Source organism: Algoriphagus sp. 4150 (assembly GCF_031457395.1).
Lineage (GTDB): Bacteria > Bacteroidota > Bacteroidia > Cytophagales > Cyclobacteriaceae > Algoriphagus.
Genome location: NZ_JAVDWS010000006.1, coordinates 1 through 115,343 on the forward strand (window position 1 = coordinate 1; position 115,343 = coordinate 115,343).

Below are 115,343 nucleotides of genomic sequence, written 5' to 3' on the forward strand. Positions count from 1 at the left end.
CCGTACACTTGTAAACCAATAAAAGGACTAGCAGAAACAGTCAATCAGTACCTGGATTTAAACGATAACCTGTAAACTATTTTTAGGACGAGTCACGGTGAGAATAGCCCCCAAGCCCCCTTCAAATAAGACACTTTCCAGGGAATTGAGAACGTATCCAGATTGGTCAAATTCATAAGAAACCCGGATGTCATCGGGTACAGCTGCCTGCATGTCCGGCAGGGCTTTTTTGACATTCTGAACCACTTCCCAAGTAGAGGCATCCGCACGTTTGGTCACCGGGATGTAAACTGATCTCGCTCCGTTAATCAAAGCATACCCCGTGGTGACATCAGCTCCTATGGATACATTGGCCACATCTCCCAAATAAACAGAAGCCCCGCTTCCGAGCTTCAGAGGGATTTTCTCCAGTTCCTTTACATCTTCTACCACCGTATTTTGAGGAGTAATAAGTGCCTGGTTGCCAACTCTGATATTACCTGCCGGTGAAATTGTATTTCCCGTAGCCAAGGCCTGGACTATCTCATCAGGGGTGTAATTGTAGCGCTGAACTTTTTGCGGGTCCAGTTTTACGATCACGGTCTTGGCACTTCCTCCGAAGGGAGGGGGAGCAGATACCCCGGGAAGGGTGGAAAACATGGGACGGACTTTGAAAAGGGCTAGATCCGATATTTCATCCAGTGTCCTGGTTTCGGATGAAAACACCAATTGCCCCACAGGAACACTACCGGCATCAAACCGGGTGATAAAAGGAGGAACTGTCCCCGGCGGCATAAATGCTCTGGAGCGGTTCACATATCCGACCACCTCTGCTGCAGCCTGACTCATATCTGTCCCTTCATGGAAAATGATCTTGATCAACGCATTCCCCTGTACAGACTTTGATTCCACGGCTTTCACCCCGGTGACATAGAGAAAATGATATTCATAATATCCTGTGATGAAGGATTCCATCTGCTCTGGAGAAAGACCTCCGTAGGGCTGGGCCACGTAAATGGTAGGCAGTCCAAAGGTGGGAAAAATATCCACTTTCATGCTCCTTATGGCCAAAAAGGAAAAGAATCCAATAGCCAGCACTGCCACCGAAATGGTAACCGGTTTACTTAATGCTCCTTCTATTAGTTTCATATTATTTAGTTAACAGTTGAAAGTGAAGAGTTAAAAGTTTGAAGTGAATAGTTGAAAGTGAAAATCCAGGCAGCTAATAACCTATAAAACAATAGCTTAACTATTTTAAGAATTTCCATTTTTAACTTTTAGTCTTTAACTCTTCACTATTATTTTTTAACTATTAGTTCATCACTTTTAACTTAGCTCATTTTATAGTTTTCACTTCCCTTTCATCGTTTTTATAGTAGCCACCAGCATAGCAATCAATTCCTTGCAGGGCTGTGACAATTTCCCAAATGATTCCTCGCTGATATAATCGGTATCCTTCAGCAGGTCTAGCCAGTAATCCGTTTCATTGGCCTCTTTCAAAGAGATACTCATTTTATGAATAAAATCCGGACGACTTTGACCAAATTCAGCTTCCCTGATCAACGCCCCTATTGCGGTACCGCTTCTCAGGAGCTGTTTACTCAGAACAAACTCCTTTTTATCGGATTGCAACACCTGACAAAGACGAACTGTCTGGATCGCAAACGCATAGCTTTTATTTCTTAGAATGGATTCCTTTTTCATTTTTCCACATATTAGTTATTCACTATTCTCTTTTAGTTCTTCACTTTACGTTTTTCACTATTCTCTTCTTACTCTTAATTTTCAACTTATCACTTTTAACTATTTAGGCAGCTTATCACTATTAACTATTAGTTTTTAACTTTTAGTTCTTCATTTTTAACCCCCTAACTCATTAAGAAAAATATCCAAATCCCCCCGGATGACGGCGAGACTGAGCAAGGCTTTCCAAGTAGAGGCATAGGCACTTTTCAGTTTTGCTTCCGCATTTAGGAGATCGTATTGTGCCTGGATCAAATCGGTATAATTGATCAATCCCTCATTGTAGCGCACCTGCAGTGCATTGAATGCAGATTCTGCCGCCTTGTATTCGGTGGGGACTTCCTTTGCGATCAGCAATGAAGTACGCAGATCATTCATGACTATATTTTCCTCTCTTTTCAGCGCGATCTCTGTCCGGGTCAGATACTCTTGAGATGAGCGGGCAATGGCTCTTTGTCTGCTGCTTTTGATTTTGACATTGGTGAGATTCAGAATTGGGAGTACCAATTGAAGACCAACTCCATAATTATATCTACTGAAAGAAAATCCCTCAGCTTGATCGACAGTTCCGTCAAACCCGATCCCGGAAGCCCTGGCATAAGTGGTACCCCAAACCTCCAGATTTGGTGTCCACGACCGGTTGATCTGCTTGAGCCGAGCCTGTTCAGCCAGCAAATTCATTTGAGCCATCTTGAGTCTAGGATTCGTCAAAGAATCAGAAGACATCAGCCAGTCGGCATTTTCGGGGAGATTTTTGAAAAATGCCGAGTCGGTGGTGATTCCGGTAAGACCTTCCGAAACCACCAATTCCTGCAATTGATATTCTTGGGATTCCCGTAAGTTCTGCAATTGATAGAGTTCGGTTTTGGCTTTTGAAAGCTCTCCTCTAAATTTCAAGCTGTCCACAGCCGGCCTCAACCCCGCATCGACCAGAAATCCGATCCGGGAAGTATTAAACTCATTCCGTTCGATGTTTTTTTCATAGGCTTTGATAAGCTCCTGCGTGGTGGCCATTTCCAGGTAAAGCAAGGCTACCTGAAATTTCACTTTCAGTACTTCATCCTCCACAGCGGCCAACTGCTTCTCATAGTGATTTTGGTAATAATCTACCGAAGCGGCACGCTGTCCAAACGTAAAGGGTGACCACTTCATCAGTAAGCTGGCAGCCGAACCCGGTACTGCGCCAAAATTGTCCGAGGACGGTGGCCCGCTTATTGGGATTAATTGGCCGGGGAGGTTCATTCCGGTGATGTTGTTGTAAGTGGCGTAATTCGCCTGATAGGCCGCATCCAGTGAGGGCATTAGCGTATTCTTTTCCAATCGGGCACTCGCTTCACCGGCTTCCGCCTCTGCCTGCTTTGCCGCTATAAGCGGGTAATTTTTCTCTGCCAACTCCATCAAAGATCTTAGCTCGCTTTGCGCATACGTCCACCCCGGAAAAAGCAACATCACACCTGATAGAAGTGAAGTGCTGAAGCACCTAAGAAGCGTTTTTCTGTTTCGTATCATTTAATCATGAGTTTTTAGATGAATCCGGCTCCCAGCGCAATGGAAATGAGCAGGAGCATAATTGCCACCAGCTGTTGCAGGAATTTCAGGGTGATTTTTTTCAAGAGTTTATTCCCCAGGTAAGCGCCGGCTATTGCAGAAAGGGTAGCGCAAATGACCAAGGTGAGATTATCTCCCAGCCCGGACTGCCCAAAGCGGGAAGCATATACAGCTAAGCGTGTAAAGTCAATAAAGCATGCGATGACTACCGAAGTACCTATAAAAGCTTCTTTTGACAAGCCCGCCTTGATCAGGAAAGCGCTACGCAAAGCTCCCTGATGACCGGAAAGTCCTCCGAAAAACCCACTGAGCACACCGCCTAGTGGCAGTTTGCTGCTACCAAACTCCAGTTTTTCGAAAAAGGGGAGGATTTCGATAATGGAGAAAAAGATCAGAATAATGCTGATGATAAATTTCACCGGAGTAACCTCGAACGTATTTCCAGCCAACTGATAGGTAAAAAGAGGTTCCAAATCAGTGATATTAAGCAATATCAGAGCCCCTATAATGGCTGCCAAAACTGCAGGAATGCCAAACCGGATGAGTACTTTCTTGTCGGCATTTTTCCCGACCAGCACAAGTTTGAAGACATTATTGAAAAAATGCACTACCCCCGTAAGAGCTATAGCCAAGTCTATGGGGAAAAACAGCACAAACACCGGTGTGAGTATAGTCCCCAAGCCAAAGCCGGAAAAGAATGTAAGCACTGCGGTGATAAATGCCGCCAGTGATATGATTATAATTTCCACATGCAGGCAACTAGAAAATGAAAATAATTATCCGGTCAAGAACTTGAGCCAAGACAAAAATATCCCCACTTAGCCTATATCACATGGTGAAATTCGATGCGAAAATGGTGTTATTGAAAATATTTCTCCCGGAACTGAAAAGGGGTAATCCCCTCCTGTTTTTTGAAGAATTTCACGAAATAAGATGAATCATTGAAATGAAGTGCATCTGTTATTTCACCGATGTTCAAGTCGGTGTGCAAAATGTATCTCTTTGCTTCCAGTATCATTTGGTCAACAATATGCTCACTGGCACTTTTAGAAGTATGTTTTCTACAAGCTGCATTCAGGTTCTGGGGAGTGGTATGAAGTAGTTCCGCAAACTGATTGACCTTATGGAATTCGGGACATTTTATCGGCAACAACTGCATAAACCGGTCATTCAGATTATTCTTTACTTTCTTGTCATCATTCAGATTTGACAGTTGCAAAATCTTGGAAAAAATGGAGCGCAGATGCCCTGTGATGGTATGGATAGCGTACTCATTGGGCTCGTTGTATTCCCGAAGAATTTCTTCGAAGAGAAAGGAAGGATCATAGTCCCCCTGCAAAGAAACGCGGGAAATGGGATTGAGATTCCTAATCAAATCAAGTATGGGAGCTTCTGTAAGCGGGTCGAAAAAAGCCTCCTTGAAGAGCAAAACAAAGCCTTTGGGAATAGCGGTAAATTGCCAACAATGAAGCTGGTCCGGTTTAAGAAAATACAACTCCGGTACAGTCACCGGAAAGTTTTCAGTCTCAACAAGATGAAACCCCTTCCCTTCCTTGATAAGGATCAATTCATAATAGCCATCATGGGTATGGGGCTTGGTTCTTTTAATAGCCTCTTTGAACCGGGAAACTTTAAATAGCTCCCCAAATTCCAACTTGTTTTTTAGGGCAATTTCTTGTCTTCTCATTGACAGGGATATGCTTCGGTTTTAAGGTAATCTTGTTACTTACGGTAGCATAAACCTGAAGTTAGGAATTTTAAAGTGCTATTGCAGACGAAATTGCTTTAGGTGGCAGAGTTCTCTGATCGCATACTGTAAAATCCGAAGCACGATGACGCATTTCCCAATATCATCCTTTTCCGGCACTCTTTAGTTTTCAGCTGATTAAGTTACTTGTTGGGTGTATTTTCCGCATGCCATCCAGAATCCATATACACTTTGTCTCTGGCAAATCAGGTAGTAACCAACATTTCCGAGCGACTGACACCTCCTTGATGAACACAGCTTTACCACGTTATGTACTGAAAATCAGTCATTGCAGCCACAATCAGCTATTCTATTCAGTTCCGAAAGGGTTTCTTCGTACAGTTTTCCCAGGTCTTCATCCCGCTTGTCATCGTCATCGTCTTTTTTGTATTGTCTTCTGATCCTGTCTTCAAGTTCGACCGCCCGGTTTAAGAGTGTTACTTTGCGTTCGTTGCAACTGATCAGGCAGTTGTTCTTTTTGATCTCGGCACGGGCATATTCATCGTCGCTCATTTTTTTCAGTTCCACGATGTTGAGTTCCAGCTGACGAATGCCTTGCCGGCTTTGTAGCAGCATGTGTGCAAATGCGCTGTACTCCTCGCTCATCTGCTCCATACCCACTCCCAGATGCCGCAGGTCATTGGTCTCACCTACCTTTTTTGCGGTATTGCCCATGGCTCCTGCCAATCCGCTCATCTGCTCCAACTCTTTTTTAGCCAATGCCCTGAGCTGCGGGTCTTCGATTTGGGCAATCTCAACCTCTGCTGCCTGCATTCGCTCCGCCATATAATCGCTCTGCCCTGTCATGCCGCCCATCATCAAATCGCCCATGGTGGTATAGCCTTTTCCGGAAAAGGAGGCGTTAGATTTCTCGTTGGCAGTTATAAAGATGCTGCCATCTTTGGACTCTATTCCGGTAACCATATAATTCTGAAGGGTTTTCCGGTCAGTAAAGTAGCCCAATCCGAAGTGTCCGGTAAGGAGGTATGTTTTGTTGTTGTCCAGCCGGATGTCGAGCGGGTCGGAAAGCCATAAGGATACGGCATTGCCATCGGAATCCTTGCCGCTGTATTCCGCCCGGGTAAAGGGTACGCCCGAACCTTTGTTAACTTTTTTTCCGGTCCTTCTGAAGCCCTCCTGCTCCAATGAGTTTGCCATCAACATGATGTCGAGTCCGTCAAATCCACTGCTCATCTTCATGCTGTATTTTCCTTCCCTGGAATCGATGTACGAGTAAAAATCGCCGGTATGGGTCATAATCTGCACTGTTTTGCCTTCTCCGGTGGGTATCCACTGCTTATGAGCCTGGGCATCCATCATGGAGTACCCTGTTTGGGTGTTGAGGTAAAAGTAGGAATTGAAGCTACCATCAGCGCCGCTTACGAGGAAGCTGATTTTCCGGTCGAATGTGAAGGGGCCGTCCATAGTTATCTCTTCCAAAGTCCGGGAGCCGGCATTGGGCGTTTTGGGCCTCCGGGAGTCCGGGAAGTTCCGATCCCGCAATTCGGAGGGATCGAGATCATCAAAGAGACGAATAGGAGTCGGCTTGGCACCGTCATCAAGTCTTACGCTATTCGTTTTTTGGGTTTGTTGTGCAGATACCGTTCCGCAGCTTCCCCATGTCATCATGCATAGCCCTGCCATCAGGGCGAATAGTTTACTTGCGTTCATAGTCTTTGAAATTAATGTGATATTCAGTATCCGATATGGCTTCGAGCCGGTAGAAAACGGTTCTGCCCGCATCCCGGGTTATCTCCTGGGCTACTATCCGGTTTCCCGGCATGTCTTGTGGGAAGTGGATGGGTAGCCTGGCATCGCCCGACCGGCTGTTGAACAGGTATAGCGGACTGAAATCCAGCTCAGTTTCCGCCAGGAAACAGACCGCTGCCAAGGAACTCACGTCACTTTTATAGGCGTAGGCCGTAGCGGTAATGGTCGGCCACCCATAGCTGTTGGTGCCGAATACCCGGGTGCTGTCCAGCGCAATGAGGTATTCATTCCCATTTGAGGAAAAAAGCGCTTCTTCAACAGGTTGCCTGGATTCCATGTCCAGGGTGTCCCGATAGAGGTGCTTATTGCCGAACTCATCCTGATAGGCGCTGATATATATATCCTGCGAAGGGGCTATAATCCATTCAGCCATCTCGTCTGTGATGCCATACGATTCGGCAGTGAAAAGCCAGCTTTTGCTATCTGGATCATAATACACAGTCATTTCTCCTTCACTCCCAAATTCGCCTTCGGGAATCCATTCATTGCGGAAGCTCCACACCCAAGCTTGGCGAAAAAAATACGTCTCTTTCTGTATGTCGGAGGAAACAGTCGTCATCGGCTTCAGCGCATAAGCACCAATCCCACAGGCCAAAATGGCCGGTAAGATAAATCCGATAGAAAGCTTAGCCGTCATCTTCCAAAGACTTGTGTCTTATCCATACCGTTCATCTGCCATATAGGATAGGATAGCGTTACCTTTCCGCTGAAAGAGGTCCAGTTTTCGGGCTGCTCTATTTCGTGGACTTTCCCGATTTTCCCGTCCACCTCGAGCTCGACGTAGTCTTCGGTGAACTTTCGGATAATGGCAGTACCTTCAAATGCGCTTCTGCTTTGATCCAAATAGCTCATATCCGAATCGGTGTTTGTGCGAAATGCCGTGAATTGGGCAACCACGACGGAGTTGTCACTGTCCCCGAAATGGCCTTGTATTGGATGTTGGGAAAAAAGATCCTCGCCAAGAAAACTGAGTAGAATCTTGCCTGTCTCGGTACTCGCCACAAAGGTGATCCCCTCATCGTTCAGGATACCCATCCCCGCCACGAATGCATCGCCGACAAAATTTTCTAGGTCTCCGCCCCGGAGTGCGATGTTGACCTTGTTTTTGTCGATGTTATCAATTCCTTCTACATCCAAATCCACTCCCAACTGTTCGGACAGGGCACTTTTCATTTTAGAAGTAATAGTTTCCTTCAGCTTCTTTTCCGAACAGGAGATCAAAGTGGTTACAATCAGTGCCAGCAGCGGAATTCGTATAGAAAAATTCATGATAAACCCGGATTAGATTGACTTAAACCATTCCTGAAAATGTTTACCCACCACAGGGAGCGTCTTTTCCTGACCTTGAATGGCCGACATCAAACCCAGGATCCACAGTACAATCAAGACGAGTATGCCTAGGAGACTAATGACCCATCCCAGAAAAGGAATGATATTGATAAAGCCCAGGGCAACGCCCGTCAAAACAATACCAAGACTCTGGCGAATATGGAAAGAGGCAAAGGGTTGCTTCTTCTCATTATTCATCACGAATGCAATGATCAACCCTACCAGTGTGATGTAGGCAATGATTGCGGTAGATTTGTCAGCTACCTCTTCTGCCTTGCCTGAAGCAGAGGTCAGATCATGGGGAGATTGTTGGGAATCCATAAAATGTATGTTTTTGTTTGTTAGTTACACTTGTTCAAAATCTTCTTGGCCAGTGCAATGGCAATGGCCTTGTCTTCATCGGGGCTGCTTTTGGCATCTACTTGTACCTCGAACTGCACCCCATTGTCCAATACGGTGAGCGACTTTTCTGCCAGATTCCATACTGCGGCATCGCCCAAGCCGTCCACATTGCGATATCCCTTACTTATTTCCTTGAATGCTTCCGCCAATGAACCCATGGCATCTTTTGCCGTTTCCTTGTCCACCCCGCTGGCATCCAACTGATCCTTGGCTTCCTTGGCATCGGCTCCGGAGACATTCCCGTCGGCTACATCATCAATGATGCCTTTTACCGCCTGATCCTCTTCTTCAGTAATGGCCCGGTACTCATTTTTGAACTGCGTGAGCGACATCGGTTTGATGCGTTGGAGTTGCACGTTGTCCTTGAATGGCATGGTATAGCCAGCAATGGTTCTTTCCCGTTTATTGTCAAATTGGTAATTGAGACCGTGGAATGCTACGTCACTAATTGTTTTCGAATATTTGACTTCCATCACGTCGGTCGAAAAGCCGGTGGCTTCCAGCACTTCCGCTTCGGTCAGCAGTTCGTCGAAACGGTCGGCATAACCCAACAGACATTTATTTCCTCCTGATGCGTTGGGATCAGCTTTTCGGCGGCTTTCTATTTTCGACAGGGCTCCTTCCATATCTATGCCCCCCGTCTTACCGGATTTTTGTTCGCTTTCGCCGCCGCATGATGCCAATAAAATGATGGAGCAGCAGCCGACTGCCAGCCAGAGATTCTTGATTGTTAAACTATTTCTGGTGTTCATGATTGTAATGGTATGTTAAGTGATTTTTTTGTTGCTTATTTTCACCTTATTGTTCTCTTTCCATTGCGAGGGATTCCTATACGGCAAATTATTCTTGCGTCGGTTTCGGTTTGATCGGCAACAGCTCGTCTCCTTTGGGTTTCGGGTTTACAGGCAGCAGGTCATCATCGACGTCATCGAGACGCGGCACATCAGTCTTCGGTTTTGTAGCTGGCGGATGACTGTTCTTGCTGTCGGTAGGCAGCAACTCGTCCCCCTTGGGTTTCGGGTTTACAGGCAGTAGCTCGTCATCGGCATCGTCGAGTAGCGGCACATCAGTTTTCGGTTTTGCAGGTAGTGGATTACTCTTCTTGCGATCGGTAGGCAACAACTCGTCTTTGTCTCCTTTAGGATTGACCGGCAGCAGATCATCGTCGGTCTCCCAGGGATCATCCTCCTGATCGTCATCCTCTTCCTGCTCCTGATTGGGTTTTATGAAACGAAAGGTCACCGGAATCCGGATATGACAGGGCTCCTTGGTAGGGACGCGGATGGTACCCTTCCCCATACCGCTTATCAGCTTATCGTTTACAATCTCTGCATCATAGGTCATCGTCATCGGTCCGCCCGACTGCCCGAAATTTAGAAGCCCCCTATACTTATTTGCCGAAATCTTTAGCCATTTGACATTGGGATTATCCATGAGAAAACGTGCCTGAAATGGCTTTGGAAAAGTGATAACTCCGCCTTCTCTTGTGCCCGAGAAACGGGAAATATAAGCTGTCACATCTACAAAACAGGCACTGGAGGTGACTTGTCCGACTTCACCTACCCATTCGCCGTCCAGCGGCTGTATGTGCGGGTCAAAAAGATAGATCATTGTATAGCCATCCCCGCCGTAGAGCTTGTCGAGCTGACCACGGGTGTACCTAGTTTCTACGTAGTCTTTAATTCCTCGCTTGGTTTTCGCACTGACCATGATGGCATGCGCGGGTAGGTTGGAGTAATATCCCTCCTCGGTTCCATGGACGATGTCCAAATCCGATCGTGTGACAGCACTCAGCTGAAACGTGCAGCCATGTCCTTCGACACAGGTAGCCATCATGATACTTCTGTCAGGGTACCGATGGGTACTTTCATTGGCCCGTGCCGTGCTTAACGTCAGGAGCAACAAGGCAAAAATCACTATCGATTTCATCTGTTTATATTTTGATTTTTAATGGTCAGATGGAATCTCGCATGGTAAATAATCATCCCACTGTGTGTCGCCTTCGTCATGCTCGATTTTATCGTCTTTTTTATTAGAAATATTAATGCTTGGCGGCTCCAGCTAACAATAGATTAGCTACCTGAATAGCCATGCCTTTGTTCTTCTGCTCATTATCGCCCATGTTGATGGCCACTGTCACGCTTGCACCGCCTGTATGGATATGGAGCGCTTGCGCGGGCATCTCCCAGTAGGCCGGCAAACCGATATGATCCACCTGCTCGTAGGTTACGGATTTCGCCTGTTCGGCCAGATAAGCCACTTCTTCTACTGCAATATCGGCATCCACATCAGGATTGGTGGATAGGGCATCGATGTCCTGCTCCAGGGCCTTGCCCTCTCCGTAACGCTGTCCGAACTCCGCTTCCGTCATCTCTCGCACATAGCCCACACTGACGGAATGGAATACCTCCATCTCATCGCCTATTCCCTCCATGCTGACGGTCTGACCAGATGGCCAGCTAAAAACTGTGGCATGCCTGCTTGCGTCCGGATCATAATTTTTCCGGTGCCGGATAATTTGCTCCCGATCTTTCCCCAGGAGTGTCGCTAATTCAGCCGGTGGTATGAGGAAGCTCAGGTTAGACCGGCGCGCTAAGAGCACTATTTCATCGAATTCCGCCGGAATGTCTAACTTCTTCGACCCACCATCAGGACGACAGGAGACACTCAGTACTATGAGCATCAATACTGCTACTGTTATCCGAAGACGAATCATTGGTTTTGCTGTATAAATTCCACTCTTCTGTTTTCTGCTTTTTCGGATGCGTTTCGGTTGCCGTTCAGCGGTTGGGTCAACCCTTTACCATCGGTAATAAGCCGGTTAGCATCCAATCCAAACTCATTCACCAAAGCCCGCTTAACGGAAGCCGCCCTTTTTTGCGATAGTGTCAGGTTGTGTTCTGCACTGCCGTCGCTGTCGGTGTGCCCTACGATGAGAATGGTACTGCTTACCTGTTTTAAGGATTGTGCGATCTCATTGAGTATCTGGTAAGAATTTGCCTTGATAATGTCTGAATTGACATCAAAGTGTATGTTTTGGGTGATAAATGCTTTGTTCTCCCTGATTTCTTTGGCAGGTTGGGGCGCACCTGTGGCGAGCCGTACATTACTGACGTATAAGCCTGATATCCAGGAATTGTTGCCCAACATAAACGTGTAGCTTTCATTTGCCGGAAACGCATTTGGTAAATCGATAACCTTGTCCTGATTGATATAAAGCTTTACATGAGAACCATTTCTAGAAATGGACATCCTATACACTTGGTTGGTTTTTAAATAATTCTCTATCAGTTCTCTTAAAATCCATTCCCCACCGTCAATTCCGTCGCTATATCCATATTCTCTCCAGCCTTTCAAGTATAGATTCTTGCCTGCAGGATGAATATCAAGACCAAGCCTTGTATTTCTTTCAAAATAAAAATCGTAGTTATTGATGTCAAAACCGTTTTCCTTGACAAACATCGTGTTTATTCCTCCTTCATGTTCTGTGTGATTTTCATCATAGAAAAAATCAAATTCAAGGGTGAATTGATTGGGGAGTGCTCCTAAGGATTTTGGGGCAGTCATCCCTTTGCGCGGCATGTAATACCAATTGCCCGGCGCAACACCGGAAGTTGTAACCATCCCTTTGTGTTTCTCTTCCCCCTCGTCCCAAGTCACTCTATTCCACAGGTTCAGGCCGTTTGAAAAATCATCAAAGAAGAGTATGTTCTCGCCGGGTATAAAATCAAAGTTTTTAAACGCCGAATAATCGGTATTGCCCTGTCCATCGGTTTTTGTGTCGTTAGGCCCTGTACTGTGGGCTCCTGATGCATTTGTCCCGTCCTGGTCACTTTTAGACTTTTTGTCTTTCTTTTTAAAAATGTTTTTGATTCCATCTTCAATTTTATCAAGACCTCTATCTATGCCTTCTTCGGCATTACGCTCTGTGCGTTCTTGTGTTTTTTCTTTGGTACGGTCGCGTGTTTTGTCCCAAACCTGTGCTTCAGAAACAGCTCCAAAAAAGGATAATAATAAGACAGTGATTGCTATTCTCATACTATAGATTTTTTGATTTTCCATGGCTTCATACTTTGTATTGAAGCGGTTAGTGTATGAGAGAAAGAAAAAGTAAACATCAAATAATTATTTTTTTAGCTTTGTTTACTTTTTAACCGATTAATATACTAATGACCCAAGAGCAGCTTATAATAAATCGTATAAAGGAACATGATGACGAGGCGTTACGCCAAGTGTACAATACCCATAAGCAAGGATTTATCGACTTTTCCGTTAGATTCGGACTCGGTCATGATGACGTACTGGACGTATATCAGGATACCGTGGTGGCATTTTGCGAAAATGCCAGAAAAGGGCATCTGGACGAGCTACAAAGCATGATATCCACCTATATTTTTGCTGTAGGCAAGTATAAAATATATGCCCGTCTGAAAAAGAATAGACGGGAGATTCCTTTGCAGGAACTACCCAAAGAATTGTCCGGTCACGGAATAGAAGAAGATGAGCAAGACGAGCGGATACCTCTTTTGCGTCAGGCATTCCTGGCCTTGGGAGACAAGTGTAGAGAGGTGTTAACCTTATTTTATTACGAGCAAAAAAAACTCGACGAAATACAGAAATTAATGGGCTACGAAAACAAGGATGTACTCAAAAGCCAGAAGTCCCGTTGTCTAAGACAGCTAAAAGAATCGCTGTCTAAAAAGTAAGAGAAACACAAATTAATATGGATAGAGAGAGTCTTATAATCGCTTATTTTGAAGGGACGCTTGACGAATCCGAGCAATTGGAATTTGAAAAATTACTGTCCGAAGACCCGGGGTTTGCAGAAGAAGTAGCTTCTAGAAATCGGCTAAAGCAGGCAATACGTCAAGAAGAAAGAGCTAAAATCAAACGAAAGCTCCTAGCGTTTGAGCAAGAGCAAAAGAGGCCAAAACCCACTATTCGCAAAAGATTTTCAATAGCTGCGGCATTTCTTTTGATGGGAATAGTGACTATCTGGTGGTATAACCAAGAGCAAGCGAACAATAAGCTGTATGGCAAATATTATGAAACATTCCCCAATATGGTACAACCGCTGGTCAGGGGAGAAAATGGCCTAGACGAGCGTACACAAGCCTTTCGGGCTTATGATGAAGGAAGCTATCGGGAGGCCGCAGACTTTTTATCCGAATCTACGGATGCAGAAGGGCTCTTTTATGCGGCGCTAAGCGAGATGGAATTAGGCGAATATGACGAAGCCGCGGCTATTTTTGACAGCTTGGATATTTCGGGAAGTGATTTGGAACCCTTTATGCTTTGGTATAAGGCACTTAATCTACTACAATTAGACCGAAAAGAAGAGGCCATACGTACCCTGACAGAACTTGAAAAGGATGCCGATTTCAACTTGAGAGACAAAGTAATCACGTTGAGAAGGAAGCTACAAGACTAAAGCTTGTAAGCCTTTACGATTATCAGACCCAATAGCACTGCACATAGGAAAGCTCCAACAATCCATGACATCTTTGCTTCATGAAAAAGCGGCGAAGTATCGCCATTAACGATAAAGCCGGCCCAAAAGAACGGGTGAGATTTTATTGGATTTTCGTGAATAAACTCTTGTTTCGCTTCGGCTAGTGCTTTGTCCTTAGTGTAGCCATTCTTTAGATTCTTATAAAAATACCCCAGAATTTCTGCCGTTTCGGCATCAGGTACTGGCCATAAACTATACACGCTGGACCGTGTCCCCGCAAAACTGAATGCCATAGAAAGACTCATAATACCATCCCCGTTTTTCCATTCGCCATTCCCGGTATTGCAGGCTCCCAGCACCACCATATTAGCAGGTACATCCATGTGATACAGCTCTTCAAAAAAGAGAGGTTCTCCTTCACTGAATAACAGACAAGACTTGTTGAAATCCTCTTCATCCATATAGGCATGCATTGAAAAATGATATAGCCCAAAGTCATTGAGACGGCTTACCACGTCCTGCTTGCGGACTTTATGCCCGATGATCTCTGAACCCAGCATTCGCCCGATCTGCTGTGCCTCGGTATGAGAATAGGGCAACGGGGACAACAGCCCGCCCTGATAGGTTACCCCTTTTTCATAGTCGGGATTGAAAACAATGGAAGATGTGGTTTTCAAAGGCTTTGCTCCTTTGCGTTGCAACAGCCACATTGCCAACGAATATGAATAGGAAAACTCATGCAGTTCGACCATATACTTATTCGATTGTCTGTCATACAAAGCTTCAAATGGCAGATAATTGAGAAAATTATCCGAAATAACGATGATTTTCCTGTTCAGGTCATTGGGGAGCAAGGTTTGAATAAGGTGCGGGGCATACTGCTTATGTGTGCGTTTACGATCCTTTATTTGTTGTAAATAGCCCAACAACTCCTGCTTAACTTCTCCGGTATTCCCTACAGGTTCCAAGGATATTTCACTTTTGCTGATGCTAGCTCTGTAGACATGTCCGTTGAGCACATAGTATTTGAGTATTTGTTCACTATCGCCGATGTACTGCTGTACCTGAGTCATGAGATCGCCCGTATTGTCGATGCTCAAATGACCTTCCTTTCCTGTATCCTCACCTGATTTCCTCAGGTAATTCTTATACAGATGCTTGGATGCGTTTTCTTCAATGAGATTGAGAATGGACACCAGATCCGAAGATCCCGAGGCATATTTTTCAGTAGCTATGTACAGCAATCCCTCCGTGTTTTTGGTATGGAGACTGTACAACGTCTGGTTGTACTCGCCCTTGAGATAAAATTCCCTAAACATCTCTGAAGAGGTACGAAGTATCTTTTCGGCTTTGGCAAGATCTTCCGGGTTGCGATCGCTCTTGTATTTATCTACAAACAACAGTCCGGCTATAGCGAAAATATTGATGTAATTATGGGAGTTTAGGTCTTTGATTTCGTCTATTTCAAAGTCAAAAACAGTAGCTTTTCTATCCAATCGCCGGGAGAGAATCTGTTCTAGGGTCTCCTCAGCCAATTGAACAGCCTCTTGGTGTTGTCCCAAACCGGAGAGGCAACTTGCTTTGATTATTTGTAGCGCAAACAGACTTGCATTGAACTTCCCAAAGGGAAATGCCTGCATAGACAGCTCTGTATAGTGCATGGATTGCATGTAATCCCCCATTTGCAAATGCGAAGTTCCTATTTTGGAATAAGCCAGCATGATGTTCCAACTATCGTTGGTCTGCTGGGCAAATTCAAGATATTTCCAGCCAAATTCAATTGCTTCGGGATATCGTTGAGCAAAATAATAGTAGCTGTTGATACTAGAATAACAGGAGTTAAGATACTGGATTTCGTCTTTGTTGAGATCCCCGGATACCTCATTCAAAAATTCGTTCAAAATCTCTTGTGCCCGTATCGGCTGTCCTTGGTTAAGCGCTTCTTGGATTTCCATTTTTCGAAGTACCCGACGTGCATATGCGTAGGCTTCTGATGTCAACTCCAATTTCTCTTTGTCAAAAAAATTCCGATGTTTCCGGTAAGTCGTCGTCATACCTTTGTTATCATCATAGTTGATCTGATAATAATAAAGGTCATTGTAGATCTGGATGAAGTCATTTGGAGTAAATAGCTGTGGTGTGTTTTCCATCACAGACAGGGCTTTTTGCGTGCATTCTATCTCCAGTTTTTGATTGTGCAATCCAGATGCCGTATAGGCCTTTTCGTAGTAGGCGTCTCTGTAATGCCGGGGATAATTCTCAAGGCTATTTTCGTGTTTTTCGAACAACCGGTCTGCTATTTCCCTTGCATTTTCGTACTCCTCACTTTGGTTCAGAATCTTTAGGTAAAGAAGATAGAGTTCTATTTCTTCGTCGTCGGTGTAGGATTGGAATTGGTTATGTTCGAATAAAACCCGACAATACTTAGCCGCTTCTTCCATGTTATCAGCAGCTACCAACTCCTCTATCTTTTGGATAGCTTGCCTAGCCTCTGTGCGATCTACATCAGTAAGGGAATAGACAGCATGATCCATTGCTTCGCCTGCATGCGATGGGGCCGACAAGGCACAAAGAAACAGAAACGTCCAAATCCATACAGGCACAGAGAGTGGGTTAATTTAAGTAGATCAATATCGTGAGAATTTGTGACACTAGGGCAAATGGCGGATTACATCAATCATTCGATTGAATTACATACGGCTCGCTATCAAAAAAAACCGAAATTCAATTTAACAAGAACATTCAAAAAACGGTGAGCATATGTGATTTCGTGGGCTACAGTTAAGAGGTTTTTTCTCCCGATTCAACCCAATCCACACTTACAATCCCTATTTTTTCTGTTTTCCCTCTCAGGAGAATCATTCCGAGCATTTCGACTTTCATACACGGATCCATCCCAATTCCGTCCAGTACATACTCAGAAATGATAAGATCTTTTTTGTACCCATTACACACTCCCTGTATCCGGGCAGCTGTATTTAACGTATCACCGTGATAGGCAATGTCTTTTTTTATTTCGCCTATTTCCACGGCGGTTACCTTGCCCATATGTACACCTGCTTTGAACTCCGGCAGCTGGCCATAATTTAGTTTATAATACTCCGCTCTCTTCCGGAACTGTTTACTGCAGGCAAAATAAAACCGGATACAGAAGTGGTTTTTCACACCTTCGTGTATAGGCCAAGTAACCACTATTTCGTCGCCCACATATTGATAAACCTGTGCCCTGAACGGAAACAGTACCTTGTTGATATCCGCAAAGCAATCCCTGATAAAGGCACTATATTTCATGTGTCCCAATTGCTCTGCTCTAGTGGTGGATGACTTTAAATCCATAAACATAAAAATCCTGTCTTCCTCTTTAGGATCACGGTATCTACCCAATAGCAAGGGCGCTAGCACACCCGGGCCATACTTCTTGTTGACCTGATTGACAAAATTGATGATCAGCGTCATGAAGAAATAATAGACCAACAGCAGATAAAACGAAAGCCTCCAGGATTCTTCGCTCAACATGGCAGTACGTGCATCGAGCGACGGCGCAATCAGGAAGCCAAAGAGCACGAAACGCAACAAAAACAAGAGAATAAACAAAAGTGCCAATGAACCGAATGCCTTGATAAGAATTACTTTCCCCAGAGGTAACTTCCTGAAGAATTTTCGGTCAAGATAATAATCAGATACCCCAAAGCTGACTCCACAGATAATCCCCAAGATTACAGCCACCAACATCAGGGAGCCGGGACTTACCGGTACCGGAAGCTTGTATTGTGCCGCTATTATTTGCGACAGTAGATTGACAATAGTGATAAGTAGAAGGTTGGCAATAGTCCAATAAGTTACCTGAGTACCCACGTACGCCACTAGCGGAAATCTGGCGGTAAAGCTCTGCGCCAAAGTTGTGTATTCGAATCGCTGCGACATGTTAATCAGGTTAAGGATAAGTTGAATAGGGATGATGAATTAACTAAAAAAACCATTCTCCTAGCTTTAGGATCCTAAACTGATTTTTCATTGTACCAGCGAAGAAGGTGGATATCCGAAATGTTTTTTGAAAGCGTACGAAAAATGCGATAGGTTTTCAAAGCCCACTTCATAGCAAACCTCGATGGGCTTCTTTTTCTTTTCCACGAAATGGTAGTGGGCCAGTTCCAGCCTTTTTTGGGTGAGCCATCGTTGGGGAGTAGTATTGAATGCTCTGCCAAAATCCCGCTTAAACGTGGTGAGGCTACGTCCGGTGAGGTACCCAAACTTCTCCAAAGGCAAATTGAACATAAAATTCTTCTCCATATAGGTAGTCAGATCAATTTTTCCGGGCTCTTCAAAATTTGCCAACACCTGATCAATTCCTTTATCTATGCTTCTCAAAATACTGATCGCTTCCGTGATCTTCAATGCCGCAATTTCATCGGGAAGCTCTTTCATATCGAAATAAGGAATCAGGGAAGAGAGGCAACTTTCCAATAAGGGGTGGTTGCTGTAGTGAAGAATCCGCGGCTCCGACGCGCCGGTTTTGACATTGAGCTTGGCGTAAAATTCGCGTAGTATTTCGGTAGAAAGATGCATGACCACACTTTTGTGTGGCCTGCCATCTTTTGGATAATTGATTATGGTCGCCAGTTGATTTCTGGGGATCAAGAAAATGTCTCCTTTCTTAAATAGATAGGTGGCATCAGCCTGTACAATCTTGGTTTCCCCTGATATAAACCACACCAGCATATGATGATCGAACATGATGTCCGATTTGAAAAACTTATCCTCGTAGCAGGAAAGTTTTATGTCATCCGTTATGTATTTCGCTTTAAACTCCATGGCATCGTTTAACCCGTATTTAAGGTACACTTTTTCAACAGTTCTGCTATACAAAATTATGCCCATGGCTCGATTACATGCGGAATGCAATGCCTGTGATCTCCTCACTCCATTCCCACAACCTGACGGCGGCAACTTCATCCAATGAATAAGCCTTTACTCCGGCAGACATAGTACCGTCTTGGGCCAGTTCCGCAATGTCTCCGTCTTCACAATATACCCCTCCTATCCCATTGAGCCGTGGTGAAGTAGCACACCACACTGTAGTGGCAGCGCCTTGGGGATGGATTTCAATGAGGCTGCTACTTCCGGTAAGATATTGCCTTCGGCATCGCAGAAACCCATTTGCTGAAACAATTCCAGTGGAGCCTCTCTTCCCAATTCCGTTCCGCCAATGGCCCCTGGATGAAGGCTGTATGCACGTACGTTCGACAGATGTGCCCTATTGTCCAACTCAAGAGAAAACAGGTTGACCGCTGTTTTGGACTGACCGTATCCCTGTAGTGTTTCGTATTCTCTAGCCAGGAAATTAGGATCCTCAAAGTTGAACGGGGCAAACTGATGCCCGTGGGACGAAACGTTCACTACTCTGGCACCATTAGCTTTCTTAAGGGCAGGCCATAATCTGGCGGTAAGCTGAAACAATGCCAAATAATTGGTCGCCAATTGTGATTCAATCCCTCGAATGTCTCTGCGCAGCGGAACCCACATGATCCCGGCATTATTGATCAGTAGATGCAATGGACGACCCGATGCAATGAACTTTTGGGCAAAAGCATCAATGGAATCAGGATTCATCAAGTCCATAGATTCCAGTTCTACATTGGTAATGCCGTCAAGATTCTGTGCTGCCTTTTCCATGTCTCTCGCGGGCACGATGACAGTGGCACCTGCGGCGGCCAGGGTTTTGGTCGTTTCCAATCCTATACCCGTATTTCCACCTGTTACGATGGCTATTTTTCCGGAGAGGTCTATTCCGTTGATCACCTCTGTAGCTGTTGATTTGGCGTCAAATCCTGAACCGATAGGCCGCTGCAATGCACCCTGATAATTGTTTTGTCTCATGATCGTATTTGTTTTTGTTTAGACAAATGTAGGGGTGTCAAAAGTGAGCGGCTTTGTTTAAACGTCCGAATATGCTTTGTTTAAAAGGGCACTTTCTAGGGTTAACGTGTAAACCGTGGTATTAAAAAAGAGATTAAAGTTTAATGTAGTGTGTAGTGAGAATTTAGATTGATCTATGCCCAATTTCCCGTGCCGCTGTTCGTGGCGCCACGAACGGTGGCGGAATAAAAACCATCAGTTAAGGTGCTTTCTCACTACTAAACTTTTCTAAGTAATTTTCAAACTCCTTTCTCTGCGCATGGCTTAATAAAAAGTACAACAACAGTCTCCCTTCTCTGAATTTTGCACTAAACTTCCAAACTGTCTTATTTTCAACAGTAAGCCCATACTTCCCTTCCAACTTGTAGCCAAATGCAGAGTCATGAAGTTTAGGCTTTATGGATTTCAGTAGTTGATTAACTATCAGTACCTTTATGCAAAACAATCCGACAACCGTGCACAGACAGTTAATCCATACCCTGCGGATGGCCAACATCAGCGACGATGTTGCGAATGAACTGGCGCGGAATTTTCAAGTGGTAAGTAAGCGAAATAATATCTTACTGTCCAAAGGCAAGATAGCCAACCACGTATTTTTTATCGATTCCGGTTATGTTATTCTGGAAAGCGAAATAAATGGCAATTCTTTCACCCGTCATATCGCAAAACCCGGGGAATTTATCACGGTCATCGAAAGTTTCACCTCACGGCAGCCAAGTAAAGAAACCCTCAAGATGACCAAAGGAGCCATCATTTATGCGATGGGACATACTGATTTCATCCTGTTTTCGGAGAGGTACCCCGAACTGGAACGTGCTTTCGGAAAGGTTCTTCAGGACACCTTGATTAGCTGTCAGGCAAGGATAAATGACTTGCTGAGTCTGAGCGCGGAAGCCTATTACGAAAAGTTGATCAGTGAAACCCCTTACATACTGCAGGCGGTACCCCAATATGAGCTGTCCAGCTATCTGGGGATTAAACCGCAAAGCCTCAGTAGGATCAGAAAAAAGCTGGCGGACGTTTCTTAACTAATGTGAAGATTTTGGATGGAAAACCTCTTTAGTTTTGCCATCATGAACAAGCTAAAGAAACTAAGAAAAGCACTAGTACTCGTTTTCGCTTCCATATTTCCCCTGACGCTATTGGCGCAGAGCGAAAAACCTTCATCTTCCACCTTTTCGATAGAATCACGCATCAGCAACTTTGCCCAACGTGGTTACGACCTAAAAGTATTCTACTACCCTGCAAGTAGCCGGATGTCCTATGGGATATCCCTTACAGGGCAGGGATTGGGGTACTTGGGAAAGAGATTGGTATTCTCCGGTGAAAACCTGGAGGACATAAACATACGGGTAACTTGGGTGGCAAGCCTGCTGGCCCGATATTATTTCGCTTCGGATTATCGTGGCTTCTTCGCTGAATTCAGCGGTGGTGTGGAGGAATTTAAGGCAACTTACCAAAACATTACCGTACGGGATGTGAACGGATTTCTCTCCCTCAGCGCAGGCTACCTTTGGTTTCCGTTTAAACGGGACAACTTTTACGTCATGCCTAAGGCTTCAATCAATTTCTTGGTATTCAGGCCTGAAATTAGGCATATCGGCCCTGCCGCATACCGTTTACGGGTCGCCCACCCCAACCCATCATTGACCATTGGATGGAAGTTTTAGGAAAAGGTTGTGAGGTAGCCTTATCAAACTAGCTAGTACTTCCACTAAATCCGTGTCACAGTCCGTGTCATCACAGACTGCTTCAACTCGTTCGTGTCGCAACAAGCGGTGGCGGAGACAAAGCAAGGCCGTAGGCATGGAAGATTTGTAGCACTGCCGCGGCCGGACGCGCAAGGGTTTCAACCCAGTGTTAAAAAAAATCAAAGGCCATTGCCTTCCTCCTGCGTCCAAGCCTGTCCCGGATCATTATCCGGAAATCGGAGTCAGTGCAGGAGGTGGAAAGGTGTGTTGGTTATTTTTTATCTATCCTCAATTTCCCTATTGACCAGTATCGATAATGTTGAAGAAATTCTCTTCGATACTTTTGAGGCCAAAAGTATCCAAAAGCCTTCACCCGAGGCTATGCTTCAAATCGGTTAAGAAATCAAGAAATGCAAAAGATTCATGACCGATTTGATTTTTGATACTTCTCGCTGCCTAAAAATCGGCGGATCTCGCTCCAAAGTCGCGAGCTAGCCAATTTTCTTCACGGCTGCTCCTGCGTCTCAAAAACCGCATATTCTCAAGGGCATGTCCTAATATACACTAACAAAAGGTGCTAAACACGTTCACTCTAGTGTAGGTAGTAAAGAAGGAAGGTTAGGTAAGCACGTGACGACCTTTATCCCGTTTACTAACACCATGCTGCCGTAAATTACGAAGCAATGCCGTAGGCATGGGAGATTTCTAACTTGTCCACCGCGACAGAGCACAGGGTTTCAACCCTAGGTCGAATAAGAAAACAAAGACATTGTCTTCCTCCTGCGGCCTGCCTAAAGATTCTTGGAATATGAGAATAAGTGCAGGAGGTGGAAATATAAATTCATTAAAATGAAAAATTCCTGCCGAAGTCCGTGTCATCATGGACTGCTTCAGATTATCAGCCTGTATCTCCGCGTCGGAAGATAATTTGTCTATTTGGATAAAATCTGTTGTTAGAGGATGGCTACTTCACTCTTTTGGGTCTTTCCTCCTCATTTTCCATATCATAGGGAAGCTGCCAAATCTTTCCTTTGCTATTACCAAAATACAGGTAGGATTCGCTGATCTTGTCGGGATTGCCATCGGCCCAAAAGTAGAAGAAAGGGTCTCTAGCGCTTATTACTTTTCGAATATAATTGTGATTGCGTTCGCTACCTTTTGTCAGTTGCTTCGACTTTTCCCAAGTGCTACCCCTATCCTTGCTTCTCCACATCACCACTTCACCACCTGCACCCCACTGTTGTGGACTGTTCTCAGAAGGCCCTACAACCATCCATTCATTGCCTTTAATGAACAAGCTTCCCGTATCATAATTATGATCAGATTCGGTGATCTTATGATGCTGCCATTGAATGCCATTATAATAAACGATAAACCACTCCCGCGGACCACTTTTGGGTCCCGGTTGGTGGCTGGGACCTGCTAGATAAAGCGCTACGGGATTCCCTTGTTCATCAAAGGCCACATCTTTTATATACACATTTTTGCCTTGGCTAAAAAATTCCTTTACTAATGCCTGCGAATTGACATCAATTACCGGTATGGAAATTTCTTTCCCATCAACAGTTGTCCAAGTCCGGCCGAAGTCTGTAGTTTGTAAATAATAGATGTTGGTTCTTAAATCCACATTTCCGTCTGGATGCCAGTTAAAGAAAAACGCCACTTTGTCCCCATGCTGCCCGCTGATCTGGTAGTGTCCACCGTTCTTGTCTCCTTCTCTTCTAATGCCGGCAAGTTTCTGATCCTCTGTCCAGATCACACCATCGGGACTAGTCTCGAAGTACAGTTCCCGTAAACCTGTATATTTAGTGAACAAATGGAGAAAGCCTTTTCCGGGAATATACTTGGGTTGGGAGTACGTCATTTCTTCTTCAGTGATCTGCTCAAACGCCGCTATGCTGTAAGGCTCAGTACTTCTGTATTTAAAACCCATACGACTCTTGCCCCTGCCACTTACAAAAACCCATATATAACCTTCCGAGTCCAAGGCCAAACTAGGATTGTCATGGGGGTCATCTACTCCCTGCTTATCATACACCACCGTGGGTTTAGAGACCTTTTTGCCGGTATGATCATAGCTCCCTATCATACACAGCAAGTAACGGTCCTGTGGACCTGTAGTGCCTCCATATACAAAAAAAGTCTTATTCACTTCAGGAGAATAGATTGACAGGGGAATATGTTTGGCGGTATAAGTACCCAGTCCGCCTGAATACTTGTCTCCATACTCAGAAAACTGCCCTAATGTAAACCAAATGCCTTTATACCCATCTATTTTTTGGTTATTTAGCAGAGGTTTATCCTGTGCGATGGAGAACGTAGAGGATAGCAGGAATAATAGGATGAAGTAATTTTTCATGTCTTTATAATTTGTTTTTCAAAGGCCACATGCCTGCCTGTCGTCGGACAGGGAATCCCTGCGGCAGGCAGGTCGCATAGCTGATAATCATTCCTCTGTGTGATCCCGTAGGTACGGGCCCACATGCTCGATTTCATGTGTTTATATTTTTCAGTGGTCACCCCGATTAGTCGTGGCAGGCTATGGAATCCCTGCTTGCCGGCCTCAGGTAGGCTCGATTTCATATTTTATTATAATAATGTTTTTGCCTGACTCAAAAAGATCGTTCATAGCCCGGATTTTGAACCAGTCAGGAAGGTACATCAATGCGGGTTATGAAATCTTACTGTTTATCAGTTAAGAAGCATGATCAAAAATAAAATGATTAAGAAGATCAAGGGAAGTTTTAGAATATTTTTTCAATTTATCTTGTTTATAGGCATTAAAGGCATCTGCCTATTTGTTAGTGAATTGACGAGCTATCGCAGCAAGGCCTGCCTCCGTAAGTAGGCTCGTGCTAAATGTGACTAGCTGGATAATATAACCCGTTCGTGTCGCCACGAATGGTGGCGGAATATTAATTCCAAACGGCAATCAGGAGACAAGTACAACTCACCTTTCTGCATATATATTACTATGGAAAATCATCCTTGTCAAAGAGAACTAGGGCCTGACCTGACGACTGTCGTGAAGGGTTTTTGAGTAGTTTTTTTTCTTAAAAACTGACCTGAAGGGCAAGGGTTTAAAATCCGGATCAGTGTAAACCGTCAATTCCCCTATTCATTAGGATGATAATGGTGAGGTAATTTCTTCTGTCCTTTTGGCTTGGCCCAAAAGGACCAAAAGCCCAAGACGCCAGCAATCTTCCCCGCGCAAGCCAGCCGCCCCCTCGTGCTGCGTTCTCCCTCCCCGCACTCACACTAAACCTAGGTGTAGGTAAGCACCTCACCGTCGTTCGTCCCCTTACAAATCCTTGCCGCCGTCCGTGTCATCACAGACAGCTACAACCGGAAATCCATAATCCCATCAATTCCCTCCTACTTCAGCCGGAGGTGGATAAAAAGCCGCAGATGTTTTTCCTGCTTTAGCCAAATCATTTATCTCCGAATTTTTATTGACTAAAGTCAACGTCACCTTTTTGCTCAGTAAAAGAGATTTGCAGCATTGAAAAAAACATCTCTAAAAAATGAAGAAAATATTATTAATCTTATTATTCTTTGCCTCTATTAAGGCATCTGCCCAGACGGGCTCAGTACGTGGACGAATTATTGACAACATCACAGAGCAGCCGCTTGTGGGTGCAACTGTTGTCTTTTTGGCGGATAGCATTACAGGTGCCACCACAGATGGCAATGGACAATATAGACTAGATAATCTGCCTATCGGTCGCGTGACTCTAAGTTTTTCATTTATAGGATACGAAACGATTACCCTACCAAACATTGAAGTAAATAGCGGTAAAGATATGCCCGTAGATGTACGCATGATCGAAAGTTTCAGTAGTCTGGATGAAGTGGTTATCTCTTCCGGAGCACAAAAGGAAAAAGCCCTAAACAAACTAGCCACCGTTAGTGCTCGTCAGTTTAGTATCGAAGAAATCACAAAATATGCGGGAGGCCGTAGCGATGTGGCACGGCTCGCCACCAACTTTGCAGGTGTATCTGCACCGGACGACAGTCGTAATGATATTGTTGTCAGGGGGAATTCACCCACAGGTCTGTTGTGGCGAATTGAGGGTATACCGGTCTCCAATCCTAATCATTTTAGTTCACTAGGCACCACGGGGAGTCCTGTATCTGCACTGAATGCAAATGTAATGGCGAATTCCGACTTCATAACCGCAGCGTTTCCCGCTGAGTACGGCAATGCAATAGGAGGCGTTTTTGATATTGGCCTTCGAAAAGGGAACGACACTAATTATGAATATACCATTGCAGCCGGGGCATTCAGTGGCGGCGAGGCAATGATAGAAGGCCCCATGGGTCAGAAAGGATCTTTTCTTCTGAACGCCCGCTATGGGCTAGCCGGACTTTTTGGTGCAGGAGGTACCGGAGGAGCAATACCCAACTACGGTGACCTGTCTTTTAACCTTGACTTTGGTAAGGGGAAAATAGGAAGCTTTTCGCTGTTTGGAATCTCAGCAGCCTCAAAAATAAGTTTCAGAGGTAAAAAGGTAGCTACATCAAACAACGATGATCTTTTTGGAGCAGAAGATGAAGATATGGATATCACATCAAGATTTGGCGTCTTGGGTTTAAAGCACCTGATCGCACTGAATGACTACTCATCAATAAAAACGGTTATTGGCACCTCTTATAGTAAAGAAAAGGTAGAACTGGAGCGTATTTTTGACTACGGAACGCCTTCAGCGAATCCCCTTCCTTATCGCTATGTTGATAACGATGAATCCCGGCTCACCTTATCTTCGGTGTATAATGCGAGATACAGTAACAACCTGTCGGTACGTGGCGGAATCATGCTGGAACAATATGGTCTCCGTGGAGAATTTTTCACGCGAGATCGACAGGATGACAATGACGGAGACGGTTATCCCGATTATGCTAGATTGATGGATACAGACGATAGATACACGATTTTCCAGCCTTTTGTACAAGGGCAATACCATCTTTCGGAAAGCTTTACACTCAATGGGGGCATACATGGGCAGTATTTTTCACTCAATGAGACCTTTGTTATCGAACCCCGTGCATCTTTAACATGGTATTTAACACCCACACATAGCTTTACCATAGGCTATGGTATTCACCATCAAAATGTGGCTGCTCCCCTATTATTTCTTACCCAATACATAGAAGGTAATTCCTTTCAGCCAAACCGTAACTTGGATCCGGTGCGTAGCGATCATTATGTTATAGGATATGATCTGAGCCCTGGAAATGGGTGGCGGGCTAAAATAGAAGCCTATTATCAAGACATTAGCAATGCAGCGGTAGAGAGAAATCCAAGTAGTTATTCTTCACTCACTGAAGGAGCTGACTTTGGTTTCAGTATTGACAAATTTGGTTTGGTAAGTGAAGGTAGAGGTCATACCAGAGGGATTGAACTTACCCTTGAGAAATTTCTTTCAAAAGGATGGTATGGGCTTGCAACGGCTTCTGTATTTCAGGCAAAGTACAAAGGCAGTGACAATATAGAGCGCAATTCACCTTTTAATAACAGCTATGTGCTTAACGTATTGGGAGGAAAAGAATCTAAAGTAGGCAAGAATGGAAATGTATTGTTTGCTGATACACGGCTTAGCACCGCCGGAAGCAGACGCTATACCCCTGTAGACTTAGATGCAAGCCGTATTGCAGGATATCAGATTTTACAGGATGAGTTGGCATTTAGTCAGCAATACGATGCCTATTTCCGTATGGATTTAAAACTCGGAATGAAGTTAAATAGCCGCCGCAAAAAATTGTCACAACAGTTTTATATCGACTTCCAGAACGTTACAAATAACAAAAATGTGTTCGTAAGACAGTACAACCGGCTTACCAATAATGTTGACCAAAAGAATCAACTGGGTTTTTTCCCTGATTTCGGCTATAAGTTACAGTTTTAGTATTTTGCAAAAGCAATCCGAGTAACCCTATGAAAGAAACGTTAAAAGCTTTTCTTAATTATTTTGCTCCGCTACCGGCGGAGCAATTTGATAAGTTTGCGGAAATTTTCACCCCGGTGAATATCAGGAAACTTGACCACCTTTACCGGGAAGGTGACAATGTTAAAAATCTGTATTATATACACGACGGCTTAATGCGGGGGTATTATCCGAAAGAAGGCGTAGAACATACCACCAGCTTTTACTTTGGCCCATGTCTCATGACAGACCTGCCTACTGTGAAAGATAATACTCCCACAAAAATGAATATGCAGGCTCTGAGAGAAACGCAATGTTATGAAGCCGATTATGAGACTGCTGTTCAGGTAGCTTTCGATAATCCGGAACTGCTGAAAGCTTTCTATAGAATGTTTGAGTTTATGCTCAATGATCTGATAAACCGTCAAGTGTCTTTTATTTATCACACACCTAAGGAGCGCTATTTAAATTTATTTAAAGAACGACCCCAGCTTATTGCAGAAATCCCACAGCATTATATAGCTAGCTATCTAGGTGTACAACCGGAAACGCTGAGTAGAATAAGAAAAAGAATTGCTCTATAAATAAAAAAAGAGTTGACTAAACCCCAGCCCCAAAACACCAAGTACTTCCTTTTTATTCGTTGAACGTTCGTAGAAATCCTTGCAAATCATAAATCTCATATAATATCCTCGTCTCGGCATAGTCAGTTTATCGTGGTAACTGGGTGGGATTTGCCTGCCCTACATTCACTCTCGGGATTAAAATTCGTCGCCAATTTCCCTATTAATCTGAACCGATAGCGTTGAGATATTTTTCCCATGATACTTTTGAAGAGCAAAGTATCTCCTCCGGAGGCGGACTGGCAAAACTCGAAGCAATGCCGTAGGCATGGCAGATTTGTAGTACCGGGTTTCAACTCGGTGTAAAAAAGATCAAAGGCCGTTCCCTCCTGCCCCGGATCATTATCCGGAAATCGGAGTCAGTGCAGGAGGTGGAAAGGTGTATTGGTTATTTTTATCAATCCTCAATTTCCCTATTGGCCAGTATCGATAGTGTTGAGGTATTTTTTCTCTCTTACTTTTTGAAGGCAAAAAGTAACAAAAACCTTCGTTGCAGCAAAGCTTCCACGCACAAGCCAGCCGTCTGGCCCGCTGCTGCGACCGCCTCCCCTCATTCACACTAAACCAAGGTGCTAAATATGAACTCTCTAGTTTAGGTAGTAAGACGAAAGATCAGGTAAGCACTACACCCCGTAAAAACGAAGCAATGCCGTAGGTATGGCAGATTAGTAGCCCAGCATTTCAATGCTGGGTTGAATAAAGTTCAGCGACCATTGTCTCCTGCCCCAGAATATCGTCTGGAAATTAGGAATGGTGCAGGAGGCGGAAACAAAAATTCATTAAAATGAAAGATCCATGTGACGCAGTTCGTCCCCTTACAAATCCGTGCCGCTAAGCACTTCTTTGCTTTCTTTATGGCTTTTGTGGTGAATACAGAATCTTCGAGATTTCGAAACCTCAACCGTTAGCAAAACACATCTTCGGTTTACAAATATGGGCGAAAGAGCAAAACACATTGAGCAACAGTACACTTACCGTTGACTGCAGACCTCATGGGACAAGAAAACCCATTTTTAGTTGCAGTGCTTATTTGTCTAGTTCGCTTTTCCATTCGTGTTCAATCTTTGTCATTAATAATGCGTTGTCAAAAAAACACTTATATTTTTAGTTTATTTTTTTAGTCTGATTAGACAAATACCAACGATAGCTTTGCCTTTATAAAGCTGTGGCCTAAAAGGAGACGGGACTATTTTCTCCACCGCTTTTGGATCTGCCGTGAAGTTGATAAGAATTCTTTTGGCTTGTGATGTATCTCATACTTAAACCGGACCACACGTAGGTGCCACAGTGTCAACGTCTGTTCTGCATAAAGATTTCCTTCAAGGCAGTAGACAACCAATTCGTCGCAAAATGAACTGATGTATTGGGACCAAAAATCCCCTTTTGAATCATTAAGCAAAAAATAAAACCCAGGATCCCCAAATTTCTTCCCGGATGAGCTAAGACGAAGTTCTCCACCCTTTCCTACACTGGGTGACATAATCACCGTCGCATTTCCTTTTGGCAAAGGAAAAACTGCCTTGATACAGATTTTCCCGGAGGGCAGCATACAAGTAGAATATACTCCGGAATACAACACTTGCCCGGAAGGTACGAAGGCCCTATACCAAACAGTATATTTCACCTCATTAGACTTAGGGTCTGAAAGGGTGATTATTTCACTACTTATCTGTTGAGGATCTTGGTAGCTTTTTGTGGGAATATTCAACTGTCCGATTCTGTTGCTGAATAGGCAGTTTACCAGCTTTCCGAAAAGCTTGAAAAAAGGATTCCACTTTGCAGAAAACTTCAATGTATAAAGTGCTGTATTCTCGTAGAAATCTATGACCATCTGTGACAGACGAAGGAATTCATCCTCAGGTAAATCCAGCTTATGCATAGAAGATATAAGGCCTTGGGCGGAACTGTTTCTCTCTATAGTTAGTCCTTCCGCTTCAGCCAAGTGATCAACAAAACCATCTCCAATGGTACCTAGACTGCCAAAAGGTCCCATCAACCAAGGAACATGTTTCGGGTCAATTCTTTTCCCCAAAAAGATCGCCCACTGCTGGGTAAACCAATCCTGAAACTTCTGCATTGGATAAGCCAACCTCATAGTGACTCCCTATGAAGATGTGGAATAATATGGGTTCGTCCTTCCCATTTACCATATTCTGCGATTGGTTTAAACCGTAACGTGGTAAATTGAAAGTGAAAGTCTTTTCGATCTCTTTCTGCCATTGCTTCTGCATGACGTTTGGGCTGAGGAACAGTACTGTGGCCCTGTACCATTTCCAGCATTTCTTGCTGCGATTTCCAAACTGAAAATGTGGAAACCGTCCGCGGAAGTCTTATTGCTGCCAACGCCAAAGAAGTTCCCGGATGGTCACGGACTAGTTTTTCAACAGGTCTACCCCAACTAATAAATCTAGGGACTTGAAAAAGTCTCATGCGGGCCAGCGTCACTGCCACCACCGGTGCTTGGGAATCATCCAATTCACTAGTGTCTTCGGGAATTACAAAGCCATTGATTTTTCCCCATTGTCTTAAATACAGTAATCGGGTATGCCACCCCTTGGCAAGAGTTTTACCAAAATTATCCTTTTCCAAAAACTCATCAAGAACCGACTCATTTTCCCACTGAGCAAAAACTGCCATCTGCCTGATCAGTACGCGTGAAGTAGAGAAGACTCTAGATCCCAATGTCATAGCAGCCATGCATTCCATGTGAATAAGCCCGGGAACATCGTCTGCTTTTGGTGGATTGGAGAGCGTCTTGAATGCAGATATCACAGATACTTCTGCAAGGTGGAAAGTAAATATGCTCATGTTTAATTCCTAAAGGCCGGTTTCTAAAAAAGCAAATTAGTTAATACCTTTTGTAATTGCTGAAATTCGGGGTCTTTCCGGTTAAAAGTTCTCTTCCTCTATCAGATTCCGCAAACTCTTTTACAATGCGATTACGCTCTACGAGTAATTTAGTCATATATTTTTTGAGAAATAGGTTGTCAGCCAATACTCCCAAAATGCCCATGGGTGATCGGTAATCAAAAATATCTGTCATAATCGTGACTCCGCTGGAATCTATAAAATGATGCTCATGCCTGAAACTTCTAAATGCTCCAGAAACCATCTCATCAGCAAAGAAAATAGGGTGATTGAAGTCTGAGATTCTGGAAGTAAGTGTCTGATATACCCCAAAATGCCTAGCCCTCCAGGTTACACTTTCATTCATACCTATTAAGCCACTTGTTATTCCTGCAACTGCTGTTTCATTGGTATGCTCCGTAGAGATCTTATGCAGGTCAATACTCCGGGATAGGTCAAAAACTAGCTGTATATCAGCTTTTATTTCAGTTCTTATTTCTATTCTTGGCATTAGTTGCGTGTGGTTTGATAATCCAATAAGTTTATTTCCCCTCTCCCTTATAGCTATATTCATTTAGGCAGCAAATGTTTTCACTCCTTTAGTTCCCGCTTATATGCTAATTTGTATTGACCATCTTCATTAAATATACTTTCAAATTGTCTGTAATTAATGTACCCCTCAAACTCTTCGGAATGATTATCCCCCAATGACACCCTCAGTTTGGTTTTGAAGTTTCCCTTGAAAATAGGTGCTAATGTCAATACACTCTCGTTTGGAGGTAAAAAAATCGAGTTCAGTCCAACGCCACAAAAGTAAACAAAGGGTTCTTGGATTGGCTTCCAGTTTCCGATAGAATCAATTGCTTCCATAAATAGAGGAAGATGCCTGCCATAGCCAATTAAAGTAGTATCGGTATCTAAGTTGGTTAGCCAAACTGGGTAAGCGTTATAAATACTTTTAGAATTGTCTATGCGGATTTGAATTTCTGCATCTTCTGCATATGTATAATCTACTTCCTCCAACCAATCAATATAGTATTTCTCAAAGGGGAGAGCAGCCATTTCGTAGTTGGTATCATCTTGCTGATTTCCACCTTCAGGAATAGGTGGAAGAGGCGAACCAATAAAAGGATTGAGATAAAGTGTATCCCTAATCAAGCCGATGTGGTAAATCCCATAATGCGCAGTAGTCAACCAAGTAGAATATTCAATCTCCTTGCTTAAATTAAAGCCATCAGAATTGGTTGTATCGAGCAACACCGGGAAGGACTCAATGATCTCATTTTTATTGGATAAAGCACCATTTTCAGAGCGGCAGGCACCGATCACCAATGCAACAAGAAGTAGAATAATAGTCATTTTCATTAATGCTTGTATTTAGTGTTGTTTTAACCAAAAATCAACTGCGGATTAGTGAAGGATTGTGGATACACATATAAGTTAGACCTTTCTTCGTATTTGTACTATAAAAGTAATAGACTGAAAAAATTAAAGTGTGCATTTTCGGAGATTATCCTATTGAGATTTCTCCTTCCATTGGGCTTCAAAATGACGCATTGCTATACAACCCTTAATTCCCTCCTGCTTCAGCTGGAGGTTTATAAAAGACTGTTAGATGATTTACGGCTTTAGCCAAATCATTTATCTTGGAATTGTAGAATTATTGCTTTGCAGAAGAATTTGGCTAAAGCCCCGGTGGGATATTAATTCCCTGAGTAGGAATGGGCTAAAACCACATTCCTATTAATGGAGAAGGAACACGAATGATAGAGAAGAATAGTTTTCAATAGAGGGATGCGGATTTCTATTGATGGAAAAGCCGTATTCCTACTTCAGGAAAAGAATATTTCAACATGGGTTAAATTACCGCCTCATCAATTCCCTCCTGCTTCAGCTGGAGGTTTATAAAAGACTATTAGATGATTTACGGCTTTAGCCAAATCATTTATCTTGGAATTTTTCGAATCCATAGCGGACGATGAATTCTTCATATTCGTCATGAAAGGTTTTCGTCTTGTAATGCTCCTCCTGATTTTTGATATATTTTCTAACTGTACCCAGCATTGACTCTGATACGGAGACTGCAAAATATTCATCCTGCCACTCAAATTTTTCAGCAGTCAATTGATTTTTATTAATCCAAAAAGAGGACTCCCCTTTAATCAACTGCAAGACTTTTTGGATAGTTTGATCTACCCCCAATGACACTAAGCAATGACAATGGTCTGAATACCCACTTACGAAGTCTAGGAAAATACCCTTGGACTTTGAGTTTTCCCGAATATGGTCCCACACTTTCAACCTCAATTCTTTAGAATTTAGATAAGGGAGCCTATTTTTCGTGCTCCATACAAAATGGATATAGACTTTGATGAAAGGCATATCGAAAAATATTGTTGAGCTAACTAATTTAAAAATTAATCCATTATAACTGCAAAAAACACATTATAATTTGGCTAAAGCCCGATAGGCATTATGATTCTGAGAGGGAATGGACTAAAGCCACATTCCTATTTATGAAAATGAATTCAAAATGAATTTCTAATAAGAATGAGCTTTTGGAAGGAATAAGGCTAAAGCCAATTCTTGGTTCCATCAATTCCCTCCTGCTTCAGCTGAAATTTGGCTAAAGCCCCTTTGGGATTTTAATACTCGAAGGAGGAATGGGCTAAAGCCACATTCCTGTTGATTTGGAAATGAATTCCAAGCATCTAGCCCGTCCCAAATGCATTCGGGATAGCTTCCCCGGCGTAGCCTAACAAATAAACCAAGGTGTAAAAAAGAGGTTAAGGGTTAAAGGTTCACATGTAGTGTGTGAGAGAATTTAGATTGATGTGCCTCCAGGCCCTGTAAAAACGAAGCAATGTCGCAGGCATGCCAGATTAATAACTTGTCCGCCGTGGCGGAGCCCAGCATTTCAATGCTGGGTTTAAAAAGTTCAACGACCATTACTCCTGCCCCGGATTATCGTCCGGAAATGGGGAGTGGTGCAGGAGGTGGAAAAGGCGCTCGGTATGTATTTTATCCATCCTCAATCTCTCAAATTGATCCTCAGCGATGAAGTTGAGGTGATTTTCTTCGTCCTTTTGGCTTAGACGAAAAGGACCCCGCCACGTCGGGCAGGCAAAAAGACACTTTTTAACACATATGCATAGTACATGCCATTCAAGTTTGAATAAGAAGTAGCCCCGCTAGGAATCGAACCTAGATCTAGCGTTTAGGAAACGCTTGTTCTATCCGTTGAACTACGGGGCCATATTATTACAAAGATTTCAAGCGGGGATTTACTGCCGTTTTAGCAAATCTCCCGCAAGATAATCCAAAACCTTTCTTTTAGGCAAATATTATTCATCCAACTTATGGCTTTCCAAGGATTTACCCTATCTTTGCACTCCAAAATTAGGATGGACGGGTTCCATCCACTCACTAAATACATTCAAAATTTATGTCAGTAAAAATCAGATTAGCACGAAGAGGTAGAAGAAAAATGGCTATCTACGACGTGGTTGTAGCTGATGCAAGAGCTCCACGTGATGGACGCTTCATCGAGAAAATTGGATCTTACAATCCAAACACGAATCCTGCTTCTATCAACATCAACAATGAGCGCGCTCTTAAATGGTTGTTGAACGGAGCTCAGCCAACAGACACTGTGAAAGCTATGCTTTCTTACAGAGGTGTGATGCTGAAAAAACACCTTCAGATCGGTGTATTGAAAGGTGCAATCACGCAAGAACAAGCAGATGCGAAATTCGAAGCATGGCTGAACGAGAAAGACACGAAGATTGCAGGCAAAGCGGAAGGTATCTCTGCTGCTAAAGCTGATCTACGTAAGAAGGCATTGGATGCTGAGACAGCTAAGAACCAGGCTAGACTTGACGCAATCAAAGCAAGAGAAGACGAGCAAAAAGCATTGCTGGCTGCTGCTGAAGCTGCCAACAACCCTGCTCCTGTAGTAGAAGAAGCTCCCGCTGAAGAAGCCCCTGCTGCTGAAGCTCCGGAAACTACTGAAGGAGAAGACGAAGCGAAAGCATAATATAAATCCCCATGAATAAAGACCAAAGCTTTCAGTTGGGCTACGTGTCTAAAGTTCATGGACTTCGTGGTGAAGTAATGATTGTGCTGGATGTCGATTATCCTGAGGATTATGAGACACTGGAGCATTTATTCTTAGAGCAAAAATCCCGGCTGGTGCCGTTTTTCCTGGAGCACTTTGTACTCCAACCCGGAAATAAAGCACTGGCAAAATTCGAGGATTTGAACTCACTCAGCCAGGTAGAAGAGTTGGTGGGACTGGGAGTATACCTTCCCCTGACAGCACTGCCTGAACTGAAAGAAGATCAGTATTTCTTCCATGAGTTGATCGGATTCGAAGTCTTTGACGAGACCAAGGGCCTGATCGGACCTATACAGATCGTCTATGATCTGGAGACACAGAATCTCCTCGGAGTAACACACCAAGAAAAAGAAGTGCTGATACCCATTCAGGACGGAATCATCCAAAAGGTGGACAAGGCAGCTAAAAAAGTTTACTGCCGATTACCCGAAGGTTTACTTGAAATTTATCTGGAAGACTAGCCCATGCACATTGATATTATCACTGTAGTACCGGGATTGCTGGAAGGACCTTTTGCACACTCCATTCTGAAAAGAGCTGAGGACAAAGGACTGGCTAGTATTCGCGTGATCAATCTACGGGATTATTCAACGGGCAGGCAAAAGCAGGTTGATGACTACGCTTTTGGAGGGGGAGCCGGGATGGTAATGTCCATCGAGCCTATCGCCCGATGTATAGAAGCACTTCAGAAGGAACGCACGTATGATGAGATCATCTACATGACACCCGATGGAGCCAGTTTCGACCAACCCATGGCAAATGCACTTTCGCTCAACCAAAACCTGCTGATCCTTTGCGGTCATTACAAGGGTGTGGATGAGCGGGTAAGAGAGCGCTTCATCACCAAGGAAATCAGTATTGGTGACTATGTGCTTTCCGGAGGAGAATTGGCAGCGGCTGTAGTGGTTGATGCTGTGATTCGCCTGATTCCGGGAGTACTGAATGATGAGACCTCTGCATTGACAGACTCTTTCCAGGATGGACTGCTGGCACCACCGGTGTACACCCGCCCCGCCGATTACGACGGGATGAAAGTACCTGAGGTATTGCTTTCGGGACATGAGGCCAAGATAAACGAATGGAGATTTGAAGCATCGGTTCGCCGAACCCAAGAAAGAAGGCCTGATTTGCTCCGCGAAAAAGGAACTGGGATAAGCGATGCAGAATCGTATAAGAAGTAATTAAATAAGCCACGCGTTGGCAAACAGCGAAAGCAAAAAAACATAAAGCTATGAGCGATCTAATGAAAATAGTAGAAGCGGAATACAGCGAAGTAAGAGCTAAATTCCCTTCATTCAAAGCTGGCGATACCATCAACGTACACGTACGTATCAAAGAAGGTAGCAAGGAGCGTATCCAGCAGTTCCAAGGAACTGTGATCCAGCGTAGAAACCCTAACTCTAACGGTGAGACTTTCACTGTAAGAAAAATATCCAATGGAATAGGTGTAGAGAGAATCTTCCCTATCATCTCTCCTGCCATCGAGCAAATCGATCTATTGAGACAAGGTAAAGTGAGAAGAGCCCGTCTATTCTACCTAAGAGGACGTCAGGGTAAAGCTGCACGTATCAAGGAAAAGATCAGAGTGAGAAAGTAAGATTTCACACCCCTGAAATCAAAAAGGAACTCAGCAATGGGTTCCTTTTTTTATGGCTTGACGGCCGGTCGTGATGATACGACCGGCGGCAAGGTAAGATTTCAAGCTTCTGTTTTTTTTAACCACTGAGACAGAGGTTTTCACGGAGGACACAAATCAGTGAAGAAAAAACTGAGCTCTCGGATAATTTTTAAATCATTTAACGTTAAATACTTGGTTGACAATAATTTGAAAAGCAAATTTATTAAAACTTATCAGCTATGAAGAATTCTTTTTCCCTCGATCCGGGGTATGATATCGCAAAAATATTTATAAGAATAGGCATAATCTTCTGCGCCGGAATGGTAGCGATCCTGCTGTATATGGTTTATTTGTCGTATCTGGGCATGATGATAGACTGGGATCTTGCCTTACAGGCATCCTTAGGCGAATTTCAGCCAGAAGCTAATTCCACCTTCTTGCATATGCTCTTTTTCTCCTTTCCTGCCTTGGGCTTTTTAATTTCCATTTTCGTGCTGGGATGGCTGGGCAAAATAATAAACAAGGAAAGTCGGACTCAACACTTGGTGACGTAAAAGTGCCCCGATTTTACCAAAATCAACTTAAGTCAGTATTACCGAAGAGCGGAGTTTGGTAAAACCGTTCGTGATGACACGAACGGTGGCTACCTTTAAATGACAATGAAAGTGCAAATCGGATCCTGCTTCTGGAAAAGCAGGATAACATGGAAGCCAATCGTGGAGACACGACTGGCAGCGGGAATGATAAAGCAGTGTGTGACACAAACAGCGGCAGGTGGAACTCCTACGGCAGGAAGGCTACTGCAGGAAAATCACTATTAACTCTTGTGCCCTCTGCGTAACACTCCGCTACCACCGTGGTTAAAAAAGACTTAAAAAAAAAGAGGGCCGAAGCCCTCTGATATAGTTTAGTCCATTCCCAAGAACTCCACATCGAATATCAAAATAGCATCGGGTGGAATTGCTTCTCCTTGTCCTACATTCTGATAAGCCCATGCGGCAGGAATTATTAATTTAGCCTTGGAACCTGATCTTAATCGACTAAATCCAATATTCCACCCAGGTATTACATTTCCTCCCAGCATAAAGGTAAAAGATCTATATATGCCATCTTCCTTATAGATATCATTATCTTTTGCCACTTGCTCTATAGTTGTCTCAAAAACAACTCCATCACTCATCAAAGAGCCTGTATAATCTATATGAAGTACATCCCCATTGATCGGGCGCGAGCCGGTACCCTCTTCTTGTACGATAATTATCACTCCGCGATCGTGGATGCGGTACAGGCTATCTATCGCGGCAGTTTTAAGGTAATCTGCAATGATAACGCTGTCCTTCGCCAGATTTCCGGGAATATCATATACCGGCCCCCTATCGTACGGATTATTGGGCTCGCAGCTCATAAATATCACTGCAATAGCCAAAAAGAAGAAAATACTAACTCGTTTTAAAATCATATTATTGCTTTGGTCCGGGAGTTACACTTAATAATTCTAGTTCAAACATGATAGGAGTATTCGAAGGAATTCTTCCATCTGAACTGCCGTGTTTTCCATAGGCATAAAAAGACGGGATGAAGACAGTAGCTTTATCTCCCACTTCCATTTGCAGGGCACCAAGTTCAAAACCCGCAATCAACTGTCCAAGGCCTATTCGAAATTTAAGCGGCTCATATTTTCTTTGAGAGCTAAATATACCTTCCTCCTTTGCAATATCTTCAAAGGAAGTGTCAAAAGCCTTATTGCTTAGCAGTCTTCCCACATAATTAACCCTTAAAGTATCGCCAAGACTCACTGTATCCTTGCTTCCGGATAATTCCTGCCAAATGATAGTGATTCCTCTCCCCTCATCATAAACTTTTTTCACATTAACTATAGAGGCAGTGTCAAGATATCCTTTAATTTCCGCTAAGTCATTATTGAAGATCACCTCGTCTGTAGCATCATCATCAATACAGGATGCAAAAGCAAAACTACCTGCTATCAGGCTCAAAATGGCAAATACTCTAATTTTCATTGTGCTGGTTTTAGTATGTTTACTTAGATATGCCTACAATACGTAGCTTATTGCACATCCGCTACATCCACATCAAAAACAAGCACGGAATTGGCAGGAATTTTTGCACCCATGGCATTCTCACCATAGCCGAGTGGAGAAGGAATAATGAATTTCGCTTTAGAACCTTTTTTCAAAAGCAACAACCCTTCATCCCAACCGGGAATTACCTGACCCATACCAACAGTCACCGGAAGTGCCTCGTAAGGACGTCCTTCGATAAATGCGTTGTTCTCCTTTGCCAATGATTCGATGGAGGTGTCAAACAACGTTCCGTCTATCAAATACCCGGCATAGTTCACACGCATAGTAGCACCTGCAGAGACAGGTTCGCCGGTACCTTCTTTTTCAATCACATAGTAAAGACCGCTTTCAGTCTTTTGCGCATCAAGTCCTTTTTCCTTGACAAACTCTTGGATAATCTTGTCTTCTTCCAGCAGCCTTTCTTTGGCTCTCTCTTCTCTTTTCACCTCTTCAGCTGCCATTACTTTCTCGAAATATGCCTGGATAGCTTCTTCATTCATGATTTCAAAGGCACCCAAACGTACTTTCACGACATCCTCTTCCTTCATGAAGGGAGGAAAGTTGTTGCCGAAGATAGTTTTTGCAGTAGATTCAAAGGCAATGCTGTCTCCTTTTCTTAGGCTAAGGAAGATCTCATCCATACCGTTATTTATTGGCATAGAATCATTTGCCTGCATATAGCCGGGGAAAGGCTGATCAGCAGTAGAATAGATCACAGAATCAGACCCTGTGGTGATCTGAAGGTTGTAAAGCAAAAATTCACCGTTTGGCGCTTTTTCATTTCCTTCTTTCACGTAGGTATATTCTATACCGTCTTTTTCTGTGACTTTAGTTTTTTTACATGAAGTCAAGGTACCCGCTCCCACCAAGAGAACAAGGATTGCCAAAAGGCTTTTTGAATTTTTCATAAAAGATAAGTGATTTTTCAAAGTAATAAGGAGGGGGTTCAAGCTAATCAATCTGCTGCAAGAGGGACAATGCGGAATAATTCGTTCTGGTGCTCTTCTACCAAAGATTCGAATCGCTCTACCGTATCTTTAAGACTCAATGTGGACTTGCCTCCAGAGGCATTTTTATGTCCACCTCCATCAAAATATTCTGCCGCAAACTTATTGACAGCTACTTCGCTGGATGATCTGAAAGAAATTTTGACACCGTCTTCGCGTTCCGAAAATAAGGCCGCCAGCTTTATCCCGTCCAAAGATAATGCATAATTGACCAAACCTTCTGTATCACCGGTACGGCTTTGGTATTTTTTAAGATCTTTTTTGCTGATCGCAAAGTACGCCATATGTAGATCTTCGTGAACTATCAGGCGGCGGCTGATCGCAAAACCTATAAATTTCAGTCTGTTGACCGAATTGGAATCATAGATCCAATTGGCAATTTGGGAGATATCCGCTCCGAGATCCACCAATTCCGCCACCACAAGATGGACATTCTTGGTGGTATTGGGATGTCTGAATCCTCCCGTGTCTGTCATGATCCCAGCATACAGACATTCTGCGATGTCTTTGTCCAGAAGTTTTTCATCCCCCAGCTGCACGATCAGTTCATAGACCAGCTCGCAGGTAGCGGCAGCTTCAGTACTCCATATACGAAAATCAGCAAAATCCTCGGGATCCTGATGATGATCAATATTGACGGTGTATGCTTCCGACTTGCGGATCATTTCACCTAATTCGTTTACCCTTTTTAAAACAGAGAAGTCCAAACAAAAAATAATATCCGCTTCATTTAATTTCTTGGTGGCAAGTTCGCTGTGCTTGGGATTGCTGAAATCCAGCACCTCATCATTGCCTTTCATCCAGTCCAGAAATGAAGGATAATCCGACGGGGTTACCACCGTCACCTCATGTCCTTTCTTGAGCAGGTAGTTAGCCAATCCCAATGAAGAACCCAATGCATCGGCATCGGGCTTGACGTGAGTAGTGATGAATATTTTTTTGGGTGAGGCTATCTCTCTCTTAAACGAGGCTAAAGCTTCAATTTTATACATTTAGCTGCTTTTTGGCTCTTGTAGTACGCAAAGGTCAGGAAATTTTTGACAAATCCCAATTATGCCAGCTCTCTGATAATGAATATAGTAGCCTGAAAATACAAAAGTTTTTATGGTGAATGCTGCGAAAAAGTCTATTTTTGCGCCCGAATTAAACCAATGAAAAACATACAACATGGCAACTAACAGAACATTCACCATGATCAAACCTGATGCTTTCGCAGATGGAAACTCAGGAGCAATTTTGAAAATGATCGAAGAGGCAGGCTTCAAAATCGTCGCCATGAAAGCGACCCGATTGACAAAGGAGATCGCCGGTAAATTCTACGAAGTTCACTCAGAAAGACCATTCTACGCTGATCTTTGCGCATATATGTCTTCCGGCCCTATCATCGCAGCTATTCTTGAGAAAGACAATGCAGTGGAAGATTTCAGAAAATTGATCGGTGCTACCAACCCGGCTGATGCAGCCGAGGGAACTATCCGTAAGATCTTTGCCAAGTCTATCGAGGCCAATGCTGTACACGGTTCTGACTCAGACGAAAACGCCGCTATCGAAGGAGCCTTCTACTTCTCCCAGATAGAAAGAGTAAGCTAATTCTACTTGAAAAATAAATTTTGAAAGCATTCCGTTTTGGGATGCTTTTTTTGTTTGAAGGTTTTAAACCACGGAGAGCACAGAGGTTTACACGGAGGACACAGTTTAGTGGTAATTGCATGCTGAGCGCCTGCATCTGTAGGTAAGAAAACCCCTTTCACTGCGTCATTGCGAGGAACGAAGCAATCCCTACATTATCCCGCTTCTCCCGAAGCCGGGTCTTCTATTCTATAGTCCGTTATCCTGCTTCTCCAGAAGCAGGATCTTCTATACTCTTCGATCCCATTGGGGAAGTTTGCCTTAATCAATGTTTTGGCAGCGCAGTCGGGAGACTGCAGTGAGACGGGGCCAAGCCTACCTACCGGTCAGGCAAGTCAGGAAAAATTATGTTTCAAACCACGGGGAACGCGGTAGTTCTGCCAGCTCACCAACCGAGGTTTATGCGGAGGACACAGTTTAATGATAAATTTACTGCGTCATGGCGAGGAACGAAGCAATCTCTTTGTCATCCAGATTCTCCTGAAGCTGGGTCTTCTATTCAATAGTCCGTTATCCTGCTTCTCCTGAAGCTGGACCTACTATATACTTCCATCTCACTTGGAGAACTTCAGCCAAATGAATGTTCGGTATAGCGGTCTGAAGACTGCAGTGAGACGGATCCAAGCCTGCCTACCTGTCCTGAAAACCGGATAAAATTTGGTCTAACTAGACCACTTACGTAGAAGTAAAATTCATCCAATTTCTAAAAGCAAGTATCTAGATACTTAATCAAGTGAGAAATCAATTTAAATCCCCACTGACAAGCTTTTTCCCTTCCCAGCCTGCTTTATTATACTTATTTAGAATAAGTATTTCTTTAAAATTTTATTTGTAATTACGTATTTATACTTATATTTGAGCTCTAAAATACGTAGCCATGAAAAAAGTTATTGTCATAGGAAATGGAATGGTAGGGTACAAGTTTTGCGAAAAACTGGCTGCCCACCCTCTTCGTGATCAATTTGAAGTAACAGTCTTCGGTGAAGAGTCCAGACCGGCATATGACCGCGTCCACCTAAGCGAATACTTCTCACTAGATTCAGCGGATAAGCTACTGTTAGCCCCCCGGAACTGGTATGCCGAGAATAACATCACGCTACGTACAGGAGAAATGATCACTTCTATTGACGTTGAGACCAAGCGTGTCTTTACGCATAAGCACGATTATTTAGAATATGACTACCTGGTTCTGGCTACAGGCTCTTCCTGCTTTGTTCCTACTATCAAAGGAGTAGACAAACCCGGGGTATTTATATACAGAACCATCGAAGATCTTGATGCCATTAAGGCATACGCACAAAAACTCAAGCTCGAGGGAAAATTAAAAGCCTCGGTTTTGGGCGGTGGCCTTCTTGGTTTGGAGGCGGCAAATGCCGCTAAAGAGCTCGGACTACAAACCGACGTAATCGAATTTGCCCCGCGCCTAATGCCACGTCAACTGGACAAAGCCGCCAGTGATATGCTTCAAGGCAAAATAGAAAGCCTTGGCATGAAGATTCACTTGGGCAAAAATTCCAAAGAGATCATAGGAGAAGAAGGAATCGAGAAAATTGAATTTACAGACGAAACTTCCCTCGAAACCGACATGCTGATTATTTCCGCAGGTATCCGCCCAAGAGACGAATTGGCGGTGAAATGCGGACTGAAAACAGGTGAAAGAGGCGGAGTATATGTGAATAATAAAATGGAAACTTCCGATCCGGCCATTTATGCCATCGGAGAAGTAGCTCTTTATAATAATGGTATCTACGGACTGGTGGCTCCGGGATATGAGATGGCGGGAGTCGCTGTAGATCAAATTACAGGGGGCGAAAAGCTTATGAGTCCTTCCATCGATATGTCTACCCAACTGAAATTGGTGGGAACGGAAGTGGCTTCCTTCGGTGATCCTTTTATCGAAAATGAAGAAATCACCGCAATCGTCTATGAGAACAAGCAGCGCGGAGTCTACAAGAGAATCAACATCACCAAAGACGGTTCAAAGCTACTCGGCGGAATCATGGTGGGTGATTCTTCGGATTACAACACACTTTTCCAATTGTACATCAATGCAATGAATCTTCCCGAGAACCCTGAAGATCTCATCTTGGGTTCCAGAGGAGGTGAAAGCAAAAGTGCATTGGGGTCGGTACTGGATTTGCCTGATACTGCGCAGATCTGCTCTTGCGAAGCAGTGAGCAAAGGAACGATCTGTGATTCGATCACCCGCGGTTCCTGCTGTACTTTTTCAGATGTAGTAAAGCAAACAAAAGCTTCCAGCTCCTGCGGTGGATGTAAGCCGATGGTGACGGATTTGGTTACGGCCACGCTGAAATCCATGGGACAGGAAGTGAAAGAAACGATCTGCGAGCACTTCGAATACAGCCGCCAGGAAATGTACGATTTGGTAAAGCTTCACAATATCGTGGATTTTGACGAAGCCCTGGATCGGCATGGCAAAGGTCATGGTTGCGAGATGTGCAAGCCGGTGTTGGCTTCGATTTTCGCCAGCATTTACATGGAAACCGCCAATCGTCAGGCCCCAATACAAGATTCAAATGATAGATTTTTGGCAAATATCCAACGAAACGGTACCTACTCTGTAGTTCCAAGGGTGCCGGGAGGAGAGATTACGCCGGAGAAACTGATGGTACTCGGACAAGTAGCCAAGAAATACGATCTGTACACCAAAATCACGGGCGGGCAGCGAATTGATCTCTTCGGGGCACAGCTTCATGAGCTGCCTATGATCTGGAAAGAGCTCATCGATGCAGGATTCGAAAGCGGACATGCCTATGGCAAATCACTTAGAACAGTGAAAAGCTGCGTGGGATCTACTTGGTGCCGATTTGGCCTGCATGACAGCGTGAGTTTCGCCATCAGAATCGAAGAGCGCTACAAAGGGTTACGTTCTCCCCACAAACTAAAAGGCGGTGTATCCGGCTGTATCCGCGAATGTGCTGAAGCCCGCGGAAAGGATTTTGGAGTCATCGCAGTAGAAGGGGGATGGAATCTCTTTGTATGTGGCAATGGAGGGGCTACGCCGAAGCACGCCATTCTTCTTGCCGAAAAATTAGACGACGAAACCTGCATCAAATACCTCGACAGATTCTTGGTCTACTACATCAGAACAGCCGCTCCACTTCAGCGTACTGCGCCATGGCTGGAAAAGCTGGAAGGCGGAATCGAGTACTTGAAAAAAGTAGTCGTGGAAGACAGTCTGGGAATTGCCGAAGAGCTGGAAGCAGAAATGGAAGAGCTGGTACAGCGATATGCCTGTGAATGGAAGGAAGCCATCGAGGATCCGCAGATGATGAAAAGATTCAAGCCATTTGTCAACTCAGACGAACCCGACGACAACTTGGTATTTGTGCCAATGAGAGAACAAAAGATGCCTAGACCCTGGTAATCCAATACGTATAAGATCATGGAAGAACTATTAAAAAACTATCAATCCGTAGCAGAGCAGCAGGCCATCAACTGGATCAAAGTAGGTCAGACGGATGACTTTCCCGAGAATGCCGGTGCTTGTGTGAAATACAATGCCAAACAAATTGCCGTTTTCCATTTCACCAGAACCAATTCTTGGTATGCTTGCCAAAATCTGTGCCCGCATAAGATGGAAATGGTGCTTTCCAGAGGCATGACAGGTGATATGCAAGGGATCCCAAAAGTAGCTTGCCCCCTTCACAAGAAGACCTTCTCGCTGGAAGACGGCAGTAATTTGAATGGAGAAGAATATAGTATTGCGACCTATCCGGTCAGGATTCAGGAGGGAAATGTATATATTGGATTCGCAGATTAATCCAATTTTACACATGAACAGATTCCAGAAAGCAATCTCATTGATCGATCAGGTCAATGCAGAAGATCCCACCAAAGAAGAAGTATCGGGAAAAGAGATTGCAAAAGAACTGTTGTACTCTATACGTATGACAGACAAACTCAACCAGTTTGCACCCGAATCCCCGGAAGCTATGCAGCTCGCCGTCAGGGCACAGCATATCGGAAGATGGAAGATCCCGAGAGCAGACTACCCTATGGACAGAGTGGGATATCTCCGCTGGAGGGAGGAGCTGAAAAAGATGCATGCCGATATGGCCGGAGAGATTCTCCAAGAGGCGGGGTACGATGAAGAGACGATAGAAAAGACAAAATTCCTGATCAGAAAGAAGCAGCTGAAAACAGATCCTGACACCCAAACCATGGAAGATGTGATTTGTCTGGTTTTTCTGGAATATTATTTTGAAGAATTCGCCGCCAAACACGAGTCTGCCAAAATCATCGACATCCTCCAAAAAACCTGGGCTAAAATGTCAGAAAAAGGACATCGGGCCGCTTTACAGTTACCATTTTCACCCTCAAGCCTTCAATTAGTCAAAGAAGCTATTACCTAATCAAATGACCGGTACACCGCGATCGCTGGATCAAGATACTTTTAATCGTCTCCGAAGACTTTATATCATTGCGTTGGGAGCCATTGCCATCTCCTTGATCGCAAGCCAGATTCTCATCAGAAAATACCTGAATGATCAGGAAAATGACAGCCGTCTCGTCAATGTAGCCGGCCGGCAGCGAATGCTGAGTCAGAAACTGAACAAGGAAGTGCTCTTACTGTCACACAGCCAATCTCCCAAAACTTCACACGTACTGACAGACTCGATACAAAGCACCTTGAACCGCTGGGAAAATGCCCATCAACTTTTACAGCTGGGCGATGAGGCACAGGATTTCATTGTAGACAACAGCCGGGAAATCACGCAAATGTTTGAGCAAATCAATCCGGACTTCGGGGAAGTAGTAGCCGCTACAAAGAATTTCCTTTTTCTCAAATCCGACAATGTGGAGGATTCCACTGCCATCGCGGAGCAGTTGAGGATAATTGAAACCAACGCAAACAGTTTTCTGATCAAAATGGATGAGATCGTAAATCAATACGATCACGAAGCCAAGGACAAAGTCTCCAACCTACAGCGGGTGGAATTGCTCATCACGCTGTTTACACTATTGGTGTTGGTGAGTGAGTTTCTGATCATCTTCTGGCCTTCGGCCAAAGCCATGAAAGCCAGTATCCAGGAATTGTTGGCTGCGGAGAAAAAAGCCATCCAAATGGCCAAAAATGCGGATATCCTCAGTCAGTCCAAAGAAAAATCGGTCAGGGAGCTACAAGCTCTCAGCAAAGCCATGGATCAGATTCTTCTATTTGCCCGAATCACACCGGAAGGATACATCACCCACATAGGCGAACGCTTCAGCAGACTTTATAAGGCCCAGAAATTCAATATCAATGCCAAGATCTCGGATCTGCTCTCTCCCTTGGAAAATGAGCAGCTCACGATAGACCGTATCATTGCCGAAAACAAAAAAGCCGGCTGGGAAGGGGAATTGAAAACCACCTCCCAGACAGGCGAAGATATCTGGCTGGATGTGTCCATGATTCCTTTTAACTCGGCTGAAGACAAGTCTGAATTGATTTTGATCTGCTTGGATATCACCAAGCGGAAGGAGTTTATGCATCAGGTGGAGCTGCTGACCAAAGAGAGTTTTGAGGAAAAAATGCATCAGCAGAAGGTGATTTCTAGACAGATCATCGAGAACCAGGAAAATGAGCAAAACCGCATAGCAAAAGATATTCATGACGGAATCGGACAGATGCTCACGGGACTGAAGTACCTGCTGGAAAGCGTGGATTCTTCTGATCCCGAGAAAGCCGAAGTGAAGATCATCAAACTCAAAGAACTCACTTCGAATATTATTAAAGGCGTAAGAACAGCAACCTTCAATCTCACTCCTCCGGAATTAAAGGACTACGGGATTGTGCCCGCGCTTACAGAACTGACACAGGAACTCTCCAAGCTCACGGGGAAGAACATCGTCCTATTCAACAAGTCAGAATTCTCCCAGCGACTGGATTCTCTGGTAGAGATCAACCTCTACCGCATCACGCAGGAAGCGATCAACAATGCGATTAAATACGCAGATTCCTCCCATATCATCGTCACCGTCTCGCACAGTCAGAATATCCTCAGCATCATCGTGGATGACAACGGAAAGGGATTTGATCAATCGAAGCTAAAATCCAAACCGGATGAGGAAGGCGGAATGGGACTTACCTTTATGAAAGAGCGGGTTAAATACATCAATGGTCGGCTGTTCATCAATTCTTCTCCGAATGAAGGCACCAAAGTCACACTCAACGTACCTTTGGTCTAGATTTTCTAGATTTTTATACGTAAATTCTGTTTCTTTACTACGTATTTACCTAAGCGCATATGAACCCGATCAAAATAGTTTTAGCAGATGATCACGAACTGGTACGGGACGGCATCAAGTCCTTGCTGGAGAGTGAGAAAGAATTTGAGGTAATCGATGAAGCATCGGACGGTATAGAAGCACTGGAAGTAATCGCCCTGAAAAACCCGGATTTACTGATTGTGGATATCCGTATGCCGCGAATGAACGGACTGGAAGTAGTGAAGGAAATGAGTAAACGCTTCCCTCACGTCAAGAAACTTGTACTTTCCATGCACGACTCAGAAGAGTACGTAGTGGAAGCCATTCAGGCGGGAGCTGACGGATACTTGCTCAAAGGATCTTCTAAAAGTGAGTTTTTGAAGGCATTACACACTATTTCTGCCGGAGGCAAGTTTTTTGCCGGCGATGTGTCCGCCTATATCATCAATAATTTCGTCAATGGAAAAACCAAAACATCTTCCAAATCTGATGTGGTTCCCGAGGAATTGGCAAACCTGACCAATAGGGAAAAGCAGATTCTTGAATTGATTCTCGAAGGGAAAGGAAATAATGAAATTGCCGATGCACTGGAAATCAGTAAAAGAACGGCAGAAGTACACCGGTTTAATTTGATGAAAAAGATGAATGTCAAAAATCTCGTGGAACTGACCACAAAATCCAGAGAATTAAACCTTATCTAAGTACAATAGTCAATATTATACGTAGTCAAGAATCCACTTGGAGCCACTCCAAGTGGATTTTTTATTTTTTATCTAAAAAAATTACGTATTACGTATTGTAATTACGTATTAATACTTAATTTTAGCAAGACAAAAATAAGTATTATGAAATCAAGCCTGCCTGAGGCCACAGGCAGGGATTCCATAACCTGCTCCAACTAACCAGAGTGCCCTTTGAAAATCAAATTATAAATACATGAAATCGAGCATGACGAAGAACGTCACACAGAGGGATGATTATCCGCTATGCGAGATTCCATATGGCCATTGAAAAACAATTATAATCATATGAAACCACTACTTACACACAAGGCGACACGGTTGAATCTTTTGGATATCAAATCCGTCCCGATCCGAACCTTTTGGATCACTTCTATCGCATTCTTTATTTGTTTTTTCGCATGGTTCGGTATTGTGCCCTTCATGCCGGATGTAGTCAAGGATCTGGGACTTACTCCCGCGCAAAAATGGAACGCAACAGTTCTTGCCGTAGCGGGAACAATTTTCGCCAGATTACTGATCGGCAAACTATGCGATAAGTATGGTCCAAGACTCTGCTACACCTGGCTTTTGGTCTTGGGATCCATTCCCGTAATACTTAGCGGTCTGGTTCAGACACCGATGCAGTTTTACATTTGCCGTCTATTGACCGGATTTATCGGAGCATCCTTTGTGATCACTCAGGTACACACCTCCCTTATGTTTGCTTCCAATGTGGTGGGGACGGCCAATGCCACCTCAGCAGGTTGGGGAAATCTAGGCGGTGGAGCAAATAGACTTGGCATGCCGATCATAGCAGCGATAGTCATAGGACTGGGAGTCGCGGAGGCTGATGCCTGGAGATATGCTATGGTGATTGCAGGCATAGTCTGTTTTACCATGGGATTGGTGTACTACTTCTTCACAAAGGATACTCCTGAGGGCAACTTCAAAGAATTAGAAGCAAGAGGAGTAAAAGTTCCCACCACCAAGAAGGACAAAGTCGGTTTTATGGAAGCGCTGAAAGACTACCGCGTATGGTTGCTTTTCATTGTTTACGCCGCCTGTTTTGGAATAGAACTGACGGTATACGGAACCATGGATGATTACCTTCAAAACACGTTTCAGCTAGAGCGGATCACAGCAGGCAATATTGTGCTTTCATTTGCGCTGATGAATATTTTCGCCAGAACACTGGGAGGATTTTTCGGAGACAAATTCGGAAAAACAAAAGGACTAAAAGGGAGAGTCTGGTTTTTGGCAGCAATCTTAATTGCCGAGGGTCTGACGCTTAGCCTGTTCTCTCTAGCCACTAGCCTGGCTGTAGGTTTTGTACTTTTGGTTGCCTTCAGCCTTACGGTACAGATGGCAGAGGGAGCTACATACTCTGTTGTACCTTTTGTGAACAGAAAGGCAATCGGCTCAATTTCGGGAATTGTGGGAGCCGGCGGGAATTTTGGAGCCTTTTTGGCTGCACTGTTCCTAAGCTCCAAATCTGCGGTAGCTGAGAAAACCGCCTTGATCGCAAGTGAAGCGCTGGGGGCTGAGGCAGCGGCTGCAGCCCAGTCAGCAGCGGCAGCAAGTGCAGTGTCAACGGGCTATTTGATTATTGGCGGATTGATTGTCGTATCCGGCATGGTCGCGTTGGCGATCAGGTTCAGCACCGAAGATGAAAAAGTGGCAGAGGTAGAATTAAGCAAACTACAGCCTGAATTAGTGAGAATAGATAATTAACTTGTAGCAACAGTTCCCAAAATAGCTCTTCCGTGATTGGTTCCTATCATTCGGACGAGCTATTTTGCTCTTAATCAATTTCCAATTGTAATTTCAACCAGTGATCCCTGATAAAAAAGTCAAAACCACTTGTTCCTACTGCGGCGTCGGCTGTGGCATAGTTGCCGGTGTGGATTCTCAAAACAAAGTACAAGTAGAAGGCGATAAAGACCATCCTGTCAATCAAGGCATGCTTTGCTCGAAAGGCATGAATCTCCACTACGTGGTCAACGATACTTCAGACAGAATCCTATATCCTGAAATGCGCTGGAGCCGCTCCCATCCAAGGGAACGGGTAAGCTGGGACGATGGGCTGGACAGAGCTGCGGGTGTCTTCAGATCCCTGATCCAGAAATATGGCCCTAAAAGCGTGGGATTTTATATTTCTGGCCAATGCCTGACAGAGGAGTATTACATCGCAAACAAGCTTACCAAGGGCTTTCTCGGCACCAATAATATCGATACCAACAGCCGCCTGTGCATGAGCTCAGCTGTGGTGGCCTATAAAAAAACCTTTGGAGAAGATTCGGTTCCCATTTCCTATGAAGACATAGAGCTTGCGGATGCCTTTTTGATCGCCGGAGCAAATCCTGCCTGGTGTCACCCCATTCTATTTAGGAGACTGGAAAAGCACAAAGAGAAAAACCCGAATGTGAAGATTATCGTGGTGGATCCCCGAAAAACCGATTCCGCGGCTTTCGCTGATATTCACCTGCAAATCATTCCGGGGACAGACATAATTCTGTACAATGCCATAGGCAAAAGGATCATCGATATCGGGCTGGCCGACAAAGAATTTATAGAAAAACACACGGAAAACTACCTGAAATACCGCAAGCAAGTCATGGCAACCTCTCTGAAAGAGGCGGCTAAACTCTGTGGTATTGCTATCGAGGACATCAAAAGAGTAGCCGAGATCATCGGTGAATCCAGAGGATTTATCAGCATGTGGGCGATGGGACTAAACCAAAGCGCAATCGGTACGGACAAGAACTTTTCGCTTCTAAACCTGTCCTTGGTAACCGGCAGAATCGGTAGGCCCGGAAACGGCCCCTTCTCCCTCACCGGCCAGCCAAATGCGATGGGAGGAAGGGAAGTCGGCGGAATGGCTAGCTTACTGGCAGTTCACAAGGAGCTAAACAATCCAGTTCACAGGCAAGAGGTGGCAAATTTCTGGGGAGTAAATGAGATTTCACCGGAACCCGGCTACTCTGCCACTGAGATGTTTGACGCACTCGAAAGCGGAGAGATGAAGGCTGTTTGGATCATCTGCACCAACCCTATGGTAAGCTTGCCGAATTCCAAGAAAATTGAGAGGGCCCTTCAAAACGCCAAATTTGTAATCGTACAGGATATCTCGCACAAAGCTGACACAGTGGAATATGCCGACTTGGTACTTCCCGCTGCAGGATGGCTGGAAAAGGAAGGAACGATGACCAATTCCGAACGTCGGATTTCCTACTTGAACAAAGGCATCAATCCTCCCGGCGAGGCAAGACCCGACGTGGAGATTCTCTGTGATTTTGCCCGAAGAATGGGCTTCCGTGGCTTCAATTACAATAATTCTGAGGAAATCTACGAAGAGTATTGTGCCATGACGAAGGGTACAAACATTGATATTTCTTTCCTTAATTACGATAGGCTGAAAAGCGAAGGTTCCTTTCAGTGGCCGGTTCTCGAGTACAGACACGGGGGAACTCCCAGGCTTTTTGCCGACAAAAAATTCTTCACACCGAGTCAAAAAGCGGTATTCAATATTCCTGCGCAAATCACCAATACCTCTGAAAAAACCAGCAAGGAATACCCTTTGATTCTTACCACCGGACGGGTGAGAGATCAATGGCACACGATGACCAAGACCGGTAAAGTATCCCGACTACGTACGCATTACCCGAGTCCTGTGCTGGAGATCAACCCCATCGATGCCTATCTGGACAAGGTGAAAGATGGCGATGTGGTGGAAGTAAAAAGCAAAAACGGCGTAGTCAGGGTCAAGGCTAAACTTTCTACAAGCATCCGTGAAGGGGTAGTATTTCTTCCCATGCATTGGGGCAAGCAACTCCAAAGCGATCTCAATCGGGCAAACAATCTGACAAAGACTGAAGTCGATCCCCAATCCAAAGAACCTGACTTCAAATTCACTACAGTTTCAGTTTCCAAATACAAAAAAAAGTCAGAAAAAATCGTGGTCGTAGGAGCCGGAGCTGCAGCTTTCCGCTTTATCCAAAACTACCGGGAACACAACGGACATGATCATATTCATGTCTTCTCCAAAGAGCCACACCCTTTTTACAACAGGGTCCTTCTACCTGAATATGTCACTGAAGAATTGACTTGGGAGCAGCTTCAGAAGATCAAAGAACATGAGCTCAAAAAACTGAAAATCACGCTTCATACAGGACTATCCATAGAGAAAATTGATCCTGAGAAGCAGGTAGTGGTAGATGATGACGGACTGGAATACGAATTCGACAAGTTGATCTTAGCGACCGGAAGCAGGGCCTTCATTCCGAAAGATGCCCAGTTGGACTTGCCGGGGCGCTTTACCATGCGGAGTAAAATAGATGCAGACCGATTTAAGGATTACCTGGATTCTACTAAACTACCACCGGAAAATCAGCATGTGGTGATCATCGGCGGTGGATTGCTTGGTCTGGAGCTTGCGGCTGCATTGCAGCATAACCGGGTGAAAGTAACCATAGTACAGCGTGCTTCCCGGCTTATGGAGCGGCAGCTGGATGAAGTATCAAGTAAGTTGCTTTCTCTCGACGTGCAAGAGCGTGGAATTCACGTCTATTTCGACAATGAAGTAAGTACAGTATTCGATGATGAAGAACATAAATCACTGTCTATTACGCTGAAAAGCGGAAAAATAATTTATGCCAACGCGGTAGTGTATGCCATCGGGACTCAACCAAACATCAAGATCGCCCGGGACAATGGCATTCTATGCGGCCGGGGTATCAAGGTAAACCAGCATTTACAGACGAATTACCCGAATATTTTTGCCATAGGGGAGATTGCGGAATTTCAAAATCAGCTTTTCGGGATCACCTCAGCTGCTGAGGAGCAGGCCATGGTCTTGGCAAATTATATCGCAGGTGATGTGAGCAGTATTTACAACGGCTCCGTACTGATGAATATATTGAAATTTAAAGACCTGGAGCTCTGCAGTATAGGAGATATCCTGATCCCTGAAAATGACGATTCCTATGAGGAAATCATTTTTACAGATATGAGCCGCCGTTACTATAAGAAATGTATCGTGAAGGATGATCTGCTTATTGGAGCAGTACTGATGGGGGACAAAAATGAATTCGCTGAATTCAAGTCCCTGATCGAAAACAAAATTGAGCTTTCCGAAAAAAGAAAATCTCTGCTGATGGGCTCTTCGGACACCCGTCCGGTGATCGGAAAATTAGTCTGCAGCTGCAGTCGTGTAGGTGAAGGAAATATCACCGAAGCCATTGCAGGCGGATGTTCGGATTTTACTGCGCTTTGCCAGCAAACGGGTGCAGGCTTAGGGTGCGGAAGTTGCAAAACGGAGGTTAGAGAGATTCTTCACCAATCAAAAGTACCGGCATAAAATCGAGCCTGCCTGCGGTAGGCAGACATGACCCCGTACCTACGGGAACACAGAGGGGATGATTATATCCAGTCATACACCGCATCAGCAGATTTGCTTGTTGTTATGGCGCGTTGGGGTGACGCAGCACGAGGGTGCGGCTGGTATGAGGGCGGAAGATTGCTGGCGTCTTGGCCTTTTGGTTCTTTTGGGCCAAGCCAAAAGAACAAAGAAATCAAGCCTACCTGTGGCAGGCAGGCCTGATCCCGCGCCTACGGGATCATACAGAAGGTTATTTAATAACCCATTTAAACTCGCTTGACTATTTCTCTAAAAGAAAAACTTAATTTGTAAACACATGAAACAGACCTATTCAAGAGTAGTGGTGAAAGGCGGAGTATTATCTCCGGCCGAACTTAAGCAGATCTTAGAATTGGCCGAAAGCGCGGGTCTGGATACTATTTCTTTGGGTTCACGTCAAGACATCCTTTTTATCAAAGAGGATGATATGCTGGAAATAGACGCTCAAGACAAATTTCAGTTGGTATCTCCTGAGGAAATAGGAGCAGAAAATATCGTCTCATCGTATGTGTGTTCCGATATTTTCCCAAGCACGCCCTGGCTTACAGGAGATCGGTATCTGTATATATTGGAGCAATTCAGAGTTCAGCCAAATCTGAAAATAAATATTACTGATCCCAAGCAGCGGTTAGTCCCACTATTCACAGGCCACCTTAACTTCATTGCTTCAGCCCACGAAGACTATTGGTATCTATACGTACGCCTTCCACAGTGGGAGGATACGATGATGTACCCGGCACTGATTTACAGTTGGGATATGGCAAAGGTAGCTTCGGCCATCGAGGACATATTACAGGAAGAACCGGAGACGGTGGAGTTCCTTTTTGAACTGGTCAATGACGCAGTGGACTCCAATAACCGGACGGTGGACAATCCGCTGGAAGTACCTTTTTACCCTTTCCCGTATTATGAGGGGATCAATCGGGTAGGCGACGACCGCTATTGGCTGGGCTTGTACTGGAGAAATAACAAATACTACATAGACTTCCTGAAAGTGCTTTGTGATCTGTGCGCAGACAGCCGGATAGGTAAAATCTCCATCACACCCTGGAAATCCATTATCATCAAAGGGATTCCGGAAAATACAAAAATTGAATGGGAACGACTTCTGGGCCGCTATGGAATCAACGTGCGGCACTCCATGCTGGAGCTGAACTGGCATCTTCCTGTGAACAACAAATCTGCCCTTAAGCTCAAAGAGTATCTGGTGGACAACTTTGACAAAAGAGACATCAGCACCTATGGGCTGACTTTTGGAATCACGGATTACACTAAAAAAGCGTATTATTTCACTTCCATTATTATAGAAAAAAACCAGCCTCCGGTAGGTCTGGAGGGGATAAAAATCCGTAATACGTACAACCTGCTTTATGCCAAAAATTTCGATCCTAACACACAACAATACATCGTCTATGTACAGGAAGTGGACAAGGTCGAATTGCCGGGCCTTTTGATTGAGCTCAGCAAGATGTATTTCGAGCAGTTGGGAAAAAAACAGGAAGAATCCAAAAAGCTATCCAAGCCAAAAGAGACGGTAAAAACAGAAGCTTATCAATGCTCGGATTGCCTGACTGTCTATGATCCCAGGTATGGAGATTTCAGCCGGGCGATTGCACCACTTACCCCTTTTGAGGAGTTGCCGGAGGACTATCGCTGCTCGCTGTGCGAAGCTCCGAAGTCGAAGTTCTCAAAAAAGATTTTTGAGAAACAGATAGAATGATTAGTTGGCAGTGGACAGTCTCAGTTGGCAGAAAGTTTCAATCTGAAAACTAGACACACTGTTCAACGAGAAGAGCGGACTGTGAACAGCGGACAGGAAATTGAGATCCGGTGCACAGTGATCAGTCTCAGTAGGCAGAATGTATATCAACTGAAAATTCACACATAAAAATACTTAGATAAAAATACGTATTAATTCAATCAATAATTAAGTATTTATACTTATATTCGTTCGGGTTTAACTTTACCACGCTCGAACTATGAAAAGAATTTTTACACTCGTTTTGCTTTCGTTATGTCTTGGCAGTCAGCTGAAAGCACAGGAATTCACACTTGATGCAGATATTCGTCCACGATTAGAATATCGTCACGGATTTGGAAATCTCTTTCCGGATAATGCCAAGGCTGCGGCATTTGTCACCCAACGCTCCAGACTTAATTTGGGTTTTAAGGACGAAAAATTAAGTCTTTACTTCAGCGTTCAGGATGTAAGCACTTGGGGAGACACACAGCAGCTTAGCATCTCAGATGACAACAATTCCTTTTCCCTTTTTCAGGCATGGATTCGTTACGCATTCACTGAAGATTGGGCATTAAAGCTGGGAAGGCAGACGATCTCCTACGATGATCAGCGGATATTGGGAGAAGTGGATTGGGCGATGCAGGGAAGATTTCATGATGCGGCGATGATTCAATATTCCAAGAACAAATTCAAATTGGACTTGGCATTTGCCTTCAATCAGGAAGCGCAAAACGCATTCGGTACAGATTACACCATCACAGGTGCATTTTCATATAAAACCATGCAAATGGCACATTTGACGAAAGCTTGGGACCAAGCTTCGGTCAGCTTTCTCTTTATGAACAATGGTTTCCAGAAATATACCGATGAGCCTACACCACAAACAGACGGTTTATTTTACCGACAAACTTCCGGTACTTACTTCACATTCCCGCTCTCAGTCCTCACTATCACAGGGTCTGCCTATCTGCAAACGGGAAAGGCTAATGCCTTCACCGACCTCAGTGCCTACCAGTATATGGCGGAAGCAAAATACAGCCTCGGAAAGGCAACATTAATTGCCGGTTTTGAGTCATTGAGCGGAACTGATCAAGGTGGAGAAGGGAAGAACAAATCCTTCTTTCCTCTCTACGGAACAAACCATAAGTTCAATGGATACATGGACTATTTCTACGTAGGAAATCACGCAAACAATGTCGGACTGAATGATGTCTATGGGAAGATTGCCCTAGCGCTTGGAGAAAAATCCGCACTCGGATTAAATACCCATGTGTTCTTCGCAAATGGCAAAATGGCAAGTGAGCTAAGCCAAAATCTGGGAACAGAATTGGACCTCGTATTCTCCAAGAACATCGCCAAATACATCAAAATGAATGTGGGCTATTCTCAACTGTTTGCCACAGAAAGTATGAGCTCGGTGAAAGGAGGAATCCCTTCAGACAATATCAACTGCTGGGGATGGACACAGCTGATCATCAATCCCAGATTGCTGACACATACAGTAAAGCAGAATTAATTTGATCCCCTGAATCTCTCCTTCGCTCCATCCAAAAATCCGACAAATGCCTGAATATCGGTATCGTAACCTTTGGGTGGAGCGAGGAGATTTCCATTATGGTCCAAGATCACATAATATGGTTGGGCATTGTTTTTAAAGCGGGTGATCTGAAAATCCGCGTTTTGCTTCCCCATTGTCTTTTTCACTTTCCCATCGTATTCGGAAGTATACCAATCGCTCTCCGGCAGCTCCAATCGCTCATCGATATAAAGCGCCACCATCACAAAGTCCTCCTTCAGTCTTTTCAACACCTGCGCATCTACCCAGACATTCTCTTCCATTTTTCGACAATTCACACAGCCATGCCCTGTGAAGTCGATAAGCAAAGGTTTATTGGCTTTTTTGGCAGCCCGCATGGCTTGTTCGTAGTCAAAATACCCTTGGATCCCATGAGGAATTTCCAATGGGATATCTGCGTATTTCACCGGTTCGCCAAGAATATTTTCGCCCGCGTCGGTCATACTTAACCCGCCGGTTAATTTGTACTGCTGGGTAGACATAGGTGGAAGGAACCCACTTAGGTATTTTAGCGGAGCGCCAAAAAGCCCGGGGATCATGTAGAGCACAAACATGAATGTGAGCAATGCCAAAAGCAAGCGTGGCACACCTATGGTGTCTGAGGGAGAATCGTGCGGAAGACGGATTTTCCCCAAAAGATAAAGTCCCAATCCACCAAAAATCACGATCCAGATGATCAGGAAAATATCACGGTCAAGGATTCCCCAGTGGTAAACCAGATCAGCGATAGACAAGAATTTGAATGCCAGTGCAAGCTCGAGGAAGCCTAAAACCACTTTCACAGAATTCAACCAACCTCCGGATTTCGGTAGGCGATTCATCCATTCCGGGAAAATGGCAAACAGTGTAAACGGAATAGCAAATGCCAGAGAGAAGGCAAACATCCCCAGGATAGGTTTCACCAATTCTCCTCCGGCAGAAGAGATCAAAATAGAACCTACTATAGGCCCGGTACAGGAAAAAGACACCAAAACCAGTGTAAAAGCCATAAAGAAAATCCCTGTCAAACCACCTTTTTCTGCCTTTTCGTCCACTTTATTGACTAGCCCTGAGGGCAGGGTAATCTCGAACATCCCCAGAAAAGCCAAAGCGAAGAATATGAAAACCCCAAAGAAAAACAAATTGGGCAGCCAGTGTGTTGCCAGCCAATTGGCGAACTCCGGCCCTTGGATAGCCGCTACCGCCGTGCCCGCGACCGTATAGATAGCAATAATTGAAAAACCATAGATGGCAGCATTTCTGATCCCAGCTGCTTTGCTTTTCGCTCTGCCGGTAAAGAAACTCACCGTCATCGGGATCATAGGAAAAACACATGGAGTAAGCAAGGCCGCCAAACCGGCCAAAAAAGCCAATACCATAAATCCCCAAAGCGATTCTTTTTCCTGCTCCGGAATAATTTCAATGGAAGAAGTTGCCGCGGATGCATCTACTTCCATTGACGGATTATCGTCATTGCGATCCGCCACAGACGGAGAAGCAATCTCATCATCACTTACAGATTGCTTCGTCGTCGTTCCTCCTTCTCGCAATGACGGGTCGGCTCCTATTTCCGCTTCATTTGATGATTCAAATTCAGTGAAAGGTTCTGTTGTCTCACTTGCAGTAAATGTAAGTTCAAAGTCCTCCTCATAAGGTGGAGTGCATTTTCCGGTTACATCATTACACATCTGATATTCTAAGGCACCTTGAATAATGCCTGATTCCGCTTTTAGGAGGATTGCTTGTTCAAATTTTCCTTTTCCTATGAAATACTTGACATCACCTTTCCAGATATCTTCGTACTTTTTCTTAGAATCAATTGCTGTGAAGTCACCTATTAACTCATAAGTCTTTGATTTATCCAGCTTCAAAGTCGTCAAAATTGGACCGAGCTTCGGATCAAAATCATTGGCATAGATATACCAGCCAATTGGAATTTGTGCCTCAAACACCAAAGTAGCTTTTTCTCCTTGCACCAAACTTTTTGGTTTGATGGAAATCAGCCATTTGGGAGGAGCAATAATCCCCTGTTGCTCTGCTTTCTGCTGTCCAGCTTCCGGGGAAGCTGGACTGTTTGTTGCTTGCTTTGCTGTAAAAGCCAACAGAATATCCTCTTCATAGTTGACGCATTGACCCGTAAGGTCAGAGCACATCTGATATTCTATAGTCCCTGAAAATTCCCCTTTGTCAGCTTGAGGGATAAATGCCTGCTCAAATCTGCCTTTTCTAATAAAATATTTGACCTCTCCTTCCCATACTTCCTCGTACTTAGTCTTCGAGTCAATCGCTTTTAGGCCTCCTTTTAACTGAAAACTCTTAGAATCATCGAGTTTAAGTATAGTTAACAGTGGCCCTAAATCAGGATCAAAATCATTTGCATAAATATACCAACCCGCAGGAATTTCGGCCTCGAAGACAAGTTTGGAATCCTCTCCCACCGATAGATTTTCCCTGTCTATGGAAATTGTCCATTTAGGAGGAGCTATGATTTGTGCCTGCGCGTAGAAACTAAAGAAAAGCAGTGCCAGAAGTACGGGGTATCCTGATTTTCCGAGGGTTGTTGTCATGTAATAATGATTGATTGGCGACTTAATCAGTTTACCAATTGTTTACTTGTCGGTGAGCTTTCTAAACTGACGGAAGAAAGCCGCAATGGTTTCTATTCCAATAAAGTAATTTTTCACACCATAATGCTCATTGGGCGAATGCAATGCATCCGTATCCAGTCCAAACCCAAATAAAATCGGATCAGAACCCAATTCTTTCTGGAACAAGGCAACGATAGGAATAGATCCACCTTCACGCGTAGGAATTGGTCTTTTGCCAAAAGTTTCCTCCATCGCAGCTTCAGCAGCTCTGTAACCAACGGAAGAATCCGAAACTACAGCAGGCGCACCGCCGTGATGCGCTTTGACCTTCACCTTCACGGATTTCGGAGCTATGGATTTGAAGTAATTTTCAAAAAGCTCAGAGATCTCATGCCAATCCTGATCGGGAACAAGTCTCATAGAGATTTTAGCATGCGCCTTGGACGGAAGCACCGTTTTGGCACCTTCGCCGATATAGCCTCCCCATATTCCATTTACATCAAGAGTCGGGCGAATCCCTACACGCTCGATGGTGGTGTAGTCTTTTTCTCCATGTACCTCTTCGATATCCAGTTTATCCCGGTATTCATTTAGATCAAACGGAGCCTCATTAAGCCTTTCACGTTGCGCAGCCGTAAGCTCCTGCACCTTGTCGTAAAAGCCCGGAATGGTAATGTGATCATTTTCATCTTTCATGGACGCAATCATGTCACAAAGGACATTGATCGGATTGGCTACAGCTCCGCCGTAAGTACCGGAATGAAGATCACGATTGGACCCGGTAACTTCCACTTCCATGTATGCCATCCCGCGAAGTCCAACTGTGATGGAAGGATCCTGCATGGAAATCATATGCGTATCTGAGATCAGAATGACATCAGCCTTGAGTTTCTCTTTGTTTTCGATGACAAATTTGTCAAGATTGTCCGAACCGACTTCCTCTTCCCCTTCGATCATGAATTTGACATTGCAAGGCAAATCTCCTGAAGCCATCATTGCCTCAAAAGCCTTCACATACATGTAAAACTGCCCCTTGTCATCTGCAGATCCACGGGCGAAAATCGCTCCCTCGGGATGGATTTTGGTCTTTTTGATGACGGGCTCAAAAGGAGGTGAATCCCATAGTTCATAAGGATCGGCAGGCTGCACATCGTAATGTCCATATACCAAAACCGTCTGCAAAGCAGGGTCAACAATCTTCTCTCCATAAACAATCGGATAACCTTTGGTTTGGCAGATTTCCACTACATCGGCACCTGCTTTTTCCAGGCTTTCTTTTACGAAATTGGCTGCTGCAAAAACATCATCTTTAAATTTCGGGTCAGCACTTACTGATGGAATTCGGAGTAAATCCAACAACTCATTGAGAAAGCGATCTTTATTATCACGTATAAAATCGTTTACAGCCATATATTTGGGGATTATTTGGTAAAGGGTTCAAAATTATCCTTTTCAGCAGGAAAAGCCTATTTTGAAGAAGGTTAATTAGAGCATGAAGGATCTGCTGAAAACGCTAAAAGATAGCTAGAACAATGTGCCTGAGATCATTGGATAATTTATACAGGAATTGGCAAAGGATCTAAGAATTTCCATTGTGTTAGGTATAGTCCGGAAACATCACGTACCATAGAATTAAAGAGAGTGTCTCCTAAGTAGGTTTTCTTGTCAGGCTGAGTAAGAAAAATTTAAGATTTACAAATGAATAATGACGGAAAGTGATGTAGAAATAAAGTTGGGTCACCCTGAGTACCTGACCGACGAGAGTCGGGAAGTACGAAGGGTCCTCGTTCCTTCAGACTCCCGTCTTCCGGGTGCTCGGACTGACACAACATTTGCATGCTTTTTTGAATTCCGTCATTGGTAGCGAAGTCGAAGCCTTTTATGTGCTAATTAAGCCCATTTCGACTTTCATGCCTTTGGCAGACTGGCGCTCAACCTGCCTGACGGCAGTCAGGTGTGACAATCATGAGTTATGAGACAGTCTTTAATTGTTTTAGTGATCAAGAAACTGCTTTTACGTTCACTTCAATATTGCCTCGGGTAGCCTTGGAATAAGGGCAAACTTGATGCGCTGCATCCACGAGTTTTTGAGCTTCTTCCAATGAAGAGGCATGAGGGATTTTTACAAAAATATCCACAGCCAGACCGAAATTACCGGGACCGTAATTCCCCAAATGTACCTTAGTGGTAATCTCAGAGCCCCGTAGACTGGTTTTGCCAGCTACAGCGCCCAGCGCTCCGCCGAAACAAGCTGCGTACCCAGCTGCAAAAAGTTGCTCAGGATTAGTCTTTCCTCCTTCTCCCCCTATTTCATGCGGCATCGCAACATCAAAATCCAGAAGGCCATCATCGGTTTTCACATGGCCTTTTCTGCCTCCGGTATTTATTGCTGTTGCGGTATAGTCAATCTTTAGTTTTTCCATTCCTATTGAGATTTTTTAAGTGTTTCAATACCTGCTAACAAATTTGTCAGGGATTGGTTTAACTCCGGCAAATGTAATTCTGATTTTGCAACGAACTTTTCATCTAAGGCACCTAGAGCTTCTTGAACCTTTGCCTGAAGAGATTTGCCGGGATAGGTTAACTCTATGTGAACAGTTCTTTCGTCAGCTTCTCCTCTCTGTCTTTTCACATAGTGCATAGCTTCAAGTTTTTTCAACAAGGGAGTCAGCGTACCGGAATCAAGGTAAAGTCTCTTCCCTATTTCATTTACCTTCAGCCCATCTTCTTCCCACAGTACCGAAAGCACAAGGAACTGTGGATAAGTCAGGCTTAGCTCATTCAAAGAATTCTGGATAAGTTGGATCAACAATCTGGAACTTGAATAAAGGGACAGGGAAAGCTGGTGAATTTGCGACATGGGAATATTATTAAGATTTTATACAATTTAACTGTATAATCTTAACATAACAATTAATAATACCTGCCAATCAGCGCATTATCAACTATTTCTTTTTTCAATTCATTGGCATCAATGGTACCGGGAACCCGATAGGCGATCTCTCCTCCCGGTTCTATCAGCAAAGTAATAGGCAAACTGCCATCCCAATCTTTCCCCACTACTTCGATTACCTTATACTTGTCTTCTGTATCCATAATATAGTTTGGAAGTGCAGAGGACTTCCCCTTTAAGAATTTCAGTGCTTTGTCTGATTGCCCGGGACTATCCATACTGATGGAGACAAACTGAAAATCCCGCTCTCCGTACATGCGCTGAATCGTGACGAACTCCGGATATTCTATAATGCAGGGACCACACCAAGTAGCCCAGAAATTGACCAGGAGCAATTCATCTGTATCGTTTTTCAGAAGATCAGCCAAACCATCAGGCGATAGCTTTTCGATTGTCACCTCTTTCTCTTCCCATGCTTTATTGGTTTTGATGGTGTACTCGTTTTTCCAAGCCCACTTCATCGAGCATCCGAAAGCCGGGGTTTGTGCCTCTGATTCGGGAAGACTTCTCCCTTCCAATGTCATATCAATTGCTTTTCGCAGATCTTCTCCATTGGCAGTGCCGGGTTTTTCGGAAGCATCTATTCTTCCCGAGTAGCTGAGCTTTCTCTCTTTATCAAAAACAAATACATGCGGTGTGGCCGTAGGTCCATAGGCCAATGAGAACTCATGTGTGTCTCCGTCATAGAGGTACGGGAAATTGTAGGACTTATCCCCAGCCCGGATTTTCATCTCCTCAAATGTGTCACTGAGATCGGTATAGCCCAATTCTTCCGGAAGAATTCCGATGGGACTATTGGAGGAAATCGCCACAAAAGCTACTTTTTTTCCGCTGTAATCATTTACCACATCGATAAATCTATCCTCATACGCTTGGGCCGTAGGACAGTGATTGCAGGTAAAGTTGATGACAAGTACATCTGCATCGGAATAATCCTCCAGCTTGTGATAGCTATCGTCTATTCCCGGCAGATTGAAAGGAGGAGCTGCATCCCCTATAGCCAATTTCCCCACAGGCTTCTCCTCCACCAAGACAGGATTAGCTACAAATACTGTAGCGGGAGCTTTCTCTGCCCCTATTTCTATGTTTTCTTTGGGTGCACTTGTGCACTGCATCAATAAAAAAGCCGCTCCCACGAGAGCCTCAAATAAAAAGATAAATTTCAATTTAGAATTCATAGGTTATCGAGTTAGGGTTTAACCCGAAATATGCATTAGCAATTCTATTACAGCCATTAATTGCTTCAAAATCAGTCACTGCGTTGCAGTTTTCGACTTCACCATAGCGGTGCTATGCCTCAGTCTCCAAACAGCCTGATTTTCTTGCAAGTAATGTCCTCATAACGAAACCTAATGCATAATCCGGGTTTGATGGGTTTATGGGATTTACAATAAACCAAGTAGGACTTCGAACTGTAAAGACATGCGTTGCCCATGGTTGTGCCTTGTGGGAAAATATATGTTCTATTTCCAATCCCGACATAAAATACTGATTTTTCGATACTTACAAAAATATCCAAAGACCTATTTGACAATTGGTATTTGGTAATGAAAAGTTTGACAAGAAACTCTTTGCAGGATTTTTTACTTTAGATGCTGAGAAGCCTTATCCTATGACTATCCAACAACTCGAATACCTTCTTGCCGTCGACAAGCACCGTCATTTTGGCCATGCCGCAGAAAGCTGTTTTGTAACTCAACCCACCTTGAGCGCCCAGCTCAGCAAGCTGGAACGGGATCTGGATGTCATCCTTTTTGATCGGAGTAAAATGCCGGTGATCCCCACAGAAATGGGGGTACAGATAATCGAGCAGGCTAAAAAGGTGGTTTCCGAGAGCAAGGGTATTTTTGAATTGGTAGCTCATCTGAAAGGAGACATCTCGGGCGTGATCAAGCTGGGAATCATCCCAACACTTGCACCTTATTTACTGCACCTCTTCATTCGGAAGTTTCTGGAGAAGTATCCCCATGTGAAGCTGGAAGTACAGGAAATGGTAACCGAAGAAGTGGTGAAAAAGCTGAAAAATGATGAGCTGGATCTGGGAATAGTAGTAACTCCTCTACACGAGGCGGGGATTGTGGAAAAACCGATGTTTTATGAGAAGTTTTTCGCCTACCTATCCAAAGACCATCCTTTGCTGAAAGAGAATGTTTTCCATCCTGAGAAAGTGATTAAGGAAGATTTTTGGGTGTTGCAGCAAGGTCACTGCTTCCGTGATCAGGTCATCAATCTCTGTGACCCTAGTCTGAGCGGTCCCAAGAATTTCCATTACGAAAGCGGATCCCTTGAGGGATTGAAGAATATGGTGAATCGATACAAAGGCGTGACTCTATTGCCAGAACTTGCGACGATGGAACTTTCAGACGAAGAGAAAACAAGACTGCGCCCATTTGATGGAATTTCACCAATGCGGGAAGTGAGCATTATATTAAACCGAAGTTTCCTCAAACAAAAGCTAGTAGAGTTGCTGTACAAAGAAATTACCGATTCTATTCCTCAGGAGATGACCTCTAAGGCTCACGGCAAAGTAGTACGGTTCAAGTAAGTTTATCTCTTGGTGAGAATATAATGATCCGCCAAGTCGCCGGTGATTATATTTCCTTCCATATCGAGCTGCCAAATCCGATTTTCGCCCACTTTATATTGTGTGGGACCTTGAGCTACTTTTTCCAGCGTGATAATAGAGCCAGTTTCATCCCAAGTAAAGGATCCGGTGTTTTCTTCCTCAAGCGCATCATTTCTACCTAAGTAGTTGGTTACAATCTTATAGGTGAGATCTGAGTTAAGTATAAGGGTGGTTTCTATTCCCTCACAACTGGCGCAAGGCACAGTGCCCTTGTAGGTTCCATTCCAATCCAACGAGGTAGCAGAATTGTCTGAAGTATACGGCTGGCCTTCCTCTGCCGTGATTTCTTCCTGATTGTCAGCTTTTTCTTCCGAAGAAGAACAGGAAGTAACAAATGCCAGTGAAGCAATAAGACTGAGTAGGAGTATGGTTTTGTTCATGATGCTACAGTTCTGTTCGACTCAAAAATACCAAGAATCAGGCTGATTACAGCACTTTTGCATATTTTTAGCCCGTTAAAGTGGGTAGCTGGTAGCATGACACAAGTAACAAGAAGGGAACGTACTTAGACTCATATTACTGCGCTATTGCTGTTATCGTGATAGTGGAAATCAAGTCTCTTTTGAGATACTTTGCACGGATATAATCTTCCTGTGAAGCTTCAATGTTTCCCAATTGACGATTTGCAGTAGCGCGCAATTCAAAAAGCAAATACGAATATTGGTCCCCAGCAATGAGTTCATTTAGTTTTTCAAGTGCTTTTTCATCATCCCCTTTCTCCAGTAGTTTTTCAACTTGCTTTCTTTCCCACACAATATCATGTGTTTTTTTACCTATTTGAAAACTGAAGTGGAAAAGGTATTTTTTATCAAAAGGTCTGCCATCAAGATATTTAGTTTTCCACTTGTCTTGTAATGCGCGCATAGCATTGATAACAACATCTGTTAACCGATCATCAGGCGACTCAATCAGAAACAAGCTGTCAATTTTGCCCAGCTCATCAATTTTTGCTGAGATCAAAACAATTCCTTGAATTCCTGTCTGTCGTATCGTTGCCGAATAAGTCAGATTCTGACTCAGGATCTGATTTATTTCTCTCTCAAATTTATTCTCTTGTGCTACCCCCATGAAAGAAATAAAAAATATGAAAGCTGCTGACAATAAAAGTCTCTTATTCATTGATATTCTCTTTAAATATTCCAAAATGCCAGAGATTTCCCGCCGGATCGTGAAGGAAAAACTCATTTCCCCAGTCGTTGCGTTGGATAGTACTGAGTTTGGTACCGGGAAATTTATCCGGTAGTCCCAAAACTTTGATTGCTTCCCAATAGGACTCCAGATCATTATCTATTTCGAGGAAAACCATCGAATTTTCACACCAGGATTTCAAGTAATAATCCTGCAGGTAGAATGCTATATTTTCCCTCACAGTCACCACAGCCATTTTTTCGCCCACCGATTGCACTTTAAAGCCCAGCACCTCGTAGAAGCGGATACTTTCAGCATAATCCTTTGCTCCGATAAAAGTTCTGATAGACTTAGCGGGATGTTTCATACGCCGAATTGGGTGAGATGGTGATCAAGATGCTTATAGAAGAGGCTGTTCCACTCCTGAGCTGTAAGCGGACCAAAGGAAAGAGATTCTTTTCCTTCAAAATACGGAATGCCTAAGTCGCGTGTTTTTTCCAAATAGCCTATCAATCGAGCCTTTTCCGTTTCGAAATCTTTGCGCTCCTCAATGATAAAAGCAGGAGCTGTGCGCGCGTTTCTTGGATAAGGCTTATCGTTTACCACTCCATTTTTCACGAAAGTCTTCAATATAAATCTCATAAGCCAATTAGGCTTGGGGTGCTTATCTGTATAGACCATCTCATAAGCTACAGAGCAATGCGCCATCATTTGATCTACCCGCATAATCCCCCATCGGGGTGTGGTCTCGGGTGTAAGCTCATTTATACGATCTATCAGCTCTTGTGTAATCTGAGGATGAAAAATATTCTTCATAATTAATAGCTCATTGAATTAAACCCAAATTAGTCAATGTCCTGTAAATCACACAAATTTTATATATTCATTTGGTTTATAATATAAACCAATTTATAATTGTGTAAACTTAATCAAAATGGAAAAAAACTTGACTAGTACCGAATCGCTGGCGATTATCACTGAGATGATTTCAAAGGCCAAACGGGAGACTTCCGGTGACGGCAGTTTCCAGCTCTTGCTGTGGGGATGGGCAGTATCCCTGTGCAACTTGGGACAATATATTTTGCAAAAATTAGAAATAGAGCAACCCTACTTAATTTGGTGGGCATTGGCACCTGTTATTTTTTTCAGTGTCCGATGGGGCTATCTAAAAGCTAAAAAAAGCCAAGTCAAATCGCATTTGGGAATGATGGTCGGCCATATCTGGATCGCAGTTTGCATTGCTATTTTCATAGTACTCAGTGCCATGCCCGTACTTGGATTCAACCACAATCCAGTGATTCTCCTGCTAATAGCTATAGGAATGTACACCACCTCACGCATCATCCGTGCGCCCATTTATGCCTACGGTGCGGTAATTTTAGGTATTGGGGCTATTATTGCATTCCAATTACCCATAATCGAACAAAACCTAGTGGCTGCCATAGCAATTATATTAGGCTATTTGGTTCCGGGATATTATCTGAAAAACAGCTACCGTGAGCGAGTTTAAACCCTTAGATCCTCTTTTACATTCCCAATTAAGACTGGCAGTGATGTCACTTCTGATCAGTGTGGAAGAGGCAGATTTTACCTTCTTAAAAGAGAAAACCGAATCCACTGCCGGAAATCTCAGTGTTCAGCTGGACAAACTCGAAAAAGCGGGATACTTGGAAATTGTGAAATCATTTCGCGGAAAACGCCCCTTGACTACTGCAAAAATTACCGCACATGGAATCAGGGCATTTGAAGAATATGTCCAAGCACTCAAAAATTACATTTCCTAAAAAAATTTGAAATTATAGTTTACAACATAAACCAATTTACATCATGAAAAAATTACTAGTATTCTGCTTGATTTGTCTGCCGCTATTCACCGAGGCGCAGAATTATGAAACGAATGTAGAGGCTCAAAAAGAAATTCGGAGAATCGGGTTTCTAGTAGGAGAATGGGAAGGCACCGGGTGGATAATGAATCAAAGCAGGGAAAAATTGACCTTTGAACAAACAGAAAAAGTCAGTTTGAAACTCAATGACACCGCGTTATTAATTGAGGGGCAAGGCACTTCGGATGGAAATATTGTCCATAACGCACTCGCGATAGTCACTATGGCAGAAGGCAGTGGACAATATAAGTTCAGCTCTTTTCTACAGAGCAATCAGCAGGGAACATATAAAGCTGAACTACTGGACAACGTGTTTTACTGGTATCCTGTAGAGAACGTCCGGTATGTAATCACGATTAATGACCAAGGGCAATGGCATGAAATCGGAGAAGCAAATTCCGGAGGTACCTGGTATAAGTTTTTTGAGATGACGCTGAATAAGAAATAGAATTCGGATTAAATTTCCGCCATTCACTTTTTTGCAAGTAATTTTGGATCTTACCTCACAACAGATATTCGGCTGGAATTAAATATAGGACTTAAAACAAAAAGGCCTGCCGCCACCGGCGGGCTACTTTCATACTTTTACAACAAGGAATTATTAGCTAAGAATGAAAAAAATACTAATGATTGCAGTGATGTCTTTGTTTCTATCGCAGGGATATGCTCAAAAAAACGCAAAGAAGGTATTGTTCGTGATTCTGGATGGGATTCCAGCAGATGTTCTCGATACCGTGGCGACTCCCAATATTGACAAGATCATCGCTGAGGGAGGATTTGCTCTAGCCACTATGGGTGGGGAAGTTGGAGGATATTCTGAGACTCCGACTATCTCAGCCGTAGGATACAATTCCTTGCTTACCGGAGTCTGGGCGAATAAACACAATGTTTGGGGAAATGACATAGAAGCACCAAACTATAATTATTGGACGATTTTCCGGATGCTGAAGGAAGCAGACCCTACCAAGAAAACAGCGATATTTTCTACCTGGCTGGACAATAGAACCAAATTGGCGGGAGCAAATTTACCGGAAACCGGAAACCTTGCCTTTGACTACTATTTTGATGGGATGGAGTTGGACAGCTTGAATTTCCCGCATGGGAATGATAAACTTTATATCCACAAAATCGACGAAGCAGTGTCCAAAGAAGCCGCACGCTATATCTCAGCCGAAGCCCCAGACCTATCTTGGATGTATCTGGAATATACTGACGATATGGGGCATGGCTATGGCAACAGTCCCCAAATGATCGATGGAGTACAAAAAGCAGATATTCAGATAGGAAGAGTTTGGGAAGCCATTCAGCACAGACAAAAGAACCATCAGGAAGATTGGCTGATCATCGTCACTACAGATCACGGTCGGGAAGATGATGGCTTTGGACATGGTGGCCAATCGGATCGTGAACGAAGAATCTGGATTGTAACAAACTCTAAAGAGACAAATACATACTTCCTACAAGAACCTAAAATGGTGGATATACTGCCTTCCATGGCTTATCACTTAGGTTTGACTATACCGAAAAAGATTGCGCTGGAGCTTGATGGAACACCTTTTATCGGTCCCGTGGAGGCAAGTAATCTTAACGCTAAATTGGAAAATGGTGAGATCCGAATGAATTGGAAATCATTATCACCAGGGCAAACAGGAAGGGTTTGGCTTTCCACTACAAACCATTTTAAGACCGGCGGTCTGGACAATTATTGGCTTGTTGGCGAAGTTGATTTGGCAGATGGAAACAAGACGTTTTCTCTTAATGGAACACAGTCAGAGATCTTTAAAGTAGTGCTTGAAACCCCGTCAGGATATCTCAATTATTGGGTGGTAAACAAGGAGAAATAGTATATTAAGACATTAAAAAAGGGTTAAACAAACTTTCATAAGTCTGTTTAACCCTTTTTGATAAGTTATAGAACAACAGAAATCTAATCCAGTATCACTTTTTCCCGCTTCGGATATTTTACTTCATACTGGAGTTTGAGTTCTTGATGGGCACCGGGCTGTAGCGTTATAGTCCATGTTACTTTTCCTGTTTGTGGATCCAGTTTCCCTCCGGAAAGCGCCAATGTCCCTACAGTGATCTCGGAATTCACCGAAACAGGGATCTGGTCCTCTACATTGACCGTGACTGCCTGAGACTTGTTGTTTTTCACCGTGATCTTATATTCGCGGCTTTCAGTGATATTGGATCCTATTGCCTTCTTTTTGGAGAATTCATCATTTTTCTCCCGCTTGATCACTATGCTTCTGTCTCTCCCCATAGAAATCCCAAGCGTATCTTGAAAGGAAGAGGCATCCAAAATTGATCTTCCTACAAAACCCTCCTCAAAGTACAAGTTGCTCTCCCCCTCCAGCAAACTGTATTTGCTCCAATCCGCTATCTCGGCAATCAAGAAAGCATCATTATCCAACTTAGGAACCACCGAGTACCTGTAGGAAGCATCCACTTGATAGTTTTTCAGATCCACCAAGGTTTTCTCACCGTTCGATTTGATTGAATAGGGTTCGGCAACTTCGATTTCTACGGTAGTTTGGTTTTCTACCAGGGTGGTTTGCAAGGGGCTTGCTGCCACAGCATCAGACGAATTCAGTCCTCTAACCCTTGCAACTGCCCCAGTCATTGATCTCTTTTGCTCAACAGCATAACCCACCACTACAACTTCTTCAAGAGCCTGAGTATCCTCCTCAAGTGAAATATTTACTTTGGGTGAATTAATGGCAACTTCTTTAGACTGAAAACCAATGAAGGAAGCACTCAATCGGCTAGCGCCGGAAGGTAAAGTCAGCGAATAATTTCCCTCCAAATCAGACACCGTTCCTATCGTGGTGCCGACTACCATGACATTAGCTCCGGGAAGAGGATCGCCATCGGAACTGCCGGTAACACGTCCGGAAACGGATCCAAAAGTCTGGGTTCTGGGATTGAAGATGGTCAATCTGGCGAAATTCAACTCCCACTTTTCCAGATTGGGAATTTGACCTCCTTGATTGGGATTGCCATTGGAAAATCTCAGTTTGACATTCTTCCAGTCCACGCCCGTGTTCTGGTAAACTTCCGCTTTGTACGTAAGTGAAAGCGGAGAACTCACATCTTTCACCCTAACGTCATACTTGGGATACCAGCCTGCATTGGCGACTAGGTAGTTGATTTCAAAATTTGCACTGCCCGCCCGGTCTGCCTTCAGCCGAATCCGGATTTCAGAGGTAGATTCATTTGAAGAGGCTTGCATCGCAGTGATTTGATTGCCCAGCTTATTTATTTCGCTGTTTTCCTCTTGCATATTCGCTTGGATTTTCAACTCCTCTGCTTTGATCTTCATCAGTTCAGCATCGTAAAAATCCATAGCCTGCTTCAATTCTGTGAGACTTGAGCCATTCTGAGTTCCTCCTATATTTTTATTGGCGTTCAGCAAGCCTACCTTTTCCTTCAATACTTCGAGTCTCGCCGACTCCCTACTTTGATTTCTCTGTATGGCCAAGATAGAGTCCTGAAGCGCTTTGACTTTTTCTCCATACTTCTGCTCTGATAGATAGTCCAAGCGCTTATTTACCGCCTGGATTGTAAAATCACCCACCCCTTTCACCTGTATGCTCTTTTCATCGACATAAGGCGAAAGTCCTTTGATCACGATAAATGACTCACCTGCAGCTATTTGCCCGGTAGAAGTCTCAAAGATTTGAGCGCCTGAGAGAAATACGGTTACTTCTTGGATTTCAGACTTGAATATGGACTCTTTGATTTCTTGACAAAAGCTGAAAAATGAAACCAAAAACAAGGTGAGCAAAAGAGAAATTTTTTTCATGTGATTATAATTGTTTTTCAGTGGTCACATGGAATCTCGCAGGGTTTATAATCATCCCAGTGTGTGACTTTTGAGTCATGCTCGATTTCATGTGTCGGGAGTTGAGTTTATAAAGTGAAAAATTTAACGGCTAATAAAATCACTTGTTCTTAAAGAATCTAAATTTTAGAATGTAATCTAACGGATTTACAACTTTATTCCCCCGAGTGTAAGCAGCATTATTAACTTTGCAGGCTTAACTATCAACTGCTTCTTCCTTTTTGCTGAATGACGATCACACAGAGTATAATTATTGCTATCATCGAAGGCTTGACTGAATTTTTGCCGGTTTCTTCCACAGGACATATGATTTTGGCATCAGCTGCCATGAATATCCATGACGATGAATTTGTAAAGACATTCGAAATCTTTATACAGCTAGGTGCCATACTTGCAATCGCGCTGATGTATATCAAACGGTTTTTTCAAGGTATCAACATCTACCTCAAATTATTCGCAGCATTTGTACCGACTGCAATCATAGGATTGCTGGCTTACGATTACATCAAAGCTTATTTATTTAACCCGATTGTGGTATCCGTGTCCCTGATTGTAGGGGGGATAATTTTGATTTTTATTGACAAAAAAGTGGTTAACTCCGAAACTAAGCTGGTCGAAGTGGAAGAAATAACTTATAAAAATGCTTTTTTTATCGGGCTATTCCAGTGTCTTTCCATGGTGCCCGGCACTTCCAGGGCAGCGGCGACTATCATCGGAGGAGTGTTCAATGGCTTGGACAAAAAACAGGCAACTGAATTTTCCTTTCTTTTGGCCGTACCTACCATGATGGCAGCCTCAGGTTATGACTTATTGAAAACCGATCTAGCCTTCACCAACCATCAATTATCTCTTTTGGGAATTGGGACATTGGTGGCATTTATCTCTGCTTGGTTTGCGGTGAAAGTATTCTTGAAATTCGTCTCAACCCATGGATTCACAGCTTTTGGTTACTATAGAATTGTTATCGGGATTCTGTTTCTAATCTTTATGTGGGGAACAGATTTGGGATAATCCTCCAATCTGCACTAGGTGATATAAATATTGAGTCTAACAACTAGAAGCCCGATTAGTAACTTAATCGGGCTTCTGGTTTTTTTAGGCTATGCAGTTTGTCCGGCATGCTTTCCTTCCCGGAATTCCTCTACCATCTTCTTATTGAATGCGGGCAAGTCTTTCGGACTTCGGGAAGTGACCAATCCACTGTCAACGACGACCTCTTCATCCACCCAATTCGCTCCGGAATTTTCCAGATCTTTCCTTATTGATGCAAATGAAGTCATTGTACGTCCCGTGGTAACTTCCGCTTCTATAAGCATCTGAGGACCATGACAAATCGCAGCAACAGGCTTATGATCTTCGAAAAAACTCCGTACAAAATCCACTGAAGTAAGGTCTCTTCTCAATAGATCAGGGTTTATCACACCTCCCGGCAGCAATAACGCATCAAAATCTTTTGCACTCACTTGGTCCACCTGTGAATCCACCTTAATCTTATCACTCCAATTTCCGTCCTTCCAGCCTTTGATATGATCATTCTCCGGAGAAATTACAAATACTTCTGCCCCTTCTTTCTCAAGGGCACGTTTTGGTTCTACAAGTTCTGATTCTTCAAATCCATTCGTAGCAAGTATAGCTACGCGAACATCTTTTAATAAACTCATGATATTTGTGGTTAAGTTGGCAATTGCCATCTCAGTGAGAAAGCAGCTTCGGTTTAGAAGCACTATCAAATTCACCAACACTGTTCCAAAGAATAAATCTTGCCTAAATGCCGTTACGACAGGACTGTGACTTTAGCGTATCTGCACTGTTTCCACAATCTGAGCATTCTGTGCTCGTAATCGGGAAAAGGAAAGCGAAGTAACACTAAGACGAAGAATCACCTGCATCTAACAATCTACCACACATTTTCCCATGGAATCCACGCATGGAATAGGACTGCAAGTCATCCAAGAGCTAGACAAACAAGATAAAGTGCAAAAAAAGGCCACTTCAAATCCGAAACGGCCCTGTAAACTTCTGGCAGAATTATCTTTTTCTCCGCAATAAAGCTACTAAGATCAGTACAAACAATGCTCCACCGACTACCCAAGCCCATGGTTGCTGATACCATTCTTTTTTACCGATATTGATATCTATATCCAATCCGCCATCTTGAGCAAAAGCTGCGACCGTAAAGAACATAGTCATTAAAACTAAAAACCCACTTTGCGGGTACTTTTTCAATTGATCTTTCATGGTTAGTTTGTGTTTATTTGAACCTGATATTATAAGTCGCAGCTACACCGACAGTCTGAATATCTGCCGCATTGTCAGAAGTGAAGACTTGGTTGTAAAAAGCGAAAATATTCCAATCGTAATTGTGATATCCTACTTGCGGACGGATGTAAAAGCCTCCGTTACCTCCAATGTCTCCTGTCAAAAAAGTGTACCCCACATCAGTGCCCACGAAGAATCCTGAAGGCTCGGGATAATATCTAAACATAACGCCTAGCGGTATGGCACCAAAATTTTCAAAATCACCTTTTACAAAATACTGTGTATAGCCGGTAGCCACACCAAGACCAAAATTATCCGTGCGCATAAATTGTCCCGCTACGTCAAGCCCAAAAGCAAAAGATGAATAATCTCCGATATCCCCTACAGGAACTCCCAAATTAAGGCCTAATTTCAACCAAGAATTGTCTTCGTTAATATCCTCAATATCCCGGGTGGTCTGGGCATAAGTGGCAAAAACTGCCATCATTAAGGTTAGTGATAAGAGTAGCTTTTTCATAATTGGTTTTGTTTCCACTTCTAGAGCCAAACCGGATGCCACGAAGGCACTACGCTCTTTTGGCATGTCAAAACCTCTTATAAAATACATTTTAACAGCTTTTCACATCCTTAAAAGTGAAAAGAAGGAAAAAAGCAAACCCAAAACCTATACCCGATAATGGGGAACAACCTCCCCGATAGAGCCAATCCTCCAGTCTGCTATTCCAGTTTCCGCCAATCTTTTGGCGTCATTTCAGTAAGACTTTTAAATGTTTTGTTGAAATGTGACAAGGTCTGAAAACCTACTTGGTACGAAATCTCCGATATCCCCATATCAGTCTCCAGAAGTAACTTCTTGGCTTCGGTGATTCTCAGTTGCTGAACATATTGTGTAAAAGTCCTTCTGGTCCTCAGCTTGAAAAATCTGCAAAATGCTTCCTTACTCATAAATGCCTGCGCGGCTACTTCCTCCAAAGTGATCTGTCGAGTGCTATTGTCTAGGATAAATCTCATCACCTGATCCATTCTGCGTCCATCCCGCTCAGTCATCGTTCTGTTTACAGGAATTCTATTCAGCGCCTGCAATTCCTCGGAGGTAAAATCCAGCAGACTTAAAATAGCCAAGCTCTGCTGAAGTTTGGTTATTCCCGAAGAATCATCAAAGCCGCTAATTAAATCTGCAATTTTCTCCCGAATGGTCCCCTTCAATTGAAAGCATCCGTTGATTTTCTCACTGATCTTGGCCAGCTCGTGGAATTCCTCCACCTCCTCCAGTGCACTCCCCAAAGCCTGAAAGTCAAAGAATATAGTATTGCCCGCTACAGCCAGCTCACTCTCTTCTCTAAAATAATCCACATCACTACGAAAAACGTGCGGTATATTTTCACCTAATAGGTACACTTCTCCAGGCTCAAATCTACCCACATAATCTCCCACAAGAAGTTGCCCCTTCCCTTCCAAAATCAGAGTCAACTGAGCCTGAGGATGCTGATGAAGTTTATTGTAAAAGTACTTCCCTCTATCTTCTTGGTACTGAATGAACGTTCTTTCAGATTTGGGAATCTGAAAAGATATTACTTTACTCATAGATCAAAATAGGCTTGAATTATTAAATATCCCCAATTATAAACATTATTTGATCAATATAGAGTCACTAATTACTAAAAGAAAGCTTTCATACACCTAATTCATCGTATAATTTTGAAAGAAAAAAACTATGAACTGGAAAGGTGTATTCCCCGCTGTGACAACTAAGTTCCATGCTGACGGAAGTTTGGACATGGATCTATTTTTCAAAAACATTGACTTCCAATTGGAATCCGGAGTTCACGGAATCATCTTGGGCGGTACACTAGGCGAAAGCTCTGTGCTTTCCCAAGAAGAAAAAATCACCCTGACTAGGGAAACGGTGAAGTATCTGGAGGGCAAAGTTCCTGTCATTTTAAACATCGCCGAAGGAGCCACACAGGACGCATTATTTTGGGCCGCCAAAGCCAAAGAGCTCGGAGCTGCAGGCTTGATGATTTTGCCTCCAATGAGATATGCCGCAGATGCGAGAGAAGTGGTAGCTTACTTCAAAGCTGTCGCCAATAGCACTGATCTTCCGATTATGATCTATAACAATCCTATAGACTATAAGACACTGGTGACCTTGGATATGTTTGCTGAGCTCGTAGAATGTGAAAACATCCAGGCAATTAAGGAGTCAACCCGTGATATCTCGAATGTAACCCGTATGCGCAATCGCTTTGGTGATCGATTCAAACTGCTTTGTGGTGTAGACACCTTGGCTATGGAAGAATTGGTAATGGGTGCGGACGGATGGGTAGCCGGATTGGTGTGTGCTTTTCCGAAAGAAACTGTTACAATTTTCAACTTAGTGAATGAGGGCAAAAACGAAGAAGCAAGAGAAATCTACCGTTGGTTCTTGCCACTGTTGGAACTTGACATTCATCCTAAGCTGGTTCAATACATCAAACTTGCCGAGCAACATTGCGGTATCGGGTCTGAGCACGTGAGAGCTCCGAGACTTACATTGATCGGGGAAGAGCGGGCCCGTGTTGAGAAAATCATTACCGACGGAATAGCCAACAGACCTAAGCTGTAACCGCATGGGATAATGGCATTTGTCTTGCACCTTTTTCCTATCTTCAACTTATCAATCTTTTAAACTCACAAAACCTATGATCGATCAAATTTTCAACGCCGCAACCGAGGCTTTCCTTCAGTACAAAAATGTGCCGGCAAATCGCAAAGCGGATTTTTTAGATAAAATCGCAGAAATACTGGAAGCAAATAGATCTCAAATAGTACCTGTGGCTGTAAAAGAATCCAATCTTCCCGAAGGAAGAATCAATGGAGAATTGGGAAGAACAACCGGCCAGATCAAACTCTTCGCCACTATGGTAAGAGAGGGAAGCTGGCTGGAAGCAACCATAGACCCGGGAGATCCACAAAGATCCCCCATGCCTAAAGCCGATATAAGAAAAATGCTTATTCCCATCGGACCTGTGGTTGTATTCGGTGCAAGCAATTTCCCTCTCGCATTCTCTACAGCAGGAGGCGACACCATTTCTGCTCTGGCGGCAGGTTGCCCGGTTATATACAAAGCTCATCCTGCCCATCCGGAGACTTCGCGCTTGGTGGCAGAATGTATTCATAAGGCTGTCATCAGCTCAGATTTGCACGAAGGAGTATTCATCCACGTAGAAGGGGGAATCGAAATCGGTCAGGCATTGGTTCAGCACCCGCTGGCAAAAGCCGTAGCATTCACCGGATCCCATGCAGGAGGAAAAGCACTTTTCGATCTGGCAAGCAAGCGTGAGGAGCCTATCCCGGTATATGCCGAAATGGGCTCAGTGAACCCGGTGTTCACTTTTCCCGGCAAACTTGAAAATGAGCTGGTGCCACTTGCCCAATCCTATGTGAATTCTCTTACTATGGGTGCCGGACAGTTCTGCACCAATCCGGGTTTGATCTTTGTGCCAAGCACACATGCTACAGCATTTGAAGCAGCAGTAGCTCAAGAAATCAAGGATATCGCAGGCTCTCCCATGCTCCATCCGGGCATCGCCAAAGCCTACTATGAATCCATAGAATACTACCAAACGCGGCAAGAGCTCAAGTGGATCAAAGTGGCAGACCCAAAGCATCTTATCAATGGCAGCCCTGCTCTGGCAGAGATCAAAGCTGCGGATTGGCTTGCTGATGATGTCTTCCAAAAAGAAGTTTTCGGTGCATTTGCACTTATGATAGTGTATGATTCTCCCAATGAATTGATAGAAGTTGCCAAAAAACTTCATGGTCAATTGACAATCACCATCTGGGGGGATGTTCCCGAACTGAAGCAAAACGCAGCACTGATCAATCTTCTGGAAGAAAAATGCGGAAGATTGCTTTTCCAAGGAGTTCCGACTGGGGTAGAAGTAGGCTATGCCATGCAGCATGGCGGGCCGTATCCGTCTACTACAGACTCAAGGTCCACTTCAGTAGGTGCAGGTGCGATCAAGCGATTTGCCCGCCCAATTGCGTTCCAGGATATGCATCCTGATTTGCTTCCGGACGCTTTGAAGAATGAAAACCCAATGAAGATTGTAAGACAGGTGAACGGGAAGTTTACTGTAGAAAAAATTTAGTGGTTTACAGCTTGCGAATGACGATTTACGGGATTTTAATGCTCTTCAATCACAATTGATCAAGAATATGTCCCAGTTTCAAACGCAATGTAATCTTACCACATTAGTACTTAATTTTCCAATATTTCAATCCGCCACGGCGGACAAGTAATTCCAATCTTGAATTAGTTCATGCCAACAAGACACACTTTCTCCTGCATTGATGCCCATACCTGTGGCAATCCTGTGCGGGTAGTTTCGGGGGGAGTTCCCTTTTTACAGGGAAAAAACATGCTGGAAAAGCGCCAATACTTCTTGGACAATTTAGACTGGATCAGGACGGGATTGATGTTTGAGCCAAGGGGTCACGACATGATGTCCGGTTCGATGCTTTTCCCACCCCATAATCCTGAAAATGATGTAGCCGTGCTCTTTATCGAAACCAGCGGTTGCCTGGCAATGTGTGGGCATGGAACTATTGGCACAGTAACTATAGCGATCGAGGAAGGATTGATTTATCCCAAGGTTCCCGGAAAGCTGAGACTGGAAACTCCGGCCGGATTGGTACTGGTGGAATACAAGCAAGAAGGGAAAAAGGTCAAATCCGTAAAGCTGACAAATGTAAAAAGTTTTCTGGCTGCGGAAGGATTGGAAATAGAATCCGATGAATTGGGAAAATTGACAGTAGACGTAGCCTATGGAGGCAATTTCTACTGCATCGTGGATCCACAGGATAATTTTCCCGGATTGGAGCATTACAAAGCTGAGCAATTGATTGCTATGGCGCGTTCGCTTCGCCGGAAGATGAATGAGAACTATGAGTTTGTGCACCCTGAGCATCCTGAGATCAAAGGGCTTTCGCATGTACTTTGGACAGGCAAAACACTCGATCCTACCAGCACCGCCAGAAATGCGGTATTCTATGGAGACAAGGCAATCGACCGCTCGCCATGTGGCACCGGCACTTCGGCCAGACTGGCACAGTGGTATGCCAAAGGGCTGTTGAAACCGGGAGAAGACTTCATCCATGAGAGCTTCATCGGGTCTAAATTCATAGGCAGAATCGAAGAGGAAACCGAAATTGCCGGCAAACCTGCCATTATTCCAAGTATAGAAGGCTGGGCAAAAGTCTATGGATACAACACAATAATTCTCGATGACGACGATCCGTACGTACATGGATTCCAAGTGATTTGAGAAACAAGAAAAAAGAGTCAAGAACCAAGTATGTTCTTCCTCTACATCTTGTCTCTCGGTTCTAAAATCTTGATTCTTAAAAATGAAACCAACCCTCATCATCGGCGGCGGAATAATCGGTCTGTTTTCCGCATATTTTCTTCAAAAAGAAGGAATAGAAGTTCAGGTAATCGATCAAGGTGATATGCAGGTGAATTGCTCCACAGGCAATGCAGGCATGATTGTGCCCAGCCACATTATTCCCCTGGCAGCTCCGGGTATGATCAGCAAGGGGATTTCTTGGATGTTTTCGTCCAAAAGCCCTTTTTACATCCATCCCCGGTTGGATGCCAAGCTGTTGAAATGGTGCTACCAATTCTATAAAGCTGCCAACCCTGCCCACGTGAAGAGAAGTGTGCCGGTATTGAAAAATCTGAGTTTGCTAAGTAAAGCACTCTATAAGGAATTCGCAGATGAACATCCCGAATCACTAATTGCCCTTCAGGAAAAAGGACTGATGATGATCTATCAGACGGAAGCAGTGGAGAAGGAGGAAATCGAATTTGCACATCTTGCGAATGCCAACGGTCTACAGGCAGATATTCTTACTCCCGATGATATCCGCACCTTCGAGCCAAATCTGGAAGTGAAAGCCCGTGGAGCAGTAAGATTCCCCGGAGATGCGCACTTGGACCCGGGAAAACTTTACGGTTTTTTGAAGAGCTACTTACTGGAAAAAGGAGTGAAATTCCATCCAAATACCCAAGTGACTGGCTTTGAGAAAAAAGGAAGCGTAGTAAATGCCGTAATCACGGACAAGCAGAAAATCGATGTGGACAAGGTAATTCTATGTGGGGGATCTTGGTCTGGGGAATTGGCTGAAATGCTGAATTTCTCGCTTCCTATGATGGGTGGAAAGGGTTATTCATTCCTGCAGGAAAATAATCCAGAAATTATGCAATCCTCGATTCTGACAGAAATGAAGGTGGCCGTAAGTCCTTATGGCCCGCAAATCCGCTTTGGAGGAACAATGGAAATAGCGGGGGTTAATCAAATGATAAATATTAATCGCGTAAAAGGGATTTTCGAAGCTATCAACCGCTATTACCCTGAATTTGAAGCCAAATTCCCCGAAGAGAACAAAATCTGGAAAGGCTTGAGACCCTGCTCACCGGATGGTCTTCCTTACATTGGATTTGCTCCCGGTTATTCCAATGTGATGGTAAACAGCGGACATTCCATGATGGGGGTCAGTCTTGCTCCTGCCTCCGGCAAAATCATCAGCGAACTGCACCGGCAAAAAGACACTACATTGGAATTGACCGGATTTGAAGTAGGCCGATATAACTGAGCATAAACTAGGATATCTGAAATTGAGTCCTTCGAGGTTTAGAAAACCTTGAAGGACTTATTTTTTTGTATAAATCCTAAACCATTTCATTAAATTGCTATCATGGAACCTGAAGACAAAGACACTGTACAAGAGCCATTTACAGAATACGGAGTATATTCTTATGCGGACTATCTGACTTGGGAGATCGATGAAATGGTCGAGCTAATCAAGGGCAAAGTGTTTCGTTCTGCTGCCGCAGCGCCAAGAAGGAAGCATCAGGAAGTAGGCGGATTACTATATTCTAGATTTTTGATTCATCTGGAAGGAAAAAACTGCAAGGTATTTATCGCTCCTTTTGATGTAAGATTACCGGTCAAGTCCAAAAAAAACGAAGAGATATTCACAGTTGTTCAACCGGATATCTGTGTAGTTTGTGACCGGTCCAAATTGGATGACGCCGGATGTGTCGGAGCACCGGATTTAATAGTGGAAGTGCTTTCTCCCGGGAACAATAAGAAGGAATTAAGGAACAAATATGAAGTTTATGAAGAGTCCGGAGTAACCGAATATTGGGTAATTCACCCGGATGAGGAAACGTTGGTCATTAATAAACTGATAGATGGCAACTATGTGCCCTCCCGACTTTTCACACACGGTGACATTGTAAAGTCAGATTGTATCGCCGGGTTTGAATTGGATCTGGAAGATTTTTTTGAAAAAATAGATTGAGTCCAGCTCCTTAGTGTTGGTTTTAATCAGAAAGTAAATCCGGATAAAAAAAATCCCGCTTCAGGAGAAGCAGGATAACGGTTTGGCACAAAATCCCAATCGGTTAAGTCGTATAGACCGAATTGAACATCACGTAATCAGTCGTCAGGTCAGAACCCCAGCCTACTCCTTCTTCCTCACCGGTATTCAACTCCAGCAATACCTTGATGTGGGATTCACGGAGTAGCTTTTTCATATACGACTTCTCGAATTCTACGGGATTCCCTTTATCCAACACCTGCACCAAGTGATTTTGGTCGCCGATGTACAAGTTTACTTTCTTATAGTTAAATGGAACTCCTGCATTTCCTGCAGCCGCTATGATTCTGCCCCAATTTGGGTCTCTGCCAAACATGGCTGTTTTCACCAAAGTAGAATCAGAAATTTCCCGAACTAACGTCCTTGCAATAGCTTCTGTCCTGGCTTTAGTCACTTTGTATTCTATAAACTTGGAAGCTCCTTCTCCATCGGAGACAATCAGTTTTGCCAAGTGAGTCAATATCTCAAGCAATTTTTCCAAGAATATCTCATACCCAGGATCATCCTTACTTGATACTTTTCGATTTCCTGCCAATCCATTTGCCAGTACGGCCACCATATCATTGGTAGATGTATCGCCATCTACGGTAATCATATTGAACGATCGATCTACACAGTGACTCACCGCCTCCTGAAGAAGCTTTTCATCGATATTGAAATCTGTCACCACAAAAGCCAGCATAGTGGCCATATTGGGATGGATCATGCCGGAACCTTTGGCCACACCCCCCATATTGATCATCTCTCCTTCATACTCAAACTCGATAAAGCCTTCCTTGGCAAAAGTATCTGTTGTCAGAATAGCATTGGCAACAAATGAGCCTGCCTTCAACTCATCACTCAATTTGGGAATATTGACCTTAAGCCCTTCTACCACATCCGTTGTAGGGAATTCAACACCTATTATACCCGTAGATGCTACGATTACATCCTCTTCGGAAATGCCCAGCATCCGGGCGGTCGTACGCACCATTGCTTCAGCACCTTCTTTTCCCTGATCGCCCGTACATGCATTCGCATTACCGGCATTGCAGATGATTACCTGAGCTCTATTGTTGGCCAAGTTCTTCTCAGTGATTTTGATAGGTTCTGCACGTACTCTATTTTGGGTCAAGGTTCCTGCAGCCGCAGCCGGGACTTCCGAATATATAATAGCCAAATCCCTTTTCATGGACTTAACCCCGGTATGCGCACCCCAGCATTTGATCCCGCGTACGTTAGTAATATTTTTAATCATCTTTGTCTTTTTTTAAGGTTTTAACGGCACTTGGTTCAATCCTTCTGACTCCGCCAAACCAAACAGTAAATTCATATTGTGGACCGCCTGACTGGCGGCGCCTTTCAGCAAGTTATCGATGACAGAAATCACAATTACCCGCTCTGTTCTTTCATCCCACACAGGGAAAACATCGCAAAAATGACTTCCTCTCACATCTTTAATCCCCGGAGCTTGATTTCTCAATCTTACAAAAGGTTTGTCTTGATAGAAGTCCCTATAAATCTCTGTCAGCTTCTGCTGGTTCATATCTCTGTTGACTTTGGCATAAGCCGTCACCAAAATCCCTCTATCCACCGGAAGCAGATGAGGAGTAAATTGAATTGTCGACTGATTGCCTGCCAAAGCACCTAATTGCTCCTCTATCTCTATGGTATGCCGATGTCCTGCTATTCCATACGCTTTGAAATTCTCATTCACATTGGAAAAATGAGTTGTCGCACTCGCCTTCACGCCTGCTCCCGTAAGACCTGATTTCGCATCGATGATCAGTGATTTTTCCTCCACCAGCTGCTTCGCAAAAAGCGGAGCCATGCTTAATATAGATGCTGTAGGGTAGCAACCAGGATTGGCTACCAGATTGGCTCCCTTGATCTGCTCCGCAAAAAGCTCAGGCAAACCATATACTGCAGTATCAAATCCTTCCGGATAGCTATGTTTTTTGTCATACCATTGTTCATAGACTTCTTTGCCGGAAAGCCTAAAATCTCCTGAAAGATCAATGATCTTTACGCCGGAATCTTTCCATTTTGCCACAAAATCCATGGAAACACCATGTGGTAAGGCCAAGAAAATCACATCCAGCTTTCTATTTCCCACCTCATCTGCACTTACCAACGGAATGTCCAATCGATTGAAAAACTGTGGATGCAAATCCGAAAAAGGTTTGCCCACATGGGATTCAGAAGTGATTATTTCTATAGAAACTTCCCCGTGATTGAGAAGTAATCTCGCCAGCTCAGAACCTGTAAATCCGGATGCTCCTACTATGGCAACTTTTAATTTCTGATTGCTCATACTAGGCAGAGATTGTGGTTTTGGACAAGATTTCATCAAGTTTTTCAAGGAAAATATTCAGCTCATCCCTGCTGATATTAAGTGCAGGCACAAGTCTCAAAATATTCCCGGCAGTTGCATTGGCTACAATCCCTTCTTCAAGTAATCTCAATACAAGTGGCTTGGCTTCAGATCTCATTTTTATCCCAAGCATCAAGCCCAGACCTCTGACGGATTCCAGTTCATCATGCTTTGCTATCAACTCAGCCAGCTTACCTCTCAGCCATTCGCTCGTTTCAGTCGCCCGCTTGCAAAGCTGCTCTTCATTGATCACCTCAATAGTCGCTATCGCCGAAGCTGCCACCAGTGGATTGCCTCCGAAAGTTGTCCCATGGTCGCCAAATTCAATGGCACTTGCCACTTTCTGATTACAAAGTACAGCCCCAATCGGTGCTCCGCTCCCAAGACCTTTGGCCAAAGTCATGATATCAGGCTGCACTCCAAAATGGTCTTTTGCAAACCATTTCCCGGTTCGGCCGATGCCACACTGGATTTCATCAAAAATCAATAAAACTCCTTTTTCATCACAAAGCTTTCTCAATCCTTCCAAATAAGTCTTTTCCGCAAGGACTATTCCTCCTTCACCTTGAACCGGCTCCACAATCACAGCGGCAGTATCTTCATCAATTACTGCTTCCACTGCTGATAGGTCATTAAAAGGAACCTGTGCAAAACCGGTTGGGATAGGGCCAAAGCCCTGCTGATATTTCTCCTGTCCGGTAGCGATGGTGGCTAAAGTTCTCCCGTGAAAGGAATTATGCATGGAAATGATTTTTCCGCCTTTTCCATGTTTATGCGCATATCTTCTTGCGATTTTGATTGCTCCCTCCACAGACTCTGCTCCACTATTAGTGAGGAAAACCCGATCCAGCCCTGAGATTTTCACCAGCAACTCACTCAATGCAACCTGCTGAGGACTAACGAAGAAATTGGAAATATGCATCAGCTGGGCAGCCTGCTCCTGAATCGCTTTTACCACTTTCGGGTGGCAATGCCCCACGTTAGTTACGGCTATACCGGCCAATAAATCAATGTATTCCATCCCATCGGCATCCCAAAGCCTGCTTCCTTTTCCTTGGATAAAAGCCAAGGGAAAGCGATTGAATGTTGGCAAATAGTTCTCCTTGTCTTTGGTATATAAATCTTGATTCGTCATAGTCTATTGTAGTGTCAAAGTGGTTCCAATTTTCTCATGGTCGATCACGTAATCTGCGATCTGCTTAGGCTTGGTGCCATTCAGAATGATGGCTTTTCCCACCCCCTCTTTCAAAGCCAGCATGCAGGATTGAATCTTCGGGATCATTCCTCCTTGGATGGCAGTTCCCATATGCGCCTTCACGGTAGGTTCATTAAGTTCATGGATAATCGAGTCAGGATCCGGATAATTCAGAAAAAGCCCATCCACATCTGTCAGGATAATGAGCTGATCTGCATGCACAGCAGCAGCCAGTTTCCCCGCAAACGTATCCGCATTGATGTTGTATGACGTGCCATCGGCTCCATCGGCTATACATGCGACCACAGGCACATACCCGGATTTGCAAAGCAGATTGATCAGGCTATTGTCGATAGAGGTGATTTCACCCACCAAGCCCAAATCCACACTTCTACCATCAGCCGATGTGTGGAGATATTTTTTAGCCCGGACCATTCCCGCATCCTTGCCGGAAAGACCGATGGCTTTCAGTTTGTTTTGATTGAGCTTGGAGATCAAGTCTGCATTGACTTCTCCTATGAGGGCTTTTTGAATTTCTGCGAAAGCTGTAGCCTCCGTGACCCTAAGACCATCTACAAAATGTGATTTGATGGCTGCTTTTTCTAATGCTTTATTGATAAATGGCCCGCCCCCGTGTACCATGATCACTTCACATCCTGTTTCTTGAAGTTTAAAAATCTGTGCCGCAATTTCCTGCTGCAACTGGGGGTTTATCATCGCATTCCCACCATATTTGATGAGAATTCTTTGCTTAGACATTTCTACTTTTTTTATATTAAATTGACTTTTTCCAAATCAGGCTCTCCCATATGGACAGACGGTATTGGAGACAAATCAGAATTGAATTTCAGTTTTTAAGTGTTGAGAACTTGATAAATACAGGTTTAACTTATTTAACCCGTTACTCTCAAACAACCTTCGTACCGAAAGAGGATATCCTGCAGAATACTACGATGTTATTGGAATAGTAAAACAAAAAACTCTTAAAAGTCAAATGAAAAATACTTGTCCGACTTGGCAAGGTGACAGCCTGTCAGTAAACCCCACTAAAACACCGGCCCAAATCTTCCTACTATAGTCCCCTTAATAAACTCATTATTGGGTAAATTATTAAAGATGATACCCTAACATCCCCTCAAAGTTTTTGGGAGTAAGTACTTCTAGCTTAGACTCAGGGTATGCATCAGTAAACGTTGTGGAAAACCTGACTTTCGATTTATCACTCCACTTGCATTCTATTGCAATCATTTGTCCTTCCACTTCTTCAATAAAATCTATTTCCTGCTGAGCTGTAGTTCTCCAGAAATAGTACTTAGCATCCACATTTTTATAGGCTTGGTATTTCATGCGTTCCACGAGAAAATAATTCTCCCAAAGTGCCCCAGAATCAGTCCTGTTGATCAGTTGGTTGAAATTTCCTAGAATCGCATTCCTAATTCCACAGTCATAGAAATAAATTTTTTTTCCTTTCTTCAATTCAGTCCTCACGTTTCTATTGTACGCGGGAACTCTAAAGATCACAAAGGCTTTTTCCAGTAGGTCAATATATTTTTCTACTGTAACCTTATCCGCACCTACTATTTGGGCAAGTTCATGGTAATTAACTTCACTGCCCAACTGAAGAGCTAGAGCTTTGAGCAATTTCTCCAACAAGACAGGTTTTTTAATTTGCTCCAGCATTAGCAGATCTTTGTAAAGATAACTTCCTGCCAGAAGCTTCAAAAGCTCCATTTCTTCTCCCGGATTCGTTACGATTTCAGGATAGCATCCATAAATCATTCTATGCTCAATCATGCGTTTTTCTGCCAGCAAACCATGATGATTAACCATTTCCCCAAAACTCAAAGGGTATAAGAAAAATTCAAATTTACGTCCAGTCAAGGGCTCGTTAGAAAGATTTGCCAAATCAAAAGCGGACGATCCCGTCGCAACAACTTGGATATCTTTCAACTGATCTACGATTATTTTCAATGTCAGCCCAATTCCTGGAATTCGTTGAGCTTCATCAATAAAAAGTATTTTATTATCTCCAAGAATGCTCTTAAGCCGAGCCGCAGAGACATCAGTAAGTTCGGACCGGACATCAGCTTCATCCCCATTCAGATATAAGCGTGGATCTGCTATTTCCGCCAGCATGGTTTCACATAGCGTGCTTTTACCAACTTGCCGTGGCCCTAAGAGCAATATAGCCTTATTCCGAAACAAACGTTCCTTAATTGATGGTATTATAGTCCTTACGATTGGGGCTGATGACATGTGAAACAAATGTAATCACAAATTTAATATGATTTTTGTGATTGTAATCACAAATTACATGCATTTTTTGTGATTACGATCACAGATTATATACATATTCTGTGATTTACTCACCTACCAGTACCCTCACCATCTTATCAAATCCCTTTTTGATTTCTGCAAATTGGCGATCCCTAGAAGCTTCCAAATCATCTTTCGATACAGCTGTCGCCACCAAGAATTGATCATAGATCTCCGTAAATTCAATCGAGCGCCGGTTGCCCTCCAATCCCCAAGTGTCCAGATAAGCACCGAGTTTTTCTACTTTCAATCCCACATGTGGTACGGCATAGCTTAAAGCCGTAATCGCCCCATGCAAACTCGTTCCAACATAGCATTTTGCATTGGCGATAAGATACATGATGTCCCAGATATTATCCGCATCAAAATAGCTATAAGGACTTTTCATCAGCGCGCCCAATTCCTGTAAGGCTTCATGGTCGTCATGATCCAAAGCCTTTCCGATAGGACAGAGGCAGATTTCAGTGTTCCCTTTTTGATAAATCTCATCCAGTCCGCCTGCAATTGCCTGCTCATGACCTCGGGTAGTTTTCTTGTTTATCTGCGCAAAAACATACTTCCCTGCCTGTTTTTCCACATACTCCGCTACTTCAGGAGTGATTCTCTTTCTGAGAAAATCCAGCGGGTAAAATTCCGACATCAAGATGGCTGAATCAGGAAATAGATCGGCATGGACTCCGCTTTTCTTCAAATTATCTACTGTCAACTGATCTCTCACCGCGAAATAATCTGCATTCTGAAGCTTTTCTTTAAGAAAACCATATTTTTCAAAAACTGCGGGACTCAGACCGGAACCTCCCAAGGAATTCAAAGTCACAGACTGCACACCCACAAAATCAGATTTATCAAACACAAAAGGAAGGGTTGTCTTACCTTTCAGGATTTTCTTGGTCCAGGCGTTCAAATCCAGCACCTTGTTGACTTTTACATGACTTTTATTGATCCGCTGAAAAAGGGGATTCAAAGCAGCATAGAGCGAATTCCAAGTCACTCCCAATGCCTCGCCACCTGCTATGATCACATGTGCGGGATCCGATGGATTATTGCATGCTTTATAAAACTGCTGAAGACCTTTGGTAGGCAGTCCGCCTACACTAGACAGGTCACTCTCCACCAATCCGAAATATTCAAACTCGAAATCCTTCCCGTATGAACTCAATTGCCTTTCGATCACCAATGGAAAAAGTAAATCTCCGTAATTGTATCGGTCGAAAGCTCCTATGATTAAGACTTTTGTCATGTGTTTGTTTTAAATTGTAAGTCATAGACCAAAGTCTACTGACCCTTAGGTTGATTCTCAAAAGCTCTCAGACTTTGCCTAGAGCATAGTTCGAAACTTGTTTTTGCATGGTGCGAAAGACTCCCTGCAAAAAAGATACTTAATTTTAAATCCGGAGAAATTAACCTCAGGAACTATTTTTGGTAAGTAGGACGTAAATTCAGAACAAAATTATCAAAACGCTATTTTGAGTACCAAACCAGTTGCCGTCAATCGTATTTTTTCAGGTTCAGTCTGGGGAATTTTAGCCAAAATTCTGGATGCAGCTGCAAAGTTTGTAACCATCCCCCTATTGGTAGGCTATTATGGGAAAGCAGACTATGGATTGATCGCCTTAGCTTTCTCGTTAAATGCCTATCTCAGACTGATGGATTTGGGGATGAACGTGGGCTCTGTGCGCTTTTTCTCCATGTGGGAAGCTAAAGCTGACTGGGAAAACATCGGAAAAGCTTCTCGCTCCAGCATCATTTTCTATGGTACTATCGGGCTGATCAACGCCCTGATTTTCATGTTTATGGCCAATTACGGCCAATTTTTCTTCAATCTAAATTCGGATCAGATCCCTACCTACCGGATCATGATGTACATACTTTCAGCCAGTACAGTTTTGAATTGGCTATCCAATGTCATCATCCAATTACTCAGTGCCAAAGACGAACTGGGTTATGTGAACCGGGTGACGGTCGTGAGCAGCTTGCTCAACTTTATTGTGGCGATCGCGGCCATACATTTCAAGTGGTCATTACCGGTTTATTTCCTGTTTTACACGCTTTCGACATTGGTTCCTATTCCTCTGAATATTTTCAAATTACGGGTTTTCCCTATTCCATTGGGACAACTTCTTAAGCCGAAATGGGATGGAAAGATTTTTAGAGAAATCATCGGTTACAGTTCTGCGATATTTCTCATGGGACTTTTCCAACTGACTGCAAATGAACTGCGCCCTATCCTACTGGCGAAATTCGCTTCGGGCATTGATGTCCTGACAGATTACCGTGTGATACAGACCATTGCGATGTTGATTATTTCCTTTGGGACGATCTTCCTTCAGGTGCTGCTGCCGTCGGCCTCCAAAGTCTATCAGGAGGGAAATCACGCTAAAATGGAAAAAATGGTTTTTACCGCCACCCGGTACATTTCAATCTTTCTCAGCTTTATCGTATTTCTGCTGGTGCTGAATTCCGAATCAATTCTTCTCCTCTATATGGGGAAAGACTACCTCCATTTGGCTGTTTGGCTGAATATCTGGCTCCTCACAGTGCTACTTAATATGCACAATACCCCGGTGGCAAGCTTGGTGCTTTCCTCAGGAAAAACCCGCTTCTTGATCTACTCCTCGGCTACGGCTTGCATTCTCTCGATTCCGATCACAGTAGTTCTGGCACCTACATTGAATGTAGGTGCGGCAGTTATAGGCTATCTGGCCTATATGCTGATACAAATCGGTTTTTTCTATGTTTATTACATTCCTAAAGTGCTAAAGTTAGATAGCAAAAAGATTTTCTTCGGTGCTTTTTCACCTTCTGTCTTGGGTGCTATCGTTGCATTTGTAGTTGCTTTTGGCGTAAATAAATTGACAGAAATACCGGAAGGTTTGCTTGGAATGGTCGTGCTTTCGGTGATTTTCACTACAGTTTTTGCCGCATTCCACTTTCTGTTTATCATTAAAGCCGCGGATATTGAATTTCTGCGCACGAAAATTTTGAAAAGAAAACCATCCAATGAGCAAGAATAAATTTTCGATTTGTATTCCTGCCTACAAGAGCAAATACCTCCAAGAATGCATTGACAGTATCTTGGGCCAGACGATTGTGGACTTCGAGTTGATTATTTTGAATGATTGCTCGCCGGAGCCCGTTGAAGAGATTGTTTTGAGAAATTCCGATCCCAGAATCCACTATTTCAAAAATGAGAAGAATGTGGGAGCCTATGATTTGGTGGATAACTGGAACAAATGCCTTGAACTGTCAACTGGGGAATATCTCGTCATAATGGGTGACGATGACCGATTAGCACCGGATTACCTAGCCGAGTTCGGCAAGCTGATCGATAGCTATCCCACGCTAAATGTCTATCACTGCCGCAGCAAAATAATCGATGACGATGGAAACGATGTGGTGCTCACCCCGGCACTGCCCTCATTTGAATATGTCTATGACTCGATCTGGCACCGTCTGCGTCAGTTGCGATCCAACTACATCTCCGACTATATGTATAATACTTCTGCTCTGAAGGCTCAAGGAGGTTTCTACAAGCTTCCATTGGCTTGGGGTTCGGATGATATCACGGCATTTATCGCTTCTGCAAGGAAGGGTATTGCTCATAGCAACAAGCCCGTATTTGAGTACCGCAGCAATCGCCTCTCCATCACTTCCACGGGAAATGATCTGCATAAGATGATGGCGGATCTGAGTTATGCCGAGTGGCTGGACCAATTCATGAAAACCAACCCGCCTCATTCTTCGGACAAGGTGATTTATGAGCACTTGCTGAAAGAGCTAGGCAACTACATGCACCAAAAGAAGCTTTACACGATGATGCTGTCCATGCGCAGTAATCCTGTGGAAAAAGCAAAAATCTGGATGAATAACAGGGTTCGGTTCGGACTTTCAATTAAGGACATTGGAGTTTCGCTGGCGAAAAGCATAAATAAAAACCGCTCTTGATGCCGATGACCCCATCCACCAAAATCATCTTCAATCCCTGTGAAAACAAGGAAAACCAATACATCGCCATTCTGGTAAATGGACTTGAAAAGCACGGCTTTGACGTAAGCAAACTGGATGATTTCTTATCCTCCGGAGAACATTTCCGCTCCATCCAACTGGTTCATTTGAACTGGTTTGAAAACCTGGACGATAGTAGTCGGCAAAGCATGTGGAAGAGCTATTTCAGGAAACTGGTAGTTTTGGCAGCCGTAAAATTCGGAAAGAAGAAGCTGGTTTGGACCATGCATAACAGGCTTTCCCACGAGAAAAAGTCCGGGAAACTGAGTCGGGCACTCACCCGAAAGTTGGTATCACAGGCCCATGCGGTTGTGATTCATTCGGCAGTATCGGAAGAGATTTTGCGCGGCCAATATCCAACTTTACAGGCAAAAATCGTCCACATCCCTCATCCTGACTTTATGGATGTATATGGGCCAATGATTCCTGAAGACCGGGAAAACAGATCATCCCCGCTAAAACTTCTTTTTCTGGGAGCAATTAAACCCTATAAAAACATTGAATTGCTTATAGAGGTGGCAAAAAGATTCAGCGAGGAAGTTCAGTTGACTGTAGCAGGAAATCCGAATTCCTCCTCTTACAGGGAAGAGTTGGAGAAGTCAGCACAGGGTGCCGACAATATTTCTCTGGATCTGAAATTTATTCCGGACGAGGAACTACCCAACTATATTCATCAATCAGACTTACTTATTCTCCCTTATTCGCTGGAAAGCAGTCTGAATTCGGGAACTGTCATTTTGGGATTTTCGTATGGGAGAACAGTAATCTGTCCGAGAATTGGCACCATTGATGATTTAGATGCCGGTGAAGACGTATTTGATTATAGTTATAGCACCGAATCAGAACACTTAGAAGCTCTGGAAAAACAAATTAAAACAGCTATAAAACTCCATCAAAATGATTCTAATTCACTGATCGAGAAAGGTCATAGAATGCAGAACCTGGTTCTTAAAAACAACAATAAACAAGAAGTAGTCCATCGATTAGTTGAACTCTACGGAAGCTTATTACAGTAAACATCCTTTTTTTCATCAAAAGCAATACATGAAAATAGTGTACATCAATTCTCTCTACAGCCCACTGATCGAAGGTGGCGCGGAGATTTCCCTGAAGCTAATCGTGGAAGGAATGAAGTCTTTGGGCCACGAGGTAGTGGTCTTGAGTCTGATGCCGGAGAAAGGACTGAAAAAAGAACAGGTAGATGGAGTAACAGTATATAGAGCTGGGCTGCAAAATGCCTATTGGCCTTATTCAAAAGCCAAAAAAAATAAACTTTCCCGACTTGCCTGGCACTACCGTGACCAATCAAATGAGGCAATGGCCAAGGTCGTGGAAGAAATAATAGATACCGAAAAACCCGATATAGTCTCTTGTCATAATCTTGCAGGATGGTCTGCTGCAGTCTGGACTCCGATTCATAAGGCAGGAATCCCTATAGTGCAGGTTTTACATGATCTGTACTTGCTTTGCCCCAATAGCAACATGTTTAAAAACGAGCAGACTTGCGAAAACCAATGCTTCAGTTGCAAACTTTTACGCAATAATCACGCAGAAGCATCCCAGCAAATTTCGGCTGTAGTGGGTATCAGTAACAGTATTTTGCAACGATTTATAGACTTTGGATATTTTGCTAACGCTTCCAAAAATATTATTTATAATACCCGTACCGTCCCTGCTCCGAAACTTAAATTTCCCCGTCAGGCAGGACAACCTATAAGATTTGGCTATTTAGGGACTCTTTCTAAAGTGAAAGGATTGGAATGGCTGATTGAGCAGTTTAAGAAACTGGATTTCAATGCAAGTTTGAGTATCGCGGGAAAAGGGGATACGGCATACGAACAGCACCTGAAAGAAATTTCCTCCGACAGTTCGACAGCGTTTGTAGGTTATGTAAATTCCACTGAATTCCTTGCAGATATTGACGTTTTGGTTGTCCCTTCACTATGGGAAGAACCACTCGGAATGGTAGCGATCGAAGCTTTGGCCAATCACGTTCCTGTAATCGCAAATAAAAGAGGAGGACTGCAAGAGACGGTAAAAGACGGAGTCAATGGACTGTATTGCTACGACAATAAACCTGACTCGCTGAGCAAGGCAATGAACAAGCTCTATGAAAATCCTGAGCTATACAATCAATTTAGCACTGATGCCCGGGCGTCTGTGGCTTCCATTTTGGATGCCGATCGGATGATCGCTGAATACGAATCCGTATTGATGCAGGCTTTGCAAAGGCCCAAACTTGAAGTTTCGAAATGAACGCTCCTCAAACTACACTTGCCAACAAAGCGGCTACGCTTGAAGGGAATGACTGGAAAGCTATATCAATCGCAGAATCCCTGTTTTTGATTTCCTTGATTTGCATATTTCTGCCGGTGAAAGTTTATCCGCCGATTTTTTTGATCAGCTCATATTTTTTCTATAGAGAAACTCCGAAGTTGAATTTCCCAAATTGGTCCATCGCTCTGGCTGTTTTCAGCAGCTATGCAGTAGTGAGCTACCTTATCCATTACCCGGGAGAACCTCTCGCTTTGACGAATATCATCAAACTAGTCACCAATTATATCTACCTCTTTTTTGCAATTAATTGGCTTGGTTCCAGAGACAATGAATCCCTAATCGCTAAGCTGGATTTGGCACTTCTAGGTGTGCTCACCTTATCACTGGTGCAACTTTTGATCTATCACCAAGCCTATGATTTCAAATTGATCACAGGAAGTGATTCCTCAGGACAAGCAAGCTCACTTTACCGGGAATCGCTCTATTACTGGGGATTGGATGACAAAAATATGTTTGGTGCCAGAATTGCCTTGATGGGTTTTTCTTTCATCTGCATTCCCATAGTGGTAAAAAGCCAGCTCTTCCTCCGAAGAATTGCCTTTGTTTTTGTTATCGCATTTCTGAGCCTTTCCCGTACGCCCATTGTGGCATTGATACTAGCCGTATTCGTGCTGGTCTGGGTTTCTGTAGATAGAAAATGGAAAATCAGCTTGCTGGTTTTGATCGCCATAGCTCTGCCATTTGTCCTCCAAAAAATAATTAGAGTAGACTCTCTGACTTCCTCCAATGACGGTATGGGGATTCGTTTGGTGTATTGGACGGCATTTTTTGATCACTTTGACACAATTTCTCCCTTGGGAAACGGATTTCTAAGTGCCCCCGGATTTCTTGAAAAGTATGCTCAATTCTACAGGGGCGAACCTCATATTCACAATACCTTTCTCTCCACTTACCTAGAAATGGGCGTTGTAGGATTCATTTCCTTTCTGGCTTTTTTGTTTTGGTTCGTAAGAGACTGCTACCGCAAAACATCCGGTATTAAATTTTGGACGATCCTTTTCTTACCGATCATCGCTATTATGATGATCCTTTATTCCGGATATGACAACGATGTGGTCATGTATTTCTGCCTGATTTACCTGATTGGCACCCAGTCTACGGTCAACTTCAAAAACGTAAAACCCAGCCTATGAAAAGTGAAAAAACAATCCTAATTGACAGTCGCTGGGCCGGAAACACAGGAATCGGAAGATTGTATCAGGAAGTAATCAACTATGCCCCAAGCGCACTTTCCTACGAATATGTAGAAAGCAAAATGGGCTTGGGAAATTTACTGACACCTTTGATGCTGGGTGAGGAAATAAAGAAGTCAAATGCGGATGTTTTCTACAGTCCCTCTTTTATGCCGCCTGCTTTTTCGAAGATTCCTTTCATTTTCACGGTGCACGATTTAATGCATTTATTCTACTACTCGAAGCTGCATAAGATCTATTATGAGCAGATCATTGCCAGACTGGCAAAGAAAGCACAGAAAATCATCACTGTTTCTCATTTCAGCAAAAACCAACTGGTGGATATCCTCGGAATCCCTGATGCCTTAATAAAGGTAATCTATAATGGAGTAGACGGTCATTTTCTCGAAAATAACGAAGAATATGAAAGTGATCACCCTTATTTTCTGTATGTAGGAAACCGCCGAAAAAACAAGAATATACCTGCTATGCTCACCGCCTTTGCCAATGCAAAGATCCCGAATGAGTTCATGTTTTACCTCTCCGGAAATCCCGACTCTGAACTTGAACCGTTGATCAACAGCCTTGGAATTCAGAAAAGGGTTCGGTTTTTGGGTTTTATAGAAGAACAGGATTTACCCAAGCTGTACAAAGGCGCACATGCTACTTTATTTGCCTCACTGATGGAAGGATTTGGTCTACCAGTCATCGAATCCATGGCCTCGGGCACTCCGGTATTGACTTCATCTACCAGCTCACTTCCGGAAATCGCCGGGGGTGCTGCACTTTGCGTGGATCCCACAGAAGTTTCTGCCATCCAGACCGGGATAGAGAAACTCGTGAATGATGAGGTTTTCTATGTAGAATGCGTGCTTAAAGGACTAGAGCGGGCCCGGGAATTTAGCTGGGAAAAAACGGCTAAGGAAACTTGGGACACCATTTTATCAAAAAGTTTCTAGCCCATAGTAACCATCCCCTTCGGGATCGCAGCTATTAACCAGTGAATTCATAACTAAAGTTATTATGATTAGACATATTCAATTATTCCTTTTACTTCTTTTTGCGCTGCCTGTTTTGGCGATTGGCCAGACTGATTTATCTGAAAGCGGAAAAAAAATCAATGTGCTTGACTTCGAAGTTTCTGCTGATTCAGACAGTGACCAAACAGAAGCTATTCAAAAGGTGATTGATCAAGCCAACGAAGGAGACACCGTTTTTTTCCCTGAGGGACAATTCCTTGTCCGTACAATTCTATTGAGATCCAGAGTAAATATCCTTGCAGAGGGCACCATCAAACATCATGGGGCAGCCAAAGCAGGAGAATATTCTATAGAAAAGCAAAATTCTCCAAACCCATTGATTTTGGGAAAGGAGGTAAAGAACCTGAGTATTTCTCTGAAAGGAGAATCAAAAAATGAAGGGATTTATCTCTTGGACAGTCATCAAATCCACATTTACGACACTGAGCTAACCGGTGATTCTACTAAGCGAAGGGCCTATCCCGGGATTATGACTTTTGAGTCGAGTGAAGTGGCCATTTCTACCACAAGGATCCATCATTTCGGAATGCCTCGCTCCGAAACGCACAGTTATCAGCCGGGCACAGGCGTACGGATTTTATCCAGTCATTCCATTTCGGTCCGTGATTCTGAGATTTATAAGAATGGAGAAAATGGTGTTTTTATTCACGGTAGTGAAAAAGTCGACGTGTCGAATAATGTGATTCACCATAATGGCATGTCCGCGATACAGGTAGCTTTTGGAGGTTCCGGCAAGGAAAAAGATTACACTTTTTCCAACAATATTATGGACGAGAATGCTTCCGACGCAATAGACATTAACAACCGGTCCAAAGAAAAAGCTAAGGACATAGAGTGTTTGATCGTTAAAAATATAGCCTGTGGAAATGGTTTTGTAAAAAACCAATCTACTCCCGATGGCTCCGGCATAGTCACGTTGATTAATGTGTCCAACGTAACGATCTATAAAAACGAAGCTTACAAAAACAATCGTCCTGCGATCTACGTGGAAAGCTGTGGATTGATTTTGGCGAAGGAAAACTGGGCTGACAACCAAGTTGAAATCACGCTTGATCTGGAAGAACTTCATTTGCATAACAATAGATTCAGCAGCATCAATTTGATAGCAAATACCAATGCGAAAAAAATCCACCTCCGGGAGAATAACCTTGGTTCACTTTCCTTGCCCAACGGAATTCAGGTAGATGAGTTTGTGGTTGAAAACAATAGCTTTACCCATGCAAATTTCAATTTCAACATGACAGGAAATGTGCATTTGACAGGCAATCAAATTAAAAACAACTCTAAAAATCAAGCAATACTAATCACCAAAGCAGACAACGCGCTTTTGGAAAATAACACAATTTTAAGTCAAAATTCTTCTGCTATCATCATCAGAAATACCGCAAGTAACGTCCGGATAATCAGTAATCAGATTGAATCATCCAATACTGCTATCTTTGATGATAACTCAAAAGAGCTAGTGGTGAAAGACAATATAATCACATCCATCCCTGGCGGAGATGAAAATCAGGCCTTCCGAAGTCACTACCCCCAAAATTTGACTTTGGTGGGAAATGAATATAGAGGAATAGAAAACACTGAGACGGTGCTCCTGATAGGGAACGGCAAAGCTACCATCGGAAAAGAAAAACTCATTTCCGGAACTGCAAATTACGGGGGAGTGGAAGTTTCAAAACACTAATTTCAAGCTATGCAAGTCAATCTTTTTATCCCCACGCTAAATGCGGGGAAAATCTGGAAAGAAGTACTGGACGGAGTAGCTAGGCAAAGTTATCCCATTTCTAGGTTAGTGATTATTGATTCCGGTTCCACTGACGGTACATTGGATCTGATCAATGAAGGAACCTGCGACTTGATCAGGATTGACAAGAAGGATTTTGATCATGGCGGTACTAGACAAATGGCAGTTGAAACCTTTCCTGATGCAGATATATTTGTGTTTCTCACCCAAGACGCGATTCTTGCCGAGACAGATGCTATTGCGGTAATGGTGGAGGCTTTGAAAGAAAATCCTGAATTGGGAATGGTCTATGGCCGTCAGCTTCCGCACAAAAATGCGAAAATCCTGGAAACCCACGCAAGGTTTTTTAACTATCCTCCTGAGTCACGGGTTAAGAGTATGGAAGATGCTGATCGCTATGGAATCCGAACTATTTCCTGTTCGAATTCCTTCGCCGCCTATAGAAAAACAGCTTTTTTTGCAGTCAATGGCTTCCCAACTGGCTCTATTTTAGGCGAGGACGTATTAATTGCAGGCAAAATGTTGCTAGATGGATGGAAAATGGCGTACCTTTCGAATTCAAAAATATACCACTCACATGATTATTCAGCCATTGAAGAATTCAAAAGGTATTTTGACATCGGGGTATTCCACGTTAACAACCAATGGATCTTCGAGAAATTTGGCAGAGCAGAAGGTGAGGGGTTTAAGTATCTCAAATCAGAACTCAATTATACTTTCAAACAGAATCCACTTTTGATCCCAAAATGCCTGATTGCTACAGGAGCTAAATTACTTGGTTATAAACTAGGACTTCATTACCAAACACTCCCAGTTGAACTCCGAAAGTCATTCTCCATGACAAAAGCATATTGGGGAAAAGCCTGACATAATAACTAGCCCCTCAGGTAATAACTCTCGCAATGTGGGGACACACTCCCCATAATTAATGTTAACAACATCCCAAAAAGTCTCCAAATAGCTCTAAAAGGCTTCTTTCTGCTTGGCATTCCTATTGAATAACACTTAGCACGACAATGTTTGACTTTAAAATACTAAACCAATGATACGTAATTCATCACATCAACAAGAAATTGTTTTCAAAGGCTACCAATCGGGAAGTATTATCCCTAACCTTTTTACTTTAACGAACATTTCTAGAAGTTCAGTATCCCAGACAGTAAATGAAGGTATAGAATTAACTACCGGAATTGCAAAAAGATCATTTGACATCCTGTTTTCTTCAGTAGCAATTCTAGCAGGTTTGCCTGTATTCCTTACCTTAATGTTGATTACGAAGCTTACATCTAAAGGCCCTGTCTTCTACAAGCAGGAAAGAATAGGTAAAAACGGTTCTCCATTCAATATCTATAAATTCAGAAGTATGATTGTAGAATCCGAAGTGAACGGACCACAATTGACCACTGACAATGATCCAAGAATTACCAAATGGGGTAATTTCATGAGAAAAACACACTTGGATGAGCTTCCACAGTTCTTTAATGTACTAGTTGGCGACATGTCTGTAGTAGGACCTAGACCAGAGCGTGCTCATTTCATTAAGCAGATTGTAGCAAGACAGCCACAGTATGTACAATTGCTTACTATCCGACCTGGAATTACATCTATCGGTCAGGTTGATTATGGCTATGCGGAGACTGTAGAAGAAATGTGTCAGCGAGTACTTCTGGATTTGAAGTATTTGGGCAGCGTGAATTTATTGACTGACTTAAACATTATAGGCCAGACCGTGATGACTATGATCAATAAAAAAGGTAAGTAAGTTAATATCATTAGTCAGTCGAACATATAAAATCGGCAGTCACTTCGGCTGTCGATTTTTTTTGTGCTTAATCATAACAAAAATACGCAGGTCATGTAAAACACCCTATAATTCTAACTATCAAATTCTATTTTAGATGATGTAATTAAACAGGTATAAGATGAAGAAAACTGTAATTGAAGACATAGGGCTATTGATCATGAGACTCGGAGCCGGAGGGATGATGTTGACCCACGGGTACCCGAAACTTATGCGGTTAATCGGAGATGAGCCGATCAAGTTTATGGATTTCCTTGGGATTGGTTCTGTAGCTTCACTTTCACTTGCTGTGTTTGCAGAAGTTGTTTGTTCAATTTTGATTATGATTGGCTTTAAAACACGGCTGGCAACTGTCCCTTTGATGGTCACAATGCTTACTGCTGCTTTGATTGCCCATGCAGCAGATCCTTTTGGCAAAAAAGAACTTCCCCTGCTTTATTTTGTCGTTTTCCTCGGAATTTTGATTTTTGGAGCAGGAAAATTCTCCATTGATGGATTCAGCAACCGCAAATCCGTTTTTTATAAAAATTGATAGAAAAAATGCACTCCGTAAGGATAGCAGATCAATCTATGACATGCTCTGGGGTTTTTCTAATTTATAAAGAATTCTAAAAAGCTATAGGCCCTGCACTAATTTGGCAAGGTATAAGCCACATACGCATCACCGCTTTTAGTGCCTTTTCCACCTCCACAGGCTATAACAAGGAATTGCCTACCATCTATTTCATAGACAGCGGGAGTCGCATGCCCGGAAGCAGGAAGTTTGGCTTCCCAGAGAATTTGACCCGTTTCCTTATCGAAAGCCCTGATCTTCTCATCTTTTGTAGCCGCTATAAATAACAGTCCCCCGGCTGTCGCCACCGGTCCTCCATAATTCTCTGTACCTGTAGGAGCAAAGCCTTGGGCGCTCAGCGAATCAATCTCTCCCAAAGGGACTTGCCATTTTTTCTTACCCGTATTCATATCGAGCGCAGTCAAAAGTCCCCAGGGTGGATTGGATCCATACAGTCCCTCTTTAGTTACCAGTTTCTTATAACCATCCATATAGTATCGCGGGTAAAGCAGAGGTGATTCGCCCTCCATTTCCTGCTTATCCCCTTCGGCATCAGGTGCTTTATCCAGTAAATATTCCAACAGAACTTTTCTGTTTTCATTTGATATATGTGCGAAAGCAGGCATTGCCCCTCTCCCTTTTCTAAGCAATTGATCCAGTGAATCGTAGGTGTATTTTTCCTTCACATCCAGCAAATCCGGAATGGTTGGGGGATTTCCTTTTCGCTCCAGCCCATGACAATTACCGCAATAATTTGTGTAAACGGATTTTCCCACATTCTCAAAATCGGCATTGGGAGTCATTCCTATTATCCAGGGAATTTGATTTGCATTCACATATAAAGTCTGGGTGGTGGGATCAAATGCAGCGCCACCCCATTCACCCCCGCCATCCATTCCGGGAAAAAGGACAACAGGTTGATCAGGATGTGGAGGAGCCCAGGTGTCTCCATATATCGCCCCCTCCAATTGCGTTCTGATATCAGCTTCCCAGTCCCAACGAAGGCTAAGAACACTGTTCTCATCAAACAGCATATCCATAAAGGGTTCCGGAAATGTCGGGATTGGCTGTGTAGGAGATGTATATTCCCCGGGCATGACAGATTGGGTGACCGGAGTTTCCACGATATCCCATACCGGCTGGCCAGTCTCCCGGTCAAACACGTAGGTCATGCCTTGTTTGGAAATCTGAGCCACAGCATCTATCCATTTTCCATCCTTCTGAATTCGAATTAAATTGGGATTTGCAGGAAAATCCCGATCCCACACATCATGATGAACGCCCTGAAAATGCCAGATTCTCTCCCCCGTCTCAGCGTTCAGGGCAATTAAGGAATTTGCATAAAGATTATCCCCTTTACGATAACCACCCCAAAAATCATAGGTAGCTGATCCTGTTGGCACAAAGACAATTCCCCGCTTCTGATCCACGGTCATACCGGCCCAATTATTTGCCCCGCCGATCTGTTTGATATACGCCGGGTCCCAAGTGTCATACCCATGCTCTCCTTCTTGTGGGATAGTATGAAAAATCCATTCCCGCGCACCTGTTCGGATATTATAAGCCCGAATGTGTCCAGGAGCTGCATCCAATCCTTCAGACAGTCGCATCCCAATAATCAACAAATCCCCATACACCACACCCGGAGCATTTGCCACAATCAAAAAATCTTCCCGATCCGAATCCAACTCTTTTCTCAAGTCAACTTTCCCCTCATCTCCAAAGCTCGGAATAGGATCTCCTGTATCGGCATCTACAGCCATCAGCCAATTCCCTGCTCCAAAAAGTATCCGTTTATCTTCTCCATCCTCCCAATAGCTGACACCCCGATTGGTACCCGCCCAGGAATTTTCCCCGCCTAACACTTCAAACGGATTAAATCTCCAAACCTTCTCCCCGGTGGCCGCATTGACGGCGAAAACATTCAACGTAGGCGTGGAGCCGTAAAGCAACCCATTGATTACGATTGGCTGACACTGGATCTGCGAGCGCTCAGTGGCATCACCTGTATGATATGTCCAAGCCACTTCCAGTTGGGAAACATTTTCTTTGGTGATTTGTACCAATGATGAATATCGAGAACCATCTTCCGGACCTCCATAGTGCGACCAATCGGTGTAATCGATTTCGGGGGCTTTGGATTGACAGGCCGAAAAAAGTAAAAGTAAGCCACAGAGAACTTTGAGGAAAGCTTTCATAAAATAGGTTAAGTAGGGTTTGAAAGCAAAATATCGGGAAATCTGAGCAAAGATCACAGACAAACAATTTCACCGCCAGACAAAAGAAAAACGGTTTTGTAAATCCCTTTTCCTGAGAAAAAAATAGGGGAGTAGTCCACTCCTACTTTTTGGAGAAAACCTTATGCACTCCATATATCGCAAACCCCAACACAGTCCAAAGTGCCATATCAGTGATTTCCTCAGTTTTGGTACTACTCAGCAGCCAGATGGTTGCTACAATCCCAGCTATGGCAAGCGGTATCCCAAACTTCAACTTGTAATAATCGGCATCCGGTTGGCTTTTGCGCAAGCGAATCAAAGCTCCACAGACCAACAGATAAATCAATAATCTTGCAATAACTGAGATCGCCAAAGATCCCATGAAATCCCATACAATGGCTACAATGATAATCAGCAGGGCAAAGAACACGATTGCCACCGTGGGCGTGCGGAACCGGGGATGGACAAAGGAAAATACCTTAGGAAATTGCCGGGATTCACTCAGTGCAAAAGGCAATCTCGAACCGCTTAGAATCTGCACATTCAATGTCCCCAAAATGGATACAATTGCTCCGAATGTAATAAACAACCCTCCCCCATAGCCCATCATACGGGATGCTGCGTCTGCCAAGGGTTTGTCGGAAGTAGCCAAATCCGGAAGAGTTCCTATGGCCACTACCTGAATCAGCACGTAGAACACTGTAATAATGAGCGCCCCTGTCATCAGCGCAAAAGGAAGGTTTTTACGGGGATTTTCCACTTCTCCGGAAATCACCAAACCGGCCTCAAAACCGCCAAAGGCAAAAATCAACAGTAAGGCGGAATTTGCAAATTCAGGCATTGGCGGCGGAGAACTGAAATCAAATGCTTCTCCATTAAGAAAAAACAGACCAATGATGATAAACAGGGACAGCGGAACCAGTTTGGCAACTGTCAATACATTAGTCGTTCGGGTGGAGTCTTTGATCCCAAGCAAGTTAATTCCCGTCAAAACCAACGTGATCAACACGATCATTAGTATTCGCATCCATTCCTCCTGAAAGACAGGTGAGAAAAAGGACATATAAATCACCAACAAATTGACTAAGGTGGCGTAGCTAAAAAGTCTGGTCAACATCAGAACCCATCCAACTGCAAATGCCGGCAGATTGCCAAAAGCTTCTTTAACATACAAATAAGGTCCTCCCGTGCGGTCAAATCTAGAACTCACTTCCATGAAAACTAAAATCAGCACCAGCATCACCACAGCACAAACTCCAAAAGCGAGCAGGGAATAGGGCCCCGAAAGTGCAAAAGCCTTGGCCGGAAGACCAAAAATCCCCGCCCCGATGACAGAATTTATAATCAGAAAAACCAGATCCCACTTACGGATTCCTCGCTTTAGCATTGGACAAGCTTAGGTGAATGAAAAGTTAAAGTAGCCAGAAAAACCAACTTTCAAACCGGAAAAAATGATGTACGGTACGAACAAGTCCAAGGCTAGGGAAACCAAATTTTTAAACCATCTACTGTGAGTTCGTTTTTATTAGCTAAATTTTGTCTATTCAAAAGAAAATCAAGCCGTAACATAAATAAATTATTGGTTTTTTGATGAATCTTCATGAATTTATAGGTCAATAAACCCCTAGAAATCATGAAAACTGCATTACTTCTCTTCTCAACTATATTATTCTTTGGTTTGGCAAATGCTCAAAGCCTTGACGGAGCATGGAAACTCACCCATCAAGATGGCAAGGAAGTAAAGGATAAGGAATACATCAAAATCTACCAGGATGATTATTTTGCCTTTGGGGCAAAACAGGTTGCTGACAATCATTTCGTGGGTGCAGGTGGTGGTCCTTTTACTTATGAGGGAAGAGAATATGTAGAAACGCTGGACTTTTTCACCCTGGATTCTTCTCAGGTAGGGAATTCCACTTCATACACTTTGGATTGGGCTAATGAAAAAATGGTTATTTCTTCCGAAATCAACGGAAAACTGCTGGTGGAAATCTGGGAAAAAATTTCAGATGCGAAAGATGACCTTACCCGAAACTGGGTAATCACCGGCCGAAAAAGAAATGACGAAATATCCCGATCCACGCCCGGAACCAGAAGAACCGTCAAAATCCTCAGCGGAGGCAGATTTCAGTGGATTGCTTTCAACTCAGAAACCAAAGAATTCTCAGGAACCGGAGGCGGAACTTACTCTGCGGAAAATGGAAAATACGTAGAGAATATCACGTTCTTCTCCCGGGATGACAGTCGTGTAGGCGCTAGTCTGGATTTCGACTATGAGGTAAAAGCCGGTGAATGGCACCACAGCGGACTGAGCTCTAAAGGTGACCCTATCTATGAGATTTGGACACCTTATGCGATAGGGTATAAAGGAAAATAAAAATCCCAATAGTTACTTTACTCATTTCAAATCTCTCTTTTTCAAATAATCCGAAATAGCTATGCGCTCCCCACTGTCAGCTAGTTTGGACTCGTCATAAAGTCTGATATCCTCTAGTTTTTCCAGGATTTTTTCATACTCATCAATCGGCACAATGACAGCAACTTTATTTCCTTGAGGATCAGTGACAAATCGATGTTTTTGATAATAAGTTTCCATGATGAAATTTAAACAAAAAGATACACATAATGTGTATCCAAATGAATGCACGTACTAGAATTATATCTGGGTCAGGCCTGAAAAAATCTCTCCACGACAGTCGTCGGGACAGGCTCTCGTCCTCCGCCGCGGCAGACGGAATTGCCAAATTTGAACTTCTAGCATTAATTCTAAGGACGTACGTGCAGCTAAGAGGATACACATATTACACATTCTTACCGTCTGGAAAACAAAGAAGGAGCCTTTTGAGCCCCTTCTTTGTTTTTTTATGCTTCTACCACGTAAAGCTCCTTCAGTTTCCCTACTGTATAATCTACTTCCTCTATGGTGTTGAATCGACTGAAAGAGAAGCGAACAGCATCTCTCTCCGCGGTATGGTTGATCGCTCTAAGCACATGCGAACCCACTGTAGCTCCCGAACTGCAAGCTGATCCGCCTGAAGCAGAAATACCCTCCAAGTCCAGATTGAACAGCAACATCCCACTATTTGCTTCAGAAGGAGGCAAGCTCACACTCAACACTGTGTATAGACTGTTGTCCATATCAGCAGAAAGCCCATTGAAATCCACCCCCGGTATCTCCCGAATAAGGCTTTGGATAAAATGTTTTTTGATTGCTTCCACGTGAAGTTGGTGTTCCGCCATATCTTCATAGGCGATTTCCAGTGCTTTTGCAATTCCGATAATCCCGATAACATTTTCGGTTCCTCCACGCATATTTCTCTCCTGCGCTCCACCGTGAATCAAAGGATGGATTTTCTTATCCTTTTTCACATAAAGAAATCCTGAACCTTTTGGTCCGTGAAACTTATGCCCTCCCGCCACGATCGCATCCACAGGCAGAGATTTCAGATCATGGACATAGTGCCCCATGGTCTGAACTGTATCCGAATGGAAAAATGCACCGTATTCTTTCGCAAGTGATCCAATGTGGCTGAGATCATTCAAATTTCCTATCTCATTATTCGCATGCATCAGCGAAACCAAACTCTTGGGATTTTCCTTCAGTAAATCCTCCAGCTGGCGCATATCCAATTCCCCTTTATCACTCACGTCCAGCATACTGAGTTTGACATGTCCCTTTTTCTCGCACATTTCCAAGGTGTGCAAGACGGCATGATGCTCCAGGGGGGAAGTGATTGCATGGGTGATGCCATGGCTTTCGATCCCGCACACAATAGCAGTATTGTCTGCTTCGGTACCGCCTGAAGTAAAGAAAATTTCTGCAGGAGTAGCATTTAGCAACTCAGCCACCTTTTTTCTAGATCGCTCTATAGCCGTCCTGACTTCTCTACCAAAGCTGTGGACAGAAGAAGGGTTACCATAATGATTTCTCATAAATGGAAGCATGGCATCGATCACCCGATCATCCATAGCTGTTGTAGCTGCGTTATCCAAATAAACTTTCATTCTACTCGTGTTGGGTTGTATATTCTTTATGATAAGCTGATTTAAACCATAGAAGCATTCACCACCTCTTTGATATCGGCAATTAGCTTTTTGGCTAGATGCTCAGCCGTTGCTTCTGATTCAGACTCGGAATAAATACGGATAATCGGTTCTGTATTCGACTTCCTCAAGTGTACCCATTCCTTTTCAAATTCGATTTTGACACCGTCAATATCATTGATAGGATGGTTTTTATACTTCTTCTTGATTTCAAGCAATATATTATCCACATCGATCTCAGGAGTGAGTTCAATTTTATTTTTTGAAATGTGATAATTCGGATAGGTTGCACGAAGTCTGGAAATTGACTTGCCAAAGTTGGCTAGGTGAGTCAAAAACAACCCAATTCCAACTAATGCATCCCGTCCATAATGAGACGTTGGATAGATGATTCCACCGTTACCTTCACCGCCGATCACGGCATCCACGGCTTTCATCTGATTGACTACGTTCACTTCTCCTACGGCAGAGGCATTGTAAACCCCACCTCTTTTCTCAGTCACATCACGAAGTGCGCGCGTAGAGCTTAGATTGGAAACTGTATTCCCCAGAGTCTTTGACAGCACATAATCTGCCACAGCGACCAAGGTATATTCTTCTCCGAAGGCAGATCCATCTTCATTGATAAATGCCAATCTATCCACATCAGGATCCACCACAATACCCAGATCGTAGCTTCCTCTTTCCAATTTCTGGGAAATATCTCTCAAATTCTCAGGCAATGGCTCCGGATTGTGCGGGAAATGCCCATCAGGTGTACAGTACATTTCTTCAATCTCCGTCACCCCCAAAGCTCTCAAAAGCATAGGTACCGCTATTCCGCCTGTGGAATTTACCGCATCCACCACTACTTTGAAATTCCGGGCTTTGATCGCTTCTACATCTACCAATTCCAGCCCCAACACATGCTGGACATGGCGCTCAATGTAATCGCTGATTTGAGAATAGCGCCCGAGTTTTTTTACTTCTGCAAAGGAAAAATCCTCCTTTTCAGCTTTCTCCAAGATAGCCTTTCCCTCAGCATCTGAAATAAATTCTCCTTTTTCATTCAAAAGTTTAAGCGCATTCCACTGTGCGGGGTTATGACTGGCAGTAAGGATAATCCCCCCTCCGGCTTTTTCCAATGGAACAGCAAATTCCACAGTAGGTGTAGTACTCAAACCCAAGTCGATCACATGGATACCCAAACCTTGTAGTGTAGCTGAAACCAAACCGGAAACCATTTCACCGGAGAGACGGGCGTCTCTTCCTATTATTACTTTGGGATTTTTTGTTTTCTCAAGTACCCATGCTCCATAAGCTGCGGTAAACTTGACAATATCAATGGGAGTAAGTCCATCGCCGGCTTTACCGCCGATAGTTCCTCTGATGCCAGAGATTGATTTAATTAGTGACACGTACAATAATTTGATTAGGTTAAAAACTGATAAATCCTGCCGGCTGACAGGATTACTTTTACTTGAATTTAGCCAGAACCTTGTCCACTTCATTGTCTGGATTGCCACAGCTGCTACTTGCATCTACAGTTTTCCCACAATAACCACAGGTTCCGCCTTCTTTATTCAAATAAGGATTTTGAGAGGCACAAGTGCCCTTGAATTCGCCGTTTTTAAGGAATAAAAGCCTTACCGACATCAAAATGAAGAATAAAGCAACGAAACCAAGTGTTAGAAATACGGTTGTCATAACGGATAAATTTGCGCAAATTTAAGGCTTTACTTCGAAAACGTTTCTAATTACAGCATAGTTTCCTCACCCATGACAAATTTGAGTACCCGAGCCGAGAAATTGGCAGCTTTCGACAGACTTCTTACCATCATGGATGAACTCAGAGAGCAATGCCCCTGGGACAAAAAACAAACCACAGAAAGTCTTAGACACTTAACTATAGAAGAAACTTTTGAACTTTCTGATGCAATACTCGAGGGTGATCCTGATGAAATCAAGAAAGAATTAGGTGATATTCTCCTTCACATCGTATTCTATGCAAGAATCGGATCAGAAGAAGGCAACTTTGATATGAAAACGATGATAGATGAGCTTTGCGAGAAGCTGATCAGAAGACATCCCCATATCTATGGAGACACTCAGGCGGACAATGAAGAAGCCGTAAAGCAGAATTGGGAGAAAATAAAGCTTACCGAGAAAGGCAATAAATCTGTACTTGGAGGCGTACCAAAATCACTCCCCGCACTGATCAAAGCAATGCGTATCCAAGAAAAAGCGCGGGGAGTAGGTTTTGACTGGGAAGAGAAAAGTCAGGTCTGGGAGAAAGTGGAAGAGGAAATGCAGGAATTCAAACAAGAATTCAACGTTGCAGATACTATGGAGATCGATCAGGAAAAAGCCAGTGGAGAATTCGGAGACTTGTTGTTTTCTCTGATCAATTATGCCAGATTTATAGATATCAATCCGGAAGAGGCATTGGAACGGACAAATAAAAAATTCATCAAACGTTTTCAGTACTTGGAAACAGCCGCAAAGGATTCAGGAAAAAGGCTTAGCGAAATGACGCTGGCTGAGATGGATGTGTATTGGAATGAAGCGAAAAGGAAGTAAGCAGTCGCAGTCGCAGTCGCAGTCGCAGTCGCAGTCGCAGTCGCAGTTAAAAACAATTGGAGTTATAGAAAAACAGGTTCCGAAAACATAAATTATTGAATAAGAATGTCGAATAAAATCATCTTCACTAAAGAAGCTCCCGCCCCGATCGGCCCCTATTCTCAGGCAGTATTGGCAGGAAATACGCTCTATGTCTCCGGTCAGATTGCCTTGGATTCAGAGACTGGCGAATTGATCAACGAGAATATCACGGAAGAAACCCATGCAGTGATGAAAAATCTGGAAGCTGTCCTCAGAGCTGCCGGTTTCACTTTCGGGGATATTGCCAAATGCAGTATTTTCATCAAAAACATGGATGAGTTTGGCACCATCAATGATGCGTACGGTCAGTATTTCAAATCAAACCCTCCTGCCAGAGAAACAGTAGAAGTAAGTAAGCTCCCCAAAAACGTCAATGTAGAAATCTCCTGCATTGCTGTGAAATAGCAAATTTTGAATCTTTTCCCCTACGATAGCGAAACCCTAGTCAGCGCCCTTTCCAAAGAAGAGGTGCTAACACACCTGAATAAGGTGACGCGGGAGGTGAATTACCTCGACCCAAGATCCCAAGCCAGAGGAGACATCCTCTTCAATGGGTTGGTAGGGAAAAAAGGATTTAGAATCTCAAAAGTTGTAAACAGAGGGGACACATTTCTCCCTTTGATTTTGGGGAAAATTGAAGCCACTCCACGGGGATGTATTCTATTTATCAATTACCGCATGTTTCCGGGCGCACTTTTTTTCATCGCATTTTGGTCCATCATTTTGTTGGCATTCACGCTAGTTTATTTATTTCTTAACCCCAACTACGGATATGCCATCATCTGTTTTTTAGTAGGCTTAGTCAATTACATAATAGCCATGTATTTCTTCAACAGGCAAGTGAAAGCATCCCGAAAAGTTTTCCACCAATTGATCAATTTCCAAATGAAGGATTAAGCCTTCTATTCTTAGGGAAAAATGGCTTTTGGGCTTAATTTAGCACCGCAAAAAAGATTCAATAAAACATACTATAATGAGCATCCGCATAGAGAAAGACACCATGGGGCCTGTAGAGGTTCCTGCTGACAAATACTGGGGCGCGCAGACCCAAAGATCCATTAACAACTTCAAAATCGGCGGTGAGAAAAACCGCATGCCTATAGAAATCACCAAAGCTTTTGCGATTTTGAAAAAAGCCGCGGCGCTGACCAATGCGGAGTTGGGGGTATTGGACCAAGCCAAAGCAGATATTATCAGCAAAGTATGTGACGAGATTTTGGAAGGACAACACGACGACCAGTTTCCGCTGGTAATCTGGCAAACCGGGTCCGGTACTCAATCCAATATGAACTCCAACGAGGTGATCGCTTATCGTGCCCATGTGCTGCTTGGTGGTTCTTTGGAAGATGCAAAAAAGAAAATTCATCCAAATGACGATGTAAACAAATCACAGTCATCCAATGACACCTACCCGACAGCTATGCACATCGCTGCATACAAAATGGTGATGGAGACTACGATCCCGGGAGTAGAAAAACTCAGAGACACACTTGCCGAAAAAGCTGAAGCGTTCAAAGACGTAGTGAAAATCGGCCGCACGCACTTTATGGATGCGACTCCTCTCACGCTTGGCCAAGAGTTTAGCGGTTATGTAGCGCAGCTTAATCACGGCTTAAAAGCCCTAAAAAACACCTTAGCTCATTTATCAGAATTAGCTTTGGGCGGTACTGCCGTTGGAACAGGACTGAATACTCCAAAAGGGTATTCTGAGCTGGTAGCAAAGAAAATTGCTGAGCTATCCGGTCAGCCATTTGTGACTGCCGAAAATAAATTTGAAGCCCTGGCTGCGCATGATGCCATGGTAGAAACTCACGGAGCGCTGAAGCAACTGGCAGTTTCGCTAATGAAAATTGCAAATGACGTAAGAATGCTTTCCTCCGGACCTAGATCCGGAATCGGTGAGATTTTGATTCCCGAAAACGAACCCGGATCCTCCATTATGCCCGGCAAAGTCAATCCTACCCAAGTAGAAGCTTTGACCATGGTTGCCGCCCAAGTAATGGGAAATGACGTTGCCATTTCCATCGGGGGCTCAAATGGGCATTTTGAATTGAACGTATTCAAGCCCCTGATTGCTTCCAACTTCCTTAACTCTGCCCGTCTGATCGGTGATGCATGTGTATCATTCAATGATCACTGTGCTGTAGGTATTGAGCCAAATACAACACTGATTCAGAGACACTTGGAAAATTCACTGATGCTGGTAACTGCTCTGAATCCGCACATCGGATATGAAAACGCAGCTGCTATTGCCAAGAAAGCACATAAAGAAGGTACAAGCCTGAGAGAAGCGGCCATCGCTTTGGATTTGCTTACTTCGGAGCAATTCTCTGAGTGGGTGAAACCTGAAGAGATGACCGGAAGCCTGAAGTAGGATTCAGTTTACCCCAAAAACAAAAATGGCTCCGTCGCATTGACGGGGCCATTTTTGTTTTTACATATATAGCTGATTTTCTGCCAGTAGGGGTTCAAAAGCGATATAAGAGATAGCAAATTCAAGAATTGCCACTCTCACCTACACCTTAATACTAAAAACCGAGTAACCCTGAACAACCAAGAGAGATAATAATGAAACGATTAATTTAACCGTCCAGAAGACAAGAATGTGACAACCAAAATCAGGTAAGGTCAAGGCACCGTCATCGGTCTTCTAGCCAGTAAACAAGGGGAATTACGGCTACTGGCATCGTTTGGCGATTCGTTTTTATCTTTTGAACTTTTTAAATTGTTTAGTGCTGTTCGGTGTCATTAAATTGCCAAAGCACATTTACAATTTTCCAAGTTCCATTTAATTTGACAATGTGCATATAGTCAATCCATTCGTCAGCAATTAATTTTACAGAGGCTGTCCGCTCCGAAACATCAAGCATTTTCACCTCTTTCTTTGGCGAGGATGGAAACTTATCACCATTCTTATTATAGCTTTCGGCAAGTAAGACCATAGCTTCAGTAGTTGTCTCCCGAACATAGTCTTTACCTGTTGCTTTGTCTTTCCAAAATGTCCTCTTTACCATTCTTGGGTGCAAGGCACGTCCCATTTGTAAAGGATTTGGTTTGTGTTGTGATTCAATGTAATCAAGAGCCGCTTGTTTTATTTCTAGGCTGTCTTGCTTAGTCTGTCCAAAAATAGTATTGCCTGTCAGAAGTAATACAAGGCTTAAAAAGAGAAATCGTATGGTCATTCTGTTGGCAATTATTAGTTTTAAAAACTTTTTTTAATGCTTAGTTGTTAGTCGTTTTACAATGACCGCCAACATTGCGGATAATCATACCAAGCTACTATTTCTAATCATTAGGAGTCAACGGAATCATTAGGAGTCAACGGATTTGACTTTCTTATCAAGCCATCCGGCAATTCTCCTTCGGTGCTTGCTACAATAGTACAAACTGTGGCATCGCCGGTGACATTCACCACCGTCCGGAACATATCCAAAATACGGTCAGGAGCAATAATCAATGCAATTCCTGCAGCAGGCACGCCAATAGATTCCAATACGATGATCAGCATAATCAATCCCGCTCCGGGAACTCCCGCAGAACCTATTGATGCGAGCGTGGCGGTCAATACGATCATCAACTGCTGAGTCAAGCTCAATTCCATCCCCAAAGCCTGCGCAATAAATACTGCCGCAACGCCTTGGTAAAGGCTGGTTCCGTCCATATTCACCGTGGCTCCCAAGGGCAGTACAAAGCTGGAAACCTCTTCCGAAACACCCAATTCTTCTTCCACTTGCTTCATCGTGACAGGAAGAGTAGCAGAACTAGAACTGGTAGAGAACGCTAACAATTGGGCAGGTCTAATTGCTTTGAAGAAATCCTTGTATTTAACTTTGGTGAATGCCATCAAAATCGCCGGATAAACTACCAAAATCATGGTAAACAATCCTCCCAATACTACCAAGCTATATTTCAACAATGCCATCAATAGCTGTAGTGCCGAGTCCGGGTTTTCTCCGGCAATTTCCACGATCAAAGAAGCCATCAAAGCAAATACCCCATAAGGAGCAATCATCATGATGTAGTTCACGATCTGGATAATGACATCATTCATCCCGTCAAAAAATGCTATAACAGGCGCTGCCTTACTCTTTTGTACTTGCAAAAGAGCAATCCCCACAAGAATAGCAAAGAAAACCACCTGTAGCATGGCCGCATTGTCTGTTGTGGCTCTGAAAACATTCTCAGGAACGATATCCACCAACGGCTTCAGCGGACCTTGCTCCTGCAATTTTGCCGCTTGCCCCACTCTTGATCCTGCATCCCCCTCATACAAAGACATAAGGTTCTCCCGGGTTTCAGGAGGCAAACTTTTGCCGGGCTTAAACACATTTACCAGCACCAAGCCAATTGTGATTGCCAAGACGGTGGTACACAGATATGTCCCAATTGTTTTTCCGCCGATTCGACTCAATTTGGATATATCTCCCAAATTAGACACTCCGACTATCAGCGATGCCAATACCAACGGCACGGCGATCATTTTCAGGCCATTGATGAAAATCGTCCCAAATGGCTTGATATAATTTATCGTAAAAGAATTCGGAATGGAAGTTTTAATGACAACTAAACCAAAAATCAACCCCAGAACAAGTCCGATGATAATTTGGGTATGTAAGGGTATCTTTTTAAACATCATATTTGGGTTAGAAGTCTTGCAGTTTATTGCTTTTTGCCAACAAAATATAATCAGCTATGACCAAAGCCGCCATTGCTTCCACGATCGGTACGGCCCTAGGCACTACGCATGGATCATGACGGCCCTTTCCGGAGACCACCACAGAGTCACCTGCTTCGTTCACTGAGTCCTGATCCCTCATTATAGTAGCTACCGGTTTGAAAGCCACATTGAAATATATATCCTCTCCATTGGATATTCCGCCCTGAATACCTCCGGAATGATTGGTCAAGGTACGTACTGAGTCCCCTTCCTGGACGAACGTATCGTTGTGCTCAGATCCCCTCATTTTCACCCCCTCAAAGCCGCTTCCATATTCGAACCCTTTCACGGCATTGATGCTTAGCATAGCTTTACCCAGCTCGGCATGCAGCCTGTCAAATACCGGCTCCCCTATCCCAACAGGAGTGTTTTTGATCACGCAGCTCACTACTCCGCCTATGGTATCCCGATCTTTTCGTACAGAATCGATCAATTCTATCATTTCCTCAGCGACTAGCGGATCGGGGCATCTCACGATATTTTCCTCGGCCTTTGTGAGGTCTAATTCAGTGTAGCTTTTGCCCAACTTCAAATCACCTACCTGAGAGACATAGGCTTGAATACTGATTCCTTTAGTCTCCAAAAGCTGCTTTGCGATCGCCCCCGCTACCACGCGGGCAGCCGTTTCTCTGGCGGAGCTTCTTCCTCCTCCGCGATAATCTCTTAGTCCATACTTTTCGAAGTAGGTAAAGTCTGCATGGGACGGACGAAACTTGTCCGAAATATGAGAGTAGTCCTTACTTTTCTGATCGGAATTAGCAATCACAATTCCAATGGGAGTACCGGTAGTCACTCCTTCAAAAACACCCGATTTGATCTCAAATTCGTCTTCTTCCTTACGTTGAGTGGTGATTTTGGACTGACCCGGCTTCCTTCGCTGCATCTCTGCGATAAGTTTATCCTCATCTATTTTCAGTCCTGCGGGGCATCCTTCGATGATTACCCCCAAAGCCAATCCATGTGACTCACCATACGTGGTGATCTTGAATAGCTTTCCAAATGAATTGCCCATTATCTCTTTCTGATTATCAATACAGCCAACAATGCCACTGCTATAAGCAGTAAAACGTTGATTGCGACCGTAAAATAGTATTTATATTTCTCGTTTAAAAACCGGTTGTCTTCCGTGGGTATCCGGTCATAAAGGCCTCCTAAACGCTGGCTGGAAATTGCCTGATTGACTTTACTCTCCCCCACCACAGTGATCTTCGCCTTCGGTCTCAGGGTATCATATACCGCACGCTCAGGATCAAAGTATATCCATTCAAAATTCTTCCCAAGATCTATCTCTCCTGCTTCATTGATGGTGATGTAATAATTGAATTCTTTGATTCCCGATACCCGGCCGTAGCCACGGTTGATCTGCTGGCGTACGTTTGGATCATAGGTATTCAGATTGGCAGTGGAGAGTCTTTTGGGAGCTGATAC

107 protein-coding genes and 1 tRNA gene (1 of these 108 running past the window's edge) are annotated in these 115,343 nt (G+C 43.6%); 49 read left to right on the top strand and 59 right to left on the bottom strand.

What is annotated here, in order from left to right; translation table 11 throughout:
- Window positions 1-57: 57 nt before the first annotated feature.
- The 13 genes from J2X69_RS10100 to J2X69_RS10160 all read right to left on the bottom strand — a co-directional run bounded on the left by J2X69_RS10100 (window position 58) and on the right by J2X69_RS10160 (window position 12,580).
- Window positions 58-1,128 carry an efflux RND transporter permease subunit gene (locus J2X69_RS10100; RefSeq protein ID WP_310102484.1) on the bottom strand — a complete coding sequence of 357 codons (1,071 nt, stop codon included), beginning with the start codon at window positions 1,126-1,128 and terminating at the stop codon, window positions 58-60.
- A 201-nt stretch (window positions 1,129-1,329) separates the two neighbouring features.
- Window positions 1,330-1,683: a four helix bundle protein gene (locus tag J2X69_RS10105; RefSeq protein ID WP_310102488.1), complete on the bottom strand. Its 354-nt coding sequence runs from the start codon at window positions 1,681-1,683 to the stop codon at window positions 1,330-1,332.
- Window positions 1,684-1,839: 156 nt separating this feature from the next.
- Entirely contained in the window at window positions 1,840-3,231 is a 1,392-nt protein-coding gene (locus J2X69_RS10110; RefSeq protein WP_310102491.1) for a TolC family protein, read from the bottom strand.
- Window positions 3,232-3,245: 14 nt separating this feature from the next.
- A complete protein-coding gene (locus J2X69_RS10115) occupies window positions 3,246-4,019 on the bottom strand; it encodes a sulfite exporter TauE/SafE family protein (RefSeq protein WP_310102495.1) in 774 nt (257 codons plus the stop codon).
- Window positions 4,020-4,129: 110 nt separating this feature from the next.
- Complete coding sequence (locus J2X69_RS10120; protein ID WP_310102498.1) at window positions 4,130-4,957, bottom strand: AraC family transcriptional regulator; 828 nt, start codon at window positions 4,955-4,957, stop codon at window positions 4,130-4,132.
- A 342-nt stretch (window positions 4,958-5,299) separates the two neighbouring features.
- On the bottom strand, window positions 5,300-6,688 hold the full coding sequence (locus J2X69_RS10125; RefSeq protein WP_310102501.1) for a hypothetical protein: 1,389 nt from the start codon (window positions 6,686-6,688) through the stop codon (window positions 5,300-5,302).
- Window positions 6,675-7,424: a hypothetical protein gene (locus J2X69_RS10130; protein ID WP_310102504.1), complete on the bottom strand. Its 750-nt coding sequence runs from the start codon at window positions 7,422-7,424 to the stop codon at window positions 6,675-6,677. Before J2X69_RS10130 ends, J2X69_RS10125 begins: the two co-directional genes overlap by 14 nt.
- Window positions 7,421-8,056 carry a hypothetical protein gene (locus J2X69_RS10135; protein ID WP_310102507.1) on the bottom strand — a complete coding sequence of 212 codons (636 nt, stop codon included), beginning with the start codon at window positions 8,054-8,056 and terminating at the stop codon, window positions 7,421-7,423. Before J2X69_RS10135 ends, J2X69_RS10130 begins: the two co-directional genes overlap by 4 nt.
- Before the next feature lie 12 nt (window positions 8,057-8,068).
- Entirely contained in the window at window positions 8,069-8,437 is a 369-nt protein-coding gene (locus J2X69_RS10140) for a hypothetical protein (RefSeq protein WP_310102510.1), read from the bottom strand.
- 20 nt (window positions 8,438-8,457) lie between these two features.
- On the bottom strand, window positions 8,458-9,270 hold the full coding sequence (locus J2X69_RS10145) for a hypothetical protein (protein WP_310102513.1): 813 nt from the start codon (window positions 9,268-9,270) through the stop codon (window positions 8,458-8,460).
- Between the two features lie 88 nt (window positions 9,271-9,358).
- On the bottom strand, window positions 9,359-10,447 hold the full coding sequence (locus J2X69_RS10150; protein WP_310102516.1) for a hypothetical protein: 1,089 nt from the start codon (window positions 10,445-10,447) through the stop codon (window positions 9,359-9,361).
- A gap of 112 nt (window positions 10,448-10,559) precedes the next feature.
- Entirely contained in the window at window positions 10,560-11,234 is a 675-nt protein-coding gene (locus tag J2X69_RS10155) for a hypothetical protein (RefSeq protein ID WP_310102519.1), read from the bottom strand.
- Window positions 11,231-12,580, bottom strand: a complete 1,350-nt coding sequence (locus tag J2X69_RS10160; RefSeq protein ID WP_310102522.1) for an OmpA family protein — start codon at window positions 12,578-12,580, stop codon at window positions 11,231-11,233. Before J2X69_RS10160 ends, J2X69_RS10155 begins: the two co-directional genes overlap by 4 nt.
- A 107-nt stretch (window positions 12,581-12,687) precedes the next feature.
- Here J2X69_RS10160 and J2X69_RS10165 point away from each other — a divergent pair, with 107 nt between their 5' ends.
- Complete coding sequence (locus J2X69_RS10165) at window positions 12,688-13,224, top strand: sigma-70 family RNA polymerase sigma factor (protein WP_310102526.1); 537 nt, start codon at window positions 12,688-12,690, stop codon at window positions 13,222-13,224.
- Window positions 13,225-13,241: 17 nt separating this feature from the next.
- Window positions 13,242-13,949: a hypothetical protein gene (locus tag J2X69_RS10170; RefSeq protein WP_310102528.1), complete on the top strand. Its 708-nt coding sequence runs from the start codon at window positions 13,242-13,244 to the stop codon at window positions 13,947-13,949.
- Here the strand turns inward: J2X69_RS10170 and J2X69_RS10175 are convergent.
- The 4 genes from J2X69_RS10175 to J2X69_RS10190 form a co-directional block, all read right to left on the bottom strand.
- On the bottom strand, window positions 13,946-16,573 hold the full coding sequence (locus tag J2X69_RS10175) for a CHAT domain-containing protein (protein WP_310102535.1): 2,628 nt from the start codon (window positions 16,571-16,573) through the stop codon (window positions 13,946-13,948). The two genes, J2X69_RS10170 and J2X69_RS10175, sit on opposite strands and share 4 nt — an antisense overlap.
- A 178-nt stretch (window positions 16,574-16,751) precedes the next feature.
- Window positions 16,752-17,894: an adenylate/guanylate cyclase domain-containing protein gene (locus tag J2X69_RS10180; protein ID WP_310102538.1), complete on the bottom strand. Its 1,143-nt coding sequence runs from the start codon at window positions 17,892-17,894 to the stop codon at window positions 16,752-16,754.
- A gap of 87 nt (window positions 17,895-17,981) precedes the next feature.
- A complete protein-coding gene (locus J2X69_RS10185; RefSeq protein WP_310102541.1) occupies window positions 17,982-18,848 on the bottom strand; it encodes a helix-turn-helix domain-containing protein in 867 nt (288 codons plus the stop codon).
- Window positions 18,849-19,007: 159 nt separating this feature from the next.
- The gene (locus J2X69_RS10190) at window positions 19,008-19,847 is read right to left on the bottom strand and encodes an SDR family NAD(P)-dependent oxidoreductase (RefSeq protein WP_310102544.1); all 840 of its coding nucleotides are present in this window, start codon (window positions 19,845-19,847) and stop codon (window positions 19,008-19,010) included.
- Between the two features lie 473 nt (window positions 19,848-20,320).
- Between J2X69_RS10190 and J2X69_RS10195 the strand changes: the two genes are divergently transcribed.
- Together J2X69_RS10195 and J2X69_RS10200 are read left to right on the top strand one after the other, a co-directional pair.
- Window positions 20,321-20,914 carry a Crp/Fnr family transcriptional regulator gene (locus tag J2X69_RS10195; RefSeq protein ID WP_310102547.1) on the top strand — a complete coding sequence of 198 codons (594 nt, stop codon included), beginning with the start codon at window positions 20,321-20,323 and terminating at the stop codon, window positions 20,912-20,914.
- Window positions 20,915-20,959: 45 nt separating this feature from the next.
- A complete protein-coding gene (locus tag J2X69_RS10200) occupies window positions 20,960-21,556 on the top strand; it encodes a hypothetical protein (RefSeq protein WP_310102549.1) in 597 nt (198 codons plus the stop codon).
- Between the two features lie 985 nt (window positions 21,557-22,541).
- On the opposite strand, the gene J2X69_RS10205 is transcribed toward J2X69_RS10200, so the two are convergent.
- Window positions 22,542-23,936 carry a BNR-4 repeat-containing protein gene (locus J2X69_RS10205; protein ID WP_310102552.1) on the bottom strand — a complete coding sequence of 465 codons (1,395 nt, stop codon included), beginning with the start codon at window positions 23,934-23,936 and terminating at the stop codon, window positions 22,542-22,544.
- Window positions 23,933-24,160, bottom strand: coding sequence for a hypothetical protein (locus tag J2X69_RS10210; protein ID WP_310102554.1), 228 nt, complete (start codon window positions 24,158-24,160; stop codon window positions 23,933-23,935). Before J2X69_RS10210 ends, J2X69_RS10205 begins: the two co-directional genes overlap by 4 nt.
- Before the next feature lie 941 nt (window positions 24,161-25,101).
- Between J2X69_RS10210 and J2X69_RS10215 the strand changes: the two genes are divergently transcribed.
- Together J2X69_RS10215 and J2X69_RS10220 are read left to right on the top strand one after the other, a co-directional pair.
- Entirely contained in the window at window positions 25,102-27,483 is a 2,382-nt protein-coding gene (locus tag J2X69_RS10215; protein ID WP_310102557.1) for a TonB-dependent receptor, read from the top strand.
- A gap of 29 nt (window positions 27,484-27,512) precedes the next feature.
- Window positions 27,513-28,085: a Crp/Fnr family transcriptional regulator gene (locus J2X69_RS10220; RefSeq protein ID WP_310102560.1), complete on the top strand. Its 573-nt coding sequence runs from the start codon at window positions 27,513-27,515 to the stop codon at window positions 28,083-28,085.
- Window positions 28,086-29,310: 1,225 nt separating this feature from the next.
- Here the strand turns inward: J2X69_RS10220 and J2X69_RS10225 are convergent.
- From J2X69_RS10225 to J2X69_RS10250, 6 genes are all read right to left on the bottom strand, one after another.
- Window positions 29,311-30,201 (bottom strand): hypothetical protein, encoded by an 891-nt coding sequence (locus tag J2X69_RS10225; protein ID WP_310102563.1) that lies wholly within the window; start codon window positions 30,199-30,201, stop codon window positions 29,311-29,313.
- Window positions 30,202-30,215: 14 nt separating this feature from the next.
- Window positions 30,216-30,932, bottom strand: a complete 717-nt coding sequence (locus tag J2X69_RS10230) for a hypothetical protein (protein WP_310102566.1) — start codon at window positions 30,930-30,932, stop codon at window positions 30,216-30,218.
- Between the two features lie 40 nt (window positions 30,933-30,972).
- The gene (locus J2X69_RS10235) at window positions 30,973-31,482 is read right to left on the bottom strand and encodes an SRPBCC family protein (protein ID WP_310102569.1); all 510 of its coding nucleotides are present in this window, start codon (window positions 31,480-31,482) and stop codon (window positions 30,973-30,975) included.
- A gap of 80 nt (window positions 31,483-31,562) precedes the next feature.
- On the bottom strand, window positions 31,563-32,336 hold the full coding sequence (locus tag J2X69_RS10240) for a hypothetical protein (RefSeq protein ID WP_310102572.1): 774 nt from the start codon (window positions 32,334-32,336) through the stop codon (window positions 31,563-31,565).
- 576 nt (window positions 32,337-32,912) lie between these two features.
- The gene (gene tnpA, locus J2X69_RS10245) at window positions 32,913-33,353 is read right to left on the bottom strand and encodes an IS200/IS605 family transposase (RefSeq protein ID WP_310102576.1); all 441 of its coding nucleotides are present in this window, start codon (window positions 33,351-33,353) and stop codon (window positions 32,913-32,915) included.
- 801 nt (window positions 33,354-34,154) lie between these two features.
- A tRNA-Arg gene (locus J2X69_RS10250) sits at window positions 34,155-34,226 on the bottom strand.
- A gap of 190 nt (window positions 34,227-34,416) precedes the next feature.
- Here J2X69_RS10250 and J2X69_RS10255 point away from each other — a divergent pair.
- The 6 genes from J2X69_RS10255 to J2X69_RS10280 all read left to right on the top strand — a co-directional run bounded on the left by J2X69_RS10255 (window position 34,417) and on the right by J2X69_RS10280 (window position 37,527).
- The gene (locus J2X69_RS10255; protein WP_310102579.1) at window positions 34,417-35,007 is read left to right on the top strand and encodes a 30S ribosomal protein S16; all 591 of its coding nucleotides are present in this window, start codon (window positions 34,417-34,419) and stop codon (window positions 35,005-35,007) included.
- Window positions 35,008-35,018: 11 nt separating this feature from the next.
- Window positions 35,019-35,549 carry a ribosome maturation factor RimM gene (gene rimM, locus J2X69_RS10260; RefSeq protein WP_310102582.1) on the top strand — a complete coding sequence of 177 codons (531 nt, stop codon included), beginning with the start codon at window positions 35,019-35,021 and terminating at the stop codon, window positions 35,547-35,549.
- A 3-nt stretch (window positions 35,550-35,552) separates the two neighbouring features.
- The gene (gene trmD / locus J2X69_RS10265) at window positions 35,553-36,269 is read left to right on the top strand and encodes a tRNA (guanosine(37)-N1)-methyltransferase TrmD (RefSeq protein WP_310102585.1); all 717 of its coding nucleotides are present in this window, start codon (window positions 35,553-35,555) and stop codon (window positions 36,267-36,269) included.
- A gap of 50 nt (window positions 36,270-36,319) precedes the next feature.
- A complete protein-coding gene (gene rplS, locus J2X69_RS10270) occupies window positions 36,320-36,685 on the top strand; it encodes a 50S ribosomal protein L19 (protein ID WP_091692379.1) in 366 nt (121 codons plus the stop codon).
- Window positions 36,686-36,945: 260 nt separating this feature from the next.
- On the top strand, window positions 36,946-37,260 hold the full coding sequence (locus tag J2X69_RS10275; protein WP_310102597.1) for a hypothetical protein: 315 nt from the start codon (window positions 36,946-36,948) through the stop codon (window positions 37,258-37,260).
- 105 nt (window positions 37,261-37,365) lie between these two features.
- Entirely contained in the window at window positions 37,366-37,527 is a 162-nt protein-coding gene (locus J2X69_RS10280) for a hypothetical protein (protein WP_310102602.1), read from the top strand.
- 86 nt (window positions 37,528-37,613) lie between these two features.
- On the opposite strand, the gene J2X69_RS10285 is transcribed toward J2X69_RS10280, so the two are convergent.
- Genes J2X69_RS10285 through J2X69_RS10300 form a run of 4 tightly spaced genes read right to left on the bottom strand, consistent with a single transcriptional unit; the run spans window position 37,614 to window position 40,777 of the window.
- Complete coding sequence (locus J2X69_RS10285) at window positions 37,614-38,165, bottom strand: FKBP-type peptidyl-prolyl cis-trans isomerase (protein ID WP_310102605.1); 552 nt, start codon at window positions 38,163-38,165, stop codon at window positions 37,614-37,616.
- A gap of 1 nt (window position 38,166) precedes the next feature.
- Window positions 38,167-38,724 carry an FKBP-type peptidyl-prolyl cis-trans isomerase gene (locus J2X69_RS10290; RefSeq protein ID WP_310102608.1) on the bottom strand — a complete coding sequence of 186 codons (558 nt, stop codon included), beginning with the start codon at window positions 38,722-38,724 and terminating at the stop codon, window positions 38,167-38,169.
- Between the two features lie 47 nt (window positions 38,725-38,771).
- A complete protein-coding gene (locus J2X69_RS10295; RefSeq protein WP_310102612.1) occupies window positions 38,772-39,695 on the bottom strand; it encodes an FKBP-type peptidyl-prolyl cis-trans isomerase in 924 nt (307 codons plus the stop codon).
- Between the two features lie 47 nt (window positions 39,696-39,742).
- Window positions 39,743-40,777: a bifunctional oligoribonuclease/PAP phosphatase NrnA gene (locus J2X69_RS10300; protein ID WP_310103092.1), complete on the bottom strand. Its 1,035-nt coding sequence runs from the start codon at window positions 40,775-40,777 to the stop codon at window positions 39,743-39,745.
- A gap of 184 nt (window positions 40,778-40,961) precedes the next feature.
- Between J2X69_RS10300 and J2X69_RS10305 the strand changes: the two genes are divergently transcribed.
- The 11 genes from J2X69_RS10305 (at window position 40,962) to J2X69_RS10355 (ending at window position 57,031) form a co-directional block, all read left to right on the top strand.
- Window positions 40,962-41,384 carry a nucleoside-diphosphate kinase gene (locus J2X69_RS10305; protein WP_310102615.1) on the top strand — a complete coding sequence of 141 codons (423 nt, stop codon included), beginning with the start codon at window positions 40,962-40,964 and terminating at the stop codon, window positions 41,382-41,384.
- 916 nt (window positions 41,385-42,300) lie between these two features.
- Window positions 42,301-44,811 carry a nitrite reductase large subunit NirB gene (gene nirB, locus J2X69_RS10310; RefSeq protein WP_310102617.1) on the top strand — a complete coding sequence of 837 codons (2,511 nt, stop codon included), beginning with the start codon at window positions 42,301-42,303 and terminating at the stop codon, window positions 44,809-44,811.
- Between the two features lie 18 nt (window positions 44,812-44,829).
- On the top strand, window positions 44,830-45,207 hold the full coding sequence (nirD, locus tag J2X69_RS10315) for a nitrite reductase small subunit NirD (RefSeq protein WP_310102620.1): 378 nt from the start codon (window positions 44,830-44,832) through the stop codon (window positions 45,205-45,207).
- Window positions 45,208-45,220: 13 nt separating this feature from the next.
- Entirely contained in the window at window positions 45,221-45,799 is a 579-nt protein-coding gene (locus J2X69_RS10320) for a DUF4202 domain-containing protein (RefSeq protein ID WP_310102623.1), read from the top strand.
- Between the two features lie 4 nt (window positions 45,800-45,803).
- A complete protein-coding gene (locus tag J2X69_RS10325; protein WP_310102626.1) occupies window positions 45,804-47,615 on the top strand; it encodes an ATP-binding protein in 1,812 nt (603 codons plus the stop codon).
- 59 nt (window positions 47,616-47,674) lie between these two features.
- Window positions 47,675-48,337 carry a response regulator transcription factor gene (locus J2X69_RS10330; RefSeq protein ID WP_310102628.1) on the top strand — a complete coding sequence of 221 codons (663 nt, stop codon included), beginning with the start codon at window positions 47,675-47,677 and terminating at the stop codon, window positions 48,335-48,337.
- 327 nt (window positions 48,338-48,664) lie between these two features.
- The gene (locus J2X69_RS10335) at window positions 48,665-50,089 is read left to right on the top strand and encodes an MFS transporter (protein WP_310102631.1); all 1,425 of its coding nucleotides are present in this window, start codon (window positions 48,665-48,667) and stop codon (window positions 50,087-50,089) included.
- Window positions 50,090-50,192: 103 nt separating this feature from the next.
- Entirely contained in the window at window positions 50,193-53,714 is a 3,522-nt protein-coding gene (locus tag J2X69_RS10340; RefSeq protein ID WP_409014414.1) for a molybdopterin-dependent oxidoreductase, read from the top strand.
- Between the two features lie 27 nt (window positions 53,715-53,741).
- Window positions 53,742-53,957, top strand: a complete 216-nt coding sequence (locus J2X69_RS10345; protein WP_310102637.1) for a hypothetical protein — start codon at window positions 53,742-53,744, stop codon at window positions 53,955-53,957.
- A 94-nt stretch (window positions 53,958-54,051) separates the two neighbouring features.
- Window positions 54,052-55,494 (top strand): rubredoxin, encoded by a 1,443-nt coding sequence (locus J2X69_RS10350; protein WP_310102640.1) that lies wholly within the window; start codon window positions 54,052-54,054, stop codon window positions 55,492-55,494.
- 259 nt (window positions 55,495-55,753) lie between these two features.
- Window positions 55,754-57,031: an alginate export family protein gene (locus J2X69_RS10355; RefSeq protein ID WP_310102643.1), complete on the top strand. Its 1,278-nt coding sequence runs from the start codon at window positions 55,754-55,756 to the stop codon at window positions 57,029-57,031.
- Here J2X69_RS10355 and J2X69_RS10360 read toward each other — a convergent pair.
- From J2X69_RS10360 to J2X69_RS10380, 5 genes are all read right to left on the bottom strand, one after another.
- Window positions 57,028-59,637, bottom strand: a complete 2,610-nt coding sequence (locus J2X69_RS10360) for a protein-disulfide reductase DsbD domain-containing protein (RefSeq protein ID WP_310102646.1) — start codon at window positions 59,635-59,637, stop codon at window positions 57,028-57,030. The genes J2X69_RS10355 and J2X69_RS10360 overlap by 4 nt on opposite strands.
- Before the next feature lie 42 nt (window positions 59,638-59,679).
- Window positions 59,680-61,068 (bottom strand): dipeptidase, encoded by a 1,389-nt coding sequence (locus J2X69_RS10365; protein WP_310102648.1) that lies wholly within the window; start codon window positions 61,066-61,068, stop codon window positions 59,680-59,682.
- A gap of 590 nt (window positions 61,069-61,658) precedes the next feature.
- Window positions 61,659-62,081 (bottom strand): organic hydroperoxide resistance protein, encoded by a 423-nt coding sequence (locus J2X69_RS10370; RefSeq protein WP_310102651.1) that lies wholly within the window; start codon window positions 62,079-62,081, stop codon window positions 61,659-61,661.
- A gap of 2 nt (window positions 62,082-62,083) precedes the next feature.
- Entirely contained in the window at window positions 62,084-62,518 is a 435-nt protein-coding gene (locus tag J2X69_RS10375; protein ID WP_310102657.1) for a MarR family transcriptional regulator, read from the bottom strand.
- Window positions 62,519-62,571: 53 nt separating this feature from the next.
- A complete protein-coding gene (locus J2X69_RS10380) occupies window positions 62,572-63,789 on the bottom strand; it encodes a redoxin domain-containing protein (protein WP_310102660.1) in 1,218 nt (405 codons plus the stop codon).
- Window positions 63,790-64,223: 434 nt separating this feature from the next.
- Here J2X69_RS10380 and J2X69_RS10385 point away from each other — a divergent pair, with 434 nt between their 5' ends.
- Complete coding sequence (locus J2X69_RS10385) at window positions 64,224-65,156, top strand: LysR substrate-binding domain-containing protein (RefSeq protein WP_310102664.1); 933 nt, start codon at window positions 64,224-64,226, stop codon at window positions 65,154-65,156.
- A gap of 2 nt (window positions 65,157-65,158) precedes the next feature.
- Here the strand turns inward: J2X69_RS10385 and J2X69_RS10390 are convergent, their stop codons facing one another.
- The 4 genes from J2X69_RS10390 to J2X69_RS10405 all read right to left on the bottom strand — a co-directional run bounded on the left by J2X69_RS10390 (window position 65,159) and on the right by J2X69_RS10405 (window position 67,181).
- Window positions 65,159-65,617: a copper resistance protein NlpE gene (locus J2X69_RS10390; RefSeq protein WP_310102667.1), complete on the bottom strand. Its 459-nt coding sequence runs from the start codon at window positions 65,615-65,617 to the stop codon at window positions 65,159-65,161.
- Window positions 65,618-65,753: 136 nt separating this feature from the next.
- Window positions 65,754-66,380 (bottom strand): energy transducer TonB, encoded by a 627-nt coding sequence (locus tag J2X69_RS10395; protein WP_310102670.1) that lies wholly within the window; start codon window positions 66,378-66,380, stop codon window positions 65,754-65,756.
- A complete protein-coding gene (locus tag J2X69_RS10400) occupies window positions 66,349-66,732 on the bottom strand; it encodes a glyoxalase (protein WP_310102673.1) in 384 nt (127 codons plus the stop codon). The genes J2X69_RS10395 and J2X69_RS10400 overlap by 32 nt, the downstream gene beginning before the upstream one ends.
- A complete protein-coding gene (locus J2X69_RS10405) occupies window positions 66,729-67,181 on the bottom strand; it encodes a DUF1569 domain-containing protein (protein WP_192347066.1) in 453 nt (150 codons plus the stop codon). Before J2X69_RS10405 ends, J2X69_RS10400 begins: the two co-directional genes overlap by 4 nt.
- Before the next feature lie 118 nt (window positions 67,182-67,299).
- Between J2X69_RS10405 and J2X69_RS10410 the strand changes: the two genes are divergently transcribed.
- The 4 genes from J2X69_RS10410 (at window position 67,300) to J2X69_RS10425 (ending at window position 70,092) form a co-directional block, all read left to right on the top strand.
- A complete protein-coding gene (locus tag J2X69_RS10410) occupies window positions 67,300-67,875 on the top strand; it encodes a hypothetical protein (RefSeq protein ID WP_310102678.1) in 576 nt (191 codons plus the stop codon).
- A complete protein-coding gene (locus J2X69_RS10415) occupies window positions 67,862-68,149 on the top strand; it encodes a transcriptional regulator (RefSeq protein ID WP_310102680.1) in 288 nt (95 codons plus the stop codon). The genes J2X69_RS10410 and J2X69_RS10415 overlap by 14 nt, the downstream gene beginning before the upstream one ends.
- Before the next feature lie 43 nt (window positions 68,150-68,192).
- Window positions 68,193-68,696 (top strand): hypothetical protein, encoded by a 504-nt coding sequence (locus J2X69_RS10420; RefSeq protein WP_310102682.1) that lies wholly within the window; start codon window positions 68,193-68,195, stop codon window positions 68,694-68,696.
- Between the two features lie 163 nt (window positions 68,697-68,859).
- A complete protein-coding gene (locus J2X69_RS10425) occupies window positions 68,860-70,092 on the top strand; it encodes an alkaline phosphatase family protein (RefSeq protein ID WP_310102686.1) in 1,233 nt (410 codons plus the stop codon).
- Window positions 70,093-70,175: 83 nt separating this feature from the next.
- On the opposite strand, the gene J2X69_RS10430 is transcribed toward J2X69_RS10425, so the two are convergent.
- Window positions 70,176-72,053: a mucoidy inhibitor MuiA family protein gene (locus tag J2X69_RS10430; RefSeq protein WP_310102688.1), complete on the bottom strand. Its 1,878-nt coding sequence runs from the start codon at window positions 72,051-72,053 to the stop codon at window positions 70,176-70,178.
- A 267-nt stretch (window positions 72,054-72,320) separates the two neighbouring features.
- On the opposite strand from J2X69_RS10430, the gene J2X69_RS10435 reads away from it, so the two are divergent.
- On the top strand, window positions 72,321-73,103 hold the full coding sequence (locus J2X69_RS10435; protein ID WP_310102691.1) for an undecaprenyl-diphosphate phosphatase: 783 nt from the start codon (window positions 72,321-72,323) through the stop codon (window positions 73,101-73,103).
- A gap of 89 nt (window positions 73,104-73,192) precedes the next feature.
- Here J2X69_RS10435 and J2X69_RS10440 read toward each other — a convergent pair whose 3' ends face one another.
- From J2X69_RS10440 to J2X69_RS10455, 4 genes are all read right to left on the bottom strand, one after another.
- A complete protein-coding gene (locus tag J2X69_RS10440) occupies window positions 73,193-73,753 on the bottom strand; it encodes a type 1 glutamine amidotransferase domain-containing protein (RefSeq protein ID WP_310102693.1) in 561 nt (186 codons plus the stop codon).
- A gap of 367 nt (window positions 73,754-74,120) precedes the next feature.
- On the bottom strand, window positions 74,121-74,330 hold the full coding sequence (locus J2X69_RS10445) for a hypothetical protein (protein WP_310102695.1): 210 nt from the start codon (window positions 74,328-74,330) through the stop codon (window positions 74,121-74,123).
- 13 nt (window positions 74,331-74,343) lie between these two features.
- Window positions 74,344-74,958, bottom strand: a complete 615-nt coding sequence (locus J2X69_RS10450; RefSeq protein ID WP_310102697.1) for a hypothetical protein — start codon at window positions 74,956-74,958, stop codon at window positions 74,344-74,346.
- Between the two features lie 110 nt (window positions 74,959-75,068).
- Complete coding sequence (locus J2X69_RS10455; RefSeq protein WP_310102699.1) at window positions 75,069-75,935, bottom strand: AraC family transcriptional regulator; 867 nt, start codon at window positions 75,933-75,935, stop codon at window positions 75,069-75,071.
- 130 nt (window positions 75,936-76,065) lie between these two features.
- On the opposite strand from J2X69_RS10455, the gene J2X69_RS10460 reads away from it, so the two are divergent.
- The 5 genes from J2X69_RS10460 to J2X69_RS10480 all read left to right on the top strand — a co-directional run bounded on the left by J2X69_RS10460 (window position 76,066) and on the right by J2X69_RS10480 (window position 81,701).
- A complete protein-coding gene (locus J2X69_RS10460) occupies window positions 76,066-76,956 on the top strand; it encodes a dihydrodipicolinate synthase family protein (RefSeq protein WP_310102701.1) in 891 nt (296 codons plus the stop codon).
- Between the two features lie 76 nt (window positions 76,957-77,032).
- Window positions 77,033-78,484, top strand: coding sequence for an aldehyde dehydrogenase (NADP(+)) (locus tag J2X69_RS10465; RefSeq protein ID WP_310102703.1), 1,452 nt, complete (start codon window positions 77,033-77,035; stop codon window positions 78,482-78,484).
- A gap of 171 nt (window positions 78,485-78,655) precedes the next feature.
- Entirely contained in the window at window positions 78,656-79,660 is a 1,005-nt protein-coding gene (locus tag J2X69_RS10470; protein ID WP_310102706.1) for a 4-hydroxyproline epimerase, read from the top strand.
- Between the two features lie 82 nt (window positions 79,661-79,742).
- Window positions 79,743-80,990, top strand: a complete 1,248-nt coding sequence (locus tag J2X69_RS10475; protein ID WP_310102708.1) for an FAD-dependent oxidoreductase — start codon at window positions 79,743-79,745, stop codon at window positions 80,988-80,990.
- Window positions 80,991-81,092: 102 nt separating this feature from the next.
- Complete coding sequence (locus J2X69_RS10480) at window positions 81,093-81,701, top strand: Uma2 family endonuclease (protein WP_310102710.1); 609 nt, start codon at window positions 81,093-81,095, stop codon at window positions 81,699-81,701.
- Window positions 81,702-81,804: 103 nt separating this feature from the next.
- Here the strand turns inward: J2X69_RS10480 and argJ are convergent, their stop codons facing one another.
- From argJ to J2X69_RS10510, 6 genes are all read right to left on the bottom strand, one after another.
- Window positions 81,805-83,016 carry a bifunctional glutamate N-acetyltransferase/amino-acid acetyltransferase ArgJ gene (gene argJ / locus J2X69_RS10485; RefSeq protein WP_310102711.1) on the bottom strand — a complete coding sequence of 404 codons (1,212 nt, stop codon included), beginning with the start codon at window positions 83,014-83,016 and terminating at the stop codon, window positions 81,805-81,807.
- Between the two features lie 12 nt (window positions 83,017-83,028).
- Window positions 83,029-84,072, bottom strand: coding sequence for an N-acetyl-gamma-glutamyl-phosphate reductase (argC, locus tag J2X69_RS10490; RefSeq protein ID WP_310102712.1), 1,044 nt, complete (start codon window positions 84,070-84,072; stop codon window positions 83,029-83,031).
- Window position 84,073: 1 nt separating this feature from the next.
- On the bottom strand, window positions 84,074-85,267 hold the full coding sequence (locus tag J2X69_RS10495; protein WP_310102714.1) for an aspartate aminotransferase family protein: 1,194 nt from the start codon (window positions 85,265-85,267) through the stop codon (window positions 84,074-84,076).
- Window positions 85,268-85,270: 3 nt separating this feature from the next.
- Entirely contained in the window at window positions 85,271-86,086 is an 816-nt protein-coding gene (gene argB / locus J2X69_RS10500) for an acetylglutamate kinase (RefSeq protein ID WP_310102716.1), read from the bottom strand.
- Window positions 86,087-86,437: 351 nt separating this feature from the next.
- Window positions 86,438-87,583 (bottom strand): ATP-binding protein, encoded by a 1,146-nt coding sequence (locus J2X69_RS10505; RefSeq protein WP_310102718.1) that lies wholly within the window; start codon window positions 87,581-87,583, stop codon window positions 86,438-86,440.
- A 106-nt stretch (window positions 87,584-87,689) separates the two neighbouring features.
- On the bottom strand, window positions 87,690-88,883 hold the full coding sequence (locus J2X69_RS10510; RefSeq protein ID WP_310102719.1) for a polysaccharide pyruvyl transferase family protein: 1,194 nt from the start codon (window positions 88,881-88,883) through the stop codon (window positions 87,690-87,692).
- Between the two features lie 226 nt (window positions 88,884-89,109).
- Between J2X69_RS10510 and J2X69_RS10515 the strand changes: the two genes are divergently transcribed.
- The 10 genes from J2X69_RS10515 to J2X69_RS10560 all read left to right on the top strand — a co-directional run bounded on the left by J2X69_RS10515 (window position 89,110) and on the right by J2X69_RS10560 (window position 100,274).
- Complete coding sequence (locus J2X69_RS10515; RefSeq protein ID WP_310102721.1) at window positions 89,110-90,657, top strand: hypothetical protein; 1,548 nt, start codon at window positions 89,110-89,112, stop codon at window positions 90,655-90,657.
- Window positions 90,644-91,588, top strand: a complete 945-nt coding sequence (locus J2X69_RS10520) for a glycosyltransferase family 2 protein (RefSeq protein ID WP_310102723.1) — start codon at window positions 90,644-90,646, stop codon at window positions 91,586-91,588. The genes J2X69_RS10515 and J2X69_RS10520 overlap by 14 nt, the downstream gene beginning before the upstream one ends.
- 5 nt (window positions 91,589-91,593) lie before the next feature.
- Window positions 91,594-92,664, top strand: coding sequence for a glycosyltransferase (locus J2X69_RS10525; RefSeq protein ID WP_310102725.1), 1,071 nt, complete (start codon window positions 91,594-91,596; stop codon window positions 92,662-92,664).
- A 28-nt stretch (window positions 92,665-92,692) separates the two neighbouring features.
- On the top strand, window positions 92,693-93,904 hold the full coding sequence (locus J2X69_RS10530; protein WP_310102728.1) for a glycosyltransferase family 4 protein: 1,212 nt from the start codon (window positions 92,693-92,695) through the stop codon (window positions 93,902-93,904).
- Window positions 93,901-95,118: an O-antigen ligase family protein gene (locus tag J2X69_RS10535; protein WP_310102730.1), complete on the top strand. Its 1,218-nt coding sequence runs from the start codon at window positions 93,901-93,903 to the stop codon at window positions 95,116-95,118. Before J2X69_RS10530 ends, J2X69_RS10535 begins: the two co-directional genes overlap by 4 nt.
- Window positions 95,115-96,116 (top strand): glycosyltransferase family 1 protein, encoded by a 1,002-nt coding sequence (locus tag J2X69_RS10540; protein WP_310102733.1) that lies wholly within the window; start codon window positions 95,115-95,117, stop codon window positions 96,114-96,116. Before J2X69_RS10535 ends, J2X69_RS10540 begins: the two co-directional genes overlap by 4 nt.
- Window positions 96,117-96,180: 64 nt before the next feature.
- Window positions 96,181-97,881: a right-handed parallel beta-helix repeat-containing protein gene (locus J2X69_RS10545; protein ID WP_310102735.1), complete on the top strand. Its 1,701-nt coding sequence runs from the start codon at window positions 96,181-96,183 to the stop codon at window positions 97,879-97,881.
- Window positions 97,882-97,890: 9 nt separating this feature from the next.
- The gene (locus tag J2X69_RS10550; protein WP_310102738.1) at window positions 97,891-98,808 is read left to right on the top strand and encodes a glycosyltransferase family A protein; all 918 of its coding nucleotides are present in this window, start codon (window positions 97,891-97,893) and stop codon (window positions 98,806-98,808) included.
- Between the two features lie 175 nt (window positions 98,809-98,983).
- Window positions 98,984-99,703: a sugar transferase gene (locus J2X69_RS10555; protein WP_310102741.1), complete on the top strand. Its 720-nt coding sequence runs from the start codon at window positions 98,984-98,986 to the stop codon at window positions 99,701-99,703.
- Window positions 99,704-99,863: 160 nt separating this feature from the next.
- On the top strand, window positions 99,864-100,274 hold the full coding sequence (locus J2X69_RS10560; protein ID WP_310102744.1) for a DoxX family protein: 411 nt from the start codon (window positions 99,864-99,866) through the stop codon (window positions 100,272-100,274).
- A gap of 98 nt (window positions 100,275-100,372) precedes the next feature.
- Here the strand turns inward: J2X69_RS10560 and J2X69_RS10565 are convergent, their stop codons facing one another.
- Both J2X69_RS10565 and J2X69_RS10570 read right to left on the bottom strand, forming a co-directional pair.
- The gene (locus J2X69_RS10565) at window positions 100,373-102,493 is read right to left on the bottom strand and encodes a PQQ-binding-like beta-propeller repeat protein (protein WP_310102747.1); all 2,121 of its coding nucleotides are present in this window, start codon (window positions 102,491-102,493) and stop codon (window positions 100,373-100,375) included.
- Window positions 102,494-102,635: 142 nt separating this feature from the next.
- Window positions 102,636-103,901 carry an APC family permease gene (locus tag J2X69_RS10570; protein ID WP_310102749.1) on the bottom strand — a complete coding sequence of 422 codons (1,266 nt, stop codon included), beginning with the start codon at window positions 103,899-103,901 and terminating at the stop codon, window positions 102,636-102,638.
- A 246-nt stretch (window positions 103,902-104,147) separates the two neighbouring features.
- Between J2X69_RS10570 and J2X69_RS10575 the strand changes: the two genes are divergently transcribed.
- Window positions 104,148-104,891: a hypothetical protein gene (locus tag J2X69_RS10575; RefSeq protein WP_310102752.1), complete on the top strand. Its 744-nt coding sequence runs from the start codon at window positions 104,148-104,150 to the stop codon at window positions 104,889-104,891.
- A 21-nt stretch (window positions 104,892-104,912) separates the two neighbouring features.
- Here the strand turns inward: J2X69_RS10575 and J2X69_RS10580 are convergent, their stop codons facing one another.
- The 4 genes from J2X69_RS10580 to J2X69_RS10595 form a co-directional block, all read right to left on the bottom strand.
- Window positions 104,913-105,110, bottom strand: a complete 198-nt coding sequence (locus tag J2X69_RS10580) for a hypothetical protein (protein WP_310102757.1) — start codon at window positions 105,108-105,110, stop codon at window positions 104,913-104,915.
- Between the two features lie 266 nt (window positions 105,111-105,376).
- Entirely contained in the window at window positions 105,377-106,519 is a 1,143-nt protein-coding gene (locus tag J2X69_RS10585) for a cysteine desulfurase family protein (protein ID WP_310102760.1), read from the bottom strand.
- A 41-nt stretch (window positions 106,520-106,560) separates the two neighbouring features.
- On the bottom strand, window positions 106,561-107,955 hold the full coding sequence (gene glmM / locus J2X69_RS10590; protein ID WP_310102765.1) for a phosphoglucosamine mutase: 1,395 nt from the start codon (window positions 107,953-107,955) through the stop codon (window positions 106,561-106,563).
- Window positions 107,956-108,013: 58 nt separating this feature from the next.
- Window positions 108,014-108,244, bottom strand: a complete 231-nt coding sequence (locus J2X69_RS10595; protein WP_192347109.1) for a hypothetical protein — start codon at window positions 108,242-108,244, stop codon at window positions 108,014-108,016.
- A gap of 72 nt (window positions 108,245-108,316) precedes the next feature.
- Here J2X69_RS10595 and mazG point away from each other — a divergent pair, with 72 nt between their 5' ends.
- From mazG to fumC, 4 genes are all read left to right on the top strand, one after another.
- Window positions 108,317-109,117, top strand: coding sequence for a nucleoside triphosphate pyrophosphohydrolase (gene mazG, locus J2X69_RS10600; protein ID WP_310102770.1), 801 nt, complete (start codon window positions 108,317-108,319; stop codon window positions 109,115-109,117).
- A 105-nt stretch (window positions 109,118-109,222) separates the two neighbouring features.
- Window positions 109,223-109,603 carry a RidA family protein gene (locus J2X69_RS10605; protein ID WP_310102774.1) on the top strand — a complete coding sequence of 127 codons (381 nt, stop codon included), beginning with the start codon at window positions 109,223-109,225 and terminating at the stop codon, window positions 109,601-109,603.
- A 6-nt stretch (window positions 109,604-109,609) separates the two neighbouring features.
- Window positions 109,610-110,095 (top strand): hypothetical protein, encoded by a 486-nt coding sequence (locus J2X69_RS10610; protein ID WP_310102777.1) that lies wholly within the window; start codon window positions 109,610-109,612, stop codon window positions 110,093-110,095.
- A gap of 76 nt (window positions 110,096-110,171) precedes the next feature.
- The gene (gene fumC / locus J2X69_RS10615) at window positions 110,172-111,572 is read left to right on the top strand and encodes a class II fumarate hydratase (protein WP_310102781.1); all 1,401 of its coding nucleotides are present in this window, start codon (window positions 110,172-110,174) and stop codon (window positions 111,570-111,572) included.
- A gap of 355 nt (window positions 111,573-111,927) precedes the next feature.
- Here the strand turns inward: fumC and J2X69_RS10620 are convergent, their stop codons facing one another.
- The 4 genes from J2X69_RS10620 to J2X69_RS10635 all read right to left on the bottom strand — a co-directional run.
- Window positions 111,928-112,380: a nuclear transport factor 2 family protein gene (locus J2X69_RS10620; RefSeq protein WP_310102784.1), complete on the bottom strand. Its 453-nt coding sequence runs from the start codon at window positions 112,378-112,380 to the stop codon at window positions 111,928-111,930.
- A 110-nt stretch (window positions 112,381-112,490) separates the two neighbouring features.
- Window positions 112,491-113,831, bottom strand: a complete 1,341-nt coding sequence (locus tag J2X69_RS10625) for a dicarboxylate/amino acid:cation symporter (RefSeq protein WP_310102787.1) — start codon at window positions 113,829-113,831, stop codon at window positions 112,491-112,493.
- A 10-nt stretch (window positions 113,832-113,841) separates the two neighbouring features.
- Window positions 113,842-114,927, bottom strand: coding sequence for a chorismate synthase (gene aroC, locus J2X69_RS10630; RefSeq protein ID WP_310102790.1), 1,086 nt, complete (start codon window positions 114,925-114,927; stop codon window positions 113,842-113,844).
- On the bottom strand, window positions 114,927-115,343 hold the 3' end of the coding sequence (locus J2X69_RS10635) for a BatD family protein (protein WP_310102793.1). It continues 1,032 nt past the right edge of the window; the window shows 417 of its 1,449 coding nt (coding positions 1,033-1,449); its start codon lies beyond the right edge, outside the window; it ends in the stop codon at window positions 114,927-114,929. Before J2X69_RS10635 ends, aroC begins: the two co-directional genes overlap by 1 nt.

What these genes read in the sequence shown, in the direction of transcription:
- J2X69_RS10100 (WP_310102484.1), bottom strand. Translation starts at nt 1,128, where the DNA reads ATGAAACTAATAGAAGGAGCATTAAGTAAACCGGTTACCATTTCGGTG.
- J2X69_RS10105 (WP_310102488.1), bottom strand. Translation starts at nt 1,683, where the DNA reads ATGAAAAAGGAATCCATTCTAAGAAATAAAAGCTATGCGTTTGCGATC.
- J2X69_RS10110 (WP_310102491.1), bottom strand. Translation starts at nt 3,231, where the DNA reads ATGATACGAAACAGAAAAACGCTTCTTAGGTGCTTCAGCACTTCACTT.
- J2X69_RS10120 (WP_310102498.1), bottom strand. Translation starts at nt 4,957, where the DNA reads ATGAGAAGACAAGAAATTGCCCTAAAAAACAAGTTGGAATTTGGGGAG.
- J2X69_RS10125 (WP_310102501.1), bottom strand. Translation starts at nt 6,688, where the DNA reads ATGAACGCAAGTAAACTATTCGCCCTGATGGCAGGGCTATGCATGATG.
- J2X69_RS10130 (WP_310102504.1), bottom strand. Translation starts at nt 7,424, where the DNA reads ATGACGGCTAAGCTTTCTATCGGATTTATCTTACCGGCCATTTTGGCC.
- J2X69_RS10135 (WP_310102507.1), bottom strand. Translation starts at nt 8,056, where the DNA reads ATGAATTTTTCTATACGAATTCCGCTGCTGGCACTGATTGTAACCACT.
- J2X69_RS10140 (WP_310102510.1), bottom strand. Translation starts at nt 8,437, where the DNA reads ATGGATTCCCAACAATCTCCCCATGATCTGACCTCTGCTTCAGGCAAG.
- J2X69_RS10145 (WP_310102513.1), bottom strand. Translation starts at nt 9,270, where the DNA reads ATGAACACCAGAAATAGTTTAACAATCAAGAATCTCTGGCTGGCAGTC.
- J2X69_RS10150 (WP_310102516.1), bottom strand. Translation starts at nt 10,447, where the DNA reads ATGAAATCGATAGTGATTTTTGCCTTGTTGCTCCTGACGTTAAGCACG.
- J2X69_RS10155 (WP_310102519.1), bottom strand. Translation starts at nt 11,234, where the DNA reads ATGATTCGTCTTCGGATAACAGTAGCAGTATTGATGCTCATAGTACTG.
- J2X69_RS10160 (WP_310102522.1), bottom strand. Translation starts at nt 12,580, where the DNA reads ATGGAAAATCAAAAAATCTATAGTATGAGAATAGCAATCACTGTCTTA.
- J2X69_RS10165 (WP_310102526.1), top strand. Translation starts at nt 12,688, where the DNA reads ATGACCCAAGAGCAGCTTATAATAAATCGTATAAAGGAACATGATGAC.
- J2X69_RS10170 (WP_310102528.1), top strand. Translation starts at nt 13,242, where the DNA reads ATGGATAGAGAGAGTCTTATAATCGCTTATTTTGAAGGGACGCTTGAC.
- J2X69_RS10180 (WP_310102538.1), bottom strand. Translation starts at nt 17,894, where the DNA reads ATGTCGCAGCGATTCGAATACACAACTTTGGCGCAGAGCTTTACCGCC.
- J2X69_RS10185 (WP_310102541.1), bottom strand. Translation starts at nt 18,848, where the DNA reads ATGGGCATAATTTTGTATAGCAGAACTGTTGAAAAAGTGTACCTTAAA.
- J2X69_RS10190 (WP_310102544.1), bottom strand. Translation starts at nt 19,847, where the DNA reads ATGAGACAAAACAATTATCAGGGTGCATTGCAGCGGCCTATCGGTTCA.
- J2X69_RS10195 (WP_310102547.1), top strand. Translation starts at nt 20,321, where the DNA reads ATGCAAAACAATCCGACAACCGTGCACAGACAGTTAATCCATACCCTG.
- J2X69_RS10200 (WP_310102549.1), top strand. Translation starts at nt 20,960, where the DNA reads ATGAACAAGCTAAAGAAACTAAGAAAAGCACTAGTACTCGTTTTCGCT.
- J2X69_RS10205 (WP_310102552.1), bottom strand. Translation starts at nt 23,936, where the DNA reads ATGAAAAATTACTTCATCCTATTATTCCTGCTATCCTCTACGTTCTCC.
- J2X69_RS10210 (WP_310102554.1), bottom strand. Translation starts at nt 24,160, where the DNA reads ATGAAATCGAGCCTACCTGAGGCCGGCAAGCAGGGATTCCATAGCCTG.
- J2X69_RS10215 (WP_310102557.1), top strand. Translation starts at nt 25,102, where the DNA reads ATGAAGAAAATATTATTAATCTTATTATTCTTTGCCTCTATTAAGGCA.
- J2X69_RS10220 (WP_310102560.1), top strand. Translation starts at nt 27,513, where the DNA reads ATGAAAGAAACGTTAAAAGCTTTTCTTAATTATTTTGCTCCGCTACCG.
- J2X69_RS10225 (WP_310102563.1), bottom strand. Translation starts at nt 30,201, where the DNA reads ATGCAGAAGTTTCAGGATTGGTTTACCCAGCAGTGGGCGATCTTTTTG.
- J2X69_RS10230 (WP_310102566.1), bottom strand. Translation starts at nt 30,932, where the DNA reads ATGAGCATATTTACTTTCCACCTTGCAGAAGTATCTGTGATATCTGCA.
- J2X69_RS10235 (WP_310102569.1), bottom strand. Translation starts at nt 31,482, where the DNA reads ATGCCAAGAATAGAAATAAGAACTGAAATAAAAGCTGATATACAGCTA.
- J2X69_RS10240 (WP_310102572.1), bottom strand. Translation starts at nt 32,336, where the DNA reads ATGAAAATGACTATTATTCTACTTCTTGTTGCATTGGTGATCGGTGCC.
- tnpA (WP_310102576.1), bottom strand. Translation starts at nt 33,353, where the DNA reads ATGCCTTTCATCAAAGTCTATATCCATTTTGTATGGAGCACGAAAAAT.
- J2X69_RS10255 (WP_310102579.1), top strand. Translation starts at nt 34,417, where the DNA reads ATGTCAGTAAAAATCAGATTAGCACGAAGAGGTAGAAGAAAAATGGCT.
- rimM (WP_310102582.1), top strand. Translation starts at nt 35,019, where the DNA reads ATGAATAAAGACCAAAGCTTTCAGTTGGGCTACGTGTCTAAAGTTCAT.
- trmD (WP_310102585.1), top strand. Translation starts at nt 35,553, where the DNA reads ATGCACATTGATATTATCACTGTAGTACCGGGATTGCTGGAAGGACCT.
- rplS (WP_091692379.1), top strand. Translation starts at nt 36,320, where the DNA reads ATGAGCGATCTAATGAAAATAGTAGAAGCGGAATACAGCGAAGTAAGA.
- J2X69_RS10275 (WP_310102597.1), top strand. Translation starts at nt 36,946, where the DNA reads ATGAAGAATTCTTTTTCCCTCGATCCGGGGTATGATATCGCAAAAATA.
- J2X69_RS10280 (WP_310102602.1), top strand. Translation starts at nt 37,366, where the DNA reads ATGAAAGTGCAAATCGGATCCTGCTTCTGGAAAAGCAGGATAACATGG.
- J2X69_RS10285 (WP_310102605.1), bottom strand. Translation starts at nt 38,165, where the DNA reads ATGATTTTAAAACGAGTTAGTATTTTCTTCTTTTTGGCTATTGCAGTG.
- J2X69_RS10290 (WP_310102608.1), bottom strand. Translation starts at nt 38,724, where the DNA reads ATGAAAATTAGAGTATTTGCCATTTTGAGCCTGATAGCAGGTAGTTTT.
- J2X69_RS10295 (WP_310102612.1), bottom strand. Translation starts at nt 39,695, where the DNA reads ATGAAAAATTCAAAAAGCCTTTTGGCAATCCTTGTTCTCTTGGTGGGA.
- J2X69_RS10305 (WP_310102615.1), top strand. Translation starts at nt 40,962, where the DNA reads ATGGCAACTAACAGAACATTCACCATGATCAAACCTGATGCTTTCGCA.
- nirB (WP_310102617.1), top strand. Translation starts at nt 42,301, where the DNA reads ATGAAAAAAGTTATTGTCATAGGAAATGGAATGGTAGGGTACAAGTTT.
- nirD (WP_310102620.1), top strand. Translation starts at nt 44,830, where the DNA reads ATGGAAGAACTATTAAAAAACTATCAATCCGTAGCAGAGCAGCAGGCC.
- J2X69_RS10320 (WP_310102623.1), top strand. Translation starts at nt 45,221, where the DNA reads ATGAACAGATTCCAGAAAGCAATCTCATTGATCGATCAGGTCAATGCA.
- J2X69_RS10325 (WP_310102626.1), top strand. Translation starts at nt 45,804, where the DNA reads ATGACCGGTACACCGCGATCGCTGGATCAAGATACTTTTAATCGTCTC.
- J2X69_RS10330 (WP_310102628.1), top strand. Translation starts at nt 47,675, where the DNA reads ATGAACCCGATCAAAATAGTTTTAGCAGATGATCACGAACTGGTACGG.
- J2X69_RS10335 (WP_310102631.1), top strand. Translation starts at nt 48,665, where the DNA reads ATGAAACCACTACTTACACACAAGGCGACACGGTTGAATCTTTTGGAT.
- J2X69_RS10345 (WP_310102637.1), top strand. Translation starts at nt 53,742, where the DNA reads ATGACCCCGTACCTACGGGAACACAGAGGGGATGATTATATCCAGTCA.
- J2X69_RS10350 (WP_310102640.1), top strand. Translation starts at nt 54,052, where the DNA reads ATGAAACAGACCTATTCAAGAGTAGTGGTGAAAGGCGGAGTATTATCT.
- J2X69_RS10355 (WP_310102643.1), top strand. Translation starts at nt 55,754, where the DNA reads ATGAAAAGAATTTTTACACTCGTTTTGCTTTCGTTATGTCTTGGCAGT.
- J2X69_RS10360 (WP_310102646.1), bottom strand. Translation starts at nt 59,637, where the DNA reads ATGACAACAACCCTCGGAAAATCAGGATACCCCGTACTTCTGGCACTG.
- J2X69_RS10365 (WP_310102648.1), bottom strand. Translation starts at nt 61,068, where the DNA reads ATGGCTGTAAACGATTTTATACGTGATAATAAAGATCGCTTTCTCAAT.
- J2X69_RS10370 (WP_310102651.1), bottom strand. Translation starts at nt 62,081, where the DNA reads ATGGAAAAACTAAAGATTGACTATACCGCAACAGCAATAAATACCGGA.
- J2X69_RS10375 (WP_310102657.1), bottom strand. Translation starts at nt 62,518, where the DNA reads ATGTCGCAAATTCACCAGCTTTCCCTGTCCCTTTATTCAAGTTCCAGA.
- J2X69_RS10380 (WP_310102660.1), bottom strand. Translation starts at nt 63,789, where the DNA reads ATGAATTCTAAATTGAAATTTATCTTTTTATTTGAGGCTCTCGTGGGA.
- J2X69_RS10385 (WP_310102664.1), top strand. Translation starts at nt 64,224, where the DNA reads ATGACTATCCAACAACTCGAATACCTTCTTGCCGTCGACAAGCACCGT.
- J2X69_RS10390 (WP_310102667.1), bottom strand. Translation starts at nt 65,617, where the DNA reads ATGAACAAAACCATACTCCTACTCAGTCTTATTGCTTCACTGGCATTT.
- J2X69_RS10400 (WP_310102673.1), bottom strand. Translation starts at nt 66,732, where the DNA reads ATGAAACATCCCGCTAAGTCTATCAGAACTTTTATCGGAGCAAAGGAT.
- J2X69_RS10405 (WP_192347066.1), bottom strand. Translation starts at nt 67,181, where the DNA reads ATGAAGAATATTTTTCATCCTCAGATTACACAAGAGCTGATAGATCGT.
- J2X69_RS10410 (WP_310102678.1), top strand. Translation starts at nt 67,300, where the DNA reads ATGGAAAAAAACTTGACTAGTACCGAATCGCTGGCGATTATCACTGAG.
- J2X69_RS10420 (WP_310102682.1), top strand. Translation starts at nt 68,193, where the DNA reads ATGAAAAAATTACTAGTATTCTGCTTGATTTGTCTGCCGCTATTCACC.
- J2X69_RS10425 (WP_310102686.1), top strand. Translation starts at nt 68,860, where the DNA reads ATGAAAAAAATACTAATGATTGCAGTGATGTCTTTGTTTCTATCGCAG.
- J2X69_RS10430 (WP_310102688.1), bottom strand. Translation starts at nt 72,053, where the DNA reads ATGAAAAAAATTTCTCTTTTGCTCACCTTGTTTTTGGTTTCATTTTTC.
- J2X69_RS10435 (WP_310102691.1), top strand. Translation starts at nt 72,321, where the DNA reads ATGACGATCACACAGAGTATAATTATTGCTATCATCGAAGGCTTGACT.
- J2X69_RS10440 (WP_310102693.1), bottom strand. Translation starts at nt 73,753, where the DNA reads ATGAGTTTATTAAAAGATGTTCGCGTAGCTATACTTGCTACGAATGGA.
- J2X69_RS10445 (WP_310102695.1), bottom strand. Translation starts at nt 74,330, where the DNA reads ATGAAAGATCAATTGAAAAAGTACCCGCAAAGTGGGTTTTTAGTTTTA.
- J2X69_RS10450 (WP_310102697.1), bottom strand. Translation starts at nt 74,958, where the DNA reads ATGTATTTTATAAGAGGTTTTGACATGCCAAAAGAGCGTAGTGCCTTC.
- J2X69_RS10455 (WP_310102699.1), bottom strand. Translation starts at nt 75,935, where the DNA reads ATGAGTAAAGTAATATCTTTTCAGATTCCCAAATCTGAAAGAACGTTC.
- J2X69_RS10460 (WP_310102701.1), top strand. Translation starts at nt 76,066, where the DNA reads ATGAACTGGAAAGGTGTATTCCCCGCTGTGACAACTAAGTTCCATGCT.
- J2X69_RS10465 (WP_310102703.1), top strand. Translation starts at nt 77,033, where the DNA reads ATGATCGATCAAATTTTCAACGCCGCAACCGAGGCTTTCCTTCAGTAC.
- J2X69_RS10470 (WP_310102706.1), top strand. Translation starts at nt 78,656, where the DNA reads ATGCCAACAAGACACACTTTCTCCTGCATTGATGCCCATACCTGTGGC.
- J2X69_RS10475 (WP_310102708.1), top strand. Translation starts at nt 79,743, where the DNA reads ATGAAACCAACCCTCATCATCGGCGGCGGAATAATCGGTCTGTTTTCC.
- J2X69_RS10480 (WP_310102710.1), top strand. Translation starts at nt 81,093, where the DNA reads ATGGAACCTGAAGACAAAGACACTGTACAAGAGCCATTTACAGAATAC.
- argJ (WP_310102711.1), bottom strand. Translation starts at nt 83,016, where the DNA reads ATGATTAAAAATATTACTAACGTACGCGGGATCAAATGCTGGGGTGCG.
- argC (WP_310102712.1), bottom strand. Translation starts at nt 84,072, where the DNA reads ATGAGCAATCAGAAATTAAAAGTTGCCATAGTAGGAGCATCCGGATTT.
- J2X69_RS10495 (WP_310102714.1), bottom strand. Translation starts at nt 85,267, where the DNA reads ATGACGAATCAAGATTTATATACCAAAGACAAGGAGAACTATTTGCCA.
- argB (WP_310102716.1), bottom strand. Translation starts at nt 86,086, where the DNA reads ATGTCTAAGCAAAGAATTCTCATCAAATATGGTGGGAATGCGATGATA.
- J2X69_RS10505 (WP_310102718.1), bottom strand. Translation starts at nt 87,583, where the DNA reads ATGTCATCAGCCCCAATCGTAAGGACTATAATACCATCAATTAAGGAA.
- J2X69_RS10510 (WP_310102719.1), bottom strand. Translation starts at nt 88,883, where the DNA reads ATGACAAAAGTCTTAATCATAGGAGCTTTCGACCGATACAATTACGGA.
- J2X69_RS10520 (WP_310102723.1), top strand. Translation starts at nt 90,644, where the DNA reads ATGAGCAAGAATAAATTTTCGATTTGTATTCCTGCCTACAAGAGCAAA.
- J2X69_RS10525 (WP_310102725.1), top strand. Translation starts at nt 91,594, where the DNA reads ATGACCCCATCCACCAAAATCATCTTCAATCCCTGTGAAAACAAGGAA.
- J2X69_RS10530 (WP_310102728.1), top strand. Translation starts at nt 92,693, where the DNA reads ATGAAAATAGTGTACATCAATTCTCTCTACAGCCCACTGATCGAAGGT.
- J2X69_RS10535 (WP_310102730.1), top strand. Translation starts at nt 93,901, where the DNA reads ATGAACGCTCCTCAAACTACACTTGCCAACAAAGCGGCTACGCTTGAA.
- J2X69_RS10540 (WP_310102733.1), top strand. Translation starts at nt 95,115, where the DNA reads ATGAAAAGTGAAAAAACAATCCTAATTGACAGTCGCTGGGCCGGAAAC.
- J2X69_RS10545 (WP_310102735.1), top strand. Translation starts at nt 96,181, where the DNA reads ATGATTAGACATATTCAATTATTCCTTTTACTTCTTTTTGCGCTGCCT.
- J2X69_RS10550 (WP_310102738.1), top strand. Translation starts at nt 97,891, where the DNA reads ATGCAAGTCAATCTTTTTATCCCCACGCTAAATGCGGGGAAAATCTGG.
- J2X69_RS10555 (WP_310102741.1), top strand. Translation starts at nt 98,984, where the DNA reads ATGATACGTAATTCATCACATCAACAAGAAATTGTTTTCAAAGGCTAC.
- J2X69_RS10560 (WP_310102744.1), top strand. Translation starts at nt 99,864, where the DNA reads ATGAAGAAAACTGTAATTGAAGACATAGGGCTATTGATCATGAGACTC.
- J2X69_RS10565 (WP_310102747.1), bottom strand. Translation starts at nt 102,493, where the DNA reads ATGAAAGCTTTCCTCAAAGTTCTCTGTGGCTTACTTTTACTTTTTTCG.
- J2X69_RS10570 (WP_310102749.1), bottom strand. Translation starts at nt 103,901, where the DNA reads ATGCTAAAGCGAGGAATCCGTAAGTGGGATCTGGTTTTTCTGATTATA.
- J2X69_RS10575 (WP_310102752.1), top strand. Translation starts at nt 104,148, where the DNA reads ATGAAAACTGCATTACTTCTCTTCTCAACTATATTATTCTTTGGTTTG.
- J2X69_RS10580 (WP_310102757.1), bottom strand. Translation starts at nt 105,110, where the DNA reads ATGGAAACTTATTATCAAAAACATCGATTTGTCACTGATCCTCAAGGA.
- J2X69_RS10585 (WP_310102760.1), bottom strand. Translation starts at nt 106,519, where the DNA reads ATGAAAGTTTATTTGGATAACGCAGCTACAACAGCTATGGATGATCGG.
- J2X69_RS10595 (WP_192347109.1), bottom strand. Translation starts at nt 108,244, where the DNA reads ATGACAACCGTATTTCTAACACTTGGTTTCGTTGCTTTATTCTTCATT.
- mazG (WP_310102770.1), top strand. Translation starts at nt 108,317, where the DNA reads ATGACAAATTTGAGTACCCGAGCCGAGAAATTGGCAGCTTTCGACAGA.
- J2X69_RS10605 (WP_310102774.1), top strand. Translation starts at nt 109,223, where the DNA reads ATGTCGAATAAAATCATCTTCACTAAAGAAGCTCCCGCCCCGATCGGC.
- fumC (WP_310102781.1), top strand. Translation starts at nt 110,172, where the DNA reads ATGAGCATCCGCATAGAGAAAGACACCATGGGGCCTGTAGAGGTTCCT.
- J2X69_RS10620 (WP_310102784.1), bottom strand. Translation starts at nt 112,380, where the DNA reads ATGACCATACGATTTCTCTTTTTAAGCCTTGTATTACTTCTGACAGGC.
- J2X69_RS10625 (WP_310102787.1), bottom strand. Translation starts at nt 113,831, where the DNA reads ATGTTTAAAAAGATACCCTTACATACCCAAATTATCATCGGACTTGTT.
- aroC (WP_310102790.1), bottom strand. Translation starts at nt 114,927, where the DNA reads ATGGGCAATTCATTTGGAAAGCTATTCAAGATCACCACGTATGGTGAG.